Source organism: Rhizobium sp. 9140, from assembly GCF_900067135.1.
In the GTDB taxonomy this organism is placed as follows: domain Bacteria; phylum Pseudomonadota; class Alphaproteobacteria; order Rhizobiales; family Rhizobiaceae; genus Ferranicluibacter.
In genome coordinates this window covers 1483331-1596603 of record NZ_FJUR01000001.1, presented here as the reverse complement: position 1 = coordinate 1596603, position 113273 = coordinate 1483331, and the positions used below count along the sequence as shown (strand labels likewise).

The 113273-nt window shown below is 64.2% G+C and carries 105 protein-coding genes, 1 pseudogene and 1 riboswitch (2 of these 107 running past the window's edge); of the genes and pseudogenes, 50 read left to right on the top strand and 56 right to left on the bottom strand.

Annotation, left to right across the window (positions count from 1 at the left end; genetic code table 11):
• The 3 genes from GA0004734_RS07400 to ribB form a co-directional block, all read left to right on the top strand.
• Positions 1-940: the final stretch of a bifunctional diguanylate cyclase/phosphodiesterase gene (locus tag GA0004734_RS07400; protein WP_092932528.1), read on the top strand. It extends 1763 nt beyond the left edge of the window; the window shows 940 of its 2703 coding nt (coding positions 1764-2703); the start codon falls outside the window, past its left edge; it ends in the stop codon at positions 938-940.
• A gap of 133 nt (positions 941-1073) precedes the next feature.
• Entirely contained in the window at positions 1074-2171 is a 1098-nt protein-coding gene (aroC, locus tag GA0004734_RS07395) for a chorismate synthase (protein WP_092932526.1), read from the top strand.
• A 69-nt stretch (positions 2172-2240) separates the two neighbouring features.
• Entirely contained in the window at positions 2241-3341 is a 1101-nt protein-coding gene (gene ribB, locus GA0004734_RS07390) for a 3,4-dihydroxy-2-butanone-4-phosphate synthase (RefSeq protein WP_092932524.1), read from the top strand.
• A gap of 17 nt (positions 3342-3358) precedes the next feature.
• Here ribB and GA0004734_RS07385 read toward each other — a convergent pair whose 3' ends face one another.
• The 3 genes from GA0004734_RS07385 to GA0004734_RS07375 form a co-directional block, all read right to left on the bottom strand.
• Complete coding sequence (locus GA0004734_RS07385) at positions 3359-3730, bottom strand: HepT-like ribonuclease domain-containing protein (RefSeq protein ID WP_092932522.1); 372 nt, start codon at positions 3728-3730, stop codon at positions 3359-3361.
• Positions 3727-4017, bottom strand: a complete 291-nt coding sequence (locus GA0004734_RS07380; RefSeq protein WP_092932520.1) for a nucleotidyltransferase family protein — start codon at positions 4015-4017, stop codon at positions 3727-3729. The genes GA0004734_RS07385 and GA0004734_RS07380 overlap by 4 nt, the downstream gene beginning before the upstream one ends.
• Before the next feature lie 99 nt (positions 4018-4116).
• On the bottom strand, positions 4117-5307 hold the full coding sequence (locus GA0004734_RS07375; protein ID WP_092936034.1) for a winged helix-turn-helix domain-containing protein: 1191 nt from the start codon (positions 5305-5307) through the stop codon (positions 4117-4119).
• Positions 5308-5412: 105 nt separating this feature from the next.
• Here GA0004734_RS07375 and GA0004734_RS07370 point away from each other — a divergent pair, with 105 nt between their 5' ends.
• The 5 genes from GA0004734_RS07370 (at position 5413) to GA0004734_RS07350 (ending at position 8607) form a co-directional block, all read left to right on the top strand.
• A complete protein-coding gene (locus GA0004734_RS07370) occupies positions 5413-6093 on the top strand; it encodes an energy-coupling factor ABC transporter ATP-binding protein (protein WP_092932518.1) in 681 nt (226 codons plus the stop codon).
• Positions 6090-6692, top strand: coding sequence for an energy-coupling factor transporter transmembrane component T family protein (locus GA0004734_RS07365; protein WP_092936032.1), 603 nt, complete (start codon positions 6090-6092; stop codon positions 6690-6692). Before GA0004734_RS07370 ends, GA0004734_RS07365 begins: the two co-directional genes overlap by 4 nt.
• A 36-nt stretch (positions 6693-6728) precedes the next feature.
• Positions 6729-7292: a biotin transporter BioY gene (locus GA0004734_RS07360; RefSeq protein WP_092932516.1), complete on the top strand. Its 564-nt coding sequence runs from the start codon at positions 6729-6731 to the stop codon at positions 7290-7292.
• A gap of 86 nt (positions 7293-7378) precedes the next feature.
• On the top strand, positions 7379-8308 hold the full coding sequence (locus GA0004734_RS07355) for a histone deacetylase family protein (RefSeq protein ID WP_092932514.1): 930 nt from the start codon (positions 7379-7381) through the stop codon (positions 8306-8308).
• Between the two features lie 5 nt (positions 8309-8313).
• A complete protein-coding gene (locus GA0004734_RS07350) occupies positions 8314-8607 on the top strand; it encodes an exodeoxyribonuclease VII small subunit (RefSeq protein WP_092936030.1) in 294 nt (97 codons plus the stop codon).
• Between the two features lie 6 nt (positions 8608-8613).
• Here GA0004734_RS07350 and GA0004734_RS07345 read toward each other — a convergent pair whose 3' ends face one another.
• Positions 8614-9780: a thioesterase domain-containing protein gene (locus tag GA0004734_RS07345; RefSeq protein ID WP_092932512.1), complete on the bottom strand. Its 1167-nt coding sequence runs from the start codon at positions 9778-9780 to the stop codon at positions 8614-8616.
• A gap of 247 nt (positions 9781-10027) precedes the next feature.
• Between GA0004734_RS07345 and GA0004734_RS07340 the strand changes: the two genes are divergently transcribed.
• The 4 genes from GA0004734_RS07340 (at position 10028) to GA0004734_RS07325 (ending at position 15782) form a co-directional block, all read left to right on the top strand.
• Complete coding sequence (locus GA0004734_RS07340) at positions 10028-11407, top strand: APC family permease (protein WP_092932510.1); 1380 nt, start codon at positions 10028-10030, stop codon at positions 11405-11407.
• Between the two features lie 310 nt (positions 11408-11717).
• Positions 11718-13646 (top strand): 1-deoxy-D-xylulose-5-phosphate synthase, encoded by a 1929-nt coding sequence (gene dxs / locus GA0004734_RS07335; protein ID WP_092932508.1) that lies wholly within the window; start codon positions 11718-11720, stop codon positions 13644-13646.
• Between the two features lie 97 nt (positions 13647-13743).
• Entirely contained in the window at positions 13744-14535 is a 792-nt protein-coding gene (locus GA0004734_RS07330) for a TlyA family RNA methyltransferase (protein ID WP_092932506.1), read from the top strand.
• The gene (locus tag GA0004734_RS07325) at positions 14532-15782 is read left to right on the top strand and encodes a class I SAM-dependent RNA methyltransferase (RefSeq protein ID WP_092932504.1); all 1251 of its coding nucleotides are present in this window, start codon (positions 14532-14534) and stop codon (positions 15780-15782) included. The genes GA0004734_RS07330 and GA0004734_RS07325 overlap by 4 nt, the downstream gene beginning before the upstream one ends.
• A 1034-nt stretch (positions 15783-16816) precedes the next feature.
• Here the strand turns inward: GA0004734_RS07325 and GA0004734_RS07320 are convergent.
• Together GA0004734_RS07320 and GA0004734_RS07315 are read right to left on the bottom strand one after the other, a co-directional pair.
• The gene (locus GA0004734_RS07320) at positions 16817-17569 is read right to left on the bottom strand and encodes a crotonase/enoyl-CoA hydratase family protein (RefSeq protein WP_092932502.1); all 753 of its coding nucleotides are present in this window, start codon (positions 17567-17569) and stop codon (positions 16817-16819) included.
• A gap of 9 nt (positions 17570-17578) precedes the next feature.
• Entirely contained in the window at positions 17579-19354 is a 1776-nt protein-coding gene (locus GA0004734_RS07315) for an acyl-CoA dehydrogenase (protein WP_092932500.1), read from the bottom strand.
• Positions 19355-19563: 209 nt separating this feature from the next.
• Between GA0004734_RS07315 and GA0004734_RS07310 the strand changes: the two genes are divergently transcribed.
• Complete coding sequence (locus GA0004734_RS07310; protein ID WP_092932498.1) at positions 19564-20556, top strand: transporter; 993 nt, start codon at positions 19564-19566, stop codon at positions 20554-20556.
• A gap of 75 nt (positions 20557-20631) precedes the next feature.
• Here GA0004734_RS07310 and GA0004734_RS07305 read toward each other — a convergent pair whose 3' ends face one another.
• Positions 20632-21087, bottom strand: a complete 456-nt coding sequence (locus GA0004734_RS07305; RefSeq protein WP_092932496.1) for a BA14K family protein — start codon at positions 21085-21087, stop codon at positions 20632-20634.
• Positions 21088-21249: 162 nt separating this feature from the next.
• Between GA0004734_RS07305 and GA0004734_RS07300 the strand changes: the two genes are divergently transcribed.
• Positions 21250-22299 carry a glycoside hydrolase family 25 protein gene (locus GA0004734_RS07300; protein ID WP_092932494.1) on the top strand — a complete coding sequence of 350 codons (1050 nt, stop codon included), beginning with the start codon at positions 21250-21252 and terminating at the stop codon, positions 22297-22299.
• Positions 22300-22376: 77 nt separating this feature from the next.
• Here GA0004734_RS07300 and GA0004734_RS07295 read toward each other — a convergent pair whose 3' ends face one another.
• Positions 22377-23495: a hybrid-cluster NAD(P)-dependent oxidoreductase gene (locus tag GA0004734_RS07295; RefSeq protein WP_092932492.1), complete on the bottom strand. Its 1119-nt coding sequence runs from the start codon at positions 23493-23495 to the stop codon at positions 22377-22379.
• A 16-nt stretch (positions 23496-23511) separates the two neighbouring features.
• Positions 23512-24756, bottom strand: a complete 1245-nt coding sequence (locus tag GA0004734_RS07290; RefSeq protein ID WP_092932490.1) for an aromatic ring-hydroxylating oxygenase subunit alpha — start codon at positions 24754-24756, stop codon at positions 23512-23514.
• A gap of 58 nt (positions 24757-24814) precedes the next feature.
• Positions 24815-24993: riboswitch (cobalamin riboswitch) on the bottom strand.
• A 308-nt stretch (positions 24994-25301) separates the two neighbouring features.
• Between GA0004734_RS07290 and GA0004734_RS07285 the strand changes: the two genes are divergently transcribed.
• The 3 genes from GA0004734_RS07285 (at position 25302) to GA0004734_RS07275 (ending at position 28391) form a co-directional block, all read left to right on the top strand.
• Complete coding sequence (locus GA0004734_RS07285) at positions 25302-25895, top strand: DUF6656 family protein (RefSeq protein ID WP_092936028.1); 594 nt, start codon at positions 25302-25304, stop codon at positions 25893-25895.
• A 66-nt stretch (positions 25896-25961) separates the two neighbouring features.
• Positions 25962-26933 (top strand): L-threonylcarbamoyladenylate synthase, encoded by a 972-nt coding sequence (locus tag GA0004734_RS07280; RefSeq protein WP_092932486.1) that lies wholly within the window; start codon positions 25962-25964, stop codon positions 26931-26933.
• A gap of 24 nt (positions 26934-26957) precedes the next feature.
• Positions 26958-28391 carry an FAD-binding oxidoreductase gene (locus GA0004734_RS07275; RefSeq protein ID WP_092932484.1) on the top strand — a complete coding sequence of 478 codons (1434 nt, stop codon included), beginning with the start codon at positions 26958-26960 and terminating at the stop codon, positions 28389-28391.
• A 21-nt stretch (positions 28392-28412) separates the two neighbouring features.
• Here the strand turns inward: GA0004734_RS07275 and GA0004734_RS07270 are convergent, their stop codons facing one another.
• On the bottom strand, positions 28413-30872 hold the full coding sequence (locus tag GA0004734_RS07270; protein WP_245292361.1) for a DUF1217 domain-containing protein: 2460 nt from the start codon (positions 30870-30872) through the stop codon (positions 28413-28415).
• A 333-nt stretch (positions 30873-31205) separates the two neighbouring features.
• On the opposite strand from GA0004734_RS07270, the gene GA0004734_RS07265 reads away from it, so the two are divergent.
• Positions 31206-31772, top strand: a complete 567-nt coding sequence (locus tag GA0004734_RS07265) for a DUF6101 family protein (RefSeq protein WP_092932480.1) — start codon at positions 31206-31208, stop codon at positions 31770-31772.
• A gap of 147 nt (positions 31773-31919) precedes the next feature.
• A complete protein-coding gene (locus tag GA0004734_RS25890; RefSeq protein ID WP_175386244.1) occupies positions 31920-32087 on the top strand; it encodes a hypothetical protein in 168 nt (55 codons plus the stop codon).
• 261 nt (positions 32088-32348) lie between these two features.
• Here the strand turns inward: GA0004734_RS25890 and ubiA are convergent, their stop codons facing one another.
• Together ubiA and GA0004734_RS07255 are read right to left on the bottom strand one after the other, a co-directional pair.
• The gene (ubiA, locus tag GA0004734_RS07260) at positions 32349-33308 is read right to left on the bottom strand and encodes a 4-hydroxybenzoate octaprenyltransferase (protein ID WP_092932479.1); all 960 of its coding nucleotides are present in this window, start codon (positions 33306-33308) and stop codon (positions 32349-32351) included.
• Between the two features lie 98 nt (positions 33309-33406).
• Positions 33407-33835, bottom strand: a complete 429-nt coding sequence (locus tag GA0004734_RS07255) for a CopD family protein (RefSeq protein ID WP_175386242.1) — start codon at positions 33833-33835, stop codon at positions 33407-33409.
• A 253-nt stretch (positions 33836-34088) separates the two neighbouring features.
• Between GA0004734_RS07255 and GA0004734_RS07250 the strand changes: the two genes are divergently transcribed.
• From GA0004734_RS07250 to GA0004734_RS07235, 4 genes are all read left to right on the top strand, one after another.
• Entirely contained in the window at positions 34089-35132 is a 1044-nt protein-coding gene (locus tag GA0004734_RS07250) for a polyamine ABC transporter substrate-binding protein (RefSeq protein WP_092932475.1), read from the top strand.
• Positions 35129-37525, top strand: coding sequence for a putative bifunctional diguanylate cyclase/phosphodiesterase (locus tag GA0004734_RS07245; RefSeq protein ID WP_092932473.1), 2397 nt, complete (start codon positions 35129-35131; stop codon positions 37523-37525). The genes GA0004734_RS07250 and GA0004734_RS07245 overlap by 4 nt, the downstream gene beginning before the upstream one ends.
• Before the next feature lie 172 nt (positions 37526-37697).
• A complete protein-coding gene (purD, locus tag GA0004734_RS07240) occupies positions 37698-38966 on the top strand; it encodes a phosphoribosylamine--glycine ligase (RefSeq protein WP_092932471.1) in 1269 nt (422 codons plus the stop codon).
• Between the two features lie 98 nt (positions 38967-39064).
• The gene (locus GA0004734_RS07235; RefSeq protein WP_092932469.1) at positions 39065-39652 is read left to right on the top strand and encodes a plant virulence effector HPE1-like domain-containing protein; all 588 of its coding nucleotides are present in this window, start codon (positions 39065-39067) and stop codon (positions 39650-39652) included.
• Positions 39653-39781: 129 nt separating this feature from the next.
• Here the strand turns inward: GA0004734_RS07235 and GA0004734_RS07230 are convergent, their stop codons facing one another.
• From GA0004734_RS07230 to GA0004734_RS07210, 5 genes are all read right to left on the bottom strand, one after another.
• Positions 39782-40279: a DUF523 domain-containing protein gene (locus tag GA0004734_RS07230; protein WP_280949474.1), complete on the bottom strand. Its 498-nt coding sequence runs from the start codon at positions 40277-40279 to the stop codon at positions 39782-39784.
• Positions 40280-40286: 7 nt separating this feature from the next.
• Positions 40287-42578: a glycine--tRNA ligase subunit beta gene (gene glyS, locus GA0004734_RS07225; RefSeq protein WP_092932465.1), complete on the bottom strand. Its 2292-nt coding sequence runs from the start codon at positions 42576-42578 to the stop codon at positions 40287-40289.
• Between the two features lie 103 nt (positions 42579-42681).
• On the bottom strand, positions 42682-44625 hold the full coding sequence (locus GA0004734_RS07220) for a DUF2207 domain-containing protein (protein WP_092936026.1): 1944 nt from the start codon (positions 44623-44625) through the stop codon (positions 42682-42684).
• A 55-nt stretch (positions 44626-44680) separates the two neighbouring features.
• Positions 44681-45982 carry a 3-phosphoshikimate 1-carboxyvinyltransferase gene (locus GA0004734_RS07215; protein WP_092932463.1) on the bottom strand — a complete coding sequence of 434 codons (1302 nt, stop codon included), beginning with the start codon at positions 45980-45982 and terminating at the stop codon, positions 44681-44683.
• 32 nt (positions 45983-46014) lie between these two features.
• Complete coding sequence (locus tag GA0004734_RS07210; protein WP_092932461.1) at positions 46015-46572, bottom strand: LemA family protein; 558 nt, start codon at positions 46570-46572, stop codon at positions 46015-46017.
• 513 nt (positions 46573-47085) lie between these two features.
• Between GA0004734_RS07210 and GA0004734_RS25885 the strand changes: the two genes are divergently transcribed.
• Positions 47086-47241 (top strand): hypothetical protein, encoded by a 156-nt coding sequence (locus GA0004734_RS25885; RefSeq protein ID WP_170865898.1) that lies wholly within the window; start codon positions 47086-47088, stop codon positions 47239-47241.
• A gap of 4 nt (positions 47242-47245) precedes the next feature.
• Here the strand turns inward: GA0004734_RS25885 and GA0004734_RS07205 are convergent, their stop codons facing one another.
• Positions 47246-48217 carry a glycine--tRNA ligase subunit alpha gene (locus GA0004734_RS07205; protein WP_092936024.1) on the bottom strand — a complete coding sequence of 324 codons (972 nt, stop codon included), beginning with the start codon at positions 48215-48217 and terminating at the stop codon, positions 47246-47248.
• A 119-nt stretch (positions 48218-48336) separates the two neighbouring features.
• On the opposite strand from GA0004734_RS07205, the gene GA0004734_RS07200 reads away from it, so the two are divergent.
• On the top strand, positions 48337-48615 hold the full coding sequence (locus GA0004734_RS07200) for a hypothetical protein (RefSeq protein ID WP_092932457.1): 279 nt from the start codon (positions 48337-48339) through the stop codon (positions 48613-48615).
• Positions 48612-48944: a type II toxin-antitoxin system RelE/ParE family toxin gene (locus tag GA0004734_RS07195; protein WP_092932455.1), complete on the top strand. Its 333-nt coding sequence runs from the start codon at positions 48612-48614 to the stop codon at positions 48942-48944. The genes GA0004734_RS07200 and GA0004734_RS07195 overlap by 4 nt, the downstream gene beginning before the upstream one ends.
• A gap of 255 nt (positions 48945-49199) precedes the next feature.
• Here GA0004734_RS07195 and GA0004734_RS07190 read toward each other — a convergent pair whose 3' ends face one another.
• From GA0004734_RS07190 to GA0004734_RS07175, 4 genes are all read right to left on the bottom strand, one after another.
• A complete protein-coding gene (locus GA0004734_RS07190; RefSeq protein ID WP_092932453.1) occupies positions 49200-49385 on the bottom strand; it encodes a hypothetical protein in 186 nt (61 codons plus the stop codon).
• 108 nt (positions 49386-49493) lie between these two features.
• The gene (locus tag GA0004734_RS07185) at positions 49494-50375 is read right to left on the bottom strand and encodes a S49 family peptidase (protein ID WP_092936022.1); all 882 of its coding nucleotides are present in this window, start codon (positions 50373-50375) and stop codon (positions 49494-49496) included.
• Positions 50376-50462: 87 nt separating this feature from the next.
• Positions 50463-51248, bottom strand: a complete 786-nt coding sequence (locus GA0004734_RS07180; protein ID WP_092936020.1) for a tRNA1(Val) (adenine(37)-N6)-methyltransferase — start codon at positions 51246-51248, stop codon at positions 50463-50465.
• 33 nt (positions 51249-51281) lie between these two features.
• Complete coding sequence (locus tag GA0004734_RS07175) at positions 51282-51506, bottom strand: putative signal transducing protein (protein ID WP_092932451.1); 225 nt, start codon at positions 51504-51506, stop codon at positions 51282-51284.
• Between the two features lie 109 nt (positions 51507-51615).
• Here GA0004734_RS07175 and GA0004734_RS07170 point away from each other — a divergent pair, with 109 nt between their 5' ends.
• From GA0004734_RS07170 to moaB, 4 genes are all read left to right on the top strand, one after another.
• Positions 51616-52632: a polyprenyl synthetase family protein gene (locus GA0004734_RS07170; RefSeq protein ID WP_092932449.1), complete on the top strand. Its 1017-nt coding sequence runs from the start codon at positions 51616-51618 to the stop codon at positions 52630-52632.
• 225 nt (positions 52633-52857) lie between these two features.
• The gene (locus GA0004734_RS07165) at positions 52858-54696 is read left to right on the top strand and encodes a tetratricopeptide repeat protein (protein ID WP_092932447.1); all 1839 of its coding nucleotides are present in this window, start codon (positions 52858-52860) and stop codon (positions 54694-54696) included.
• An 87-nt stretch (positions 54697-54783) separates the two neighbouring features.
• A complete protein-coding gene (locus GA0004734_RS07160) occupies positions 54784-55701 on the top strand; it encodes a 4-(cytidine 5'-diphospho)-2-C-methyl-D-erythritol kinase (RefSeq protein ID WP_245292492.1) in 918 nt (305 codons plus the stop codon).
• Entirely contained in the window at positions 55698-56234 is a 537-nt protein-coding gene (gene moaB / locus GA0004734_RS07155) for a molybdenum cofactor biosynthesis protein B (protein WP_092932444.1), read from the top strand. Before GA0004734_RS07160 ends, moaB begins: the two co-directional genes overlap by 4 nt.
• 28 nt (positions 56235-56262) lie before the next feature.
• Here the strand turns inward: moaB and GA0004734_RS07150 are convergent, their stop codons facing one another.
• Positions 56263-56775, bottom strand: coding sequence for a glycosyl transferase (locus tag GA0004734_RS07150; RefSeq protein WP_092932442.1), 513 nt, complete (start codon positions 56773-56775; stop codon positions 56263-56265).
• A 222-nt stretch (positions 56776-56997) separates the two neighbouring features.
• On the opposite strand from GA0004734_RS07150, the gene GA0004734_RS07145 reads away from it, so the two are divergent.
• From GA0004734_RS07145 to GA0004734_RS07130, 4 genes are all read left to right on the top strand, one after another.
• Positions 56998-58155 (top strand): PA0069 family radical SAM protein, encoded by a 1158-nt coding sequence (locus GA0004734_RS07145; protein ID WP_092932440.1) that lies wholly within the window; start codon positions 56998-57000, stop codon positions 58153-58155.
• A gap of 175 nt (positions 58156-58330) precedes the next feature.
• Positions 58331-59026, top strand: coding sequence for a ribonuclease HII (locus GA0004734_RS07140; protein ID WP_092932438.1), 696 nt, complete (start codon positions 58331-58333; stop codon positions 59024-59026).
• Between the two features lie 161 nt (positions 59027-59187).
• The gene (locus GA0004734_RS07135; protein WP_092932436.1) at positions 59188-60633 is read left to right on the top strand and encodes a methyl-accepting chemotaxis protein; all 1446 of its coding nucleotides are present in this window, start codon (positions 59188-59190) and stop codon (positions 60631-60633) included.
• 344 nt (positions 60634-60977) lie between these two features.
• Positions 60978-61592 (top strand): LysE family translocator, encoded by a 615-nt coding sequence (locus tag GA0004734_RS07130; protein ID WP_092936018.1) that lies wholly within the window; start codon positions 60978-60980, stop codon positions 61590-61592.
• A 344-nt stretch (positions 61593-61936) separates the two neighbouring features.
• Here the strand turns inward: GA0004734_RS07130 and GA0004734_RS07125 are convergent, their stop codons facing one another.
• The 12 genes from GA0004734_RS07125 to GA0004734_RS07070 form a co-directional block, all read right to left on the bottom strand.
• Positions 61937-62422 (bottom strand): F0F1 ATP synthase subunit B, encoded by a 486-nt coding sequence (locus GA0004734_RS07125; protein WP_175386468.1) that lies wholly within the window; start codon positions 62420-62422, stop codon positions 61937-61939.
• An 18-nt stretch (positions 62423-62440) separates the two neighbouring features.
• Positions 62441-63049 carry a F0F1 ATP synthase subunit B gene (locus GA0004734_RS07120; protein WP_092932432.1) on the bottom strand — a complete coding sequence of 203 codons (609 nt, stop codon included), beginning with the start codon at positions 63047-63049 and terminating at the stop codon, positions 62441-62443.
• A gap of 236 nt (positions 63050-63285) precedes the next feature.
• Positions 63286-63513: a F0F1 ATP synthase subunit C gene (locus GA0004734_RS07115; protein WP_056332699.1), complete on the bottom strand. Its 228-nt coding sequence runs from the start codon at positions 63511-63513 to the stop codon at positions 63286-63288.
• 79 nt (positions 63514-63592) lie between these two features.
• Positions 63593-64354, bottom strand: a complete 762-nt coding sequence (locus tag GA0004734_RS07110) for a F0F1 ATP synthase subunit A (RefSeq protein WP_280949472.1) — start codon at positions 64352-64354, stop codon at positions 63593-63595.
• Positions 64355-64411: 57 nt separating this feature from the next.
• Positions 64412-64783: an AtpZ/AtpI family protein gene (locus tag GA0004734_RS07105; protein ID WP_092932428.1), complete on the bottom strand. Its 372-nt coding sequence runs from the start codon at positions 64781-64783 to the stop codon at positions 64412-64414.
• 338 nt (positions 64784-65121) lie between these two features.
• Entirely contained in the window at positions 65122-66231 is a 1110-nt protein-coding gene (locus GA0004734_RS07100; protein WP_245292491.1) for a cell wall hydrolase, read from the bottom strand.
• A gap of 496 nt (positions 66232-66727) precedes the next feature.
• Positions 66728-68695, bottom strand: a complete 1968-nt coding sequence (locus GA0004734_RS07095) for a potassium transporter Kup (RefSeq protein WP_092932424.1) — start codon at positions 68693-68695, stop codon at positions 66728-66730.
• A gap of 18 nt (positions 68696-68713) precedes the next feature.
• Complete coding sequence (locus GA0004734_RS07090; RefSeq protein ID WP_092932422.1) at positions 68714-69691, bottom strand: magnesium transporter CorA family protein; 978 nt, start codon at positions 69689-69691, stop codon at positions 68714-68716.
• Positions 69692-70062: 371 nt separating this feature from the next.
• Positions 70063-71265: an Mrp/NBP35 family ATP-binding protein gene (locus tag GA0004734_RS07085; RefSeq protein ID WP_092932420.1), complete on the bottom strand. Its 1203-nt coding sequence runs from the start codon at positions 71263-71265 to the stop codon at positions 70063-70065.
• Between the two features lie 490 nt (positions 71266-71755).
• The gene (locus GA0004734_RS07080; protein WP_245292360.1) at positions 71756-72529 is read right to left on the bottom strand and encodes a helix-turn-helix transcriptional regulator; all 774 of its coding nucleotides are present in this window, start codon (positions 72527-72529) and stop codon (positions 71756-71758) included.
• A gap of 96 nt (positions 72530-72625) precedes the next feature.
• Positions 72626-73357: a helix-turn-helix transcriptional regulator gene (locus GA0004734_RS07075; RefSeq protein WP_092932416.1), complete on the bottom strand. Its 732-nt coding sequence runs from the start codon at positions 73355-73357 to the stop codon at positions 72626-72628.
• Positions 73358-73559: 202 nt separating this feature from the next.
• Entirely contained in the window at positions 73560-74324 is a 765-nt protein-coding gene (locus GA0004734_RS07070) for an IclR family transcriptional regulator (RefSeq protein ID WP_092936016.1), read from the bottom strand.
• A 298-nt stretch (positions 74325-74622) separates the two neighbouring features.
• Here GA0004734_RS07070 and GA0004734_RS07065 point away from each other — a divergent pair, with 298 nt between their 5' ends.
• The 6 genes from GA0004734_RS07065 to GA0004734_RS07040 all read left to right on the top strand — a co-directional run bounded on the left by GA0004734_RS07065 (position 74623) and on the right by GA0004734_RS07040 (position 80527).
• Positions 74623-75393 (top strand): SDR family NAD(P)-dependent oxidoreductase, encoded by a 771-nt coding sequence (locus GA0004734_RS07065; RefSeq protein ID WP_092936014.1) that lies wholly within the window; start codon positions 74623-74625, stop codon positions 75391-75393.
• Positions 75390-76310: a 2-dehydro-3-deoxygalactonokinase gene (locus tag GA0004734_RS07060; RefSeq protein ID WP_092932414.1), complete on the top strand. Its 921-nt coding sequence runs from the start codon at positions 75390-75392 to the stop codon at positions 76308-76310. The genes GA0004734_RS07065 and GA0004734_RS07060 overlap by 4 nt, the downstream gene beginning before the upstream one ends.
• 40 nt (positions 76311-76350) lie before the next feature.
• A complete protein-coding gene (locus GA0004734_RS07055) occupies positions 76351-77004 on the top strand; it encodes a 2-dehydro-3-deoxy-6-phosphogalactonate aldolase (RefSeq protein WP_092932412.1) in 654 nt (217 codons plus the stop codon).
• Positions 77001-77873: an SMP-30/gluconolactonase/LRE family protein gene (locus GA0004734_RS07050; protein ID WP_092932410.1), complete on the top strand. Its 873-nt coding sequence runs from the start codon at positions 77001-77003 to the stop codon at positions 77871-77873. Before GA0004734_RS07055 ends, GA0004734_RS07050 begins: the two co-directional genes overlap by 4 nt.
• Before the next feature lie 117 nt (positions 77874-77990).
• Entirely contained in the window at positions 77991-79718 is a 1728-nt protein-coding gene (locus GA0004734_RS07045; protein WP_092932408.1) for an IlvD/Edd family dehydratase, read from the top strand.
• 185 nt (positions 79719-79903) lie between these two features.
• Positions 79904-80527, top strand: coding sequence for a PRC-barrel domain-containing protein (locus GA0004734_RS07040; RefSeq protein WP_092932406.1), 624 nt, complete (start codon positions 79904-79906; stop codon positions 80525-80527).
• A gap of 73 nt (positions 80528-80600) precedes the next feature.
• Here the strand turns inward: GA0004734_RS07040 and GA0004734_RS07035 are convergent, their stop codons facing one another.
• Together GA0004734_RS07035 and GA0004734_RS07030 are read right to left on the bottom strand one after the other, a co-directional pair.
• Positions 80601-82097 (bottom strand): putative bifunctional diguanylate cyclase/phosphodiesterase, encoded by a 1497-nt coding sequence (locus tag GA0004734_RS07035; RefSeq protein ID WP_245292359.1) that lies wholly within the window; start codon positions 82095-82097, stop codon positions 80601-80603.
• A 177-nt stretch (positions 82098-82274) separates the two neighbouring features.
• Positions 82275-84065, bottom strand: coding sequence for a response regulator (locus GA0004734_RS07030; protein WP_092932404.1), 1791 nt, complete (start codon positions 84063-84065; stop codon positions 82275-82277).
• 435 nt (positions 84066-84500) lie between these two features.
• Between GA0004734_RS07030 and mutL the strand changes: the two genes are divergently transcribed.
• Complete coding sequence (gene mutL, locus GA0004734_RS07025; RefSeq protein WP_092932403.1) at positions 84501-86393, top strand: DNA mismatch repair endonuclease MutL; 1893 nt, start codon at positions 84501-84503, stop codon at positions 86391-86393.
• A gap of 122 nt (positions 86394-86515) precedes the next feature.
• Positions 86516-86770, top strand: coding sequence for a DUF2093 domain-containing protein (locus GA0004734_RS07020; RefSeq protein ID WP_092932401.1), 255 nt, complete (start codon positions 86516-86518; stop codon positions 86768-86770).
• A gap of 172 nt (positions 86771-86942) precedes the next feature.
• On the opposite strand, the gene lpxK is transcribed toward GA0004734_RS07020, so the two are convergent.
• The 6 genes from lpxK to GA0004734_RS06990 all read right to left on the bottom strand — a co-directional run bounded on the left by lpxK (position 86943) and on the right by GA0004734_RS06990 (position 92811).
• Positions 86943-87986: a tetraacyldisaccharide 4'-kinase gene (gene lpxK, locus GA0004734_RS07015; RefSeq protein ID WP_092932399.1), complete on the bottom strand. Its 1044-nt coding sequence runs from the start codon at positions 87984-87986 to the stop codon at positions 86943-86945.
• The gene (locus GA0004734_RS07010; RefSeq protein WP_092932398.1) at positions 87986-88750 is read right to left on the bottom strand and encodes an HAD family hydrolase; all 765 of its coding nucleotides are present in this window, start codon (positions 88748-88750) and stop codon (positions 87986-87988) included. The genes lpxK and GA0004734_RS07010 overlap by 1 nt, the downstream gene beginning before the upstream one ends.
• Positions 88751-88804: 54 nt before the next feature.
• Positions 88805-90118: a lipid IV(A) 3-deoxy-D-manno-octulosonic acid transferase gene (waaA, locus tag GA0004734_RS07005; RefSeq protein WP_092932396.1), complete on the bottom strand. Its 1314-nt coding sequence runs from the start codon at positions 90116-90118 to the stop codon at positions 88805-88807.
• A 91-nt stretch (positions 90119-90209) separates the two neighbouring features.
• On the bottom strand, positions 90210-90437 hold the full coding sequence (locus tag GA0004734_RS07000; protein ID WP_092932394.1) for a DUF4170 domain-containing protein: 228 nt from the start codon (positions 90435-90437) through the stop codon (positions 90210-90212).
• Positions 90438-90514: 77 nt separating this feature from the next.
• Entirely contained in the window at positions 90515-91330 is an 816-nt protein-coding gene (locus GA0004734_RS06995; protein WP_092932392.1) for a 3'(2'),5'-bisphosphate nucleotidase CysQ, read from the bottom strand.
• A 134-nt stretch (positions 91331-91464) separates the two neighbouring features.
• A complete protein-coding gene (locus GA0004734_RS06990) occupies positions 91465-92811 on the bottom strand; it encodes a TldD/PmbA family protein (protein WP_092932390.1) in 1347 nt (448 codons plus the stop codon).
• Between the two features lie 171 nt (positions 92812-92982).
• On the opposite strand from GA0004734_RS06990, the gene GA0004734_RS06985 reads away from it, so the two are divergent.
• Positions 92983-94815: a monovalent cation:proton antiporter-2 (CPA2) family protein gene (locus GA0004734_RS06985; protein WP_092932388.1), complete on the top strand. Its 1833-nt coding sequence runs from the start codon at positions 92983-92985 to the stop codon at positions 94813-94815.
• An 8-nt stretch (positions 94816-94823) separates the two neighbouring features.
• Here the strand turns inward: GA0004734_RS06985 and GA0004734_RS06980 are convergent, their stop codons facing one another.
• From GA0004734_RS06980 to GA0004734_RS06970, 3 genes are read right to left on the bottom strand one after another with little or no spacing between them, the layout of a single operon-like run.
• On the bottom strand, positions 94824-95669 hold the full coding sequence (locus GA0004734_RS06980; RefSeq protein WP_245292358.1) for a patatin-like phospholipase family protein: 846 nt from the start codon (positions 95667-95669) through the stop codon (positions 94824-94826).
• Positions 95670-95685: 16 nt separating this feature from the next.
• Positions 95686-96249 carry a 16S rRNA (guanine(966)-N(2))-methyltransferase RsmD gene (rsmD, locus tag GA0004734_RS06975; protein WP_092932384.1) on the bottom strand — a complete coding sequence of 188 codons (564 nt, stop codon included), beginning with the start codon at positions 96247-96249 and terminating at the stop codon, positions 95686-95688.
• Between the two features lie 6 nt (positions 96250-96255).
• On the bottom strand, positions 96256-98349 hold the full coding sequence (locus GA0004734_RS06970) for a pseudouridine synthase (protein ID WP_245292357.1): 2094 nt from the start codon (positions 98347-98349) through the stop codon (positions 96256-96258).
• Positions 98350-98419: 70 nt separating this feature from the next.
• Between GA0004734_RS06970 and GA0004734_RS06965 the strand changes: the two genes are divergently transcribed.
• A complete protein-coding gene (locus GA0004734_RS06965; RefSeq protein ID WP_092932382.1) occupies positions 98420-98869 on the top strand; it encodes a nucleoside deaminase in 450 nt (149 codons plus the stop codon).
• Positions 98870-98873: 4 nt separating this feature from the next.
• Here the strand turns inward: GA0004734_RS06965 and GA0004734_RS06960 are convergent, their stop codons facing one another.
• The 3 genes from GA0004734_RS06960 to ileS all read right to left on the bottom strand — a co-directional run bounded on the left by GA0004734_RS06960 (position 98874) and on the right by ileS (position 103216).
• Positions 98874-99353, bottom strand: a complete 480-nt coding sequence (locus GA0004734_RS06960) for a GNAT family N-acetyltransferase (RefSeq protein WP_092932380.1) — start codon at positions 99351-99353, stop codon at positions 98874-98876.
• Between the two features lie 7 nt (positions 99354-99360).
• Complete coding sequence (locus GA0004734_RS06955) at positions 99361-99978, bottom strand: hypothetical protein (RefSeq protein ID WP_092932379.1); 618 nt, start codon at positions 99976-99978, stop codon at positions 99361-99363.
• A 226-nt stretch (positions 99979-100204) separates the two neighbouring features.
• Positions 100205-103216: an isoleucine--tRNA ligase gene (gene ileS / locus GA0004734_RS06950; RefSeq protein WP_092936008.1), complete on the bottom strand. Its 3012-nt coding sequence runs from the start codon at positions 103214-103216 to the stop codon at positions 100205-100207.
• Positions 103217-103512: 296 nt separating this feature from the next.
• On the opposite strand from ileS, the gene GA0004734_RS06945 reads away from it, so the two are divergent.
• Complete coding sequence (locus GA0004734_RS06945) at positions 103513-103803, top strand: type II toxin-antitoxin system Phd/YefM family antitoxin (RefSeq protein WP_092932377.1); 291 nt, start codon at positions 103513-103515, stop codon at positions 103801-103803.
• A complete protein-coding gene (locus GA0004734_RS06940; RefSeq protein WP_245292356.1) occupies positions 103800-104048 on the top strand; it encodes a DUF1902 domain-containing protein in 249 nt (82 codons plus the stop codon). Before GA0004734_RS06945 ends, GA0004734_RS06940 begins: the two co-directional genes overlap by 4 nt.
• 46 nt (positions 104049-104094) lie before the next feature.
• On the opposite strand, the gene GA0004734_RS06935 is transcribed toward GA0004734_RS06940, so the two are convergent.
• The 3 genes from GA0004734_RS06935 to chrA all read right to left on the bottom strand — a co-directional run bounded on the left by GA0004734_RS06935 (position 104095) and on the right by chrA (position 107417).
• Complete coding sequence (locus GA0004734_RS06935) at positions 104095-105075, bottom strand: bifunctional riboflavin kinase/FAD synthetase (protein ID WP_092932373.1); 981 nt, start codon at positions 105073-105075, stop codon at positions 104095-104097.
• Position 105076: 1 nt separating this feature from the next.
• Entirely contained in the window at positions 105077-105925 is an 849-nt protein-coding gene (locus GA0004734_RS06930; protein WP_092932371.1) for a TIGR01459 family HAD-type hydrolase, read from the bottom strand.
• Positions 105926-106049: 124 nt separating this feature from the next.
• On the bottom strand, positions 106050-107417 hold the full coding sequence (gene chrA / locus GA0004734_RS06925) for a chromate efflux transporter (RefSeq protein ID WP_092932369.1): 1368 nt from the start codon (positions 107415-107417) through the stop codon (positions 106050-106052).
• Positions 107418-107689: 272 nt separating this feature from the next.
• Between chrA and groES the strand changes: the two genes are divergently transcribed.
• The 3 genes from groES (at position 107690) to GA0004734_RS06910 (ending at position 110424) form a co-directional block, all read left to right on the top strand.
• Positions 107690-107986: a co-chaperone GroES gene (gene groES / locus GA0004734_RS06920; RefSeq protein WP_092932367.1), complete on the top strand. Its 297-nt coding sequence runs from the start codon at positions 107690-107692 to the stop codon at positions 107984-107986.
• 103 nt (positions 107987-108089) lie between these two features.
• Positions 108090-109727, top strand: a complete 1638-nt coding sequence (groL, locus tag GA0004734_RS06915) for a chaperonin GroEL (protein WP_092932365.1) — start codon at positions 108090-108092, stop codon at positions 109725-109727.
• A gap of 157 nt (positions 109728-109884) precedes the next feature.
• Positions 109885-110424 carry a GNAT family N-acetyltransferase gene (locus GA0004734_RS06910; RefSeq protein WP_092932363.1) on the top strand — a complete coding sequence of 180 codons (540 nt, stop codon included), beginning with the start codon at positions 109885-109887 and terminating at the stop codon, positions 110422-110424.
• An 88-nt stretch (positions 110425-110512) separates the two neighbouring features.
• Here the strand turns inward: GA0004734_RS06910 and GA0004734_RS06905 are convergent.
• Both GA0004734_RS06905 and GA0004734_RS06900 read right to left on the bottom strand, forming a co-directional pair.
• Positions 110513-110832, bottom strand: a pseudogene (locus tag GA0004734_RS06905) (type II toxin-antitoxin system PemK/MazF family toxin).
• Complete coding sequence (locus GA0004734_RS06900; RefSeq protein ID WP_092932361.1) at positions 110829-111053, bottom strand: antitoxin MazE family protein; 225 nt, start codon at positions 111051-111053, stop codon at positions 110829-110831. Before GA0004734_RS06900 ends, GA0004734_RS06905 begins: the two are co-directional and overlap by 4 nt.
• A 133-nt stretch (positions 111054-111186) precedes the next feature.
• Here GA0004734_RS06900 and GA0004734_RS06895 point away from each other — a divergent pair, with 133 nt between their 5' ends.
• Entirely contained in the window at positions 111187-111408 is a 222-nt protein-coding gene (locus GA0004734_RS06895) for a DUF3072 domain-containing protein (RefSeq protein ID WP_092932359.1), read from the top strand.
• A 5-nt stretch (positions 111409-111413) separates the two neighbouring features.
• Here the strand turns inward: GA0004734_RS06895 and GA0004734_RS06890 are convergent, their stop codons facing one another.
• Together GA0004734_RS06890 and GA0004734_RS06885 are read right to left on the bottom strand one after the other, a co-directional pair.
• Entirely contained in the window at positions 111414-112676 is a 1263-nt protein-coding gene (locus tag GA0004734_RS06890) for an NAD(P)/FAD-dependent oxidoreductase (protein WP_092932357.1), read from the bottom strand.
• A 64-nt stretch (positions 112677-112740) separates the two neighbouring features.
• Positions 112741-113273 carry the 3' portion of a glutathione binding-like protein gene (locus GA0004734_RS06885; RefSeq protein ID WP_092932355.1) on the bottom strand. It continues 175 nt past the right edge of the window, so only the last 533 of its 708 coding nucleotides appear in the window; its start codon lies beyond the right edge, outside the window — the gene reads right to left on this strand; its stop codon occupies positions 112741-112743.

Genomic DNA, 113273 nt, shown 5'->3' with positions numbered 1-113273 from the left:
CTTTTCCTGTCGCTTCGGCGTCAGCGTCGGCATTGCCGTCGGCCGCGGTGCGGACGCCGATCTCGGCCGGCTGCTGGTCAATGCCGATATCGCGCTCTATCGCGCCAAGGAGAAGGGCCGTAATCGCTACGAGTTCTTCAGCGAGGCGCTCCAGTCCGAGATCGTCAACAGCAAGCGCATTGCCGACGAAATCCTCGAAGGCATCGAGCGCGGCGAATTCACGGCCTGGTATCAGCCGCAGTTCGACGCGGAAACGCTGCAGCTCTGCGGGGTCGAGGCGCTGATCCGCTGGAACCACCCGCGCGACGGCGTGCTGACGCCCGACCGGTTCCTGTCGATCGCCGAGGACCTGAACGTCGTGGCCACGCTCGACCAGATCGTGATGGAGCGCGCGCTGATCGACCTCATGCAGTGGACGGCCGCCGGCATCTCCATTCCCAGAATCTCTGTCAACGTTTCGGCGCGGCGGCTGCGGGACGAGACGCTGCTCACCTCGCTCGCAGGCCTCGCCTTCGCGCCGGGGCAGCTCTGCTTCGAACTCGTGGAGGCGATTTTTCTGGATGGCGACGACGAGATCATCACCGGCAACATCGCCGGCATCGTCGCGCTCGGCATCGATATCGAGCTCGACGATTTCGGCACCGGCCATACCTCCATCGTCAGCCTATTGAAGATCAAGCCGAAGCGGCTGAAGATCGACCGGCAGCTGGTCTCCCCCATCACCCACGCGCCCCGCGAACAGGCGCTGGTGCGGGCGATCATCGAGATCGGCCGGTCGCTGGGCATCGGGACGGTGGCCGAAGGCGTGGAGACGCTGGCGCATGCCGAAATGCTCGCCGTCCTCGGCTGCGATATTCTGCAGGGCTATGCCTTCTCCAAGCCGCTGCCGGCCGACCGGCTGGCGGAACTCTCGGCGGGAAAGTGGCAGCTCGCCTCGTAACCCGTCTCTCGCCGGCATCCCCTGTTTTTCTGCGCAAAGCGTTTCCGCCTTGCCACTTATGCAGTAAGAGTGTCCGCCAGAGAACGGGCGCTGCCAGTGGAGGCCGCCCGCAGCAGACAATGGTTGCCGCAGCATGTCGCATAATACGTTCGGTCATCTTTTCCGTGTCACCACATGGGGCGAAAGCCACGGCACGGCGCTCGGTTGCGTTGTGGATGGCTGCCCTCCCGGCATTCGCTTCACCCTGGCCGAACTTCAGGCGTGGATGGACAAGCGCAAGCCCGGCCAGTCGCGCTTCGTCACCCAGCGGCGCGAGGACGATCTGGTGCGGGTGCTCTCGGGCGTGATGCCGGATGCGGACGGCGAGACGCTGATCACCACGGGCACGCCGATCTCCATGCTGATCGAGAACACCGACCAGCGTTCCAAGGACTATGGCGAGATCGCCCGGCGCTACCGCCCGGGCCACGCCGACTACACCTACGACCTGAAATACGGCATTCGCGACTATCGCGGCGGCGGGCGCTCCTCCGCCCGCGAGACGGCCGCAAGGGTGGCCGCCGGCGGACTGGCGCGGCGCGTGGTGCCGGGCCTGACCGTGCGCGCGGCACTCGTGCAGATCGGCCAGCACAGAATCGACCGGGCGAACTGGGACTGGTCGGAAGTGGGCAACAACCCGTTCTTCGCGCCGGACCCGGCCATCGTTCCCGTCTGGGAAGCGTATCTCGACGGCATTCGCAAGGCCGGCTCCTCGGTCGGCGCCATCATTGAAGTGGTGGCGGAAGGTGTGCCGGCCGGCATCGGCGCGCCGATCTATGCCAAGCTCGACCAGGACATCGCCTCGAACCTGATGTCGATCAATGCGGTCAAGGGCGTGGAGATCGGCAACGGCTTTGAGGCCGCCGGCATCACCGGCGAGGAAAATGCCGACGAGATGCGGATCGGGCCGGACGGCAAGCCCGTGTTCCTTTCCAATCACGCCGGCGGCATTCTCGGCGGCATTGCGACCGGACAGCCCGTCGTCGCCCGTTTCGCCATCAAGCCGACCTCGTCCATCCTGACCGAGCGCCGCTCCATCGACGCCGATGGCCAGGAGGTGGACGTGCGCACCAAGGGCCGCCACGACCCCTGCGTCGGCATCCGCGCCGTGCCGATCGGCGAAGCCATGGTGGCCTGCGCGATTGCCGACCACTACCTGCGCGACCGCGGCCAGACGGGCCGACTGGACTAGAAAAGCCGTCGGGCCAGCCGACAAGACCCTGCGGCCCGAGCGGCCGTGCGAAACGAGAGGATCCCATCCATGTCCTTCGACCAGAAGCGCGTCGTCGATGCCATCAGGGCCTTCGAGGCCGGCGAAATCGTCGTCGTCACCGATGATGACGGCCGGGAAAACGAGGGCGACCTGATCGTTGCCGCCGTTCACTGCACAGCCGAAAAGATGGCGTTCATTGTGCGCCATACCTCCGGCATCGTCTGCGCGCCGATGCCCAAGGAGGAGGCCAAACGGCTGAACCTCAACGCCATGGTGGCCGACAACGACAGCGCCCACACCACGGCCTTCACCGTCAGCGTCGATTTCAAGCATGGCACGACGACCGGCATTTCCGCCGACGACCGGACGCTGACCGTGCGCAACCTCGCCAATCCCAATGCGGGCGCCGCCGATTTCGTCCGGCCGGGCCATATCTTCCCGTTGGTGTCGCGCGAAGGCGGCGTGCTGATGCGCTCCGGCCATACGGAGGCGGCCGTCGATCTCTGCAAGCTCGCCAGCCTGCCGCTGATCGGCGTGATTTCCGAACTCGTCAACGACAACGGCACGGTCATGCGCGGGCCGGAGGTCGCGGCTTTCGCCGAAGCCCATGGCCTCAAGCAGCTCTCCGTTGCCGACCTTATCGCCTATCGCCAGCGCAAGGAAACGCTGATCGACCGGGGCGATGTCTTCGACATCGAGACGCCGTTCGGCAGGGCCAAGGGCCACGCCTTCTCCCTGCCCTGGGACCCGATGCAGCATCTCGCCGTCGTCTTCGGCGACATCCGCGACGGCGTCGATATCCCGGTGCGGCTGCATCTGGAAAATGTCGGCGCTGACGTGTTCGGCAAGGAGGGCCAGCTCGACCGCATCCTCCAGCGCATCTCCGATTACGGCCGCGGCGTCGTCGTCTATCTGCGCGAAGGCTCGGTCGGCGTCGGGGCCTCGCAGACCGCGCGCAAGGCCATGCAGGATCGCGAAGGCCACAGCGAGGCCCAGGCCCGCGACAGCGAATGGCTCGAAATCGGCCTCGGTGCCCAGATCCTGAAAGACCTCGGCATCTCCTCGATCAAGCTCCTCTCGACCCGCGAACGGCACTATGTCGGGCTGGAAGGGTTCGGGATCGAGATTTCGGAGACGGTGATTTTGTAGTCCATACAGAGAGGGCTTCAGAGATCGTTTTCGTATCTGATGGCTGCCTCGATCGCAGCAGGGAGAACTGCGATCACATTCGGTAGGAACTGATCGAGCGTTGCCCAGATCGTCTCAAGATCCAGTGTGGAGAAACCATGCGCGATATGGTTTCGCATCCCCTTCATGTTTCGATGGGGAATATGCGGGGACAAGTCGGCGAAGACGGGCTGTTCTTTCAGTATCCGGGCCGAGCATTCTCCCATGATGAGCAGATTGAGAATGCAGGCCTGCTGTGTTTTCCTATCCGCCAGAAATTGCGCCCGATCGAGATTTTCACAAAAGTCCTCAGCATCATGCGCCATTTCCTGCACCAGCAGGAGATGCTCAACCAGACTTGTATCCTTCATACAGGTAGAGCTTCGTTCAAAACCTTTGCGCGTTGCTTTTTCGGTAGTCCTCCCGGCGTCAGCACATGCACTTCCACACCGAAAAGGTCCTCCAGCTCGATCTGAAGGCCACCGAGATCAAGAAGCGTCGTGCCCGGACGATCATCGACCAGAAATTCGATTTCATCGCTTTCTATGTCCGCGCGTCCGGCGGCAGCACCGACAAGTCGAGGATTCGACAGACGAAAACGGCGCACCAGTGCGTGAATGGCTTCGCGGTGTTTCTCAACGGCGGCGGACGGCTTCATCTTCGATCCTCGGGCCATATCCTCGGCCTGTATTCTCGTCTCGAGCCCATCATAGGCGCGCCTCGATATCGTACAACAGATGCCGCTGATGTAAATCTCCTATCCCCTCGCCCCTTCCAGCCACACCACCTGCTCGACACCGGCAAAGCGGGCGATGCGGGCGAGTTCGGCTTCAAGGCGCGCGTCGCGGCCGGCGGAGGGGCGGATGCCGGGTTCCCACCAGAGGCGCTTGACCTCCAGCACGCCCGTCTTGCGGTGGGCCTTCATATCGATGCGGCCGACGAGACGGTCGCCTTCGAGAAGCGGGAAGACGTAGTAGCCATATTGGCGCTTCGGCTCCGGCACGAAGATCTCGATGCGGTAATTGAAGCCGAACAGGCGCTCGGTGCGGGCGCGATCCCGCAGGAGCGGATCGAACGGGCTGAGGACGCGCAGGCGCGCCGGTGGGTCTTCCAGCGCGCCGAGCGTTTCGGGAAAGCCGGCGAGCGCGTGGGCGGCGCGCGGCCGGCTGCCGTCGGCGGGCGCGATCACCACCGATTGCAGCTCGTCCGCATGGGCCAGCACCCACCGGCGTGCGTCCTCCGGCGAGATCAGCGCGAAAAAGGCGGCGAGTTCGCCGTGGGTGGCAAAGCCGAGACGCTCAAGAGCGGCGCGGCAGCACCAGTCGATGAAGGTCTCCCGGTCCACCTCCGCTGCCCGGTACCTCTCCGGTATCACGCGCTCGGTCAGATCGTAGATCTTCTGAAAGCTGTCCCGGCCGGCAATCGCAAGCCTGCCGGTGCGCCAGAGATATTCGAGCGCGGTCTTTGACGGATGCCAGTTCCACCAGCCGCCGGAGGAGCGGTCCTCGTACTTGAAATCGCGTGCCAGCACCCGGCCGGTCTCGGTGATCTGCTTCAGCGTGTCGTCGAAGACATCCTCGAACCCCGCCTCCCGCCATTTCCGCCAGCGCTCCACCAGCGTCTCGCTCTCGCGGGCGAAGCGGTGCTTCCAGTAGACGAAGAACGCGCTGGGGATGATCGACGCATCATGCGTCCAATGTTCGAACAGCGCGCCATCCGTCTCCAGAAGGGCGGTCAGATGCTCCGGCCGGTAGGTCTGGTTGCGGGCGTGGAGGATCATGTGGTGGGCGCGCTCCACCGTGGAGATGCTGTCCACCTGCACGAAGCCGATCTTCGTGACGAGATCGAGCAGACCGGCCCTGGTCAGCGCCCGGTTGGGCGGCGATGCCAGCCCCTGGACGTTGAGGAAGATGCGGCGGGCATCGCGGTTGGATACGAGAATCGTCATGCTTTTGATCATGCTTTGTTCTGGCGAAGAATCAACTCCCGCTTTGCCTTTTGCCCGGCATCGCCTATGAACCGGCGATCCACTGCGACATCCGAGGAGACGGGATTGGAGATCCGCTTTGCCGATTGCAGCATTCGTTATGGCGAGACGGTCGCGCTGCATCCGCTCGACGTGGTTCTGACCGAGCGGCGAATCGGTGTGATCGGGCTCAACGGGTCGGGCAAGACGACCTTTGCGCGCGCCATCAACGGCCTCGTCAAGCCGAGCCAGGGCCGCGTCACGGTAAACGGGCTCGATACGGTCGCGGATGGGCCGGCGGTTCTCGGCACCGTCGGCTTCATCTTCCAGAACCCGCAGAACCAGCTGATCCTGCCGATCGTCGCCGACGATATCGCGCTTGGCCTGAAGAGCCGCGGCGTCGACAAGGCGGAGGTCGCCGCGCGGGTCGAGGCCATCCTCATGCGTTTCGGTATCGATCATCTGGCGCGGCGGCGCGTGCATGCGCTGTCGGGTGGCGAGACGCAGCTGGTCGCCATGGCGAGCGTGCTGGTGACCGAGCCCGACATCCTCATCCTCGACGAGCCGACCAACCAGCTGGACCTCAAGAACCGGAAGCGGGTGATCGACACGCTGGCGGGCTTGGACGAGGCGGCCCTCGTCGTCAGCCATGATCTTTCGCTGATCGAGAGCTTCGAGCGCGTGCTGCTGTTTCACGAGGGCCGCCTGATCGCCGACGGTGCGGCGGAGGATGTCGTGAAGGCCTATGAGGCAGTGGCGCTGTGCTGAAGAGCCTGCATATCGAGGGCACGACGCTGCTGCACCGGCTGTCCGTGCGCACCAAGCTCGCGGTCCTGTTCGCCGCCAGCCTCGTGCTCTTTCTGACGGTCGATCCGCTCGTTCTTGGCGGTGCGGTTCTGCTTTCGGCGCTCGTCTTTGTCACGGTGGGCGTCTCGTTTTCCGATGCCGTGTCGCGGCTTGCGTGGCCACTGGTCTCCATCGGGCTGGTGGCGGGGGCGACGGCTTTCTTCGAGACACCGGTTCACGGCCTCGTCGTCCTCTTCCGGTTCGCCACGCTCATCCTTCTCGCCGCCACGGTGACGGCCACGACGGAGGTCGGCGACTTCATGGAGGAGATCACCCGGCTCATGATGCCGTTCGAGCGGCTCGGCCTCGTGAATGCCGCCGATATCGGGCTGGCGCTGGGGCTGGTGCTGCGCTTCGTGCCGGAGATCGCGACGCGCTACGCGAGCCTGCGGGAAGCCCATGCGGCACGGGGCCTGCCCGTGCGCCCGCTGAAAATGCTGGCGCCGCTGATCATCCTCACGCTGAAAGATGCCGACATGATTGCCATGGCCATTGACGCACGCGGCCTGCGGCGTCACTAATCCGGCTTCATCAGCAACTCGTGAAAGGAGAGGCGAATGTCGACGCGCGACCTGGTTCTGACCGCCCTGTTTACCGCCATCATCATCGTCCTCGGCATCATCCCGCCGATCACGCTTGCCTTCGTGCCGGTGCCGATCACCGCGCAGTCGATGGGCGTCATGCTGGCCGGCTGCATCATCGGTGCCAAGCGCGGCGCGCTCGCCTATCTCCTCCTCATTCTCATGGTGGCCGTCGGCCTGCCGGTCCTGTCGGGCGGCCGCGGCGGGCTCGCCGTCCTTGCCGGCCCGACCGGCGGTTACATCGCGGGCTGGGTTCTGGGCACCTTCGTCACCGGCCTCATCGCCGAACGGATCGTTCGCGAAACCCAAGGCGGCGCACGCCAGATCGCCGGCTTCTTCCTCGCCTCGATCATCGGCGGCATCGGCGTCGTCTATCTCATGGGCACGATCTGGCTTGCCATCAATACGGGCATGGGCTTCGTGGCCGCTCTCTCGGCAAACGTCGCCTTCCTGCCGGGCGACCTGATCAAGGCCGGCATCGCAGCACTTGCGGCGCGTGCCGTGCTCGTCGGCTATCCCCTGCTGCCACAGCGGGCCTGACCGAAACCAAGCGTGAAGGGGGAACGGGCGGGGAAAAGCCGGCAAGGTGCTGGACCCGGCCCGCCTCCCGCTCTAGCTTGGCGCCCATGACAACCATTCTCTACGAAAACCCCATCTTCCTCGAGCATCAGGTGCCCGAGGGGCACCCGGAACGGCCCGACCGACTGCGGGCGCTCAATCTGGCGCTGGAGCACGAGCGGTTTTCCGATCTCGTTCGCCTTCAGGCGCCGCAGGGCAACGAGGATCTGGTGCTGCTCGCCCATCCGGAAGAGCACCTGCGCGCCGTCATGTCGGTGATCCCCGAAGAGGGCATCAACAGCTTCGAGGCGGACACCCATGCAAGCCCCGCCAGCCTGCAAGCGGCGCTGACCGGTATCGGCGGCGCGGTAGCGGCGGTGGACGCGGTTTTCACCGGCAAGGCCGACAATGTCTTCGTCGCCTCCCGTCCGCCCGGGCACCATGCCGAGAAGATGAAGGCCATGGGCTTCTGCTTCTTCAACAATGCCGCCATCGCCGCGCGGCATGCCCAGCGCGTACACGGGGCCGAGCGGGTGGCGATCGTCGATTGGGACGTGCACCACGGCAACGGCACGCAGGACATCTTCTATGACGATGCCTCCGTCCTCTTCTGTTCGACGCACCAGATGCCGCTTTATCCCGGCACCGGCGCCAAGGACGAGACCGGCACCCACAACACCATCGTCAACGCGCCGCTGTCTCCCGATACGGGCAGCGAGCATTTTCGCGAGGCGTTCAAGTCGCGCGTGCTGCCGGCGCTCGAGCGTTTCCAGCCGGATCTCATCATCATCTCGGCCGGGTTCGATGCCCATCACCGCGATCCGCTGGCGCAGATCAACCTCGTCGGCGACGATTTCGACTGGGCGACGGGCCGGCTGCTCGACGTGGCGGGCAAACATGCCAGCAACCGGATCGTCAGCCTGCTCGAAGGCGGCTATGACCTCGTGGGGCTCGCAGAATCGGCAGGCCTTCATATTCAGCGCCTGATGAAGGGATGACCGCCATGGCAAACGAGACACGCACACAATCACCAGCCGCTGGCCCGGCAAACCCCACCGCCCCGGCCGATGTCGCCTCTCTGTCCTTCGAGCGGGCCGTCGAGGAACTGGAATCGATCGTCTCGGCGCTGGAGCGCGGCGATGTCGCCCTTGACCGCTCGATCGAGTTCTACGAGCGTGGCGAGGCGCTGAAGAAGCATTGCGAGGCTCTGCTTAACGCGGCCGAAAACCGCATCGAGAAGATCCGCCTCGACCGCGCCGGCAAGCCGCAGGGCGTGGAACCGCTGGACGGCAACTGAGGCTGGTCAGGCGGCGACGCTTTCCGAGGACGACGGTTCGCGCACCGAGGCCGGCCCTGCCTGCAAGAGTAGATCTATCTTGACTGCGAGCCTGCGGCCGTTCCGGGCAACGATCATGCTGAGGTGATTGCCGGAGGCGGAGATCCAATCTGCCCTCGGGAGGTACGCTTTCCAGATGAGCGTGGCATCGCAATCGATCGGCGAGCCGGATTTCGAGCCGAAGAACACGAGCGGCCCATCATAGACGCGCGGCCGGTAGAGTCCCTTCATCTGCAATAGCTGGCGGGCCCGGGCATCGTAGGCGGGCACGTAACCTCCCGCCCATTGCGGCGCGCACAGCGGGTACCCCGCGAGGCGCGGGTTGCGAAAGCGGAAGAAGAACTGGTGGCCCCGGCGCGGCGGGCTGTGGCGGAAGGCCGATGCCGCACGCCCCTCGCGCAGCGCCTCGACGCCGGCATCGCAGGTCCGCTCTGCCGAAGGCTTTCCGCGGTTTGCCGCGCGGCCCGTCAACTTTCCCAGCACCGACTTCATCTGGCGCGCGACGATCCTGCGCATCAATCCGGCCCAGAGACCGAGCGGCCAGCTGTGATCGTTCTGCGGGGGATCGAGCAGCAACAGCACCTCGATCATGTCGCCTTCCGCCCTTGCCCGGCGCGCAAGCTCCAGCGCCAGCACGCCGCCGAAGGAATAGCCGGCAAGACGATAGGGACCTTGCGGCTGGATGTCCTTCATGGCGCGGTAGGAGAGTTCGACCTCGTCTTCGACCTTGGGCGGATTGTCGGCGGGACGGCCGAAGTCCGTCAGCGTAATGCCGTAGATCACGCCGTCGAACGTCATCGCATCGAGGAGGCCCTGCGTTTCCAGAAAACAGTTGACGCCGCCGGCAAACAGGAAGAGCGGGCGGGTTAGGTTGCCATCGCGCAAGGGCAGGATCTTGTCGGCGGGCAGGATCTGGGAATGAAGTTTTCCCTGCTCGACAGCCTCGACGATCGCACGGGGCGTGCGGTGGATGTAGAAGATGTTGACGTCGAGTTCGATCCCGGTCCTCACCCAGAAGAGCTTGATGAGGGCCAGAGCCCTGTTCGCGTTCAGGCCCTGGGCCACCAGATCGTCATCGGCGGCAATGGGGATGCGCATCGTTTGCTGGCACAGGCCTGTCAGTGTTGCAAGCATCACGTTGGTTCCATGTTCGAATTCCCGAACTCCAGCCAGCCTTCCCGCGCCTGTCGTCTTGGTCCCCGAGCATATATATGAAAAGACTTACCAGAGCCTTGAAGCGCAGGGCGTATCGCCTGTCCGCTTTTGACACGGCGACTGCATGCCCTTTACAACCGCGGGACGCATTCCAATCCTGGCATCGTCTCGCGGAATGCATCTTTCATTCCCCCTGCGCCGAGCTATGTCATCTGGAAGATGATCCATGGGAGAAGGGGGTATTTCGATGACGGCACAGGAAACGCATGGGACGCAACCCGAACTGAAGCGCGTGATGGGGCCGGGGCTGCTGCTGCTCTTCATCATCGGCGATATTCTTGGCACCGGCATCTATGCGCTGACCGGACAGGTCGCGGCCAAGGTCGGCGGCATCGTCTGGCTTCCCTTCCTCATCGCCTTCGCGGTCGCCCTGCTGACCGCCTTCAGCTATCTCGAACTCGTCACGAAATATCCGAAGGCGGCCGGCGCGGCACTTTATACGCACAAGGCCTTCGGCGTGCATTTCCTCACCTTCATCGTCGCCTTCGCGGTGATGTCGTCGGGCATCACCTCGGCCTCCACGGCGGCGCGGGCGTTTTCCGCCAATTTCACGGCAGCACTCGGGCTCGATGTCGGCAATGGCATGGTGGTGCTGATCGCTGTCCTGTTTCTCGCGCTCGTCGCCGCCATCAACTTTCGCGGCGTCGGGGAGAGCGTGAAGCTCAATGTCGGGCTGACGATGATCGAGCTGACGGGCCTTCTCATCATCATCGGCATCGGCTTCTGGGCGATCCTTCACGGTCAGGGCGACGTGTCGCGCGTCACGACGTTTACGCCGGCCGGTGACAGCGGCGTGTTCTGGTCCGTCATCGCGGCCACCACGCTCGCCTTCTTCGCCATGGTCGGCTTCGAGGATTCGGTCAATATGGCGGAGGAGTGCAAGGACCCCAGCCGGATCTTTCCAAAAGTTCTCCTGACCGGCCTGCTCATCACCGGCGTCATCTATGTGCTCGTCTCCATCGCCGCCATCACGCTCGTGCCGGCCGGCGAACTGAGCGAAGGCGAGACCCCGCTCCTGAAGGTCGTGCAAGCCGGCGCGCCCGGTTTCCCGATCAGCATCTTCGGCGTCATCACCATGCTCGCGGTTGCCAACTCCGCGCTGATCAACATGATGATGGCAAGCCGCCTGCTCTACGGCATGGCGCGCGAGGATGTCATTCCCGCCATTCTTGGCCGCGTGCATCACGGGCGGCAGACGCCTTACATCGCCATCGGCTTTACCACGCTGCTGGCCGTCGGCCTGCTGATCTTTGCGGGCGGCGTTCCCCAACTTGGAGGCACGACGGCACTGCTGCTGCTCTGCGTCTTTGCCATCGTCAACATCGCCGTGCTGGTGCTGCGCAAGGACACGGTGGCGCACAGGCATTTCCGCATCCCCACCGTTTTCCCGGTGCTCGGCGCGCTGACCTGCACCTTCCTCGCCGGGCCGTGGACCGGCCGGGAGCCGGTCCAGTATCTGATCGCCGGCGTGCTTCTCGCCATCGGCGTGGTGCTCTGGCTTGCCACCGTCACCCTCATGCGCCGCACGACCGCCGCGCGCGCATGAGGCATCCGGCACCGGACGTGCGGTTCCGAACTTCGGGGGCCTGAACTTTGGGGGCTGAACTTTCGGGGCCGAACATTGTTGTAGGACGAAGACAGGGGTTCCGGTATCCTGATCGTCGCCCTTTGCCGCAGATTCGGGAGCGGAGCGACCTTGCAGGTCCGCTCTGCCCCGGAAGCGTCTTCCAGCCAAAGCGACCTCGTGCGGATGTTGCGGCGACGGGCTTTTGCAATTCCCACGAATTGCGATTATGACGCCATTTTGCGAATGATTTCTATCGCGGCCCATCAACGACCGCGGGTATGAGGACAGCGTGACCCAACCGAACTCCCCGCCGTCGACGCCGCTTCTGGACAAGGTCAACCTGCCCCGGGACTTGAAGGCGATCGACGACAAGGACCTGATGCAGCTTGCCGGAGAACTGCGCGCCGAGATGATCGACGCCGTGTCGCGCACGGGCGGCCACCTTGGGGCGGGTCTCGGCGTGGTCGAGCTGACCATCGCGATCCACAAGGTATTCGACACGCCGCACGACCGGCTGATTTTCGATGTCGGCCACCAGTGCTATCCGCACAAGATCCTGACCGGCCGCCGCGACCGCATCCGCACCCTGCGCCAGGAAAACGGCCTCTCCGGCTTCACCCGCCGGGCGGAAAGCGAATACGACCCGTTCGGCGCCGCCCACTCCTCCACCTCCATCTCGGCCGGCCTCGGCATGGCCGTCGCGTCCGAGTTGCAGGGCGTCAAGCGCAACGTCATTTCCGTCATCGGCGACGGGGCGATGTCGGCCGGCATGGCCTACGAGGCTCTGAACAATGCCGGCGCGCTCGATGCCCGGCTGATCGTGATCCTCAACGACAACGACATGTCCATCGCGCCGCCGACCGGCGCCATGAGCGCCTATCTGGCGCGGCTTGCCTCCGGGCGGACCTATATGGGCTTCCGCGAACTCGGCAAGAAGCTGACAGCCTATCTCGGCAAGTCGATCGACCGCGCCATCACCCGCGCGGTGGAGCATGCGCGCGGCTACGTCACCGGCGGCACGCTGTTCGAGGAGATGGGTTTCTACCATATCGGGCCTATCGACGGGCATTCCTTCGAACACCTGCTGCCGGTGCTGCGCAATGTGCGCGACAATGCACATGGTCCCGTGCTGATCCACGTCGTCACGCAGAAGGGCAAGGGCTACGCGCCCGCGGAAGCCGCCGCCGACAAATATCACGGCGTCAACACCTTCGACGTCATCACCGGGGCGCAGGCCAAGGCCAAGCCGAATGCGCCATCCTACACGGCCGTCTTCGCCGAGGCGCTGGTGCAGGAGGCCAACGAGGACGAGCGGATCGTCGCAGTGACCGCCGCCATGCCGAACGGCACCGGGCTCGACAAATTCGCGCTGGCGCATCCGACCCGCATCTTCGACGTCGGCATCGCCGAGCAGCATGCCGTGACCTTTGCGGCGGGATTGGCGACGGAGGGGCTGAAGCCGTTCGCGGCGCTCTACTCCACCTTCCTGCAGCGCGGCTACGATCAGGTCGTCCATGACGTGGCGATCCAGGGCCTGCCTGTGCGCTTTCCCATCGACCGGGCCGGTTTCGTCGGTGCGGATGGTCCGACGCATGCAGGGTCGTTCGATACGACCTACCTTGCCGCCCTGCCCGGCTTCGTGGTGATGGCCGCGGCCGACGAGGCCGAGCTGAAGCACATGGTGCGCACGGCCGCCGCCTATGACGAGGGTCCGATTTCTTTCCGCTATCCGCGTGGCGAAGGTGTGGGCATCGACATGCCGGTTCGTGGCGAGATCCTCCAGATCGGCCGGGGCCGCATCGTCAAGGAAGGCACCAAGGTCGCCCTCCTTTCCTTCGGCACGCGACTGGCGGATTGTCTGCTGGCCGCCGAGGACCTCGATGCCTCGGGGCTTTCCACGACGGTTGCCGATGCGCGCTTTGCCAAGCCTCTGGATCACGACCTCATCCGCCGGCTTGCCCGCGAGCACGAGGTGCTGATCACCATCGAGGAAGGCGCCATCGGCGGCTTCGGCAGCCATGTGCTGCAATTCCTGGCGCTGGAGGGCCTGATGGATTCGGGGCTGAAGGTGCGCCCGATGGTGCTGCCGGATATCTGGATGGAACAGAGCAAGCAGGACGCCATGTATGCCCAGGCCGGCCTCGACCGCGCCGGCATCGTCTCCACCGTCTTCCGGGCTCTCGGGCAGAAGCGCGTCGGCCGCGACGCTGCGGGTTAACCTCGGGCGCCTGTGATGGGGCGCTGTGGCGCCGAGATCTGCTCGATATGACGCAAAAGGCTTGTCAGCCGCGCCTTGACACGCCATGACATGCGCCATGTCAAACGAACCGAAAACCACTGTCCGCCTCGACCAGCTCGTTCTCAACCTCGGGCTCGTCGCCAGCCGGTCGCGCGCACGCGACGCCGTGCAGCGCGGAACCGTGCGGGTCAACGGCCGTGTCGTCACCAAGCCGAGCTCCACCTTTCCCGAGGATGTCACGATCGAGATCGACGATCCGGTCCAGGCCTATGTCTCGCGCGCCGCGCTGAAGCTGAAAGCCGGTCTCGACCATTTCGGGCTTTCGCCGGAAGGGCTGGACTGCCTCGACATCGGCGCCTCCACCGGCGGCTTCACCGAAGTGCTGCTGCATGCGGGTGCGGCACACGTCATTTCGGTCGATGTCGGACACGGACAGTTCCACTCGCGCCTCGAAGCCGATCCGCGCGTCACCAATATCGAAGGGCTGAATGCGCGCGTGCTCGACGAGGAACATCTGGAAGAGCGCGAGATCGGCATGGTCGTCTCCGACGTGTCCTTCATCTCGCTGAAGCTTGCCCTGCCCCCGGCGCTCGACCTCGCCGTACCCGGCGCGATCTGCATTCTCCTCGTGAAGCCGCAGTTTGAGGCCGGCCGCGATTTCGTCAGCAAGGCGGGTCTGCTCAAGGATCCCTCGACCGCACCCGACGTGGCGGCGGAGCTGGAGCGCTGGCTGGTCGAGGAGATGGGCTGGGAAAGCCTCGGCCTCGTCCCCTCGCCCATTGCCGGCGGAGACGGCAACGAGGAGTTTCTGCTGGCCGGCCGCAAGCCTCTGGACGACGACGCCGGAACGGACGAGGACGACGCATGAGCGCGGAAACCGCGACAGTCGAACGGCTCGGCCTGCAGGGAGACGGCATCGTCTCTTCCGAAGCCGGCCCTGTCTTCGTACCCTTCACGCTTCCCGGCGAACGGGTGACGCTGGCCGTCAACAAGCAGCAGGGCACGGTGATGTCGCTGCTCGCACCCTCGCCCGACCGTGTCGCACCTGTCTGCCGGCATTTCGGACCGGAAGGCGTGAACGGCACCTGCGGCGGCTGCACGCTGCAACATGCCGGCGATGATCTCTATCATCAATTCAAGCGACAGATCGTGATCGACGCCCTGCGCTCACGCGGCATCGAGACAGAGGTGGCGCCGCTCGTCATCGCCCGCCCCGGCGAGCGCCGGCGCACGGTCTTCACCGCGCGGCGCACCGAAAAAGAGTTGCTGCTCGGCTACAATCAGGCCGAAAGCCATCACATCGTTTCGATAACGGAATGTCCCCTCGCGAGCCCCGGCATCGTGTCGCGGCTCGCAGCCATCCGCATCATCGCCGCGGCGCTCGCCGTCAATGCCGAGCCGTTCCGCATCACGGTGCTGGAGACGACGACCGGGCTCGATCTGGCGGCCGAGGGCATCAAGGCCTTGTCGGACCGGCACCGGCAACAGGCGATCGAGGCCGTGCTGAAACTGCGTGGCATCGCGCGGCTGGCCGTCAATGGCGAGACGATCGTGGAGCCGCTGAAGCCTCTCATCACCTTCGACGGCATCGCGGTCTCGCCGCCGCCCGGCGGCTTTGCGCAGGCGAGTGCCGTTGCGGAGGCCGCGATGGCGGAACTCGTCATGGCGCATCTCGGCAAGGCCAAGCGGGTCGCCGATCTTTTCGCCGGCACAGGTACCTTCGCTCTGCGCATGGCCCGCAAGGGCCGCGTCCATGCGGTGGAAAGCGAGGAGAAGGCGCTGAAAGCGCTCGATCTCGCCGCCCGCAACACGCAAGGCCTGAAGCCGGTCAGCATCGAAAAGCGCGACCTGTTCCGCCGGCCGATGATGACGTCTGAACTAAAGGTCTACGACGCCGTCGTCTTCGACCCGCCCCGCGCCGGCGCGGAAGCGCAGTGTCGCGAGCTGGCGCGCTCGACGGTGAAAACCGTGGTCGCCGTATCCTGCAATCCGCAGACGCTCGCACGCGATCTCTCGATCCTGATAGAGGGCGGCTACCGCGTGACGAAAATCACCCCCGTCGATCAGTTTCTCTGGTCGTCCCACGTGGAAGCCGTGGCCACGCTGACGCGGTAACGGTACATCGTATTTTTCTAATATTACGAGAATGTTCGTGCTACGCTTGGCCGTTCGCAGCTGAAGCAGAAAGCGCTGCCCCAGCCAGCGCGTCGGGGACGATAAGCCTCCCCGACCTCGGCATAGGCTTTGCTGTCGAACAGGAGTGAAGCGAATGGGGTATCTACCCGTGAGCATCACGCTTGAGATAAGAAAAACCCGCACGGGCTGGCGAATGCGCGTGCGGGTCCATTTCTTCATCTAAGCGAAACGACAGTCGGAGTTACAGCTCCGGCTGTCACTCCGCTAATATACAGCGTTGTCTATCAGGTGCAAGACGCATCGAAACACCTCGCCGGCGGCTCCGACGATATAAAATAAATATCTTATATACAAAGTTTCGTTCTGCTACGCTTGGCCGTTCGCAGCTGAAGCAGAAAGCGCTGCGCCAGCCAGCGCGTCGGGGACGATGAGCCTCCCCGACCTCGGCATGGGCTTTGCTGTCGAACAGGAGTGAAGCGAATGGGGTACCTACCCGTGAGCATCACGCTTGAGATAAGGAAAACCCGCACCGGCTGGCAAGTCCAGGTGCGAGTCATATTCCTAGTCTGAGCGAAAGGCAGTCGGAGTTCACGCTTCGGCTGCCACTCCGCTAATATACAGCGTTGTCTGTCGCGTGCAAGACACGTCGAACGACCCTGTCGCCCGCTCCGAGGATATAAAAGAAGTATCTTATATAAAGAATTTCGTTCTGCTACGCTTGGCCGTTCGCAGCTGAAGCAGAAAGCGCTGCGCCAGCCAGCGCGTCGGGGACGATAAGCCTCCCCGACCTTGGCATAGGCTTTGCTGTCGAACAGGAGTGAGGCAAATGGGGTATCTACCCGTGAGCATCACGCTTGAGATATGGAAAACCCGCACGGGCTGGCGAATGCGCGTGCGGGTAACATTCCAAGTCTGAGCGAAAGGCAGCCGGAGTTCGAGCTTCGGCTGCCACTCCGCTAATATACATCCGACGGTTTTTCACCGCAAGATGTCGCTGGACATATCGATTTCCGTCAGCGCTTGGAGAGGAAGGCCATAAAGGCGGCTTGAGCTTCGGTGCTTTTGAGGCGGGCGGCGAAATGGTCCGCTTCGAGGTCGATGCGGGCCAGGGTTTCCGTGGTGTCGCCGCGCAGGAGATGCCGGGCGATGCGCAACGCTTGTGGCGGCTTGGCTGCGAGCATGGCGGCAGCGGCGAGCGTTTCCTCCTCCAGCGCCTCGGGTGCGACGACTTTCCAGACGAGCCCGACGGCGACGGCGTCTTCGGCAGCGATCGGCAGACCCGCGGCCAGCAGCGCGAAGGCGCGCTGCTGGCCGATGATGCGGGGGACGATGAGGCTGGAGGCGGCCTCCGGCACCAGCGCGAGATCCACGAACGGGGTTCGCAACTGGGTGCGGGTGGAGATGACGGTGAGATCGCAATGCAGGTTCAGCGTTGTGCCGATGCCGATCGCCAAGCCATCGACGCCGGAGACGAGCGGCTTGGTGGCCGTCGCGAGCGCATGGAGAAAGCCAAGGACCTCCGTTCCCAGGGTTTCGCTCATCGCCATCTGGGCGAAGTCGGCCATGTCGTTGCCGGCGGAAAAGCAGCCGGGCGTACCGAGGAAGACGATGACGCGAACGTCGTCTTCCGTCTCGGCCGCTGCGAGTGCTTCCGTCATCGCCACATACATGGCGCGGGTAATGGCGTTCTTCTTTTCCGGGCGGTTCATCCGGATGACGCGGATGGCAGTGTCCGGCTTTTCGATGAGGATCGTCTCGTCGGTCATATCAGGGCCTCAGTTGAGCGCGATGCGCGCAGCCTCAAGGCTGTCGGCGCCGTGGAGGATGGCGTCGGCAAGGGCTGCCGTTTCGCCGAGCAGGTTCTCGGCGAAGAAGCGCGCAAGAGCGACGCGCTGCGGCTGACGGCCATCGTCCACCACGACCGCCGCACCCTTGGCGAGAAGCACGCCGGAGAGGACGAGGCCGAAGAGACGCTGGTAGGCCGTGGCGCCGGCAAGGGCTGCCGAAAGGCGTCCGCCCGCCAGTTCGGACTGGAGCCAGTCGGTCGCCGTGATCAGTTCGCCGATGGCTTTGTTGAGACGCGCGGCGGTTTCGCCCCAGGCGCCCTTGTCTCCTTCGACTGCGGTCACGGTCTTCGCCATCGCCGAGAGCTCGTCGATCAGTCCGCGCACATGGGCGCCATCGCCGAGCGGCAGCTTGCGGGTCACGAGGTCGATCGCCTGGATGCCGTTCGTGCCTTCATAGATCGGTGCGATGCGCGCATCCCGCAGCAGGCGGGCGGCGCCCGTTTCCTCCACGAAGCCCATGCCGCCTTGGACCTGAATGCCGAGCGAGGCAACCTCGACGCCGACATCCGTCGGGAAGGATTTTGCGATCGGAGTCAGAAGCGCTGCACGATCCTGCCAATGACGCTTCTCGTCGCCTTCAGCCTCGTGGGCGCGATCGACCGCCTCCGCGCAGAGATAGGTGATGGCCCGCGACCCTTGCGTCAGCGCCTTCATGGTCAGAAGCGTGCGGGCGATATCGGGATGATCGATGATCGGGCTGGCCGTGGCGGCACCCAAATCCGCACCGGGGGCCTTGCCCTGACGGCGCTCCCGCGCATAGGCAAGCGCGCCCTGCGTGGCGGCTTCCGCCATGGCGACGCCCTGGGCGCCGACCGCGAGGCGGGCGTTGTTCATCATGGTGAACATGCAGGCAAGCCCGCGATTTTCCTCCCCGATCAGATAACCGACAGCGCCTGCCTCCTCGCCGAAGCGGCCGTCGCCATAGATCATGGTGCAGGTCGGCGAGGCATGAATGCCCAGTTTCTCCTCGATCGAGTGACAGAAGAGATCGTTGCGCGCGCCAAGCGTCTCGTCCTCATTGACGATGAACTTGGGCACGAGGAACAGGGAGATGCCGCGCGTTCCCTCGGGCGCATCGGCCAGGCGGGCGAGAACGAGATGGACGATATTGTCCGTGAAGTCGTGTTCGCCCCAGGTGATGTAGATCTTCTGGCCGAAAATCCGGTAGGTGCCGTCGTCGCGGCGTTCCGCACGGGTGCGCAGCGTCCCCAGATCCGAGCCGGCATGCGGTTCGGTCAGGTTCATCGTGCCGGTCCATTCGCCGGAGACCATCTTCTGCAGGAAGCGGGCCTTGAGCGCGTCGGAACCATGTGCGGCAAGCGCTTCGGCGGCACCGGCCGTCAGCATCGGCGCCAGAGCAAAGGCCATCGAGCCGCCGTTCCAGATTTCCATGGCGGCGATCTGCAGGCGGTGTGGCAGGCCCTGCCCGCCCGCTTCCATTGGCGCGGCGAGCCCATTCCAGCCGGCAGCAGCCCAGGCACGATAGATCTCCGGCCAGCCGGTCGGCGAGCGGACCTCGCCATTGGCGAGCTTCGAGCCCTCCTTGTCCCCCCGCGCGGCGGCCGGCGCGATCGTCGCGTCGCAGAAACGGCCCGCCTCGGAGATCACAGCCTCCACGATATCCGCATCGACGGACACGTCGCCTTCGAGACCTGCGATATGATTGAGCGTGAACAGAATGTCGTCCACAGGGGATGTGTACATAAGGTTCTCCTGCCTTTGCCGGCGCCCACCCGTCTTCTCCTGCGCCGCGGGTCAAATTATTGATTTTTACGTAAACGTCAACTGGGAGATGCGCGATTGATCCCTCATGTTCCCGATCTCCCGGCCGGCTCGCAAGGCTTCGCTTGCCTTGCAACGAAACTGTCATAGAACGTCGATACAGCACGACTCCGACTGCCGGACATTCTGTCATGAACCTCGTTTCGCCCGAAATTCCCGGCCTCGTCTGGGCCTATCGCTTCCGCCCGGGACAGGGCCGCGGCGAACGCATTTCCGCGGATGCGCCATTGGAGACGTTGACCGAGAGCGAAGGCTGGCTCTGGCTGCATCTCGCGCTGAGCGACGCGCGCACGCCGGCGCTGATCCAGAAGATCTGCGACTTGCCGCCGGACGCGCTGGCCACCCTATCGAGCCATGATACGCAAGCCGCCATCACGACCGACGAAGCCATGGTGCACGGCACGCTGGTTGATTTCGAGCGCACCTTCGACCAGATGACGAAGACCATCGGCTGGCTGCATTTCGTCGTGACCGACAAGGTCATCGTGACGACGCGGCTTCATCCGCTGCGCAGCATCGACCGGGTGAAGGCGGCGATCGAGAAGAATCCGCGCTGCCTGCGGCCGATCGACCTTTTCGAGATGATGGTCATCGAGTTTCAGCGAACTCTGATCGGTCTGGTGCTGGAACTGACGGAGGAGCTCAACGTCATCGAGGACGAGGTTTATGGCGAGGCGGGCCACAACGACCAGCCGCGGCTGGCGCCGCTGCGCCGTACCGCCGTCCGTCTACACCGGCATCTGCGCACCTTGCTCGCGCTTCTCAGACGCGCTGCCGCATCGGACGAGGACGAGGTTCCCACAGGCTTCATCGACGTCGCCGAACGCCTGACCGACCGGCTGGAGACGGTGGACCGCGACGTCTTCGCGTTGCAGGAACGAGCCCGGCTGCTGCACGAGGAAATCGACAGCAAGCTCTCCTCCGAGACCAACCGCCATCTCTATATCCTCTCGCTGATGACGGCCTTCCTGCTGCCGCCAACGTTGGTTACCGGCTTCTTCGGCATGAACACCAGCGACCTGCCGCTGGCCGGCGGAATCCACGGCACCCTCATCGCCGGGGTCTTCATCGTGATGTCCATGGCCTTCGCCTGGACGATCCTAAAACGAATCGGGATTCTTTGACGCAGAGGCCGTAACGCAAAGAAGGCATCGGGAAACCGATGCCTTCTTTGTATTCAAGCCTGCAAAACCGACCGATCAATACGGCGAATTGCACTGGCGGCGGGGGCCGTTGTTGGGCTGGTAGGTGTTGTCGTAGGCGCGGTAGGAGCGGTAGCGGTTCTGGCACCAGGCGACATGGCTGCCACCGACGCGAGCCGGGCGGTCGTTGTTGATCGCGCCGCCGATGATGGCACCGGTCGCGAACGCTGCGAGCGGGAACCAAACGCCATTATGTTCGCGATAGCCGCGGCGGCGTTCGCGATAGCCGCGATGGCCATTGTAATAATAAGCATTGCCACGGCGATGCATGCCGCGACGGCGCCAATCGTCGCGGTCGCGATCGCGATACTGAACAGGCTCGGCTGCGTTTGCCGTCTGGACGGGCTTCTGGACCGGGATCGGAACCATGGCCTGGACGGGCACGAACGATGTGACGAAAAGCGCTGCGGAAAGACCTGCGGCCGAAAGGAGCTTGGCGTTGAAGAGACCCATTGTTTCCTCCGTGGATTTTTATTGAATGGCCGCGAGGGGCACGGCATTCACTGGTCTGACAACGGGCAGAATCGTCATTGGTTCCCTCTGTGACGAACACATGACGCGTGCCGGCGGCCAAAATTAACGTTGCGTTAACCCTGTGAGCGCAGCATTGTGCGCATGCGACACATCGCCCGAACCATTGCCGGCGCGCTTACTCCCTCCCCTTTCGGGCGAGGTTCGGTCGTGGCGCTAGGCCTTCTACTGGCGCTGGGCGCCGTGTTCTCACCGCAGTCCGGCCTTGCCGTCGATCTGGAGCCCTGGAAGACGCCGGAGCCGGCGCTGGTCATCGATGCCTATGAGTTGAATATCGTCGACTGGCAGGAGATGCTGAAGGACAAGCGGATCGCGGGTTTCGTCTCGAAAGCCTCCGACGGTCTGCCGGAGAGCTTCTCCTGCACCGGCGACCACAAGGGTGATACGTTCGCGCACTGCAAGACGATGTGGCGGAAATATGCGGTCAGCCGCGAGCTTTACCAGACCCGGCGCATGGTGGCGCGGGCAAGCGGGCTGTTGTGGGGTGCCTATCACCTGGCGCGGCCCGGCAACCCGATCGAGCAGGCCAACCACTTCCTCGACTATGCCGAACCCGCAGCCGACGAATTGATGGTGCTCGACATCGAGGGTATCGACCCCGACAATTTCATGTCGCTCGAAGATGGCGAGATCTTCGCGCAACACATTAAGACGCGCACGGGTCGGTATCCGATGCTCTACACCAACCACTCCACCGCTCGCCACATCGCCGACAACCGCGCGCTTTACCCGATCCTCTCGCGCCTGCCGCTCTGGTACGCCCGCTACAAGCCGGGCATTCGCAACGTCTTCCCGATGGGCAACTGGGACAGCTACGCGCTCTGGCAGTTTTCCTCCGGCGCCAACTGCAACAAGCGCCGCTGTCCCTACCGCATCAGTGGAACCCTGCCCGATATCGACGTCAACGTGGCGCCGATGGATGCCGCGCGGCTGAAGGTGGAATGGGCCAAGGGCGAACTGCTGCCGGAAAAGCCGCTGCCGCCGGAGCCCGCACCAACCCTCGGCCCGCCGGTCATTATGCTCGTCTCAGCCGATGGCACCCGCCCGGCCTGCATCGGAACGCAAGCGACCGGCGTGGACGCGATGACGACCTCCTCCATTAGCGTTCGGGGCGCGCGGATCGCCTTGCGCTAGACTGCTGTCAAGCTGCGGCACGTTATCTGGAGGCGCGGTTTCCCCACAACCGGGAAGGCATCAGGGCGTCTCGCCGCTCACGCCTCGATTTGCACATCCGTGAGCGGACGCGAGCAGCAGGCGAGGATGTAGCCTTCCTCGATGTCCTCGTCGAGGATGCCGCCATTGTGGCTCATGTCGACCTCGCCGGAGATCTTCATGACGCGGCAGGTGCCGCAGAGACCGCTTTCGCAGGCGGCGCCGATGCGCACGCCGGCGGCGCGGGCGGTCTGGAGCACGGTCTGGCCGGGGATGCATTTCGCTTCCTTGCCGGCCATGGTGAAGATGACGGTGGGGGCGACGATCGGCTGGTCGCTATCGGCCTCGCCGGCAGCGTCGCCCGCACCGGCGCGAACGGCGAGTTCATCGACATTCGGCGCTGCGGCGGGCTGGAAGCTTTCCTCGTGGTAGCGGGCCATGTCGAACCCGGATGCCTGCAGCAGTTCGCGCACGCCGCGCATGAACGGTTCAGGACCGCAGCAGAACACCGTGCGGCTCATGAAGTCGGGCGCGAGCAGCGCCACCTTGGTAGCGTCGATGCGACCGCGCAGGCCGTGCCAGCCATGGCGGGGTTCGTGACCCTCAACGACGAAGCCAAGCGACAGGTTGGGCATGCCGGCAGCCAGTGTTTCCAGTTCGGCGCGGAACAGCAGATCGTCCGGACGGCGGGCGCAGGAGACGAAGGCGACATCGGTCTGCGGCGCGCAATCGGAAAACCAGCGCGTCATCGACATCATCGGCGTGATGCCGGAACCCGCTGAGACGAAAAGGTACTTCTCGCCGGGATAGCGCACGAAGGAGAAGTCACCGAGCGGGCCGAACGCCTTCAGCGTCATGCCCGGGCGCAGGTTCTCGAACATCCAGCGTGTGCCGATCGAGGTCGCCTGCGCCTTCACCGTGACGGCGATGGAGAAGGGGCGCGAAGGCGTCGAGGACAGCGTATAGGTCCGCATGACCGGATCGTCGGCCGTCACCGGGATTTCGAGCGTGACGAACTGGCCCGGCAGGTAGCGGAACCAGCCGTCGCGATCCGACTTGAACACGAAGGTCATGACGTCGGGCGCCTCGAGCGTCACCGCGATGCATTCGAGCAGGTGCTGGCGATCGTTCCAGGGCTGGAGTTCGTCGAAGTGACGGAACGGCGATACGACTGTCATGCGACCTTGGCTCATGTCAGGCCACGCGCACGAGCGGCGCGCGGACGCCGGTCAGGCGCTCCTGCATGAATTTCGTGTACCATTCGACGAACTGCATGACGCCGCCTTCGTGCTCGGGGGAATAGGGACCAGGCTCATAGGCCGGCGAGCGGATGCCGAAGGCGTTTTCCTCTACGATCTGGCGGTCTTGATCGTTGGTCTCGGTCCAGACATGCGTCAGTTCCTCGAGATTGTAATCGACACCCTCGACGGCATCCTTGTGGACCAGCCATTTGGTGGTGACCTGCGTCAGTTCGGGGCCGAGCGGCAGCACGCGGAACGTGATGGCGTGGTCGGCGAGCACATGGTTCCAGGTGCTCGGGTAATGGAACATCAGCAGCGTGCCGATATGGCTCTGGGGCACGGCGTCGGACAGGCGGCGCTTGACGGCGCGGGCGCCGGACATGGTGTAGCTCTCGGCATCCTGAATGAGCGGCATGCGCGCGACGCGGAACTGGCCCGTCGGATCGATGCGGAATTCGCTCGGCAGGCCGGCGGCTTCGCAGCGACTCCAGTGCTCGAAAATGACCGGATCATCCTTGGCACCCTGAACGCCGGTGGCCGAAGGGGCTTCGGGATAGGTGCGGCAAAGCTCCGGGTGGTTGCTGGCGCAGTGATAGCACTCGCGGTTGTTTTCCCAGACGAGCTTCCAGTTGCCCTTCTCCACGATGGTGCTCTCATAGGCGACCTTCGTGTCCTTGAGATTGTGCGGCGCGAGGTAGGACGTGACCATGTCGCGCACGGGCGCAAAATCCAGCGGCTCGGCCGCTAGGCTGACGAAGATATAGCCGGCAATCGTCTCGCAGGCGACGGGCTTCAGGCCGTGTGCGGATTTGTCGAAGTCCTCGCCCATCTGACGGGCGAACATCAGCTTGCCGTCCAGTTCGTAGGTCCAGTTGTGATAGGGACAGACGAGCCGCGCCGAGGCACCCTTGGCCTGCGTGCAGACGCGCGAACCGCGGTGGCGGCAGGCATTGTGCAGGGCATGGATGGCGCCCTGGCGGTCGCGGGTGACGACGACGGGATAGTCGCCGATCTGGACCGTGAAGTAATTTCCGGCCTTGGGGATCTCGCAGTCATGGCCGATGAACAGCCAGTCCTTGTACCAGATCTCCTCCATGTCGAGCTTGTAGAGATCTGGATCCGTGTAGAATGCCTGCTCGAGGCTGTGGGTCTCGCGCCGGTTCCGGAGCGTGCGGAGTACTTCGCTGCGAAAATCCATGTTCCCGTTCCTTATTTAAACCCGGCAACCCGCCGCACCACGACATTCACATCAAAGTCCGTCACATCGTCGCCAAGACAGGTGTCCGGGCTCAGGGGCTGGGCCAGGCCGATCCGTGACAAGGATCGCCGGCTTCATGCTCCACCACCGTTGCGGGCGCAGCGCCCGGTTCCGACCGGCTTCCCAATAATGTGTCCGGATCCCTTTGAAACCAGCGCCTTGAGCCTCTCACTCTAACGCCGCGCCGGCCGATTTCAGAGGCCAAGAAGCGACACGCGATTTGAGAAAGACGACACGCGCATTTGCGGGCCATTTTTGCGACTTCGTGCGTCGATCCTTCAAGATAAACAAGACGATGCGAGACATTTCGGCAGATGTCGCTTTCCCGGTCAGGCCGATGCGTCGTTGCCGGGTGCGCATTTGCGACATCGAGGCGTGCGCCCCTGCTGCCTGCCCCAAGGCGAATGGCCGGATGACGCAAGCCTCGCGCCATGGCCGGCCCGTAAGACCATGCAAAAGGAAGATCATCCATGCTGGACCAGACCATGGCCAACCTGCGCTACTTCGATGATGCCAAGGCTCCCCAGGAACCACGCGGGGGCGTGTACACGGATTACCTGCGCACCGGCCGGATCAACCGCGCGACATCCGAGGCGCGCGCCGCAAAGCGCTACCTGACGCACAAGGAAGTGGCCGAACGGACGGGCCGCAAGCTTGAGGCCGCCGGCACGCTCGCCTACGACCGTATCAGCGGCTTCCACGCGTCTATCCGCTTTCCCAAGATGATCTTCCACCGCACGCTCGATGGCAGCCCGCATCTCGGCTACTGTCATGTGACGGCGGCGCGCACCAAATTCGCGGACTATGACGATGTCCGCTGGTCGTTCTACATGGCCAACTTCTTCTGCGAAATCGGCAAGGACGAACATTTCTTCGACGATGTCCGCCGCGGATATTCGCGCATGTATTTCGCCGTCGCGATGGACCTCGACCGCGAGCAGGGCAAGCTCGTGATCAACCGGACCGTTCGCGACGGCGGCCTCCTCTTCCGCACGCAGGACCCGAAGACGGCCTTGAAGAACGTGCTGATGCTGGGCGCCCGCAACGACGCCCTGCGCACGATCATCCGCGCGCTCTGAGACGCTTTGCAGCCGTTATCGTTTTGCACTAAGACTGCCGCCTCAATGGGCGGAAGCGCGAGACGCATGGCAGAGATCATCGAGACGACCCTCGACCGGGTGCGGGCGCTGGAGCGCGCCGTGGATGTGCTCACGCGGGGCCGGCCGATCGCGCTGCCGACGGAGACCGTTTACGGGCTTGCGGCCGATGCGACGCGGGCCGATGCGATTGCCTCGATCTATGAGGTCAAGGGCCGGCCGCGTTTCAACCCCCTGATTTCGCATGTGTCCGATATGGAGATGGCCGCGCGCCACGGCCTGTTCGATCCCGTATCGCGCCGTCTGGCGGAAGCCTTCTGGCCGGGGCCGCTGACGCTGGTGGTGACGCGTGCGCCCGGAGCCACCGTGCATGCGCTGGCCACGGCCGGGCTCGACACGCTCGGCCTGCGGATGCCGGCCGGCTTCGCGCGCGAGGTCATCGCCGCCTTTGGCAAACCGCTGGCGGCACCCAGCGCCAACACCTCGGGGCGCATCAGCCCGACGATGGCCGCGCATGTGGCCGACGATCTCGGTTCCGCCATCGACCTCATTCTTGACGCCGGACCGGCGGGCATCGGGCTCGAATCGACCATCGTCAAGGTGGAGAACGGGCGGCTTCGCCTGCTGCGTCCCGGCGGGCTGGACGCGGCCGACATCGAGACTGTGGCCGGTCAGCGGCTTTTGCGGCAGGATTCAGCGGGTGCCACTTTGGAGGCGCCGGGCATGCTCGCCTCGCATTATGCGCCGGGTGCCGCCGTGCGTCTGGATGCGACGGATGTGCGGCCGGGGGAGGCCCTGATCCGCTTCGGGGGGACGGCCCTTTCCGGCGAGGCGGCGGCGGTGATCGTGCTCGATCTCAGCCCGTCCGGCAATCTGCGGGAAGCCGCCGCCAATCTCTTTTCCTATATGAAGCAGGCGGACGCCACGGGCGCCCGGACGATCGCCTTTTCCGCCATTCCGAGCCAAGGCCTCGGCGAGGCCATCCGCGACCGGCTGGAGCGCGCGGCGGCACCCCGCTGACACTGCCATCCTGAGAGCATCGACATGACCAACACCGTCCCCTCGCCCGATCTTGTCCAGCGCTTCGTCGATCTCGTCGGCGGCCATGCGGAGGTGGGGTCTGCCGTCCAGGATCGCTATCTGGTGGAGACCCGCGGGCTCTATCGCGGCACGACGCCGGCGGTCTTGAAGCCCGGCAGCGTGGCGGAGGTCTCCGCGACCCTTAAGCTTGCCAGCGAAACCGGCGTCGCCATCGTGCCGCAGGCGGGCAATACCGGCCATGTCGCCGGGCAGATCCCCCGCACGGGTGCTGCCGACATTCTCCTGTCGCTGGAGCGGATGAACCGCATTCGCGACGTCGATCCGGTCGGCAATGTCATCGTGGCGGATGCCGGCTGCATTCTCGCCGATATCCAGATGGCAGCCGACCGGGTGGACCGGCTGTTTCCGCTGTCGCTCGGCTCGGAAGGCTCCTGCCGGATCGGCGGCAACCTCTCCACCAATGCGGGGGGAACGGCCGTGCTCGCCTATGGCAACATGCGCCAGCTGTGCCTCGGCCTCGAAGTGGTGCTGCCGACCGGCGAGATCTGGGACGGGCTGCGCCGCCTCAAGAAGGACAATACCGGCTATGATCTGCGCGATCTCTTCATCGGCGCGGAGGGAACGCTCGGCGTCATCACCGGTGCCGTGCTGCGGCTGTTTCCCAAGCCGCTCGGCCACGAGGTGGCGCTTGCAGGCCTTCGCACAGTCGAGGATGCGCTGGCGCTGTTCGAACGGGCGTCCACGCTCTGCGGGCAGACGCTGACCGGGTTCGAGCTGATGCCGCGCATCGGCATCGATTTCTCGGTGCGCAACATTCCCGGCGTCACGGACCCGATGGCGACGGTGCATCCCTGGTACGTGCTGATCGATATTTCCAGCGCCGACAGCGCGGAAAGTGCGGGGCGCACGATGGAGGCGCTGCTCTCCGGCGCTATCGAGAACGGGCTCGTGGACGATGCCATCGTCGCCTCCAGCGAGGCGCAGCGAAAGGCGCTCTGGCACATGCGCGAGAGCCTGTCGCTGGCGCAGCGGCCGGAAGGCGGGTCGATCAAGCATGATGTTTCGGTGCCGATCGCCAGCATTCCCGCCTTCATGGCAGAGGCCGATGCGGCCGTGATGGCGGCGATCCCCGGCGCGCGGATCTGCTCCTTCGGCCATATGGGCGACGGCAACATCCACTACAATATTTCCCAGCCCGTCGGTGCCGACAAGCAGGCATTCCTCGAACGCTGGCGGGAGATGAACGCGATCGTGCACGGCATTGTGCTGGCCCATGGCGGCTCGATCTCCGCCGAGCATGGCATCGGCCAGTTGAAGCGCGACGAGCTGGCGGAGGTGCGCCACGGCATCGAGATCGACCTGATGCAGCGGATCAAGCATGCCTTCGACCCGGCCGGAATCATGAACCCGGACAAAGTGTTGCAGATCAAGCGATAGAGCCCGCGGCGGCCGTCGTCCTCAGCCACCCATACGCAATTGCGAGATGGCGAGCAGCGATTCGCTGCTGATGCCGCCGCTTCCGGCCGTCGAGTTAAAGATCGCCAGCGCCGGAGACGTGTCCGTGTTGTTCTCGACATCATAGAGTGCGGTAAAACGCTTCATCAGCTTTTCGAGCTTTTCCGGATCGCGCAGATCCTTCACGTCCAGGACGCGCTTGATGTATTCCGACTGGACATCGACGTTGGCACTGCTCATCTCTTCGGGGATGCTGTAGGCCGTCCGCACCACCTGCATCAGGGCATTGTCGGCGAGGATGTCGAAGGTGGAGCCGATACCGGGCGCCATGCGGCGGAAGTAGAGCGCGAGACGGACGCCGGCATTGTCCTCGCCCTTCTGCTCCTCGAGCGTCTGGTTAAAGTAGAGATCCTGCGTTTCCAGAAGACCGCGGCGTGTCTGGATCTGGTTTTCCGGCGGGCGCACCGTCTTGCCGGTCGCATCGAAGTTGAAGGAGGCGACGAGCGCTTGGTAGCGCGGATCGGCCTCCGTGTTGATGAAGCTCTTCGGGTCGGACACATCCGATGTGAAGACCTTCTTCAGCTCGTCCTTCTTCACCGTCGTCGGATCGATGCCGGTTGCGATCAGGATGAAATTCGTCATGCGCGGATCTTTCAGGAGATCGTCGAGCGTTTTGACCTTCTCCATCTGCGCGGCGTAGTATTTGGCCTCGGTCGTCGCGTCGGTCTTGTCCTTCTCCGTGCCGAACTGGCTCTTGGCCACCACATAGGCCTTGGAGATCTGCAGGATTTCGGACTCCGACTGCGCAAGCTTCGGCGCACCGACCTTGCCGTCGGCCTTGAAGTTGAAGGCGTTGGTCAGTTGGACGTAACGGTCGTCCTTCAGCGTGTTGACGTAGCTCTTCGGGTCGTTCACGTCGCTGGTCAGGATCCTGCGCAGCTCGCGCGCGGTCTTGCCTTCGTTCTCCAGTCCGAAAGCCGAGAGCGCGACCTGCACGCCCTTCGGGTTGCTCAGCAGCGCATCGACGGTGGTGATCGTGCCGATCAGCGTCTTGTAGGCGGAGATCAGGGATTCGTCCGTCGCATCCGCCGCATCGTTGTAGCGGTTCATGTAGTTTGCCGAGGCCGCACTTTTCTGCGCCGCCGTCTGGGGTGCGTCGCCGGCCGCCAGCGTTCCATCCGGCTTGAAGTTGAAGCCGGCAGCCAGCGCCTTGTAGGCGGCGTTGTTTTCCGCCCCTGTCGTATTGGCATAGCTCGCGGGATCGTTGAGGTCGCTGGTGATGATGGCGTTGAGCACGCTCGAACCCGTTCCGCGCGGAATGCCGTAGGCGGTGATGATGAAGGAACGCATGCGGCTGTCGGCAAGCAGGTCCGTCGCGGTCGTGAAATCGTTGACGTGCGCCTCGAAATAATCCGTGTTGATCAGCGCCCCGGTGCCCGTGAGGCGCGGTGCGGAAGCGAAGTAAAGCTCACGCATCGAGGCCTTGTCGGCATCACCCACAAGGGGGGTCGCGGACGGTGCGGTGCCGTCGGCGTTGAATTTGAAGGCCGTTGCCATGGCCTTCAGATTGATGGCTAGGGTGCCCGCATAGTCCAGCTGCGCATATTCCGACGAGAGCGCCGAGACGTTGGCCGCCGTCTGGGAAAAGGGCGGCAGTTCAGCGTTGCGGGCATCGTAGATCGCCTGCTGTTCATTGATCTTCGCCTGGATGGCCGGCTGGTCGGCGCCGGGCTGCGACAGGCTCGCGGTCAGCGACGCGATCTGCGCGGACGCGCTGGAGCGCTCGTCGTATTTCACGAGCGTCGCCCGGATCTCGGCTCCGCGAACGGACAGCGCGTCGGCGGCGGTCTGTTGCAGCGTATTGACGTAGCTCGCGGGGTCGCTGATGTCGCTCGTCAGGGCCTGGCGCACCTGCGTGAAATCGAAACTGTCGGGCTTCAGCCCGAAAAGCGGGAAGGCATAGTCGCGCAAACGCTCGTTCTGCAGGAACTGATCGACGGTCTGGATATTGCCGCCCGCGGTCATTGCGTTGAAATAGTTCACCTCCGTGTTCATCGCGCTGTCGGCATTGGCGATATTGGCGTTGTAGAGACCGATCAGCGCATCTTCCTGCGCCCCGGTCTGTGCCACGGTGGTCGACTTGTCGAAGCTGAAGGCCATCGCGAAATTGCGATAGCGATCGTCGCTCAGCTTGTTGGCATAGCTGGCATCGTCGTTGAGGTCGCTTTCCAGCACCTTGCGCATGAACGCCTTGGCGTAGGTCATGTCCTCGAGGCCGTGGGCCTTCATGGCGTAGGAATAGAGCCGGTAGTCGTCGAGGAAGGCATCGACGGTCGTGACCTTGCCGATGTTCTCCTTGTAATACTGGGTATCGCGCTCGACCATCTTCTGCTGGGAGATGCGATTGATGCTCTCCTTCATGTCTCGAACGACGAGATTATAGTCGAGATAGGTCGATGCCATTTGCCGCCCCGTTGCCTTGACGTCTGCTGCTTGCCGCCGCCGCGCGCACGCGCCGAAGGGCACGCGCCGGCAAGCTGCGGCCATGTCGCTTCACCATGACCGCTGCTGCTTGCGCGAGGCTTTTTGCGGAGAATGCGAGGCTGCGCGTTGACGTGTTCTAAACCGTAATGCGTCGGCTTTTGCTAACCATCGGGGAATGCAAAGTTTTTTAACCGCGAATTTTAAGCGGTCTCAAACAGCCGCCGCCTATGTTGACCTCCATAGAAGACGAAAACGTCTCGATGAGAAAAGACCGGAAACCGGCTCTCAAGGGTAAAACAAGGGCGAAATGACATGCTGAAAACCGTTTCTCAACCTGCATGGGTCGATACCGAACTGCGGCTCGATCCGAAGCGTTTCCCGCAACATGCCAGCTTTGCGCTGCCGGGCGCCCGGAGCAATGTGACGATCAGCCTCGACGAGCGCGGCGCCGTGATGCGTAAGGTTTTGCCGTCAAGCGGCCTGCCGCTGTCCATCGCGCTGCCGGCGCGGGCCTTCAAGGGCGTTGCCGCCCGTGCCATCGACCATGGCGATGGCGAGGTGACGGTGACGCTGGAACTGCACCATGACGATCCGGACCTGTGCGTGCCCCTTCTCGTCGCACACGACCTCTCCGACATCGCCGCCGACTGGCGCGCCTGGTCGGAAGCCTATCGCATTCCGATGCTGATGGTGGAAGCCGACGGGGTCGCCCGGCCGCTCGACAACCATCTCGGCGATGTGAAGACCCACGCGATCGTTCCCCGCCGCCGCCATTCGCTACACGCCAAGCGCCGCCCGCGCTTCCTGATGCGCCGCACAACCGGCAGCCTCGGCGTGATGATGAAGATCGACGGTTCCGAGATCATCGCCCGTCGCTGATCTCTCCTATCTCTCCTCCAGTGCAAAAAGTCGGTCGTCCCTGCGGCCGGCTTTTTGTTTGTGGAGATAGCTTGGTTCGTGGGGTTTGCAGAGGAACAATCATGGCGCCGTTCCTGTTGTTTTCGCGAAACCATCAAGGAGAATGCCATGACAGCGGACGAGCCGACGACGAAAGACGATGCCGCCTCGACAACCCCGAAGACGGAGGCCGAGCGCGATCGGTTGCTGAAAGACGCGGACCAGAACCGGGTCGATAGCGATGATGGTGAGGACGAGGTCGTGCCCGATCCGACCAACGACTGGCCGGCTGCCTGAACGGGTATTTTTTGCGGGTGTGGGTGCGGGTCCGGCGGTAGTTTGGGCTAGGAAAAAGGCCCTCTCTGCCCTGCCGGGCATCTCCCCCACAAGGGGGGAGAGGACTCGTGGGACGCCCTGAGCTCTAATCTTGAACGTTTCTTATGAAGCGAGCGGTTGCCCCGAGTCTTCTCCCCCCTTGTGGGGGAGATGCCCGGCAGGGCAGAGAGGGTCTTCCTTTTAGACCAAGCAAACCCACACCACTTCTGCGAAAAATGCCCCCTAAACCAGCCGAACGAGAAACGCCGCCGCCAGTCCTGCAAACACGATCAACCCGACCATGCCGTTGAAACGGAAGAGGGTCAGGCATTGCTGAGCATCGTGGATGTCGAGGACGAGGATCTGGTAGAAGAGCATGATGGCGGCGGCGGCAAGTGCCAGGTAGGCGAGTGCACCCGCGCCGGCGAGCGCGAAAGCGAGGCCGAGTAGGACAATGGTGAGGCCGTAGAGTGCGACCAGCCAGGGTTTGGGGCGCTCTCCAAAGCGGCGCGCGGTCGAGCGGACGCCGACGAGTTCGTCGTCCTCGCGGTCCTGATAGGCATAGATCGTATCGTAGCCGACCGTCCAGGCGATGGCGGCGAGGTAGAGCACCACGGGTGCAGCCGAGAGGTTGCCGAACTCCGCTGCCCAGCCCATGACCGCACCCCATGAAAAGGCCATGCCGAGAAAGAACTGGGGCCAGTCGGTGAAGCGCTTGGCAAAGGGGTAGATGGCGACGAAGCCGAGCGAGAGGATGCCGAGCACGATCGAGAAGCCGTTGAACTGCAACAGCACCACGAGGCCGACCAGTGCCTGCAAACCCATGAAGAGCTTGGCATTGCGGCGCGACACCCGGCCGGACGGCAGGGGGCGCGAGCGCGTGCGGGCGACGGCCATGTCGATCGTCTCGTCGACGATGTCATTATAGGTGCAGCCGGCACCGCGCATGGCGATCGACCCGATGAGAAACAAAGCGAGATGCAGGACGAGGCGCCCGACCGAGGCCGTGCCATCCAAAGCGGCCGCATTGGCCGCCAGTGCTGCCGACCAGAAGCAGGGCCACATCAAGAGTTGCCAGCCGATCGGCCGGTCCCACCGGGCAAGCTGCGCATAGGGCCAAAGCGGCCGCGGCAGGATGCGGTAGACCCAGTTGGTCGATGGCGCATCGAAGACGCGCCCGCTATCGGAAGGCAGTGTGTTCATGCCGTCCTGTTTGCCGTCTCGTCCCCGGCCGGTCAAGCCGCTTGATCACGCCGGTCAAGCCGCTTGATCGGACCGATCAAACCGGCTTGACCGGGAGGTCAGAAGGGCTTGATGACGACGAGGAGAACGATGACCAGCATGGTCGCGAGGACGATGGTGCCGGCATGTCGGGCAAAGGCCGGCGGCAGGCGGCCGGGATCGGCGGCGGTGCGGCGCAGCGCGCCGGAGAGCATGCCATGCAGCGCCGAGAGAAGGACGACCAGCAGCAGCTTTGCATGCAGCCACGGCGCCGTGAACCATGCACCCTGCCAGGCCGCGATGAGGCCGAACAGCCAGGTCAGGCCCATGGCCGGCGAGGTCACGCGCCCGTCCCATCGACGGACGGCTGTGATGACCGCGGTCTCGCGGTCGGTGCGCGGACACTGCGCCCGCGCCAGCCAGAGATGGATCGCCGACAGGAGAACCATGCCGCCCATCCAGGCAACCATGGTGGCGACGTGGAGGGATTTGATCAGAAGATAACTCAAGACGATGTCTCCTATGCCGCCATCTTCGACCCGGAACGGTTGGACGGCCGTGTGCAATGTGTCAGTATGATGCGTCGGCAACGGCCGCGGGCACCCGGTATCATCCATACCGTGCCCGAGGATGGACGTCTTCCGCAAGGTCTTTTCGTAAGGACGGAGAGACACTTTAAAGGCTTCACATCGGGTAAAGGGCCGTAAAGTTTCAGCAAGTTTTACAGTCTATTCTCCCGCACGACGATGGAAAGGAAGCCGGATGCGACAGGGACTTGCGGCGACGGCGCTTTTGCTGGGGCTTTTCAGCTGCACGACACTGGCGCGGGCGGAAACGCTGAACCTTCTGATCTGGGAAGCCTATATCGATCAGGCCATTCTCGATGACTGGACGGCCTCGACCGGCGTAAACGTGCGACAGATCTACTTCGATAGCGGCGACGCCCGCGACGAGATCCTTGCCGACCCCAACAGCAATATCGACCTGAGCGTGGTCGGCGAGAACGGCAGCGCGCTGTTCGGCAAGCGCGGCATCCTCGCGCCTCTCACCACGGACACCGTGCCGTCGCTGAAGGATTATGCAACCCGGTGGACATCGCGCTGCGCCGGATACGGCGCGCCCTACCTCTGGGGAACCATGGGGATCGTTTATCGTTCCGACAAGGTAACAACCACACCGACCTCCTGGAAGGATCTCATGCAACCGGCATCTGCGCTGAAAAAGCACATCGCCATGTATGACGACCACAACGAGGCGTTCATCGCGCCGCTGATCCTGCTCGGCAAATCGATCAATGCCAATGACAGCGACACGCTGAAGCAGGCCTTCGAACTGATGAAGGGACAGGCGCCGTTCGTACTGACCTACACCTACGTCATCACCTCCATCGACAATCCGGACTACGGGCGCGACATCTACATGGCGCTGGCCTATAGCGGCGATCAGAAGGTGCTGAACGAGAAGGCGGGCACGCCCGGTCTCTGGCGCTATGCCGTACCGCAGGAGGGCACGCTGTCCTGGCTCGACTGCCTGGCCGTCACCGCGGCCTCGCCGCGCAAGGCGCAGGCGATGAAGCTGGTCGACCACATCCTCTCCGCCCAGAGCGCCGCCAGAAACGCGCAGACGCTCGGCATGCCCACGGCCAGCACCGCGGCGCTTGCGCTCATTCCCGAGGCGATGAAGAACGATCCCGCCATCTATACGCCCGCCGACATTATGGAAAAGAGCCAGTACCAGACCGAGCTTTCGGTTTCCTCGATCCAGACGCGACGACGGATTATCAGCGCGATGGCGAATTTCCAGTGACCCTCGGCAAGCGCGCAGTCTTCCTGATCTTTCCCATCGTGCTTGCCGGGTATCTTCTGGCGGCCTGCCTCGTCTACGTCGTGGAAAGCAAGGCCCTGCTGTCGCTCGAACGGGCGCGGATCTTCCAGCAACTCGACCATGCCGAGGCGCTGTTCCGCGCCGATGCCAACCAGAGCCGCAGCTTTCTCTACTCTCTTCTGGAAGGCAATGCCCTCCGGCTGTTCATGTCCGAGCCGGATGCCAGCTATCGCAACAATGCGCTGTCGCTGCGCATTCAGGAATCCATCCGCATGCTGTCGGACGATATGCGAGCCTATGTCTCGTTCTCGATCCTTCAGCCGGATTCCTCGATCGGCTATTACTTCGAGAACAGCGACGATCCGTTCGCCGAGATCAGCCCGGCGCAGATGACGCTGGCGCGGACGCTGTTCAAAGGCGAGCGCCTGCGAAACTGGACCTACCTGAACGAGGGCACCAGCCGACCGCTCATCGTCTATTCCGAGTTCATCGACCCGACCACCTTCAGCCGCGCGCTGCCGAGCAACAAGGACCGGGCGCTCCTCGTCCAGGTCGCCGTCCAGCCGGACCAGTTTCTGGCGATGGTCCAGTCGCTGCAACGCGAGTATGCCACCGCACCTCAGTTCACGAGCGAAGCGCCGAAGACGGCGGCACCGGGCGAACTCTCGGCCTCCGTCGAACTGATCCCGGCGCTGCATCTGACGCTGCGCGTTCCCCAGGCCTATGCGTCGGCGGCGCTCTGGCAGCTGACACTGGTGCTGGGCGTCGGCACCATCGGCATGAGCCTGATTTCCATCGGCCTGATGATCACCCTCATCCGCCGCTTCATCACCGATCCCATCGCCGCCCTCGACCACCAGGTCACCGCCGTCATGGACGAGCGGAGCGAGCATATCGTCGAGGCCGGCGGCGATGGCGAGATCGGGCGGCTGACCGGCAATATCAAGAAACTGCATGACCAGTCGTCGAGCGCGCTCCGCCGCGTGCAGGAAGCGTCCTGGACCGACGCGCTGACCGGCATGCAGAACCGCAGCCGGTTCAACGTGCTGGCCGGGCGGATCGTGCAGGAGGCCGTCGCCGGCCGTGGCAGCGCCGCCCTGCTGTTCATCGACATCGACCACTTCAAGTTCGTCAACGACAAGCATGGGCACGAGGTCGGCGACGAGCTGCTGCGCGTCTTTGCAACGCGGGTGCGCGATGCCGTGGCACCCATCATGCAGCAGCGCGGTCTGCCGGAGCCCATGCTCGCGCGCCTGTCGGGCGACGAGTTCGCCGTGCTCATCCAGGCGGAACCGGGCGCCGGCGCAATCCGGGAAGCGTGCGACGCGATCCTTGCGCTGTTCACGCATGGCTTCGAGGTTCAGGGCAAGATCTACCCCGTGACGGCCAGCATCGGCGTCGCCCTCTGCCCGCGCGATGCGGACAGCGTCGCGGCCCTGATTTCCAATGCCGACGCGGCGATGTACCAGGCCAAGACCAGCGGCAAGAACCAGTCCTCGCGCTTCTCGCGCAACCTGCAGGACAAGCGCGACCGGGTTCGCCAGATTCAGGAAGAGCTGCGCGTGCTCGACCCGGACGAGCAGTTCCACCTTGTCTACATGCCGATTGTCGATCAGGCAGGCGCCGTCACCGGCTGCGAGGCGCTTCTGCGCTGGACGTCCCCGACGCTCGGCCGGGTGACGCCGGACGAGTTCGTGCCGATTGCGGAAAGCTCCGGCCAGTTCACCAAGATCGACTGGTGGGTCGTCTCCCGCGCCATGGCCGACTACGGCAAGATCCGCGACATGTTCGGGCCACAGGCGGTGCTGGCTATCAACATCTCTTCTGCCGAGTTGCACTCCCGCAGCATCGGCGATCATTTCTCGCGGGAAGCCGCCCGTTACGGCATTGCGCCGGATCGGATCGAGATCGAGCTGACCGAAACCTATGCCGTGAAGCTCGGCGACCAGCTGCATCGCAATATCGAAGCCCTGCGCAGTCGAGGTTTTCGCATTTCCATCGACGACTTCGGGGCGGGCTATACCTCCGTGCAGCAGATCATCGAATATACCGCCGACACGATCAAGCTCGACCGGGCCATCGTAGAGACCATGGCGACGCCGGATCTCTCGCCCGCCCTGACGGCGCTGATCGCGCTCTGCCACGCGCGCGGCATGGCGGTTATCGGCGAAGGCGTCGATAATGAGCGGAAAGTCGCATGCCTCACCCATGCGGGCTGCGACTTCTTCCAGGGCTACCTCATCTCCAAGCCGCTGGCGCTGGACGAACTTGGCATCTGGGCGCTGCACCGGCTGGGCGAGACGGCACTGATGCCGCATGACGAGCATGCGACGATGATCGGCCCGCGCAAGCAGGGGACGCGGCGGCTGCTGTAAAGACGCCGACATCCGGGGCGTGACATCCCGGGGCCGCCGTGGCGGTACGGGATAGCGGGCATTTTTCCTTGACCCGGGAGGAGCGCCGCCTTAACCGCAACAGCACGGTTGCTTCCGCCCATTGTTTCAAGGACGAGGGTTGCTTCCCCCATTGTTTCAAGGACGAGACACGATGAAGGTATTGCTGATCGGTTCGGGCGGGCGTGAACATGCCCTGGCTTGGAAACTGGCCCAGTCACCTCGCCTCACCCAACTTTTCGCCGCGCCCGGCAATCCCGGCATCGCGGACGTTGCGACGCTGATCGAGATCGACGTCGAAAACCACGAGGCGGTCCTGTCCTTCTGCCTCAGCGCCGGCATCGACTTCGTCGTCGTCGGCCCCGAGGCGCCGCTGGTCGCGGGCCTTGCCGACATGCTGCGGGCTGAAAACATCCTCGTCTTCGGCCCCTCCCAGGCGGCAGCCCAGCTTGAGGGCTCAAAAGGCTTCACCAAGGATATCTGCGCCCGCTACGGCATTCCGACCGGTGCCTATCGCCGGTTCACGGACGCGGCCGCGGCAATCGCCTATATCCATGCGCAGGGCGCGCCGATCGTCATCAAGGCCGACGGGCTTGCAGCCGGCAAGGGCGTGACCGTCGCCATGACCGTCGAAGAGGCCGTTGCCGCCGTCGAGGACTGCTTCTCCGGCGCGTTCGGCACGGCCGGTGCCGAAGTCGTGGTCGAGGCGTTTCTCGATGGCGAGGAAGCGAGCTTCTTCTGCCTCTGCGACGGAACCAACGCGCTGCCGCTCGGCTCGGCGCAGGACCACAAGCGCGTCGGCGAAGGCGATACCGGCCCGAACACGGGCGGCATGGGCGCCTACTCCCCCGCCCCCGTGATGAGCGCCGAAATGGTCGAGCGCACGATGCGCGAGATCATCGCGCCGACGCTTGCCGGCATGGCCGAGAGCGGCCATCCCTTCGAAGGTGTGCTCTTCGCCGGGCTGATGATCACCGAAAAAGGCCCGGAGCTGATCGAATACAATGTGCGCTTCGGCGATCCCGAATGCCAGGTGCTGATGATGCGGCTGAAGAGCGACCTACTGCCGCTGCTGCTGGCTTCGGCCACCGGCGGGCTGGCGGGCCTCGAGGCCGAATGGCGCGACGAGACGGCGCTGAGCGTGGTGATGGCCTCCAAGGGATATCCCGCGGCCTATGACAAGGGCACGCCCATCATGGCTCTCCCCGCGGAAGACGCCGCGATGAAGGTGTTTCACGCGGGCACCGCGCTGAAGAACGGTGCCTTGGTTGCGACCGGCGGACGCGTCCTCAACGTCACCGCCATCGGCGACACAGTGGAGGCTGCCCGCGACGCGGCTTACGCGGCCGTGGACAAGGTTTCGTGGGAGAACGGCTTCTGCCGGCGCGACATCGGCTGGCGCGCGATCGGTCGCAACGTCTGACATGCGCTTTCGCGCGGTTCATTCAAACTTTACCAATTCTCCTGACGGGTCCGTAACGGCCGGCCGGTAGTGTGCTCCCAAACCTGTGGGAGAAGACTATGCGCGGATTTCTGCTGGCGGGCCTCGCCTTTGCCTCGGCCATCCCGGCCCTGACGCCGTCGTCGGCGCTCGCCTCTTCGATCGAGTATGTGCGCACACCGCCGGTTTCGGCGCCGAGCGTGACGGTGCTGCATTGCAAGGATTGCCCGGCCCTCAAACCCGATGTCCGCGCAGTGACCTATGTCGTGCCCGATCTCGCGCCCGGCACGGACCGCACCGAGGTCAAGGATATCAACGGCGAAATGAAGCTCGTCCGGGCGGAAGCCTGGCTCGGCGGCTCGCCGGTGACGTTCATCAGCAAGGCGTCTGACGAGCAGATCCGGATCGCGCGCGGGGAGCCGGCCATACCGCCCCTCACCATTCTCGCAACCGCGGAGGGCGATGCCGGCGGCGGCGCAGCCGCGGCAACCAGCATGAACGTGGCAGTGGATGCGACGGCGACAACGGCCTCTCTGAGCCCGGCGACGGCCGTCTCGATCGCCTCGGCCTCGGTGGCCTCTTCGCCGCTGGCCGATCACGCTGCGGCCACGGCCGAATCAACTTCACACGATTTTGATGGGCAAAGCCTTCAGCTTCGGCTAAACTGAACCCGACTTCCAGTCCCTGCCCTCTCCGGCCTCCAGGCCTGATGGGCAAGTGCCTTACATCAAGGCGGAAAATTGCGTCCCTGAGAGAAGCAGGGGCGCAATTTTTTTGAGGGCTTCTCTTCCCTGAAATCACGCACCGTCGATCTCTGCGGCCAGCGCCTCGATCTCGTGATCGGCGAAGACGCGGATGCCGTTGCGGCGCAGGAGTGCGGCGGCTACGCCCTCGCCTTCGTGTTTGCGCGCTGAAAACCCGCCATCATAGATCCTGCGCGAACCGCAGGACGGGCTGCCGTCGATCAAGAGGGCATGGGTGCATCCGGTTTCGAGCGCGAGCTTCAGCGCGTTTTCCGCCGCCTGCCGGAAACCCTCGGTGATATCGCCGCCGGTTGCCTCGATGACTCGGGCCGCGCCTGAGAGGACGTCTCCGCCGCTTCGGCCACCTTCGATTTCGGCGGGCGGACGCGGCACCGGCATGCCGGCCGACATTTCCGGACAGATCGTCACCAGCCGCCCTTCCGCCTGCCAGCGGTCGAGGCTGGCATGATGCAGGGGCTTGGCCTTGCCGTCATAGCGAACGGCATGGCCCATGAGGCAGGCGCTGACGAGAATGTTGCCCCGCGCAGCCACCGCCCGCTCAGCCGGCGATGCGCGAGAAATCGGCGACCGTGCCGGTGGCGGCGCGGATGCGGCCGAGCAGCGCCAGACGGTTTGCCCGGATGGCCGGATTTTCGTCATTGACGAGGACGTCGGCGAAGAACCGGTCGATGGGCGCGCGGAGCGTCGAGAGCGCTTCCATGGCGGAGCGGAAATCCTCGCGCGCGACGGCTTCCGCCGCGTCCGACGTTGCGGTGCTAACGGCCGCGTAAAGCTCGCCTTCCGCCGGCAGGGCGAACAGAGCGGGATCGACAGCGTCGGTGATAACAGCGCCCTTCTTCTCTTCCGCCGCCAGAAGCTGCGTCGCGCGCTTGGTGCCAGCGAGCAGGTTCAGCCCCTCCTGCGACGTCACGAACGCGGTCAGCGCCTCGACGCGCCGGGCGACCATCAGGAGGTCGTCGTTGGCAGGGATCAGCACAGCATCAATTAGATCGTGTCGCGCACCAAGATCACGGAGATAGACCTTCAAGCGTTCGTGGAAAAAGAACAAAAGGTCGGCTGTTGCTATGAGGCTAAAGCGACGAAAATTCCACGCCGAATGCTCGGATATCAGCTTCTCTGTCTCTAACGCAAAGGCAAGCAGATCAGGATTAATCTTCGATATCTTTTCCATGCTGTAAGTTGCTTCACTAGGTAAATCCGCAACTTTTACACACGCCTCGAACTGAGCAACATGCTGTCGAAAGACTTGTAGCAAATCTACGCGAACCTTCCGCTCCAGCAGAATCCGCACCACACCCAGAGCCGCCCGCCGCAACGCGAACGGATCCTTCGACCCCGTCGGCTTCTCATCGATGGCCCAGAAACCGACCAGCGTATCCAGCTTGTCGGCGAGTGCCACGGTCAGCGAGACCGGGTCGGTCGGCACGACATCGGTCGGCCCTTGCGGCTTGCGGTGTTCGGCAATGGCGGTGGCAACAGCATCGTCCTCGCCCTGCAAAAGCGCATATTTGCGGCCCATGATGCCCTGAAGCTCGGGGAACTCGCCGACGGCTTCGGTGCGCAGGTCGGCTTTGGCGAGCACGACGGCGCGGTCCACCAGCTTGAGGTCGGCACCGGTGACGGCGCAGAGATCGGCAGCGAGGGTGCGGATGCGGCTCACGCGCTCGCCCTCGGTGCCGAGCTTGGCATGGAAGGTCACGTTCAGCGCGTCGAGCTTCGCCATGCGCTGGTCGAGCGGCTTTGCGAGATCGAGGTCGAATTTTTCGGCGGAGGCGCGCAGCGTTTCGAGATCCGGCAGGTCGCGCTGGTCGCGGGTCCAGAAATGGCGGGCGTCGGACAGGCGGGCGCGGACGACCTTGCCGTTGCCGTGCACGATCTCCTTGCCGCCGTCCTTCGCCTCGATGTTCGAGACGAGGATGAAGTGGTTGGAGAGCGTCTCCTCGCCCGGGCGGCGGGTGACGAAGCACTTCTGGTTGGTCTTGATGGTCAGGCGGATGATTTCGGAGGGAATCGAGAGATCACCCTCGTCGAAGGTCCCCATGAGCACGACCGGCCATTCGACGAGGCCTGCGACCTCCTCCAGCAGGCCCGCGTCCTCGACCAGTTCCAGCCCGCTGGCAAAGGCGAGATTGCCGGCGTCGGCGGCGATGATCTCCTTGCGCCGCTCGGCGTCCAGCACGACCTTCGCCTTTTCGAGCTTCTCGATATAGTCGGCAAAGCGGCGCACCGTGATCGGCTCCGGCGCGTGGAAACGATGGCCATAGGTGACGTTGCCGGCAACCAGACCATCGACCTCGAAGGCGATGACCTGGGTTTCCTCGTTTTCAGGGCCGAAGGTGCAGACGATGGATTGCAGCGGGCGCACCCAGCGCAGCGCGCCGGGACGGGTGGAGGCGACGCCCGAACGCATGGAGCGGGGCCAGGGGAAATTGCGGATGATGCCGGGCATCACGTCGGCGACGATCTCCTCGGCGGCGCGGCCGGGCTTCACCAGATGCGCGACGTAGAAATCGCCCTTCTTCGGGTCGGAATGGACATGCGCCTCGCTGATGGAGGCAAGGCCCGCCGCACGCAAAAAGCCTTCGATGGCCTTTTCGTTCGCGTCGGTGCGCGGGCCTTTCTTTTCCTCGCGCACATCGGCGGAGCGGGCGGTGACGCCGCGAATGTCGAGCGTCAGGCGGCGCGGCGTCCAGTATTCGCGGGCGCCCTCATAGGTCAGGCCCGCCTCGACCATCGCGTCCGTCAACAGCTTCCTGAGGTCGCCGGCAGCCTTGCGCTGCATGCCGGCAGGGATTTCCTCGGAGCGGAGTTCAAGCAGAAGATCGGGCATGGCACTCAGACTTTTCGGTGAAGCGAACGGATGCCCGTCGCCTTAGCAATCCCGGCCGGAAAAGTCACCATGGCTGGCGCGCTTTGACAGCCTTGTTTGGCCGCTACCAGCCGCCGCCACCGCCGCCGCCGCCGCCACCACCCGAAAAGCCGCCGCCGGAGGAAAAGCCCGAACTGGAACTCTTGGGTGGCGGCGGAAGAGACGACTGCATGGCGCCGGCCATGGAGCCGGCAAAGCCGCCCATGCGGTCGCCGAACCCGCCATATCCGCCGGCACCGGAATACCATGCGGGGGTATAGGCCGCCGCGCCCGCCGCGGCTGTGGCCAGCCAGGTGTCGAACGTCTTCGACCAGGGTTTTTCCACACCCAGCGCCACCGCATAGGGCAGCAGGGTTTCATAATGTCGAGGCGACATGGTGGGCGCGCCCGCCATGTTCATCCGCTCCTGCTCGGCAAGCGTCAGATACTGGCGCAGGCCCGCAATATGCGCCGACATCTTCGCGCCGACGGGGGTGGGTGCGCCCATGAGAAACAGGAAGACGAGGTTGACGAGCACGATGCCGCCAATGCCGGCGAGCAGCGGCAACTGGTGCGTTTCCACCGCCTCGAAAGCAATGGAGGCGATGAGGCCGCCGAAAACAGTGACGCCGACGAAGCCGAAAACGGCCAGAACGACGATCCCCGCGATGCGGCCGGCAAGGCTCGACCTGCGGCGGATGGACCGGCCGAAAACGGCAATGAAGATGGCGACGAACACGGCGATGACGACGGGTACGATGACGATGGCCGCACCGGCATCGTCGAGCGTTCCCAGCACGAGGATCGCCAGGATGAAGGCGATGGACAGCGCGATGCCGGCGATGATGGAGCCGATATTCGCCTTGTAGTATTTACCGCGGTGCTCGCTTTCCATCGCCTTGCGAAAGGCTTCGCCCGCCTTCTGGACGGCGGGGCCGTTGTCGCGGTCGATGACGAGCCGGCCATCGGCATCCTCGACAGCGCGCATCAGCGCGGCTTCACCGGTGGGCAGCTTGACGGTCGCCGGTTTCTTGCCGGTTGCGGCGATGACGAGCGCGTTTTGCAGATCTTCCAGCACGACGCGGCCGGTGACGGCGAGGTTCAGCGCTGCGGCCGATATCGCGGTCCAGCCGCCATCGGCAAAGCCGCGATTGTCAATATAGTTGACGAGCGCGGGCGAGGCGTTTTCCGGCGGGTCCCATCGCGGCACGACGACGCCCCCATCCGGATCGCGCCCGGCGCGCCGCCAGATCCAGCCGTGATAGACCGCGACGACGAGGAGCCCGACGCCGGCGAGGATGGCGGCCATATTCTCCTGCCACCAGACCGCCCGCATCTGCGCCTCGCTCGGCGGCGCGATCACGCCCTTCTTGAGGCTCATGACGATGGTCAGGCCTTCCTGTGGGCCGAGCGGTCGCGTGGTGCGGAACGTAGCGCCGTTGCCGGCGGGGGAGCCACGCGCAAATCTCTCCTTGGAGCCATAGGCGCCGGTGAAGACATTCAGCGCCTGCGGCCGCGCGCCGCCCGGCAGGAGCACGGTGGCGCTCGCCTCGTCGATGGGGAAGGCCCAGCCGGTTCCCGTGACGTTCCAGTACAGCTCGTCATGATCCTCGAAGAAACGGATCTGGCGATCGGTCGTGTAGGTAAAGGCGAAGGTGTGGACGCCTTCCGAAAGAAACACATCCTTGTCGCCTGTGTACATGCGAATGCCGCCATCGATGGTTTCGGTGCGCGACGGCTCCGCTTCGCCATCGCGCTCGACAGAGACCAGGTTGAAGCCGACGCGATGCGTCCGCCCATCGTCATCGGTAAAGGTCAGCGGAAAATCGCGGTAGATGCCGCGCTTGATCAGGTCGCCCTCGGCCAACGCGCGGATCGTCTCGGTGACGGTCAGGGTGCCGTCCTCGGCGACCTCGATCTGCGAATCGTAGGAGAGAATGCGCTCTTCGGCTTTCGCGAGACCGGCTGTAAGGCCGGCAAGAAGAAAGAGGGCGGTGAGAACCGCGATCAGCCGCGATGCTCTTTCCATCTGCGTCCGTGCCAGTGAGCCCTGCCAGATCGTGATTCCCGCGCGCGTCATCGGATCACGCTGACCGCAGGGTCATGTCGACGCCGAGCGAGGCGAGCGCGTCCCAGTAATCCGGATAGGTCTTGCCGACGCAATCCGGATCGAGAATGGCGATGCCGCCGATCTTCAGGCCCGCGAGCGCGAAGCTCATGGCAATCCGGTGGTCGGCGAATGTGTCGATCTCGGCCGGGAGGGTCTGCCCGGCAAGGCCCGGATCCGAGGCGACCAGCAGATCGTCGCCCTCTTCCGTGGCAAGCCCGGCGCGGATGTTCGTCAGGCCAAGCGAGAGCGCGCGAATGCGGTCGCATTCCTTGACGCGCAGGTTGGCGATGCCGGTGAAGCGCACAGGCGTTTCGTTGAAGGCGGCGAGCACCGCGAGCGTCGGCACCGCATCCTGCATCTGCGACCCGTCAATGACGGCGGGGAGATGCGGAAACTGCGCGATGACGTCATGGGCGCGGGCATCCGGCTGGGAGAATTCCGCCGTGGGGACGCCGAGATCGATACGGCCGCCCGTCAGCTTTTCCATCGCCCAGAGATAGGTGGCGGCAGAGGCGTCGGGCTCGATGCGGAAGTCGGTCGCGGTGTAGCCGGTCGGCCAGACGTGCCAGACCGAGGACGAGGCCTGCTCGACGCGGGCGCCGAAGGCGCGCATGGCGGACAGCGTCAGATCGATATAGCCGCGTGCGCCGATCTCGTCGCCGGCCAGCGCGATTTCGAGCGGTTCGCCGGTTTCATCGGCGGGCGCAGCGCCGGCCGCGGCCATCAGCAGCGCGGAGACATACTGGCTGGAGAGGCCGGCATCGATCTCGACGCGGCGTCCCGGAATGCGGCCCGTGCCGGTGACGGTGACGGGCGGGCAGCCGGTGTCGGCGGACAGCGCGACGCCGAGGGCGCGCAGCGCCTCGACCAGCGGCGCAATCGGTCGCTTGCGCATATGCTGGTCGCCATCGACGACCACGGTGCCATCGACCAGCGCCGCGGCGGCTGTGAGGAAACGGGTGGCGGTGCCAGCATTGCCGAGGAAGAGCGGCGCTGCCGGCGCCATCAGGCTGCCCGTGCCGGTGACGACGAAGGTGGTCGGATCGGGCTCGCGCACCTCGACGCCCATCGCCCGCAGCGCTTCGGCCATGTAGCGCGTATCGTCGCTGCGCAGCGCGCCGGTCAACCGGCTGGTTCCCCGGGCAAGCCCTGCAAGCAGCAGCGCGCGATTGGTGATCGACTTCGAACCGGGCGGGCTGACGGCACCGTTGAGCGCATGCGCCGGCGGCGTGATCGTCACGGATTTCTGTGTGGGGCTTTTATGGGCATTGCTCATGCGAATGTCTCTTGTGATCGTTTGCGCGCGGCTCAGAATTTGATCGCGGGAACCGCGCGGTCGGCCTCGCTGGTGATCTCGAAATAGGGTGCCTTGGAAAAGCCGAGCGGACCGGCGACGAGATTGGACGGGAAGCTCTCGACCTTGACATTGAGGTCGCGCGCGGCGCCGTTGTAGTAGCGGCGCGACATCTGGATTTCGTCTTCCGTACCCTCGATCGACGCCTGCAACTCGGAGAAATTCTGGTTGGCCTTGAGGTCGGGATAGGCTTCCGCCAGAGCGAACAGCTTGCCGAGCGCCTGGCCGAGCATGCCTTCCGCCTGCGCGCGCCCCGCGACATCGCCAGCCGGCACGGCTTGCGCGCGGTTGCGCAGGTTGACGATCTCCTCCAGCGTGCCGCGCTCGTGCGCCGCATAACCCTTCACGGTTTCGAGCAGGTTGGGGATCAGGTCGGCGCGACGCTTGAGCTGCACGTCGATGCCCGACCATGCCTCCTCCTTGACGTTGCGCGCCTTGACCAGCCCGTTATAGACCAGGATGAGATAGCCGGCGACGACGGCCAGAATGACGAGACCTGCAATCATTTTCATCTCTCCCCAGATGCCGCGCATCGAATGCACGCGACGAAATACACGGAACATGCGGGTCTATGCCCGGCAGACAGGCCGAACCGCACACGCGCCCTGCCAGCCATCGCCAGCCCCGCAGGCTGCCCGCATCTCCATAGCGTGCTTTTACCCCGCTGCCCACTGCCTTACCGGCCGGGACAAGGCTCATGAACGGTCCTTTCACCGGAAATGACTCATGATTTGTCGGGATTGGCGTCAGCCTCGATCCGGCTTAACCTGCCATGATGGATTTCACGATGACGACGCGCCTGCCCTTCGGTGGCGGCCGTCAGCTTCTATCCCACGGACGACGCGGAACACCCTGATCGAGGGGGCCGCTCGTCCGGCAAAAGACCGACGTTGCAGCGTGCTTGCGCTGCCGGGTGTCATGGATGCGGCGCTGTGGCGATGCATCGACACCGTCCTGTCGGCAATGACGGCGTGACGAACCTCATTCGGAAGCCGATGCTTCCTCAAGACAAGGAGACCGTGATCATGACGCTTCTCGCTATCATCGCCCTGTCCGCCGTGATGCTCACCGGCATCAGCCATCTCATCGCGCTGCGCGGCGAGCGCAATCGCTTCACGCCGCGCATGCTCGACAGCGCGCCGCTCAACATCCACCGCCCGATCCGTTCCTGGCAGGACTGAACGTTCAGGCAGCAGCTGACGCTGCCGCAAGGTTGACGCCGCCGGCATCGGTCATCAGGAAGGCTTCGCCGCAGGCCTTGGCGAGCGTGCGCACTCGCAGAATGTAGCTCTGCCGCTCGGTCACCGAAATGACGCCGCGGGCGTCGAGCAGGTTGAACACGTGGCTCGCCTTGATGCACTGGTCGTAGGCGGGAAACACGCATTTGTGCAAAGCGACATTCGCCCCGTCGCCCGGTGCGCCCGCCTTCAGCAGAGCCAGGCACTCGGCTTCCGCATCGATGAAATGCTGGTGCAGCATCGCGGTATTGGCATATTCGAAATTGTGCCGGGAATATTCCTGCTCGGCCTGCAGGAAGACGTCGCCGTAGCTGATCTTTTCCGCGCCATCGCGGCCGTTGAAGTTGAGGTCGTAGACATTGTCGACGCCCTGAACATACATGGCCAGCCGCTCCAGCCCATAGGTCAGCTCGCCGGAAACGGGCGAGCACTCGATGCCGCAGACCTGCTGGAAGTACGTGAACTGAGAAACCTCCATGCCGTCGCACCAGCACTCCCAGCCGAGACCCCAGGCGCCGAGCGTCGGGCTTTCCCAGTCGTCCTCGACAAAGCGGATATCGTGCAGCAGCGGATCGAGACCGATGGCAGCGAGCGAGCCCAGATACAGTTCCTGCAGGTTCGACGGGTTCGGCTTCAGGATGACCTGATACTGGTAGTAATGCTGCAACCGGTTGGGGTTTTCGCCGTAGCGCCCGTCGGTCGGGCGGCGCGAGGGTTGCACATAGGCGGCCCGCCAGGGTTTCGGCCCCAGCGCCCGCAGCGTGGTCGCGGGGTGGAACGTGCCCGCACCCACTTCCATGTCGTAGGGTTGCAGCACGGCGCAGCCCTTGTCGGCCCAGTAGGCGTGCAGGGTCAGGATCAAAGCCTGAAACGAGCGCTTCGGGTTCATCTGGTCGGGCAGGTCGGGCAAATCGGTCATGGCAGACATCGCAGTTCAATCACCGGTGACGTATTATGGAGACCGGACGAGTGCCACGGGCGGCGACAGGGGTCAATCTTTAAGCTATCATGGCCGCGGGATTTGCGATGGAGACACCGATGAATGTCAAGACGACCGTCAGCCTGCCGGACCACGTTCTGCACTATGCCGAGCGGCTGGTGGAGGAAGGCCGTTACCCCTCGCTCGACAGCGTGGTGGCAGCAGGCATCGAGGACATGATGCGCAGTCACGAGAGCACAACGGATGACCCGCTGGCCGGAATGGCCGACGAACTGCACCGGCGGATGGCGCTGCCGCGGGACCAGTGGATCGCAATGGATGAAGACGACCTCTTCGATCGCGTGCGCGAACGCATTGCTGCCCGTTCGCGAGGATGACGGGCCGGTATAGCATCCTCTACCTGCCGGAAGCCGTGCGGGAACTCATCGATATCCATGACATGATTGCAGCTTATGCCGGAATCCATATCGCGGGACAAAAGCTCGCCGATATCGAGGCGGTCACGAAGAGGCTTGCGGAGATGCCTTACAAGGCTCCGATCCGCGACGGTTTTCCCTCAGGGTTACGCACCATTCCCGCCGGACAGAAAGCCGTCATCTGCTTTACCGTGGACGACGAAGAGCAGACAGTCCGGATCGTCGCCATTAGCTATGCGGGGTCGGACTGGATGTCGAAGGCCAGAGATCGCCTAGAGAGTTTCCGGTGAACACGGGTTCATCGGAAAGGCTCTACTGCATCATCCCTTAAATCGGAATCGATTTCCAGATAAATGATGCAGCAAATATAAAGCGTTACAGCGAATCGAAGTGCGGCGTATACTATGCGGGGCGATGTAGGCTAATGTTTTGCGTCATTGTCAGATTCCGAAGCGATTCCGCTCCGGCTGGAAATGCTCTATAGCTGGTGAGCGAAGGCTACATGCCTGCGGACAGCCTTTACAACACCATCACGCTTGACTGCATCAATCCTGCTTGAGCCGATATTCCCCGGTGGCCGGGTCCTTCACCAGCGTGCCTTGCGACCCTGTCTCCTGCTGCTTGCGGACGCGTTCGCGCTGGCGGGCGAGGCGTTCGGCGTCGAGCACGAACTTGCGGTAGCCGAACCAGGCGATGGCGGCGACGATCAGGAGGAGGATGAGTTGCGGCATCTTGGGTTCCAGAGGGAGACGAGGTCCGAACGTGACGAGAGACAGAAGCCGCAACCCCGCTTCGACCGATCAGGGTAACAGGTTGGATACGGGGGGATAAGGCCCGTCCTACAGGCCGAACCGGCCCCATAATGCCTTTTCCTCTGCCGCTTCGGCAAGACCGGCGACGGCAGAAAGAGCGAGACCGCTTCCGATGCCCGATGCAAGGCCGACCCCCGCAATGCCGACCCCCGGCTGGCGCCGCCCGAGCAGGCCGCGCGACGCGCTGACGAGACGCAGTTGCGTCTTTTCGCCATAGCGGCGTTTGAGTTCGCCGCGCATGTCGCCAAGGCCATCGACGAGGCCAAGGATGCGGGCGCGTTCACCGGTCCAGAACAGGCCGGAGAAGATCTCGCCGTCGTCGGTGAGCAGATGCCCGCGCCGGGCCTTGACCATGCCGGTGAAGACGCCGTGGATTTCCTGTTGCAGGCTTTTCAGATAGGCGACGTCCTTTTCCTTTTCGGGCTGGAACGGATCGAGAATCACCTTGTTTTCGCCGGCCGTATAGATGCGGCGTTCGATACCGACCTTTTCCAGAAGTTCGGTGAAGCCGAAACCGCCGGAGACGACGCCGATGGAGCCGACGATGGATGTGGGGTCGGCGATGATTTCGTCACCGGCGAGCGCGATCATATAGCCGCCGGAGGCCGCGACATCTTCCACGAAGACGAGGACGCGCTTGTTCTTCTCGACGGCGAGATCGCGGATGCGCTGATAGATCAGCCGCGACTGGACAGGCGAGCCGCCCGGCGAGTTGATGGCGATGGCGACGGCCGGGGCCTCCTTGTCGGCGAAGGCGCGTTCGAGAAGGGGGGCGACAGCCGCAATATTCAGCATCGGCCGGAACGCGCTGCCGCCTGCCATGATGGCGCCGTGCAGGCGAACGACGGGGATCGTCACACCCTGCCTGCGAAAGCGCTTCGGCAGCAACCTCTTCAAGAAACCGGCCAAGTCCATCTCCTTATCGTGAAAACTCTCCGTCGCATGTAGGCATTGCCTCCGCAGACGCAATGCCGGCGCCGGGGCATCACGGGAAATTCAGCGCCGGGCGTGGAAGGTGCGGCCGTTGTTGAGGTCGTCGATCTCTTTCACAAAGGCGTGGGAGCCCTCTTTGTGCATGACGAGCGGCGCCCGCAGGGTGAGGCGCGCGCGGGACTGCTTGATGCCGGTCACGAGGATGCGCACCGCGTTCTCGCCGGCCCGCGGCAGAAGCGGCGTGATCTCCAGGCCGCCGAACCGGCGCCCGCAGGCGGTCAGGATCTCGCCGATCGATTCCGGCCGCGCGATCAGGGACAGCTGGCCACAGGGCCGCAGGATCGCGCCGGCGGTGCGGATCCACGCGTCGAAGAGCCCGTCGTCCATCGCATGCGCCTGCGCCTTCAGGGCATCCGGCGTCTTCCGGTCGGCGCCGTTGTTGAAGGGTGGGTTCATGACGACGTGGTCGAAGACGTCGCTCGGCAGGCCGGCGGCGATCCGGGCGCGACCGGTCAGCGCGACATCGGCCTCCAGCACGTCGAGGCGATCCGCAAATGCGGCGTTCTGGGCAAGAGCAATGCTGCGGCGGGCGAACGTCGCCATCTCCGGCGCGCGTTCCACGAGCAGGACCTGTGCGGAGGGCACGCGCACCGCCACCGCCATGCCGGCCGCACCCGCGCCGGCGCCAAGGTCGGCGACCTTCACCACCGGCCGGTCCGTATCGGGAACGAGCGCGGCCAGCAGCATGGCATCCATGCCGGCGCGGTGCCCGCGACCGAGCGGCTGGACGAGGTGGAAGCGCCCGCGATGGAAGCTGTCGACGGTTTCGCGGGCTGAATCCCGATCCATGGTCTTCTCAGGCGACATATCCGCGTCTGCCCGTCACTGGTCGCGCAGTTCCGCCGCGAGGCCGGCATCCGACAGGATGCGACGGGCCTCGTCGGCACGCTCGCCCTGCACCATCAGGCGGCGCGGCAGAAGGCCGAGCGAACCATCGAGAATGCTCATGCCCTGATCGGCGATAAAGCAGATGATGCCGGCGTCGCGCATCAGACTTTCGGCGAAAGAGAGCACGACGGCGTCGTTGGTACGGATCAATTCTTTCATCTGTCTCGCTTTTTCCCCATTCGTCAGTGGCTTGGGACAAATCGCCCCTTGCCGCGAAAGCCACCCCTTTCTATTCTCACAGGAGTAGCTTGAACAGGAGTGCTTCGCCTTGGGCGTCGTGATACCGCTGGAAGACGGCAAGAACAAACAGGCCTCTGTGCAGCCGCTGGTCGATCTGACCAAAGCCGACATGGAGCGGGTGAACCAGCTGATCCTGGCAAAGGCCGGATCGGATGTCGAGATGATCCCCGAGGTTGCCAACCATCTGATCTCGTCAGGCGGCAAGCGGCTTCGGCCCATGCTGACGCTTGCATCCGCCGCCATGTTCGGCTTCAAGGGCGATGCGCATGTGAAGCTGGCGACCAGCGTCGAGTTCATGCACACGGCGACGCTGCTCCACGACGACGTGGTGGACGAGAGCGACCTCAGGCGCGGAAAATCCACGGCGCGGATGATCTGGGGCAATCAGGCGAGCGTGCTCGTCGGCGACTTCCTGCTCGGCCAGGCCTTCCGGATGATGGTCGAGGTCGGCTCGCTCGATGCGCTCGATGTTCTCTCGACCGCCGCATCGGTCATCGCCGAAGGAGAAGTGCTGCAGCTCTCCGTCGCCAAGAACATGGAAACGACGGAGGACGACTATCTCTCCGTCATCCGCGCAAAGACCGCGGCGCTGTTTGCGGCGGCAGCCGAAGTCGGCCCGATCGTCGCCAAGACGGATCGCTCCGCCCGCAACGCGCTGAAGTCCTACGGCATGAATCTCGGCCTCGCCTTCCAGCTGGTGGACGACGTTCTGGATTATGGCGGCAAATCGGCCGATCTCGGCAAGAATGTCGGCGACGACTTTCGCGAGGGCAAGATCACCCTGCCGGTCATCCTGTCCTATCGCCGGGGAACGGCGGAGGAGCGGGCGTTCTGGAAGGACGCGATCGAGGGCGGCAATGCCACCGACGAGAATCTGGAACACGCCATGGGGCTCATCACGCGCTATGGCGGGCTTACCGATACGATCGCCCGCGCCCGGCACTACGGCATGATTGCGCGCGACGCGCTGGCGCCGCTGCCAGCCTCGCCGTGGAAGGACGCGCTGCTCGAGGTCATCGACTTCTGCATCGACCGGGTGAACTGACGCCGGCGGCAGATTGCCGGATCAGGGCAGAAGGCTCACCTTTTGCGGCGGCTTGCGCCAAAAAAGCCATTCTGTCTTGCCAAGCCTGCCGCAACCAAGGGTGATCCTTTCGATGAAAGGGGAAGCCGGCTGGACGCAATTTCGGTTCTGCGCCGTATGCGTTATCACTACAGAACTGATTCCGGTTAAGCGCTTGCGCGGCGCATCCGAAACGAAAGGCTTGTCATGCGGCAAAAACATATTCTTCGGATGCTCACCAGCGTGGCGTTTCTGACGCTTGCAGGCATGGTTTCCGGCCCTGTCCTCGCGCAGGAGACCGCGGCTCCGGCGGCCAAGGCCGAAGCGGAGACCGCCAAGCCGTTCGACGTGAACTCCGTGAACAGCTTTTCCGGCTCGTTCCTTGCGGCCCGCACCGCGGACGTCGATCACGATCTCGACACCGCAACCAAGCTCTACCGCACGGCGCTGGAATTCGAGCCCGACAATGTCGAGGTCAAGCAGCGGCTGATGATCACCTCGCTGATGAATGGCGACTTCGCCGAAGGTGTGAAGATCGCGACGCAGCTGAAGGACGATGCCTCCGTCGAGCGGATCACCACCGTCGTGCGCGGCGTCGATGCAATCCGCAAAAAGGAATTCCGCAACGCGGAGAAGATCCTGAAATATTCCGGGCCGAACGATCTGGACCGGATGATGAACGGCCTGCTGCTGGCCTGGGCGAAGGCCGGACAGGGCAAGCCCAAGGACGCCATCGCCATGATCCAGGAGATGAAGGGACCGGAGTGGTTCGCCATCTTCAAGACCTACCAGCAGGGCGCGATCGCGCTTGCTGCCGGCGACAAGCAGACCGCGCGCACCAAGTTCAACGAGGCCGTGACGGACCGTAATGGCGGCGGCGCTGCCCCCGACACGTTCATCCGCTCGGTGATCGCGCTGGCGCGGCTGGAGGCGACCGACGGCAACAAGCAGAAGGCGCTCGACACGATTTCGCTCGGGCAGAACTTCGTCAACAATTACGCGCCGCTGGATGCCCTTCGCAAGAGCATCGAGGATGGCAAGCCGCAGGAACAGCAGGTTCGCAATGCGAGCCAGGGTGCGGCCGCCGTGCTGTTTTCCGTGGGTGCCGCCCTCAACCGCGAAGGTGCGGAAGATATCGTTTCGCTTTACCTGCAAACGGCGCGTGCGCTCGATCCCGATAGCGCCGACATTCTCGTTATGCTCGGCGGCATTGCCGAGACGCTGAAGAAGCCTGAACGCGCCATCGCGCTCTACCAACAGGTGCCGCAGGGTTCGCCCATGCGCCGCCTGTCGGAAATGCAGCTGGGGCTGGCGCTTGCCGAAGTCGGCAAGGTGGATGAGGCGAAGAACCACCTGCGCGAGCTGATCGCCCTCGATCCGAAGGATATCCGCAGCTATGTCGCCTATGGCAGCGTGCTTTCGGATGCCAAGGACTACAAGGAAATGGCCGTCATCTACGACAAGGCCATCGAGGTTCTCGGCCCGGTGCCGAAGCGGACCGACTGGTCGATCTACTTCCAGCGCGGCATCGCCTATGAGCGCCTGAAGGAGTGGGAAAAGGCCGAGCCGAGCTTCAAGAAGGCGCTGGAGCTGAACCCCGACCAGCCGCAGGTGCTGAACTATCTCGGCTATTCCTGGGTGGACAAGAACATGAACCTCGACGAGGGGCTGAACATGATCCGCCGCGCCGTCGAGCTGAAGCCGGATGACGGCTACATCGTCGATTCGCTCGGCTGGGCATATTTCCGGCTGGGACAGTTCGACGAGGCCGTGGCCGAACTTGAACGCGCCGCCGAGCTGATGGCCGGCGATCCCACGATCAACGACCATCTGGGCGATGCCTACTGGCGCGTCGGGCGCAAGCTCGAGGCTGTGTTCCAGTGGAACCAGACGCTGGAGCTGAAGCCCGAGGAAGACGAGATCCCGAAGATCAAGGCGAAGATCGAGAACGGCCTGCCGGCTCTGGAAACGAAGGTTCCCGCCGCGGCCGACGCCGAGGGCAAGCCGAAGCCACCGGAAGTGGCTGTGCCTGGCAAGAAGTCCTGATGTCGGCCCGTGCCTGACACGCTCGTCATGCCGGAGGTCTTGAGCGCACCTGCTCCGGTGGATCAGGGTGCCGACGTGCCGCTGGTGATGATGGCACCGGCGAAGATCAATCTGGCGCTGCATGTCGTCGGCCAGCGTGCCGACGGCCATCATCTGCTCGAAAGCCTCGTGACCTTTGCGGATGCCGGCGACAGGTTGTCGCTGGCTTTCTTCGAGACCGACAGCTTCACCGTCTCCGGCCCCTTTGCGGGCGACGTGCCGGTGGGTGCCGATGGCGGGCATGCCAATCTCGTGCTGAAGGCGCGAGACCTGCTGCGCACGCGGCTGACCATGCTCGGCTTGCCCTGCGCGCCGGTCGCCCTGCATCTGACGAAGAACCTGCCCGTCGCCTCCGGCATCGGCGGCGGCTCGGCGGATGCTGCCGCAGCCCTCACCGGGCTCTCGCGCCTCTGGAATCCGACGCGGGATGCCGCTGTAGATCTCGATCTCGCTGCGCTCGGCCTCTCGCTCGGGGCGGACCTGCCGATGTGCCTGACCGGCCGGCCGCTCATAGCGCGTGGCATTGGCGAGGCGATCACACCCGTCATCGGCCTTCCCGCGTTCCCGGCCCTGCTGGTCAATCCCGGTGCCGCGGTCTCCACGCCCGCCGTGTTTCGCGCGCTCAGCGACAAAACCAACCCGCTGCTGCCCCTTCCCGAACGGCTTGCCTCACCGGAAGACTGGATCGCAGCGATCGCCGCGACACGCAACGATCTGGAGCCACCGGCTCTTTCCATCGCGCCCGTCATCGGCACGGCGCGGGCAGCGCTTGTCGAGGCCGGTGCGGCGCTTGCCCGCATGTCCGGCTCCGGCGCCACCTGCTTCGGGCTCTTTCTCGACGTCGAGGGGCGAGACCGGGCGGCGGTGCGCATCCGCAAGGCCTATCCCGACTGGTATCTTCTGCCCTGCAGCACGCTGGGAAGCCATTGCGGGGCTCCCGACACCGAGAGGACGAAGACCTTATGACGATCGACACGACGCGGACCTTCGTGCCCGTTTCCATCGCGGTGCTCACCGTTTCCGACACCCGGACGCCGGAAACGGACACATCCGGCGATACGCTGGTGGCGCGACTGACGCAGGCCGGCCATGTGCTGGCCGCACGCGGCATCGTGGCCGACGACCGCGCCGCCATCGCCGGTCAGGTAACGGCCTGGAGCCTCGACCCCGGAGTGGACGTCATCATCACCACCGGCGGCACCGGCTTTACCGGACGCGACGTGACGCCGGAGGCGCTGGAGCCGCTGTTCGAAAAGACGATGGACGGCTTTTCCGCCATCTTCCATCGCATTTCGTATGAGAAGATCGGCACCTCGACCATCCAGTCGCGCGCGACCGGCGGCGTGCTGAACGCGACCTTCGTCTTCGTGCTGCCCGGCTCGCCCGGAGCCTGCCGCGATGCCTGGGACGGCATCCTCAGCCAACAGCTCGACCTGCGTCACCGGCCCTGCAATTTCGTGGAGATCATGCCACGGCTGGACGAACACCTGAAGCGGTGAGTGTGGGTGGATTTGGAAAGAAAGACCCTCACCGACCCGAAGCCCAGGCAGGCATAAGCTCGCTCGACAGGCGGTGCACGCCGCGACGGGACACGAAATCGGCGAGCATCATGCCCGGTCTCGTCATACCGGCGGCCTGCGTGCGCTTGATCAGAAAGCCCTGTTCCAGAACCGGGCGGCGCGAGGCGAGACGTGCCAGAAGGGACCGGCGGTGCCGGCGGGAGGCGGAGAAGCAGGCAGGACCGCCACCGATGGCCATGTGCTCGGCGATCTCGTCCACCCAGCGGCCGAGCGGCCGGGCGCCCGGCTCGATCAGAAGCAGCCACTCGCCCCGCGCCGACCCGATGACTTCCGCCATCTCCCAGCGCGTGAGGAACCGCGCGCCCGCGGCATCGGCCACGCGGCCGGAGGCATCCTGCGAGCCGTGATCGAGGATGATCACGTCGCTGACGAGACCTTCCACAGCGCCGGCCACCAGCGCGGCCAGCGACTGCGCCAGCCTCGTCTCGCTATCGCGGGTTTCCATCAGGATTGTCAGCATGGCCGGTCGTACCGCATTGCACGCGGGAATGCCATAAAACCTGCGCAGAGCGGAACAATCTCCCGTCATTCATGATGAATCCAGAAGCTTCGGGGACGCTTGGAAGCGGGGCCAGCACATTTGTTCTTGCATTGTTCTCCTTTTAGGGTTACGACGAACGGAAGAGAGAACGACATGACGGTTCGGCGAAAACCACACCGTCCATGTTCCCCGGAGTGTCCCATGAACGATCTGTCCCATGTCAGGCAGGGCGCATTTGCGCCCGGCAATCGGGCCGATGTGGCCGACGCACTGATGGTCGAAAGCGGCCTTCGCATCGAGGTGGACCGCCGTCGCGGCCGTGGTGCCGGGATCAACCCCTCGGGAAGGTTCGAGCCCGTGACGCGCAGCACCGAGGACGATGGCTGGAACGCGCTGGAAAACCTGCCGCCGTTCAAGACCGAGGTGCAGGTGGAAAAGCCGCGCACGATCATCGCCCGTAACGATTCGCCCGACATTCCCTTCGACCGCTCGGTCAATCCCTATCGCGGCTGCGAGCATGGCTGCATCTACTGCTTCGCCCGGCCGACGCATGCCTATATGGGCCTGTCCGCCGGTCTCGATTTCGAGGCGCGGCTGTTTGCCAAACCCGATGCGGCCAAGCTTCTGGAGCGCGAACTGGCCAAGCCCGGCTACAAGGTGAAGCCGATCGCCATCGGCACGAATACGGATCCTTACCAGCCGATCGAGAAGGAATGGCGGATCATGCGTCAGATCCTGGAAGTGCTGAAGGCGGCGGATCACCCCGTCATGATCGTCACGAAATCGGCGATGGTCCTGCGCGATATCGACATTCTCGCGCCCATGGCCGAGAAGGGCCTCGCCCGCGTCGGTCTCTCGGTCACGACGCTCGACCGCAAGCTCGCCCGGCTGATGGAACCCCGCGCCTCGACGCCGGAGAAGCGGCTGGACGCGATCCGCAAGCTGTCGGAGGCCGGCATTCCCACCAGCGTACTGATGGCGCCGGTCATTCCCGCGCTGAACGACCATGAGATCGAGCGCGTGCTGGACTCCGCCAAGGCGGCCGGGGCAACGGAGGCGAGCTACGTCATCCTGCGGCTGCCGCTGGAAGTCAGCCCCCTCTTCCGCGACTGGCTGCTGCAACATTATCCGGATCGCTACCGGCACGTCATGTCGCTCGTGCGCTCGATGCGCGACGGTAAGGACTACGATGCCGACTTCACCAAGCGGATGAAGGGTGCCGGACCCTATGCCTGGCAAATCGGCCGTCGCTTCGACCTTGCCGCCAAACGGCTGGAACTGAACACGAACCGGCGGGCGCTGAACTGCGATATCTTCGTGCCGCCACTCGGGACGGGTGTTCAGCTCTCGCTACTCTGAGGCTCTCATCTTCATCCGGCACGTTCCGGACAGCAAATGGGATCGCATGTCCCTCGTACCATGCGATCGCTCGCGGCAGGTGTCTTCCGCAAAGCCACCTGCCCTCTGCCCCCCGGCGCCGCCGCATCCGCCTGGGGTCTTGCGGGGAATCGGTCTCCCGTGCGAATTTGCCGCCATGGCACGCCGCACAACGACCGATTCCCCGCTCCTCTTCGACATTCGCCTCAGCCCCGATTTCAGTCTGGAAGAGGCGGCACAGCGTGATGGTCTGTGGCCGGTCGCCGGCACGGACGAAGCCGGGCGGGGACCGCTTGCCGGCCCTGTGGTCGCCGCCGCCGTCATCCTCGACCCCAAGCGCATTCCTGATGGCCTGAACGACAGCAAGCAGCTGACGGCGCAGCGGCGGGAGGTCCTGTTTACCGAAATCCTCGCGACCGCCACCGTCTCTATCGCATCCTCCGGCGCGGGGCGCATCGACGGCACGGATATCCGCAAGGCGAGCCTCGACGCGATGCGGCGCGCGGTCTGCGGTCTTCACCGGCGGCCGGCTCTCGTGCTTGCGGACGGACGGGACGTCCCGCCGGGGCTCGCCTGCGAAGGTCGGGCCGTCATCAAGGGCGATGCCCGTTCCCTGTCCATCGCTGCGGCCTCCATCGTCGCCAAGGTCGCGCGCGACCGAATGATGACCCGGGCGGACGGCATCTTTCCCCGCTACGGTTTTGCCATGCATGCCGGCTACGCCACCGCGCATCACCGCAGCGCCATTCTTCTCTACGGCCCCTGCCGGCTGCACCGCATGACGTTTCGCCCCTTGAGGTCCGATGAAGCCGAGCCGGACATCGCTCCGGCCGAGATGCCCGTATCAGGCTGAAACATCCCCGGCACCGGCTGCGAACCCGAATGGGCATCTGTCCGCGCGGGAGATTCGGCGGCCCTGCCGCAGATATCTTCATTTTTAGTAAATTCTTTTATACCACAATTGGTCTCAAGGACGTTGGGTAAGGACGCCTATGACATCGAGGGGACCTGAAAATGCATATTGAGGATTACATCAAGACGTGGCCGAGCCAGGACCAGGCCGCCGGAGAAAGCATTCATGCGCGCGTTTCCAAGCATTTGGACGCGGTTCTCCTTGAGGCTTACAGCGCCATTGACGCCACGCTGACCGCTGTTCCGCTGGACGTGCTCGCCCGTGAGCGGCGGAAGTTCCGCGCGATTACCACGGGCAATTTCTCCCCGGAGTATTTCAGCGAACAGGCTGTCATTGCAAAGAACATTGCCCAGTTCTTGACCTTCCCCGAGTATCTTCTCGGCTATGCGGGCTACGCCTCGGGCCTCGTTGCCGGCTTGCTGAAAGACACTAGCTGGAGCAGAGCAAAGCGCGACCAGGAAGTCCGGCTCCTCCTGCGATCCGTCTTCAGCGATGTTGCTGTTGTCATGTTCCATTTCTTCAACGAAATGAACGAGAAGGCGGAAGGCGAACGCGAAGCCTTCAATCAGGCACGCGAGGCCGAGGCGCGCCACGACGAGGAGATCGTCAACGAGATCGGCAAGGCCTTGCGGGCGCTGGAAGACTGCCAGCTCAGTTATCGGATCGATGCCGAACTGCCGCAGAAGGCGCAGCAGATGAAGAGCAATTTCAACGAGGCGACGGAACGGCTGGCGACCGCCATGTCGATGATCCGTGATCTTTCCAACACGGTCGGCGACACGATGGAGGAAATCTCCTCCGCCACGAACGACCTTTCCCAGCGCACCGAGCAGCAGGCGGCCGCCGTGGAGGAGACCTCCGCCGCGCTCGCCGAGATCAACCAGACCGTCCGACGCACCGCCGAGGGTGCGGTTCACGCAAAGCAGGTCGCATCCGAGGCAAGGGCCGATGCCGCGCGATCCGGCGAGATCATGAGCCAGGCGGAAAGCGCCATGGCCGCGATCGCCCATAGTTCGGGCGAGATCAACCAGATCGTCTCCGTGATCGACGAGATCGCCTTCCAGACCAATCTTCTGGCGCTCAACGCGGGCGTCGAGGCCGCGCGTGCCGGTGACGCCGGCAAGGGTTTTGCAGTCGTCGCATCGGAAGTGCGCACGCTTGCCCAGCGCTCGTCAGACGCCTCCAAGCAGATCCGTAGCCTGATCGGCGCCAGTGCCGAGCAGGTGACGAAGGGTGTCGGCCTGGTCAGCAGCACCGGCGAGGTTCTCAAGGCCATCGTGGCGAAGGTGTCCGATATCGACAGCCTGATCACAGGCATCTCGGCCTCCGCCGGCGAGCAGTCCGCAGCGCTCGGCGAGGTCACCTCCGCCGTCGGGCAGATGGACAAGGTCATCCAGCAGAACGCCGCCATGGTCGAGGAATCGAGCGCCGCGACGAAGGGACTGCGCGATCGTGTCCGCGAACTCGCACAACTCGTCGAGGCCTTCGATCTCGGCGCACCGGCCGCCCAGCACCGGCCGCAACCTCAGCGCCTCCAAGCGGCCTGAGCCTTAACTATAGACGTTCCCTTTGAGCTTGGCGCGCCATGAAGGGTGCGCCAAGCCAACGCCAATAGCCGGCATGCCATGTATGATACCCCGAACGCTGTTCCGGTATCATGCAACCGGTCGCGCATTTCGCGCCGCGGCTCTTCGCCTCCCCGTATCGGTGACCCCAATCGACCGCGAGACCGGTCCGGAACGACGAACCATCCGGCGAGGATGCGCACCGAGATCGAAGCGCGACCTTGCGATGCATGCATGAGAGCGGATGCTTCTTCTGCTGGAACCGCTGCAAAAGACATCATAAGCTCGATTTCAGCGGCGGCCCTCGCGCGCCGGAGGAGGACCAAATGGATGCTGTGACGCTTCTTGCCTTCACCCTGACCTTCTTCGTCTTCGCCGCGAGCCCCGGGCCGGACAATATGACGATCGTGCTGCGCACGATTTCCCACGGCCCCGCCTCTGGCCTCGCTTATGGTGCCGGCACGGTCTTCGGCATTCTCGTCTTCCTCTCGCTCGCCGGCTTCGGTCTCTCGGTGCTGGCCACGGAGATGGGGACTTTGATGATGGTGCTGCGGTTCGCGGGTGCCGCCTATCTCGTCTGGATGGGCATCCGGCTGTGGACGGCCCCGCCCGTGCTTCCGGCGATGCAGGCGATCTCCGAGCGGGGCAGCCTCCTTGGCGTCTTTTGCACCGGCATCGCGCTGAACCTCGGCAATCCCAAAATGCCGCTATTCTACATCGCGCTTCTGCCGAACGTCGTTGGCACAACATTTACGATCACGACACTTCTCGAACTCGCAGCCATCATTCTCGCGGTCGAGGCCATCGTGATCGGCGGTCATGTGCTGCTCGCTGTGCGGGCACGCCGCCTGCTGCGCACCACCAAGGCCATCCGCCGCATCAACCGCGCCGCCGGCGGGTTGATGATCGGCACTGCCGTGGGGATCGTCGCGACACGGTGAGGGTTGCGGATGATGGTGCGGGTTCGGCGTCGATATATGCGGCCTCCCCTCATCCGGCTGCCGCCATTTTCTCCGCGCGTGCGGGGAGAAGGGACTCGTGGCACCGGGCTACCTCCGTCGAAAGCGTCGAGCAGGGCACGTCCCCTCGCCCCGCAAGCGGGGAGAGGGTTAGGGTGAGGGGCAGCCTCGACGCGAGACCTTGCTGGTCGGGCAAAGGAAAAAGGCCGGCACGATGGCCAGCCTTTTGATCGTTTCATACGCATTCCACGATGTCCGCTCGCCTTGCAAGCGTTATCCGACATTCAAGCACCCAGAACCCTCGGTGAAGAGGCACCGGGAACGCCTCAGTTGAGGCGCGTCTTGACCTCGTTGACCGAGCTGGCGAAGAGGGCCTGCTGGGTCGAGGCGTCGGCCTTGGCGGTGATGACGCGTTCGGCGGCCGCGATGGCAATATCGACGGCCGTAGCACGCACGGCGTTGATGGCATCGGTTTCGGCCTGGCGGATCTTCTGCTCCGACAGCGTGGTACGGCGGGCGACGAATTCTTCCGTCTTCAGCTTGGCATCGGCCGTCAGGGCTTCGGCTTCACGCTCCGCGGCAGCCACGATATTGGCGGCTTCCGCTTCGGCTTCCTTGCGCTTCTGCTGGTATTCCACCAGCAAAGCCTGGGCTTCTTCCCGCAGGCGCTTGGCTTCGGCCAGCTCGTTGCGAATGCGCGTCGCGCGCTCGTCGAGTTGCTTGCCCATCATGCCGGGCACTTTGAGGTACACGATGAGAGCGAGGAAAAGCACGAGGCCGACGGTCGCCCAGAATGTTGCCAGAGAGGTCAAATCCATCTGTCTTCTCCCTTACTCTGCCGCAGCCTTGACGGCGGATGCGATTTCGGTGCGCGGCACGTCGCGACCGAGCAACTGCTTGACGACGGCGGACGCGGTTTCCTCGGCGATGGCGCCGACATCGGCAAGCGCGCTGGCCTTGATGTCCGCGATGCGGCTTTCGGCAGCGACAATCTTGTCGTTCAGGGCGGCTTCGATGGCCGCGCGGTCGGCAGCAGCCTTCACCTTGGCGGCCTCACGGGCGCTGGCGGCAATGGCGTTACCCTTGGCGCGGGCAGCAGCCAGTTCCTGCTCGTAGGATGCGATGGCGGCGTCGGCTTCGGCCTTGGAGCGCGAGGCGGCGTCGAGATCGCGGGCGATGGCATCATGGCGCTCGCCGAGGATAGCGGCGATCCGCGGCATGATCACCTTCTGCATCAGCAGATAGAACAGGCCGAACGTGATCGCCAGCCACACGAGCTGCGATGCGAATGTCGATTGATCGAAAGGCGGAAACACGCCGGAGCCGTGGGCGCCTTCCGATGCGACACCGGTCTCGGTGTGCACGTCGCCAGGCGCGGCATGGGGTGTCTCGCCCTCGGGAGGTGTGGTTGACTGGGCATAGGCCGCGGTCACGAACATGCTCATCTCCAGGGGCAACTCAAAAGGCCACGCTCATATCCCCTCGATACGCGAGAAAGAATGGCGGCGCTGTAAAAGGATGACGGGCCGCGAGGGTATCGCGGCACTGTCAAAGCATAATGGGCCGCGACGTCATCGCGACACTGTCCAGAGCAGTGCGGGCCGCAACGTCATCGCGGCGCTGTTCAGAGCAGTCCGGGCTGCGACTTCGTCGCAGCCCGGCAAGCTCGACCGTCTTAGACGGCGAACAGGAGGAGCAGAGCTACGAGCAGCGAGAAGATGCCCAGAGCTTCCGTAACGGCGAAGCCGAATACGAGGCGGCCGAACTGGCTGTCGGCTGCCGACGGGTTGCGAAGTGCGCCCGAGAGGTAGCTGCCGAAGATGTTGCCGAGGCCGAGAGCCGTGCCGGCCATGCCGAGGCATGCCAGACCCGCGCCGATGTACTTTGCTGCTTCCGCTTCCATGTTGATCTCCTTGAGAAGGGTTGTTGCGGCTTTTCTTGGCAGGCGCGACGGTCGATTGCCGGCCTGCGTGACTTATTCCTCAGTGACCGCCCGGATGGACCGCGTCGTTCAGGTACATGCAGGTGAGTACCGCGAAGACGTAGGCCTGAAGGAAGGCGACGAGGAATTCGAGACCCGTGAGCGCCACGGTCATGATGAGAGGCAGAATGGCGCCGCCGATGCCGAGCGCACCCATGGTGCCGAGCGATGCGACGAAGCCTGCAAAGACCTTCAGCGTGATGTGTCCGGCCAGCATGTTGGCGAAGAGACGGACCGACAGGCTGATGGGGCGCGACAGGAACGAGATGATTTCGATGGCGACGACCAGCGGCAGCAGGATGCCGGGAACGCCGGAGGGCACGAACACCTTCAGGAAGCCGAAGCCATGCTTGTAGAAGCCATACACCAGGACCGTGCCGATGACGAACAGCGCCAGCGCGAAGGTGACGATGATCTGGCTGGTGATGGTGAAGAAGTAAGGCACCATGCCGAGCAGGTTTGCCGTCAGGATGAACATGAACAGCGAGAAGACCATCGGGAAGAAGTGCATGCCGTGGCTGCCGGCGCCTTCGCGCAGCATCGAGGCGATAAATTCGTAGGACAGTTCCGACACCGACTGCATGCGGCCGGGAACGACCGAGCGCGGCGTGGTGGTGAGATAGAGGAAGCCGATGGCCACGACCAGCGTTGCGACCATGAACAGGGATGCATTGGTGAAGGAGAGATTCAGGCCGCCGATATGGATCGGGACGATCTCGTTGATCATAAACTGGTGGGTCGGATCTACCTTATCGCCTGCCACTGTCGTTCTCTCTCGCTCTCAGCCGCTTGAAGCGGTTGTTTCCCGTTGCCGCACCTGTCAGGCGCCGCCATCCTTGTTGTCGTCGCCCTGCTCCCGACCGACACGATCGGCCGGATGGGGCGAAGCCACCATGCCTGCAGACCGCATGACGTTCAGCACGCCGGCGCAAAAGCCGAGGAGGAGAAGCACGATCATCCCCCAGGGCGCTGTACCCGCAAAAGTATCCAGAAGATAGCCCAGAAGCGCCCCGACAATGACGGCCGCCACGAATTCGCTCGAAAGCTTGATCGCGACTTGGTAGCCCTTGCGGTTGCTAGCAGCCCTCGCCTCGTCCGCCGCGTCGCGGCTTTCATGGCCGCGCCGTTCCGACAGTTGAGCATCGAGGCGTTTGCGCCGTTCCTCCAGACCTTCGTTCCGGTCGTCCGTCATGTGGCCCCTCCCCCGCATCTCCGACCCCAGGGATAAACCCTGGGAGCGGCCACACAAAGGCCCGATTTGAAGCCACTCTGGCCCGTTTGAAGTCGGCCGCACCATAGTTTTGGCGCCGCGCATAGTCAAGGCGAAGACGCACCTTGATGGGCGACAATATTCGGCTGACAAATCAACGCGTTGTGATCGAAAAATCCGTGTCTGGCGGAATCTGTCCCCAGCTGTTGCCGGTATTGGCATCCGACATGGGCGGTACGGGGAACGCGCGGACGAGCGCAACTTGCCCGGACACCGCTCCGGGTCCTGTGGCGCGGCGGGCGATTCTCCCCTGTGCGCAGTCAGCTCCAGCCGCCGCCATAGGTGCGGTAGAAGATGTGCTTGCCGATCTGGGTCAGCCGCTTCATGGTCGGACCCCAGTCGGGGCGGACATAGGTCGCGTGGTAGTGCGTAGCGGAGCCGACTTCGGGCAGCCAGATCTTGCCGGCGGTGACCGCCAGCGCGATTTCCCTGGCGGTCTGCCAGTGGGCCGGCGACCAGACGATGTCGGGAATGCGGTCGCAAGCAAACGAGAACTGGCAGCGATTGTAAAGCGCCTTGTTCTGGTAGACGACGCCGCAGATGGAGCCGGGATAGGACGGGTTGCGGACGCGGTTCAGGATGACCTGCGCGACGGCGGCCTGACCCTTCACCGATTCTCCCCGCGATTCGAAATAGATGCCGGCCGTCAGGCATTTCTGCTCGGCCTCGCTGAACGCATCGGCCGGCAGCGGATTGGCGGCCCAGGCGTGATCTTCGGGCGAGATATCGGGGATGAAGCGTCCGCTCGCTGTATCGTCCTTCAGGATCGAGTCGAAAGGCGATTCGCGGGCGTAATCGGGTGCGGCAGGAGCGTAGGCGGTCGCGAGAATATCGGCACGCTCGTTGGTGACGAGGCTCGCAATCATCGGCGACATGGTTTCGTCGCGCTTCGGCGGCGCCTTCTTGTAGAAGGCCATGGCGATCTCGATTTCTTGGCCGCGGATCTTCGGCCTTGCGAAGACCATCCGCTCCTGCGTGTCGAACACAGGGTCCGTCAGCGCGCTGGTGCGCTGGAGGATGGATCCGGCCGAAAAATCCTTCGGTGGCGTGACGGGAACGACCGTGACGATTCGGCCTCTCTTGTCCTTGCGGTTGACGCGCTCCTCGTCTGTGCGCGGATCGGACTGCTTGTCGGCGGCGGCGAGCGAGACCTTGCCGCCGTCCGGCAGCGTCATCCCGGCGCCATCGCCGAGCGCCGCGGTGGTGATCGGATCGTTGAAGACCATTTCCGCTTCGTGGATCGATCCCGCCGGCGAGGCCGTCATATGCATCCGCCACCGCTCTCCACCCCGGTTGATGCCGGAAATGAATGTTGCAAGGTCGGCATGGGCCGAGACGCTGGGGAAGCCGATGAAGAGGCCGAAGGCGATGAGGAGCGGTTTGGACCAGCGCCGGGAAGGGCTGGGCGAAGCGGGTGCCAGGAAACGGCCCTTTAAACGAACTTTCTGACGCACAGGCAACTCCACGCACACCCTAGTGACGCATACGCGCAAGACCGCCTGCCCGGCCGAGCGGATCGGCCGGAACGCGTTTTTCCGCGAACATCCAACGAAATTGCAGGTTTGGCGCGATTCATCCGAAGCGTCGCCGGGTGCCTGCTCTGGGGATGACAATGAAGCATTAACCTTAATGGGGGGTAAATGCGGAGTAACGGATGGGGGATAGCGGAGGAGGAGGAGGAGATGATGAAAGAAGGCCCTCTCTGGCTTGCCAGCCATCTCCCCCACAAGGGGGGAGAAGACTTGGGGAACGCCTCAGCTCAAGTCTTCAAGGTTTGCGTACAGAGCGAGCGGGTGTCGCGAGTCCTCTCCCCCCTTGTGGGGGAGATGGCCAGAGAGGGTCTTCTCCTCCCCTCCCCCGCCACCTTCAGATAATCACGTGCGACCCCAGTTCCACCACCCGGTTCGTCGGCAGGCGGAAGTAGTCGGAGGGGTCGATGGCGGCGTTGGCCATGGCGATGAACAGGCGGTCCTGCCATTCGGGCATGCCGGACTGGGCGTCCGGCACCAGCTTGCGGCGGCCGAGGTAGAAGGAGGTCGACATGATGTCGAACTTCAGGCCGCTCTTGCGGAAGAGACCGAGCGTCTGGGAGACGTTCTGGGTTTCCATGAAGCCGAAACGCATTTCAAGCAGGCTGAAGCGATCCGAGAGCTTCGTCGCGCTGACACGGTGCTCCTTGGAGACAACAGGCGTGTTCGTCGTGCGGATGGTCAGGATGAAGTTCTGCGCGTGCAGGACGTGGTTGTGCTTGATGTTGTGCAGCAGGGCGGCGGGGGCGGATTCCGGGTCGCTCGTGAGGAAGATCGCGGTGCCCGGCACCTCCACGGGCGCATGCTCGCTCTTGCGCTCGATCGACTTGATGAAGGCGGCGAGCGGAATGTTGGTGTGGTGCGTCTTGTCCTGCAGGATCCGGGTGCCGCGCCGCCAGGTCCACATGACCAACACGAAGCTGGCGGCGATCAGGACGGGCACATAGCCGCCATCGTGGATCTTCAAAAGGTTCGCGCCGAGGAAGACCGATTCGAGCGCCAGCAGCGGCATCAGCAGACCGATGGCGAGTGAGAGCGGCCAGCGCCAGCGCATCCGGACGAACTGGAAGGCGAGCAGCGTATCCACCACCATCGCGCCCGTGACCGAGATGCCATAGGCGGTGGCGAGCGATTCCGACGAGCCGAAGATGAAGACCAGCGCCATGACGCCGAACATCAGGATGATGTTGACGTTGGGAACGTAGATCTGCCCGGTATTGGTTTCCGACGTGTGGAGGATCGCCATGCGCGGCAGGAAGCCGAGGTTGATGGCCTGCCGGGTGAGCGAGAAGGCGCCGGTGATGACGGCCTGAGCGGCGATGATGGTGGCGGCGGTCGCCAGGATGACAATCGGCAGCAGCGCCCATTCCGGGAACATCAGATAGAAGGGATCGGACATCGCCTCCGGGTGCTTCAGCACCATGGCGCCCTGCCCCAGATAGTTCAGCGCCAGCGCCGGGAAGACGAGGCACATCCACGCGCCCTGTATCGGGCGGCGGCCGAAATGTCCAAGATCGGCGTAGAGCGCCTCTGCCCCGGTGACGGTGAGGAAGACGGCGCCGAGCACGACGATGCCGACGAAGCCCGCATGGATGAGAAAGCGCACCGCGTGGTAGGGATTGAACGCGGCGAGGATGCCGTAATCGTCGTGGATATGGCTGAAGCCGATGACGGCGAGCACGACGAACCAGACGAGCATGATCGGCCCGAAGAATTTCGACACAGCCTCCGTGCCGCGCGACTGGACCGCGAAGAGCGCGAGCAGGATGACCACGGAGATCGGCACGACATAATCGCTGAAGGACGGCGCGACGAGCTTTAGCCCCTCGACAGCCGAGAGAACGGAAAGTGCCGGCGCGATGATCGCATCGCCCATGAACAGGGCGGCTCCGGCAATGCCCATGAAGAAGAGATAGGTGGAGTGCCCGCGCGTGAACTTCATGAGGAGCGCCAGCAGCGACAAGGTGCCGCCCTCCCCGTTATTGTCGGCGCGCAGCAGGAAGATGACGTATTTCAGCGTGACGATGATCGTCAGCGTCCAGATCATCAGCGATACCAGGCCAATGATTTCCCCACGCGTCACGCCATCCACGGCCACCGGGCGCAGCGCCTCGCGGAAGGCATAGAGCGGGCTCGTGCCGATATCGCCATAGACGACGCCGATCGAGCCGACGGCGAGGCCGAGATAGCCTTTCTTGCCGCCATGGCCGTCGGCGTGGTCGTGGTCGTGGCCGAGCCCGTCAGCCGGCCCGCTGCCCGTCGCAGTTCCAGGGCTCTCGGGAGCCTTGATATCCTTGTGCGCCATGAGAGATCATCCGGCTCGTCAGAGCCAGCCTTTCCAGCGGAAGATATAGAACGGGACGATGGCCGAGACCACCATGGCGATGAGCGCCATCGGATAGCCGTAGGTCCAGTGAAGCTCCGGCATGATCTCGAAATTCATGCCGTAGAGCGAGGCGACCAGCGTCGGCGGCAGGAATACCACCGAGGCGATGGAGAAGATCTTGATGATCGCGTTCTGCTCGACGCTGATGAGGCCGAGCGAGGCATCGAGAAGAAAGGTGATGTTGCCGAAGATGAAGGAGGCGTGCTCCGTCAGCGACTGCACGTCGCGGGTGACGGTGCGGCAAAGCTCCTTGGCCTCGCGCGTCTCCTGCAAGGCGGGCACGGTATAGAGGAAGGTCAGCACGCGGGAGAGCGAGGCGAGACTGTCGCGGGTCTTGGCCACCAGCCGGTGATGCGAGGCGACATCGAGCAGCCGGGCTTCCAGATAATGCGGCGGACGACGCTTGTTCTGGGTGCGATCGCCGAACACCTGCTGGGACAGACTGTCGAGGCTGGCGACGGCGTGCTCCAGGATCTCCGCCGTGCGGTCGGAAATGGTCTCGAACAGGCGGGCGAGCATCATCGCGCCGTTGGAGCAGCCGCCGACGATGCGCGGCAGGCCGGCGCGGAAGAGGTCGAAGGCCTTCGGCTCGTCGTAGCGCACGGTGATCAGCTTGCCGCGCGCGAGCACGAAGGCGACGTCGGTGATATCGGGATGGCCGCTATCGGCGCGGCAGACGAGCGAGGCCGTCATGAACACGGCGTCCGGCGTTGTGTACATGCGGCTCGACGGCTCGATGTCCTTGAGGTCGTCGCGGGTGGGAATCTCGATCTGGAGAAAGCGCTCGATCAGGTGATCCTCGGCGCGATCCGGACGCAGCATGTCGATCCAGACGACATCCTCGGGCATGGCGGCCGCCGGAGAGGCGGCGTCGATGACCATCGCCTCGCCCCGGGCGTCATAGACAGTGATCATGGTGTGAACCTCGTGCCGCGGGCCGTGGTGACGCAAGGTCAAAGGAGCTTCGCGGATATATCCCTGGGAGTGAACGGCGAAAGGAACGGCTGAACTGTAAACCCTGACGAGCGGACCTGCGATGGCCGGGCACGAGACCCCGGAATTGCGGCTGAAGCCTGCGCCTCGAGGACGGGCCGACCGCAACGGGGTCGCGACCGACCGGCGTGCGGACAGGCATATGACGCAAGGCCCTTCCAAAATCAACCGTCATCCGGTCCCCGCGCCATCCTTTAGCCACAGGACTTAACAGCCGCGGCGGCGCGAATGTCAATCGGCATCGGAGCGAGACCTATGGCCGGCCTATGCCCAGACGCTGCCGGAGCGCGGCTCTACTCGAAGACGATCGACGGCATCTCGCGCGAGGTGTCCGCCTTGGCGGCCGACACCTGCTCCCAGACTTTGGTGGCGATCTCGCGGTAGACGGCGGCGACGGGGCCATCCGGCTCCAGGACCACCAGCGGCGTTCCCGCGTCCGACGTTTCGCGGATGGCAATGGTCAGCGGCACCTCGCCGAGGAAGGGCACGCCGATGCGCTCGGCCTCGTTCCGGGCGCCGCCATGGCCGAAGATATCGTAGCGGGCGCCGGTATCGGGCGCGATGAAATAGCTCATATTTTCGACGATGCCGAGCACCGGCACCTCGACCTTGCGGAACATGGCCAGACCCTTGCGCGCGTCGATCAGGGCGAGGTCCTGCGGCGTCGAGACGATGACGGCGCCGGCGAGCGGCACCTGCTGTGCCATCGTCAGTTGCGCGTCACCCGTGCCGGGCGGCATATCGACCACGAGAACGTCGAGTTCGCCCCAGGCGACCTCTCGCAGCATTTGCAACAGCGCCGACTGGATCATCGGGCCGCGCCAGATCATCGCGACCTCCTCATCCACCAGAAAGCCCATCGACATGACCTTGAGGCCGTAATTTTCCATCGGCCTGATCATCTTGCCGCCGATCTGCTCCGGCCGGCCGGAAATCTTCAGGAGCCGCGGCATGGAAGGGCCATAGATATCCGCATCGAGGATGCCGACCTTCAGTCCGTTTGCATGGAGCGCGAGCGCGAGGTTCGCCGACGTGGTGGACTTGCCGACGCCACCCTTGCCCGAGGCGACCGCGATGATGGCGCCGACGCCGGGAATGCCGGCCTTGACGGGGCCGCGCGGTGCGGGATGGGCGTGTGCGGCGGCCGCTGGGCCGGGTGCTCGCGAGGGTGTTCGGCCGGCCGGACCACCGGGAACGGGCGGAGCGGCTGGACGCGAGGCGGGTGTCCCGGCCTTGCGGTCGGCGGTCAGGGCAACCATCGCGCCCTTGACGCCGGGGATATCCTTGACGACGCGTTCGGCCGCGGCGCGTAAGGGGTCGAGTTCGCGGGCGCGCTCGGCCGGCACGGTAATCGAGAAATAGACCTTGGCATCCGAGATGAAGACATCGGAGACGAGGCCGAGATCGACGATATTGCCTTCCAGCTCCGGGCCGCGCACAGCCCTCAGGGCCTCAAACACCCTATCCTTGCTTACCTCGGCGTGATCAGCGGCCATACTCATTTTCCCTACGCGACGACACGCGAGCCGCGCATCTCCTGGCAGGTAGATAATCGAGCCGGGCCACTTCGCCAATGGAACGATGGGAAAAGATGTCTGCCCCCAGACCTCAAGCGCGTCGCGATCTCTTTCAGATTCGCTCCCAGCGCTTCAGGTCCTTTGTTTTTACGCATGTCGGTATCATAAAATCGCAGCACACTTTTGCGCGACATGCTTTCGGCGCTCGACAATGACAAAGGCCGCCTTTCGCCTCCGTGTCCGTTCATCCGGGATCACGTGAGCAAAAGACGGCCTTGTTCGCGACCTTCTGGGGCGCAGTTTTTATAGAGTGGTCCCCTCTGGACCTTGCGTAGAGAGATGCAGGAAGCGTGCCAGTTGTAGAATCCCTGTATCTCCGGATCCTTCGGCCAACAGTTGTTGGCACTTGCTCATTTCGCGAGCAGAATTTCACGCGCTGCATCTTATTCAGACGCTTGCAGTCGAGACATCAGCTGATCAGGCCGAGCCGCATGGCTTTGACGACAGCCTGAACGCGATTGGTGGCGTCGAGCTTCTTGGCCACATGGTTAAGGTAGTGATTGACCGTGTGCTCGGAGAGGCCAAGGATATCGGCGATTTCCGAACTCGTCTTACCGGCAGCCGTCCAGTTCAAACACTGGATCTCGCGATCCGATAAATCGACCCTCTCATCTTCCTGGTCCATGCCGCCGATGCCGACCAGACGATTATAGACGTGCAGGCAGATCATGTGCAGATCGGTCATGACCTCGATGGAGAGATCGGCATGGCGGCTGAGAAAGATGAACACAGCCCGCCCACCGGCGGCATCGTGAACGGGGAAAAAATAGGCTTCGCAGAAATCTATCTCCTGCAAGAGCGTCTCCCGCTCGGGCGAGAACAGGCCGCCTGCGCTTTTCCGACACTCGTTCGCGGTCATCCGGAACGGCGTGGTCGTCGTGCGCAGCATGACGAAGGCCTCGTTCTCGTGCACCGAGCCGCTGTCGTCATAGCGCCGGGTGATCTCGTCGGGCACGTTGGAGAGAATGGCAATCTCGGAATATTTCGTCTGATCGACCGTCGGCAGCGTACAGAGGAGAAAGAACGGGAAACCGCGCGCAGCCGTGATGCGAGTCATATGGGCAAGGACGTCGTCTCGACTTTTCAGCCGCTCAAGCGCGGCAAGATCGTTTTCGGATGCATCGCCCGCCCATCCGTCTTTCGGCATGGCGGCATTCGGCGCAACGGGCTTCGTGTCAGGCATGGAGCGTCTCCATCCACCTGCCGCCTCTGCCGCGCGCGCGTGCCGGCATGGGCTCCGCCACCTGCACCCTCGTCCCATCCTCCAACGGCACTCGGTTCACGCGATCAGCCCAGCCCGAAGGGCTTTTGCGATCGTCTGGACGCGGTTGACCGAATCCAGCTTTCGGGTCGCACGGTTGAGATAGTGGTTGACGGTATATTCCGACAGGTTGAGCAGGCGTGCCATTTCGACGGTGGTCTTGCCGCCTGCGGCCAGACGCAGGCATTCGATCTCGCGGCGGGACAGGGAGCCGGGCGCACGCCGGGAGGCCGACCAGATCTCGCTCAGGCGATTGAAGGCATGCCCCGCCACGAAGGTCACCACGTTCAGCTCCTGTCGGCTCAGTTCCGGCCGGTCGCCGCCGAACGCGATGGCGCTGCGACGACCATCGGCATCGTGAACAGGCACGAACACCATGCGCCCGAAGCCCGAACGCGCAAACAGGCCCTTGGCAATCTTGACCGTCCTGACGAAGGCCAGCGGCGAGGTATTGTCGATCGTGAAGGGCACGGTGCTCAGCCGCAACCGCTCGAAAACCGGACTGGTCTTCAACAGGCCCAGCGCGTCATAGTCATTGACGATATCCATCGGCCAGTTCGTCATCATCACCAGCTTGCGAAGCGACGAGACGGAACGGGATGGCAAGGACAGGACGGCGTATCCCTGGAACGCGTAGAGCTCACAAATGCTCTCGAACAAGCTGCGGACATCGCCTTCCTGATCCAGGTGGCCGATCGTCCAGCTGTTGCCGGAAACGACAATCTCGGGCGAGACGCTCCTCGAACCCATGAATATTCCTTTGAGTGATTATGATTGCGACAGTGCACTTCAACATTGTGGCATGCACCAAGTTCCACCATCTGAAACGATTCCGGTGGGCTTTTTTGCCAGATCCGCTGCCGTTCCACTATAAATAAAGTCCGTGTGACGTCTAGCACCCCCTTAGCAATTGGTCTGATAATGACACACGACCGGCGTTCGAACGTCCTCCTCACCGGTCGGGCGCAGACACCGGACAGAGACCGACACCCGCATCGTGAGAGATGGAATTCGCCACGTCTCTGACAAGTCCCGACCATGCCTCCAATTGACGGATCGTCACGCGATATGCCGGTCCCGTCACCGAAATGCCTCCGACAATTCCGTGGCTCTCGCAAGCCTTGTCTCCGGAGGAGACCGGCGCGGCGACACAGTGGATCTCGACTTCATGTTCCTCCGCATCGATCGCATATCCTCGTCCGCGGATCCGTTCGAGGTCGGCCATCAGCGCGCCTCGCGACCGGTGCGTATTGGCCGTGAAGGGGTGATAGGAGATGCGCGCGAGGCTCGCATCCAGCCGCGCAGGTGGCAGAACCGAAAGTGCGGCCTTACCCAACCCCGTGCAATAGGCCGGTGAAACCCGGCCGATCTGGCTCTCCATCCGCACCGTCTGGCGACTTTCCACCTTGTCCAGATAGATGATGTCGGTCGTCCGAAGGACACCCAGATGAACCGTTTCGCCCGTTTCCGCGTGAAGACGATCGAGATGTGGCCGGGCGATTCGCCGGAGATCGTTGCGCGACCATGCCCGGTGCGCAAACGACAACAGCCTCAGGCCCGGCTCGTAGGCGAGGTCCGCACGCTGAAACAGCAGGCCTTCCTCGACCAGATGCGACAGATGCCGATGCAGCGTCCCGCGTGGCTGGCGCGAGAGCGCGTGGATGTCGGTGAAGCGAAGCGGCCTGTCGGCATTGACCACAAGTTCGAGCACAGCCATCGCCTTGCCCAGCGTTCCCGTATCCAGAGCGGACGACGGCTCCACGCGGTCGCCCGCATGGTCTGCCGTCCTGCCGTCGCTGGTCGATGTCCTCACTCTGCCGTCTTTCGCCCGCAAGATCCAACGGGGGTTTTGTCGCCTGTCTCGTGCCCTGCTGCGTCGCCGGCGGCCCGGTGCCCCGCACCTTTCCGCCTTGACACCCGACGGGAATTTGGCCGATATTCCACATACTAAACGATTGTTCCGAATATTGGAACACAAATATGGAATGTATGCCTTGAGGGAGGGCGTCGACAGCATGCCCGGCCCTTCTGCAACGTTTCCGGATCTCGCAGATCGTGGCGTACTCATCACAGGCGGAGCCTCCGGCATCGGTGCGGCATTGGTCGAAGGTTTCGTGCGCCAGGGTGCGCGGGTCGCGTATATCGACATCAACGCAGATATGGCGGCGGAAGTTTCAGCCCACCTCAAAGAAGCCGGACCCCATGCGCCGCTCTTCATCGAGGCGGACCTGCGGGACATCGCCGGTATACCCGCGCTCGTCGATCGCGCTGCGGATGCGGTGGGCGGCCTGAAGGTGCTCGTCAACAACGCGGCCCGCGACGACCGGCAGGTTTTCGGCGCGATCAACGAGGCCGACTGGGATGAAAACCTCGGCATCAATCTGAAGCCGATCTTCTTCATGAGCCAGGCGGCAGCGCCTTACCTCACCGCCGGCGCTGGTGGCGCCATCGTCAATTTCTCCTCGATCGCCTATCTCCTGAACATGGGGGACGTTCCGGCTTATGCGACCGCGAAGGCCGGGATCGTCGGGCTGACGAAATCGCTCGCCGGTGCGCTCGGTCCCTCCGGCGTGCGGGTCAACGCGGTGCTGCCGGGCATGGTGGTGACCGAGCGGCAGAAGGCGCTGTGGCTGACCGAAGACAGCATCGAGGCGATGCGCCGGCGGCAGTGCCTCCCCGAAACGCTTTATGCCGACGACCTTGTCGGCCCCTGCCTCTTCCTCGCCTCCGACTGTTCGGCGCGGATGACGGCCCAGACGATGATCATCGACGGAGGTGTCCTGTGACGAAAACGGCCAGCTATGCGGCGGCGGATTGGGGAACGTCGAGTTTCCGGATCTGGCTGATCGGCGAAACGGGCGAGGCCCTTGCGGAGCGCCGCAGCGCCGAAGGCATGACGACCGCGGCAAAGACCGGGTTCTCGGCCGTTCTGGAAACGCATCTGGAGGCCATGGGCGCCAGCGCCACGCTGCCGGTCGTGATCTGCGGCATGGCCGGGGCGCGGCAGGGCTGGGTGGAGGCGGGTTATCTCGACACGCCGGCCGCCCTCACCGACATCGTCCGCCACGCCGTCGTCGTTCCCCACGATCAACGCGATATCCGCATTCTCCCGGGTCTCGCCCAGCGCGATGCGACCTCGCCCGATGTGATGCGCGGCGAGGAAACGCAGCTGCTCGGCAGCGTCGGCGCGCTCTCCGGCACGCGGCTCGTCTGCATGCCGGGGACCCACAGCAAATGGGTGCGGGTGGCCGACGGCAGGGTGGAGCGGTTCTCGACCTTCATGAGCGGCGAACTGTTCGACGTGGTGTCGCGACAGTCCATTCTCAGCCATGCGGTGGCGGATGCCGGCCCCTTCGACGGCACGCATCCGGCCTTCGTGGCTGCGGTCGCCGAGGCGATGGAGCATCCCGCCATGGCGACCAACCTCCTGTTCACCGTCCGCTCCGGCCAGTTGCTGCACGGATATGGCGCGACGGAGGCGAAGGCCCGGCTGTCGGGGCTGATGATCGGCCTGGAGATCACGGGCGCGACCACCATGACGGCCGACGCCCAAACGCCGGTCAGCCTCGTCGCCTCCGGTCCGCTGGCCGGGCTCTATACGCAGGCGCTTACCGCTGCCGGGCTTCAGAGCGAGCTCATCGATGCCGACGAGGCCGTTCGCGACGGGTTGGCGGCCGCGGCCAAAGCGCTCTGGCCGGCCTGACCCACAACCCCGCATTTCCGCTTTCACGAAAGACGAAATCATGACACGCGTTCCCTTCCCCACCATGAAATATCCCCTGATCGCCATTCTGCGCGGGCTGAAGCCCGAGGAGACGGAAGCCGCGATCACGGCACTGGTCGAGGCCGAATTCACGGCCATCGAAATTCCGCTGAACTCGCCGGATCCGTTCCGCTCCATCGAGATCGCCGTGAAGACGGCACCGACCAACTGCCTGATCGGCGCCGGCACGGTGCTGACGAAGGATCAGGTCGAGCGGCTGGAGCAGACCGGCGGGCGGCTGTTCGTCAGCCCGAATGTCGATGTGGACGTCATTTCGCATGCCGCATCGAAGGGCATGGTGACAATGCCCGGCGTGTTCACGCCGACCGAAGCGCTGGCGGCGGCCGCCGCCGGGGCCACGGGGCTCAAGTTCTTTCCGGCCAGCGTGCTCGGCGCCTCCGGCATTTCGGCCATCCGCGCCGTTCTGCCGACCGATCTGGAGATCGCGGCCGTCGGCGGCGTGTCCGAGGCCAATTTCGAGGAATATGCCAGGATCGGCATCAAGAGCTTCGGTCTCGGGTCCAGCATCTACAAGGTCGGCATGAGCGCCAGCGAGATCGGTGCGCGGGCGCGCATCACCACCAAGGCCTATGACGCCGTTTATGGAACATCGGGTTCTGGAGCATCCGCATGAGCGCGTCCGCAAAGATCGTCAGCGACAATCCCTCGGAACTCGGCGAAGGCCCGGTCTACGATCCCTCCACCGGCACCGTCTGGTGGTTCAACATCGTCGGGCGGGAGCTGCACGGGCTGCATCTCGAAAGCCAGGCCAAGAGCGTCCAGCCGCTGAACTTCCTCGCCAGCGTCATGGCGCTTGTGGATGCAGAGCGCCAGCTGATCGCCAGCGACCAGGGCCTTTTCCTGCGCGATGCCGAGACGGGCGCGTTCAAGAAATATGGAGACATCGAGGACAAGCCCGGCAACCGCACGAATGACGGGCGCGTGCACGCCTCGGGCGCGCTGTGGATCAGCACGATGGGCCGGAGCGCGGAAAAGAATGCCGGCGCGATCTACCACGTCGCCAAGGGCAAGGTGACGCGCATCGTCAGCGACATCACCATCCCGAACGGCATCTGTTTCTCGCCGGACGGCCGCACCGGCTATTACTCCGACACCGGTCTCAATCGGTTCATGCGCGTGGCGCTCGATCCTGCAACGGGCCTGCCGACCGGCGAACCGGTGCTGATGGTGGAGGAGCCGGAAAGCGAAGGCGGGTTCGACGGCGCGGTGTGCGATGCCGAGGGGCTGATCTGGACCGCTCGCTGGGGCGCCTCCGCCATCGACGTCTATTCGCCCGAGGGCGAGCGCCTTGCGCGGCACATTGTGCCGGTGGCGCAGCCGAGCTGCCCGGCTTTCGTCGGACGCAGCGCCGACCGGCTGCTCTTCACCTCCGCATGGCAGGGACTGGACGAGGCGGGCCGCTCGAAAGACCCGGATGCCGGCAAGACCTTCCTGCTCGATCTCGACGTCAAAGGCCGTTTCGAGCCCGTCTACGTGCTTTGATCACTGCTGCCGATCGCGCGCGCCGGGAGGAAAGCGTCATCGGCGATTTACAGTCGAAACGGTAAAAAGTATGATTATTGGTGAACGGCCGAAGCGCTGCGCCAAAGGGAGGTTTCCATGAGCGACGAGAAGAAACGGGAACTGAGAAGCCGACACTGGTACGGCGGCACCGACAAGGACGGGTTCATTCACCGCTCGTGGATGAAGAATCAGGGCTTTCCGGATCATGCCTTCGACGGGCGCCCGATCATCGGCATCTGTAATACATGGTCGGAGCTCACACCCTGCAACAGCCATCTGCGGATTCTCGCCGAAGGCGTGAAGCGCGGCGTGTGGGAGGCGGGTGGTTTTCCGGTCGAGTTCCCGGTGTCCTCTCTCGGCGAAACGCAGATGCGACCGACGGCGATGCTGTTTCGCAATCTGCTCGCCATGGACGTCGAGGAGGCCATCCGCGCCTATGGCATCGACGGCGTCGTATTGCTCGGCGGCTGCGACAAGACCACGCCCGGCCAGCTGATGGGCGCGGCCTCCGTCGATCTGCCGACCATCGTCGTTTCCTCCGGGCCGATGCTGAACGGCAAGTGGCGCGGCAAGGACATCGGCTCCGGTACGGATGTGTGGAAGTTCTCCGAGGATGTGCGCGCCGGCAAGATGAGCCTGGCAGAGTTCATGGCGGCGGAAAGCGGCATGTCACGCTCGCCCGGCGTCTGCATGACCATGGGCACGGCGACGACCATGGCATCCGTTGTGGAGGCCATGGGCCTGTCGCTGCCGCTGAACGCGGCGCTCCCCGCCGTCGATGCGCGCCGCATGGCGCTCAGCCACATGACCGGCAAGCGGATCGTCGATATGGTGCATGAGGACCTGCGCCTGTCGAAGATCCTGACCAAAAAGAACTTCGAGAACGGCATCGTCGCCAATGCCGCCGTCGGCGGATCGACCAATGCCGTCGTGCACCTGCTCGCCATCGCCGGTCGCGCCGGCGTCGATCTGACGCTTGACGATTTCGACCGGGTCGGCGCGCAGGTTCCCTGCATCGTCAACTGTATGCCCTCCGGCCAGTATCTCATCGAGGATCTGGCCTATGCCGGCGGCCTGCCTGCCGTAATGAACCGCATTCAGGACATGCTGCATGCCGACGCGCCCACCGTCTACGGCTGTCCCATCTCGGACTATTACAAGGACGCCGAAGTCTTCAACGACGACGTCATCCGGCCGCTCGACAACCCGCTCCGCAAGGCCGGCGGCATCCGTATCCTGCGCGGCAACCTCTCGCCCAACGGCGCCGTGATCAAGCCCTCGGCCGCCAGCGAGCATCTGCTGGTGCATGAGGGGCCGGCGCATGTGTTCGAGACGATCGAGGACATGAAGGCGCAGATCGACGATCCCGACCTTGATGTGACCGAAGACACGATCCTCGTGCTGAAGGGCTGCGGCCCCAAGGGCTATCCCGGCATGGCGGAGGTCGGCAATATGCCGATCCCGAGGCGCCTGGTGGAAAAGGGCGTGCGCGACATGGTGCGCATTTCCGATGCCCGCATGTCCGGCACCGCCTTCGGCACCGTGGTGCTGCATGTCAGCCCCGAGGCCAACGCCGGCGGGCCGCTCGCTATCGTGAAGACCGGCGACAGGATCCGTCTCGACACGCTGAAGGGCGAACTGAACCTGATGATATCAGAAGCCGAGTTCGCAGCGCGCATGGCGGCCTGGGTGCCGCCGGAGCCGAAGTGGACGCGCGGCTATTACAAGCTCTATCAGGACACCGTTCTCCAAGCCGACAAGGGCGCTGATCTCGATTTTCTCGTCGGGGGCAGCGGCAGCGAGGTGTTTCGCGAGAGCCACTGACCGGACTCCGCCATTTATTTGGTCGATCTTCACTTACCTTATCGCCCGTCGAAAGTTCCGCTTTCGGCGGGCCATTTTTTTTCGGAACCACTTTCCGGGACAGGCCGTTCTCTCAGCATCACCGGTGCGGCGTGTTTGAACCCCGCGCCACGATCCGAGAAGAAACTGAAAAGGAAGGTTACATCATGACCAACAAGCTCGTTACTTCCGTCGCCGCCGGCGCCCTCTTTGCCGGCATTGCCGCCTTTGCACCGTTTGCCTCCGCACAGGATGCCGTACAGCCGGCACCGGCCGCGCCGATGGCAACCGATCAGGCGCCCGCCGCAACTGCCGCGCCGTCGGGCGATCAGGCCGCCGCCGGCGGTTATATCACCGAGCAAGGTGCCGACCAGATCGCTGCCAGCACCTATCTTGGCCAGTCGGTCTACAATTCTTCGGATGAAAGCATCGGCGAAATCAACGATATGATCTTCTCCAAGGATGGCTCAGTCGAGGCAGCTGTGATCGGCGTCGGCGGGTTCCTGGGCATCGGCGAAAAGAACGTTGCCGTGCCGCTCGACAAGGTTACCGTCGCAGAAGTTCCGAACTCCGACGACCTGAAGCTGACGACCACCGAAACGGCCGATACGCTGAAGGCTGCACCGGAGTTCAAGACGAAGGCCGCACAGGTCGCTGAACAGAACTCGGCGACACCGGTCGACGGCTCGACGACCTCGTCGACGACCCCGATGGCACCTGCTGGCAACAATACGATGGCTCCGGCCGGTGGCGCTGCCCCTGCCGGCCAGCCGGCCACGACGACCCCGTAATCCGCTAAACGCGGCTTACCGAACGGCGGTGCGAAAGCATCGCCGTTTTCGTTCATTCAGACAACTTAAGGGATTAGATGGCAATAGGTCGCTTGGTGTCCGTGTCGCCATAGCGTTCGCGGAGATACCGCAGCGTCGCCGTGGCGTCAGCCGGCTTGCCGTAGAAGTACCCCTGCCCCATGCCGCAGCCGAGCCCCTTGAGTATCAGCGCTTCGGCGAAATCCTCGATGCCCTCCGCAACGACCTGGAGACCCAGGCCATCGCACATGGTGACGATCGCCCGGATGATGTGCTCGGAGGCGCGATCGTTGACGATGCGGCAGACAAATGAGCGGTCGATCTTCACCTTGTCGAAGGTGAAGTCCCGAAGGCGGCCGAGGCTCGACTGTCCGGTCCCAAAATCATCGAGCGAAATCCGCACGCCGGCGTCGCGTAGTTCCTGCACGATCTTCTGCGCCATGTCGGCATCGCGCATCATCGCCGTTTCGGTGATCTCGAGTTCCAGGCGCCGCGGATCGAGGCCGACCCGATGGATGATGGCGAGCACCGTGCTGCTGGTCGCAAGGTCCATGAGCTGGGCCGAGGACAGGTTGAACGAGAGAAACAGTTCCTTCGGCCAGAGCAAGGCCGCCTCGGCCGCCTTGCGCAACAAGGTTTCAGACAGGGCGTCAATGAAGCCGCGCTCTTCGGCGAGCGGTACGAAGACGGCCGGCGAGACATAGCCGAGATCGCTGTCGCACCAGCGCGCCAGTGCTTCGAAACCGACCACCATGTCGGTGTCGAGGCTTACGATCGGCTGGAAATGCACGTCGATCTCATCGGCGATGATGGCGTTGCGCAGCGCCTGCTCCAGCAGCGTCGCGCGCCGCATTTCCTGAGCGATTTCCTGGGAATAGACGGTAATCTGCCCGCGGCCGCGACGCTTCGAGCGATAGAGCGCGGTATCCGCGCTCTTCAGAAGGTCGTCATAGGCCTCGCCGGCAAAGGGATAGACCGCGAAGCCGAAAGAGGCGGAGAGACGCACCGTGCGCTCCGCCAGTTCGAACGGTGCCTGCAGCACCTCCTTCAGCATATGGCCGATCTTCTCGGCGCCCTTGCGCTCGAAAACGAGCGGCAGCACGAAGGCGAACTCGTCATTGCCCATGCGGATGACGGTCGCGCCATCGGGCATGCAGGCTTCCAGCCGGCGGGCGACCTGATAGAGGATCTCGTTGCCCGCCGCGTGGCCGAAGAGATCGTTGAGCGGCTTGAAGCCGTCGAGATTGGCAAGACCGATCGTGAACGGTGCCGGATCGGCAGAGCGCTCCATCGCAATTTCGCGCACTTTTTCCCGCAGCCGGTGGGAATTGCCAAGGTCCGTCAGAGGATCGATGAAGGCCAGGGCATGAAGATCGCGGGCATGAAGATCGCGAGAGTGGCGGTCGAGCGCAGGACCGCCGATGTCGTGCGGATCATGTTCCGGGGAGACATCACGACGGCTCTGAGGCATCGCAGCCTGCCGCTCTCGCTGGCTCGTCTCCGTAAGGCGTGACCGACCTTTCTGGCGCGAAGCTGTTTCGTCCTGATCCATTGCGGAGGTCCTGCATATTTTGGTCGCCACGCTGACTGCGTGGACCATGGGACCACACCGTTAAGAAATTGCAACAGTCTATATCCCTAATTCTCGTATCACTTGCAAGAACACGAAGGAAAGAACGTTCTCTATACCTGAAGGTGCAAGAATCCATCCACTATCGTGCAAGACGTGTCAGCGCTGCTGGCGATGATCGCTGCTGTCCTGAAGGTAGCGGTTTCGCACCCGCTCGATCATGTCGGGGCTAATCGGCTTGACGATATGGTCATCCATGCCGGCAGCGCGCGCGTGTTCCAGGTCGATGTCGAGGGCCTGCGTCGTCACCGCGACGATCGGCGTGCGGGACGACAGGTGCGCTTCTGCCGCCCGGATGGCCCGTGTCGCGTCAAAGCCGTTCATGACCGGCATGGAGACGTCCATGAAGATGAGTCGCGGGTGGAACTGCTGCCAGAAGCGGACGGCTTCCTCGCCATTGGCGGCGATCCGGTAGGATAGGCCGAGACCTTCGAGGATCTGGGAGAAGACGAATTGGTTGATATCATTATCTTCGGCAACGAGGACGTCGATATCGGAGGTCGGGCGCTCTGTGACCGGCAGGACGATATCCCAGTCGGCGGGAGATTGCAGGGTGGCGGCGGGCGCGGCAGGTATCGGCAAGTTCCCTGCCGTTTCCCGTATCGTGAACGACGCAAGAACGTGGTCTGCCAACGCCTCTTCCGCCCAGGATGGATCGAAAACGATGCCTGGCGGACCGGCAGCCGTCTCCAATGTCGCCTTGAGGTCGGCAAGGGCCGGATCGATGAGAACGAGGTCGAGGGAGAGGTTCGCCTCGCGGATAGCGTCGAGAAACGCCGTCATCTCCGGCGCGGAGCTGAGCGCGCAGACTTCATGGCCGCGCTTCGACAGGACCGAGAGCAGACGCGTCTCGACGGTCGCATCCGGCGTCATGACGAGGATGCGACCGGCGACGACAAGCTCGGCGGCTTCGGTTGTCCGTTGCGGAGCCGCCATGCCCTGCGGCGTCGGCGCCTCAGCGGTCTGGGCGAGGACGTGCAGGTCCAGCGCCTGATAGGGGTCGTGGCAGTTCTGTGCCGGCTCGAACGCATCATATCGCGCAACAGCGAGGTTTTTCGCCATTTCCGGCGAGACCACGCCATCGTCATAGCCGACGACGATATCCGTGACGTCGTTCATGCAGGTCACGAGAAGGCCGCGATGCGCATTGCCGACGCGGAATTTGTGTGTCACCACCCAGCAATCGTCGCCGTTTGCCCGCACGATCTGTTCCGGCAGGCTGTGTTCGCGTCCGGTTTCCAGCACCATGCGATCGGACGTCTCGAATTTCTCGGCGAGCTCGGGTTCGATGAGATCCCAGACGGAGCGCCCGAGAATCTGGTCGGGCGTCATGCCATGCAGGTCGCAGAAGGCCTTGTTGACACCGATATACTTGAGGCTTCGATCCTTCACACAGATCGGGTTGGGCAGACTGTCGAGAATGCCTTCCGTCATCTCCATGCGCTCGACGTCGAGCTGAATCTGCTCTTCCTTTTTCTTCTGCTCGGAGACTTCGGTCAGGGCGACGACGCAGAGGCCGCTGGCCAGCCGGCGCTTGCGCACATTGATCCAGCGCTGGCGGGCGATGCGCTCGACCACCTCGTAGCGCTCGCGCCAGTGAAGGGAGACGCGCGCGGAAATCCATTCTTCGCGGTTCACGCGCCGGCGGCTGCGTTCCGTCGCCGTTCCCGAACGCACGCCGAGATCGAACACGGCCCCCAAGAAATCGCGCAGCCGCGTGCCGCGTGCGAGAAAGCGATCCTCGACGGGATAGAACTGTTGAATCGGCTTGCTGGCAAAGATCAATTCGTCGTTGCGGTCGCACACGAAAATCGCCAGGCCCAGCGCATCCGAGACCGCCTCCAGCAGAGAGAGCTGGACAGCTGCGCCAGATGACGCGACATCATTCATTCACGGCCTCACATTTCTGGCGAGCATTGACGGGCCTGGCGAGCATTGTCGGGAACATGCCGACGTCATGACCCTTTACCGGGCATGGCGTTTTCTCCGGGAGCGCGCGGTCAGCAGCACGATCGCTCCGGCGCAGCACCCGCCCGGAAACGGGAATGGCTGCGACATCTTTTCGTCCGTCCCGTCGGGTCATGTTCGCCGGCAACGCCAATGCTGCATGTCCCTCCGGCAGTAGCACCCGGTGTCCTGTCGACCGTTCCGGCTGCCTTGGCCCAACGTCAACCATGCCACAGCGGGCTTAATGCTCCCTTAAACCCTCGAGAACCCTTGCGCGTTACTGCCCGTCTTCGTCCCTTTTCGGATCTCACAGGGGATATCCCGGCCGAGCCGCGATCCGGTCCTTGGCGGGGGAGCGGGAATGGCGGAGAATGCAGCATGGCCATTACCCTTCTTTCCGAAACGCTCATCAACCAGATCGCTGCCGGCGAAGTCATCGAGCGGCCGGCGAGCGCTGCCAAGGAGCTGATCGAGAATGCGCTCGATGCCGGCGCCACACGCGTCGAGATCGCCACCGCCGGCGGCGGCAAGACGCTGCTGCGCGTGGTCGACAATGGCTGCGGCATGGGACCGGAAGACCTCGCGCTCGCCGTGCGGCGGCACTGCACCTCCAAGCTCGGCGGCGGCCTGTTCGATATCCGCACGCTCGGCTTTCGCGGCGAGGCGCTGCCGTCGATCGGATCCGTCGCGCGGCTGACGATCGCGAGCCGGCCGCCCGGCAGCGACCATGGCGCCGAGATCGCCGTGCATGGCGGGGTGGTGCAGGCCGTGCGGCCGACGCCGGCGAACCATGGCACGGTTGTGGAGGTGCGCGACCTGTTCTTCGCGACCCCCGCCCGGCTGAAATTCATGAAGACGGAGCGGGCCGAGGCGGCGGCGATTTCCGAGGTGGTGCGGCGCATGGCGATCGCGTTTCCGGGCGTACGCTTCCTGCTGTCGGGGCCAGACCGCACGACGCTCGAATTTCCCGCAACCGGCGACGACCGTCTGGCGCGCATCGCACAGGTGCTCGGCCGCGACTTCCGCGACAATGCGATCGAGATCGATGCCGAGCGCGACGAGGTCCGGCTGACCGGCTTTGCCGGCGTGCCCACCTTCAACCGGGGCAATTCGCTGCACCAGTATGTGTTCGTCAACGGTCGGCCGGTGCAGGACAAGCTGATCTTCTCGGCCCTGCGCGGCGCCTATGCCGAAACCATTCCGCACGGGCGCTATCCTGTCGCCGTGCTGTCGATCACGATCGACCCGGCGCTGGTGGATGTGAACGTGCATCCGGCAAAGTCGGACGTCCGCTTCCGCGATCCGGGCCTCGTGCGCGGCCTCATCGTCGGCGCCATCCGTCAGGCGCTGGCGGCCGACGGCGACCGGTCCTCGACGCTCGGCGCGCGCGGGCTCGTGAACGCCTTCCGGCCGGAAGCTTCAGCCCCTGGGTCCGGTTCAGGTTTCGCCTCTGCCGCCCGTTCCCCCGGCGGTTATGGTGGCCAGACCGGGTATAGCCAGACGACGGGGTATGGACAGGCGCCCTCGGCCCCCTGGGCGGCGGAGCGTTCGCCCTACCGGCCACTGGAGACGGGCGGGCGCGGGTTCGGGGAAGCGGCGCAGGCCGCCTTCGGATCGTTTGCGCCGACCGCAAGGATGACGCCGGAGCCTTCGGCATCGCAGTCGATGGTGCCCGAGACGGCACTGCCGGAGCACCCGCTGGGCGCGGCGCGGGCGCAGTTGCATGAAAACTACATCGTCGCGCAGACGGGCGACGGGCTCGTGATCGTCGACCAGCATGCCGCGCATGAACGGCTCGTCTACGAGAACCTGCGCAAGGGGCTCTCGACGAACGCCCTGCCCGCGCAGGCGCTGCTGATCCCCGATATCGTCGATCTCGCGGAGGACGATTGCGACCGTCTGATGGTGCATGCCGAAGAGCTTTCCAGGCTTGGGCTCACCATCAAGCGCTTCGGCCCGGGCGCGGTCGCCGTGCGCGAAACGCCGGCTATGCTGGGCGAGATCGATGCGGCAGGGCTCATCCGGCAGTTGGCCGACGAGCTGGCGGAATGGGACACGGCCAACGGCCTGTCCGGCCGGCTGGAAGCGCTTGCGGCCACTATGGCCTGCCACGGCTCCGTGCGCTCGGGTCGCCGGCTGCGGCCGGAGGAGATGAACGCGCTCCTGCGCCAGATGGAAGCGACGCCCGGCTCCGGCCAGTGCAATCACGGGCGGCCGACCTATATCGAGATCAAGCTGGCCGATATCGAACGCCTGTTCGGACGCAGTTGACGGCGAAAGGCGACTGACAGACGGCTTTGCGAGACGGCTGGCAAAACGGGCGGCGAAGGTTTACAGCGGCGGGACAGGGTTCGGCCGCTTGGGCGAGACGATCAGTCAGGGGATGAGACACGATGAACCGGTTCGAAGGCAGCGGCAACAGGATTGCGAAAATCCGGTATCTCGACGGCGATTTCAACGTCATCCTGCCGGGATCCTTCGTCATCTGCGCCATCACCGGACGCGAGATCCCGGTGGAGGAGCTGCGCTACTGGAGCGTGGCACGGCAGGAGCCATATGTCGACGCGCAGGCCGCTTTCGATGCGGACAAGCGTGCCGGGATCCTGCCCGGGCAGACGGCAGATGCGGGGTCGTCGGTTACGCCGTAGCGCTTGCGATAGCCCCTCACCCTAGCCCTCTCCCCGCTTGCGGGGAGAGGGGACGTGCCTTGCGTGAGGTTTCGATGTGAGGTGAGGCACCGCCACGAGTCCCTTCGCCCCGCCAAGCGGGGAGAAGGTCCCGGCAGGGGATGAGGGGCCGACGCAGGCGCGACAGAACGCTCTACGCCCCGCTCCGGCGCAGCAGCCGATGGCGGGCGGCGGACAGAGCGGCATCGATCATCTTGTCGGGGGCCGCGGGATCGTCGAAGACGATCTCCACATCGATGACGCGGACTTCGCGCGCGAGTTCGGCCATGCGATTCGCCTTATGACCGGCGTCGAGACGAACGCGGTCCTTGGCGGTCGTCACCAGAAGCAGGCCGGATGCGTCGGCATCGTCGAGCAGGCTGGCAATCTCGTCGGCTTCCAGATGATGGTGATCCGGGAAATTGCGCGTCGTAACGATCTCCGCTCCGGTTTCGCGCACCGTCCGGTAGAACTTTTCAGGGTCCGCGATCCCGGCGAAGGCGAGCACGCGCTGCCCCCTCAGCGAACCGTCATCCTCGTGCACGATATCGGCGACGAAGACCGGCCGTCCGGCCCGCGCCGCGGTGCGGATGACCGGGTCGGCCGCCGTCTCCCGGCCGATCTTCAGGACGGCGGAGGCATGGCGCAACTGGTGCCCGAGCGGCGCGCGCACCGGGCCTGCCGGCACGAGGCGGCCGTTGCCGATGCCGCGGCGGCTGTCGATGACGAGCAGCGCATAATCGAACACAAGGCGCGCGCTCTGGAAACCGTCATCCATGATGATCAGATCGACGCCTTCCGCCACCAGCCGCTGCGCGCCCTCGACGCGCTTTCTCGATATGACCGCCGGTGCGGCGCGGGCCAGCAGCAGCGGCTCGTCGCCGACCTCCAGCGCGCGGTGATGGTGGGGATCGACCAGCGTGGTCACGTCCAGCGACCCGCCATAGCCCCGGCTGAGAAAGCCGGGCTTCAGGCCGCGGCGGCTGGCGGCCCTGGCGATGGCGATCGCGGTCGGCGTCTTGCCGGCGCCACCGACGGTGAAATTGCCCACGCAGATGACCGGAACCGGGGCCGCCCAGCGGCGGGCGCGATCCATGCGGCGGCCGGCGATCCGCCCGTAGATCCAGGCGACGGGGCTGAGCGCGCATGCGGCCCAGCCGGGCTTTTCCCACCAGAAGGGCGGCGCTTCCGATGCCATCAGGAGGCCGTCTCGTTCATCGTGAGGTCGTCGCCCATCTGCGCGTGCTGATCGAGGAGCGCCAGAAGCTCTGTGATATCGGCGAGGCAATGATCGCTGGCGGCGGCCAGCGAATGACGGGAGCCGGTTCCGGTGAGCACGGCGACGGTCAGGCCGGCGCCGGCATGACGCCCCATGTGCATATCGTGATTGTTGTCGCCGACGACGACGACCTGATCCGGGATGAGGCCCGTCGTCGCGCAGAAGCCGTGGACCATGCCCGGCTCCGGCTTCACACCGTAGCCGCTGTCATAGCCAGCGACGTAATCGAGGCAGTCGGCAAAGCCGAAGCGTTCGGCCGTGCGGCGAATCGAGGCCTCGTTGTCGCTGGAGGCGACCCCGAGCTTGTAGCCGCGTGTCCGCAATGTCGTAAACAGTGCGGAGAGATCCGTGACCGGGACGGCATAGGCGGCAGAGCGGGAGAAGAGGTCGTCGAGGACCTCCGTCAATGCCTCGCACGTCCACGGCGCGCCGGCCTCCACCATGCCTTGCGCGATTTCCGCGGTGTTGCCGGCCGCAAGCAGGCTGTCGGCGGCAACGAATCCGGTCTCGGGGTCCATGCCGCCGGCGCGCAGCAGCGTGGCGCCGAGGTTCGCATCATCGCGCGAGGCGATGCGGGCGACCTCATAATTCACGGGCACCCAGCTTTTGGCATAGTCGAGCAGCGTCCCGTCCTTGTCGAAGAGGATGCCGGCGATCGGTATCGGAAGCGGTGTCTTGCTCATCTCGACGGTCTCCCCGGAATTTGAAATGTGCAGTATGACGCCTGCCGGACTGCGCTAGACATCGTCGCGCGGCAACAGGCGGGCCTTCACCGTCAGCGGATTGATGTAGGGCTCGAGCCCGCGGATCGTCGCCGACAGGGCACCGCGCATCTCGTGCACGGCCTCCTGACCCGCCTCGATCATCTTGCGGCGCACCTCGTCATTGGTCAGCAGATAGTGCACGCCCTTGGCCAGCATCTCGGTGTCGCGCACGATCTTGGCGCTGCCGTTCTTGGCGAGCGTCTGGTAGGTCTCGCGGAAGTTCTGGACGTTGCCGCCCGACAGGATGGCGCAGCCGAGCATGGCCGGCTCGATCGGGTTCTGCCCGCCTTCCCCGAACAGCGACCGGCCGACGAAGGCGACATCGGTCAGGCGGAGATAGAGGCCCATTTCGCCGACGGTATCGCCGAGCAGGATGTCGGTTTCCGGCGTGACGGGATCGTTGCGGGTGCGGCGCGCGACGGTCAGCCCCTTGGCGACCAGCATGGCCTCGATCGCGTCGCAGCGCTCGGGGTGCCGGGGCACGATGACGGTCAGAAGCGCGTTGCGCTCTTTCAGGGCCAGATGCACCGAACCGGCCGCGGCCTCCTCCCCCTCGAAGGTGGAGATCGCCGCCCAGGTCTTGCGGGTCTCGATCTGCTGCCGGTACTGACGCAACACGGCATTATCGACCGGCGGCGCGTCCGTATCGACCTTCAGATTGCCCGACACCATGACCGGCAGCGCGCCGAGCGCGCTGAACCGCTCGGCATCGGCCTCCGACTGGGCAATGACGAGCGCGAGGTTTTCGAAGATGGCGTCGGCGAGATTCGGGCGCTTCTTCCAGCGGGCGAAGCTGCGGTCGGACAGGCGTCCGTTGACGAGGATCTGCGGGATATGGCGCTTGCCGAGTTCCATGATGGTCATCGGCCAGATCTCGCTCTCGGCAATGATCGCAAGGTCCGGTTCCCAATAATCGAGGAAGCGGGAGACGGCCGGCTTGAAGTCGAGCGGCACATATTGGTGGATGGCGATATCGCCCAGCCGCTCGGCGACGACCCGGGCCGAGGTGGTGGTGCCGCTGGTGAGCACGACGGCGATGCCGCGACGGTGGATTTCCTTGATCAGCGGGATGACGGACATGGTCTCGCCGACGCTCGCCGCATGAAACCAGACCAGCGGCCCTTGCGGGCGGGCAGCACTCGGAAAGCCGTAGCGTTCCTGGCGGCGCGCGCGATCTTCCTTGCCACGCGCGGCGCGCAAAGCAAGGTAGGACCAGACGAGCGGATAGACCGCGGTTCCGACCCAGCGATAGCCGGACAGCGCCGCGCGCGCGAAGAGGCGCGTCATCTGGCGTTCCCCGCGCGCGCCCTGCCTGGCATGACGCTATGGGCGGGACGCGACGGCCCGGACACGCGCATGCCGCATCCGCCCAGGTTCATCAGAGCTGGCCCGGATCGAGCAGGCGGTGCATGTGGACGATGAAGTAGCGCATATGGGCGTTGTCGACCGTCGCCTGCGCCTTGCCGCGCCAGGCATGCAGCGCGCTTTCGTAGTCCGGGAAGATGCCGACCACGTCCAGCTTCTCGAGATCGCGGAACTCGACGTCCTTGAGGGTCTTCAGTTCACCACCGAAAACCATGTGCAGCAATTGCTTCTTTTCCGTCATTTTCGCCTCTTTTCGTCAGTTTTCGTCGTCTTATCGTGCTGTTTCGACGGGTGATGTGCGGCATCCAGCCGGAAAGGTCAATGCCCGTGCAGGCCGGCCGAGGCGTCCAGCAGCGCCGGCAGAGCGGGCAGCGCCGCCGCGCACAGGACGTCGTGGTGCACACTGGGCCGGTTGTAGGTCAGGGGCTCGCCGTCGAGACCGGTGAGCACGCCGCCTGCCTGCTGCAGGATCAGGTCGGCGGCGGCGAGATCCCAGTCATGGGCGTTCTTCTTCACCACCGTGCCGTCGATCTGGCCATCGGCGATCATCGCGATGCGATAGGCGAGCGAGGGAACATGGGAAACGCGCGCAACATCCTTGCCGTAGCCTGCCTTCAGCTTCGCCACGAGATCCTCGGCGATGGCGAACCGCAGCGGCTGGCCCGTCACAGGCTTGGCCACATGGATGACGACGCCGTTGCGCCGGGCTTCCGCGCTGTGCCTTGCCTGATAGAGTTCGATGAGGGCCGGCGCGTAGAGCACGCCGGCGACCGGGCGGCCCTTGTGGACGACGGCGACGCTGACGCACCAGACGTCCTTGCCGGCGATAAAACCGCGCGTGCCGTCGATCGGATCGACCACAAACACCGTGTCGCAGCCGAGCCGCGCCTCGTCGTCGTCCGTCTCCTCCGACAGCCAGCCGTAATTGGGACGGGCCGAGAGCAGGCGCTCCTTGAGGATGTCGTTTGCCGCGTAATCCGCCTCGCTGACCGGCGACCGGTCCTCGTTCTTGTAGCGGAATTCCGGGTTCTTGCGGAAATAGGTCAGGGCCTTCTCGCCGGCGGCCATCGCTGCCGTGGTGATCAGGTCCAGATCCCTGGTCCACTGATCCGGCGGGTGATGGTCGGCGCTCATGGGCTTCCTTTCCGTATGGTCGTGCGATGCGTTGGGCGATGTCCGCGTCAGACAGGCGAAGTGCGGCCAAAACATGGTGGCCGCTTCGTCATCCCAGCCTTTCGCTCTTCGCCGTGGCGGCCGTCTCGCCGGGCTTATTTTCCGGCGAGCGTCATGCCTTCCACGGCGATCGTCGGCGCGGCGACCGAGTAGGAGCGGTCGATGTCATTTGCGAGCGTCAGGGCCATGAACATCTGCTTCAGGTTGGACGCGATGGTGACCTCGGAGACGGGGAAAGCGATCTCGCCGTTTTCGATCCAGTAGCCGGAGGCCCCACGGGAATATTCGCCCGTCAGCATGTTGACACCGTGGCCGATCAGCTCGGTGACGTAGAAGCCGGTGCCGACGCTGCGGATCAGGTCCTCACGCGAGATATCGCCCGGCTCCAGCGCGAAATTGGTGGAGGACGGATTGACCGCCGTGCCGCTGCGCGCGCCGCGACCGTTGGTTTCCAGCCCGAGTTCCCGCGCCGTGGCCGTGGAGAGGAACCAGTTCCGCAAGATCCCGTCCTCGATCATCGTCATCTTCTGCCCGGTCACGCCTTCGCCATCGAAGGGCCGCGAGCCGGAGCCGCGCACGATCAAAGGATCGTCCGTCAGATTGATTCCGGCTTTGAGGATGCGCTCGCCCATTCTGTCCTTGAGGAACGTGGTCTTGCGGGCAACGGAAGCACCGTTGATGGCACCGGCGATGTGGCCGGCAAAGCCCCGGGAGACGCGCGGATCGAAGACGACGGTGACGTTCTTCTGCGTGTCGACCTGGCGCGGATTGACGCGGGCGGCAGCGCGCTCGCCGGCATGGCGACCGATATCGGCGGCACCGCGCAGGTCGGAGAGGAAGAGCGCGCTGTCGAAGTCGTAGTCGCGCTCCATCTTCGTGCCTTCGCCGGCAATGGCGCTGACGGAAAGGCTGAAGCGGGTGCCCATATAGGCGCCGGAAAAGCCGTTGGACGTGACGAGCACGAGACCGCCCATGCCGGTGGAGCCACCGGCACCGCTGGTCTTGGTGACGCCGGGTACGGCGAGTGCTGCAGCCTCCGCCTCCAGCGCGCGTTCGGTCAGCTCTTCGGTGGAGATTTCGCTCGGGTCGAAGAGGTCGAGATCGGGAACATCGCGGGCGATGCGGGTTTCGTCTGCCAGCGTCGCGTAAGGGTCTTCCGGAGATGCCTTGGCCATGGCGACGGCGCGTTCGGCCAGCACCTTCAGATCGAAGCCCGGATTGGCGGAAACGCTGGCGACGCGGCGGCCGACGAAGACGCGGAGCGAAAAGTCGTCGCTCTCGGAACTGTCGGTCGCCTCCACCTTGCCGAGGCGCACGGACACGGAGCGCGAACGGCCCCGGAGCACGACGGCGTCGGCCTGATCGGCTCCCGCCTTTCTCGCAAGGTCCACGAGCTCTGCGGCACGTGTTTCGAGTGCGGCGGAATCAATCGTCTGGGGCATGAATTGGCCTTTCATTCCCGTCCCATTTATTGTGCACTGGCCCGGGCATCAAGGGCGTGGCGCGATTCTCACCGGACGCGCGCCTTATTTCCGTCCCGCAGCCCGGCAAGAAGGCGGAAGGGCGCGGTGCGCCCGGCATAAACGGCAAAGACCAAGGGAAAAAACGTCACGATGTCGACAACGCCCGTCATGACCTCCCAGGCGCTTCTGCTGCTCGGCGGCGCCGTCGTGGCGGCCCCCATCTTCAAGAAGCTGGGGCTCGGCACCGTTCTCGGCTATCTCGCGGCCGGCGTCATCATCGGCCCGGTGTTCCACCAGATCACGGACGGGGAAGCGATCCTCGGTTTCGCCGAGCTTGGCGTCGTCTTTCTGCTGTTCGTGATCGGGCTGGAGCTGAAGATGTCGCGGCTCTGGGCCATGCGGCGCGATATCTTCGGGCTGGGGTCCGCGCAGGTTCTGGTCACCGGCGGGCTGCTGTCTGCCATCGTCTACGAACTCGGCCTGCTCGACGCGTCCGGCAGTCTCATCACGGGCTTCGGCCTCGCTTTGTCCTCCACGGCCTTCGCGCTGCAGATCCTCGACGAGAAGGGTGACACCAACACGCGCTACGGCCAGCGCGCTTTCTCGATCCTGCTGCTACAGGATCTCGCCATCGTGCCGCTGCTCGCGCTGATCCCGCTGCTCGCTCTACAGGCGCCGGAGGATACGACGCCGCCGATCCAGGACTTCTCGGTCGCCGTCGGCGCGATCCTCGTGATGGTTCTGGCCGGGCGATATCTGATCAACCCGCTCTTCCGGATTCTCGCGCGCACCGGCGCGCGCGAAATCATGATCGCCGCCGCGCTGCTGATCGTGCTCGGCGCTGCAACGCTGATGCAGATGGCGCAGCTGTCCATGGCCATGGGCGCGTTTCTGGCCGGCGTGCTGCTGGCGGAATCGAGCTATCGGCATGAGCTGGAAGCCGATATCGAGCCGTTTCGCGGCCTTCTGCTAGCGCTGTTCTTCATGGCGGTCGGGCTATCGTTGCAGATCGACGTGATCTTTTCCAACTGGCTGGTGGTGATGATCGCGGTCCCCATGCTGGTCGTCATCAAGGCCGTGACGCTCTATACCGTCTGCCGCCTGTTCGGCTCGGCGCATAACGAAGCGGTGCGCATCGCGCTGCTGCTGCCGCAAGGCGGCGAGTTCGGCTTCGTGCTCTTCAGCGCGGCGGCTGCGGCGGGCGTGTTTCCAGACGCCACAGGCTCGCTGCTCGTCGTCATCGTCACGCTGTCCATGGCGCTGACGCCAGCCGCCTCCGCTTTGTCGCGCTTTCTCACGCGGGACGAGGAGGACGAGGCCGAGGACGACATGGAGGAGGATTTCGAGGGGGCGGGCGCAGACGTGCTGATGATCGGCTTCTCGCGTTTCGGGCAGATTGCCGCGCAGATCTTGCTGGCCGGCGGACGCGATGTCACCATCATCGACCATTCCGCCGCGCGCGTCGAACAGGCCGCGACCTTCGGCTTCCGCATCTATTTCGGCGATGGAACGCGGCTCGACGTGCTGCGCGCCGCCGGCATCGAGCGGGCGAAGATCGTGGCGATCTGCACGCACCGGAAGGAGACCACCGACCGGATCGTTGATCTCGTCCAGTCGGAATTCCCCAATGCCCGCATCTTCGCGCGCTCCTATGATCGCCAGCATGCGCTGCAATTGCGGGCGCGGGGCGTCGATTACGAGCTGCGGGAGACGCTGGAATCCGGCCTGCTCTTCGGCCAGCGCACGCTGGAGGAGCTTGGCGTCACCGACGCGCAGGCCATCGCGATCACCACCGATATCCGCCGCCGCGACGAGGCGCGGCTGGAGGTTCAGGCTGTGGACGGGCTGGCGGCCGGCCGCGACATGCTACATTTCCGGCCGGTCAAGCCGGAGCCGCTGATGAAGCCGAAGCGGGAGCCGGTAGCGACGCTCGGACCGGACGAGGAAATCGCCGAAGCCGAGCGGACACAGGTGGTGAAGTAGGGTCAGGCTTACCGCGACAGGAGCGTGTCGAGCGCGGCCTTCACCTCGTCCTTCACGCCGGCGCTCACCGTCAGCACCTCCTGCGCGCGCATGAAATCCATGACGCGGAAGCGGCCGACATCCGGGCGCACCAGAAGATCGGGCGCATGCGCCTTCATCTTCATGGCCGTGATCGTCTGCATCATCAGCTGGCTCGCGCCGAACATCGCGTCCATCCGCGTCGGCAGCGTCGATCCATCCCCCTCCGGCCCGCCGACGACATCGACGGCAAGCACGACATCGGCAAGGCCTTCGAGATGATCGAAGGGAACCGGATTGACGAAGCCACCGTCGATCATGACCCGCGCGCCGAGCCGCACAGGCTGGAACATGCCGGGAATGGCCGCGGAGGCGGCGATGGCCAGGCGCAGATCGCCCGACTCCAGCACCGTCTCGCTTTGCGCGTAATAGTCGGTGGCGACGACTTTCAGAGGAATGGACAGCGCCTCGAACGTCTGCGGTATGGCCTCCGGCAGGAAGGCGGAAAGCACGCGTTCGAGATTGAACGGGCCGAAGCGCAGGCTGCCCCCGATCGCCTGCAGGGTCGAGGGACGCAGCCGCCAGAGGCGGTTGGCAATCTCCTTGCGCCGGCCGACGGTCGAGAGCGCGAAGTCACGGATATCGCTGCCGCGCATGCCGGCCGCCATGCCGGCTCCCATGATGGCGCCGATGGAGGTGCCGGCGATAACGCGCGGGCGGATGCCGAGGTCATCCAACGCTTCGATGACGTGGATATGCGCGAGACCACGGGCGCCGCCACCGCCGAGCGCCAAGGCCACCGATGGGCCGCTCGATGCTGTGTTGGCGGACGGCATCTCCGACATCGCCGCGTCAGCCGCGCTTGCGGAAGCGATAGAAATGCATGCGGGTATCGCCGAACTGGCGGATGTCGAGCGGCTCGAAATCGGGGCCGGCCATCGGCGTCACATCGGCGCGCTCTTCGAGAATGACGAGCGCATCGGGCAGGATCCAGCCGCCGGCCGATGCCGCCGCCAGCGCCCGCTCGCCAAGACCCTTGCCATAGGGCGGATCGGCGAAGACGAGGTGAAAGGGTTCGACGGTGCCGACAGTGCCGAGGTCGGTCGCGTCGCGCCGGAAGATCCTGGCGCGACCGGTGACCCCCAGCGTCTCGATATTGGTGCGCAGCAGACCCCTGCCCTCCGCGCTGTTTTCGACAAACAGCGCTTGCCGGCAACCGCGCGACAGAGCTTCGAGCCCGACCGCGCCTGTTCCGGCGAAAAGGTCGAGGATGCGGGTTTCCTCCAGCCGTTCCGGATAGGCATGGCTGAGGATGTTGAACAGGCTTTCGCGCGTCCTGTCGGATGTCGGCCTGATATCCGATGTCGCCGGGCTCGCAAGAGCCCGGCCACGAAATTCTCCCCCGACGATGCGCACCGGGCGCTACTTCCCGCCGCGCGGCTTGGAACCGCCCGGTTTTCCGCCCGAAGGCTTGCCGCCAAAGGAGGGCTTGCCACCGGATTTGGCGCCAGGCTTGGCAAAGGACTTGCCAGCCGGGCGATCGCCGCCGAAGCTCTTCTTCTCGCCAAAGCTCTTTTTGGGACCGAACGAACGCTCGCCATCGCCGCGCGGGGCGCGGTCGCCACGATCGCCGCCGTCGCGGGACTTGAAGCCGCCGCGTTCCTCGCGGACCGGGGGCTCGCTGGCCTTGATCCAGTCGCGGTCGTCCTTGTCGCGCTCGACGATGACGCGGGGGCCGCTATCGGGCCGGGCAAAGCTCGCGCCGCTCTTGCGGTCCGGGTCGAAACGCTGCTTGCCGGCAATCGCCTGACCATCCTTCGTGCGGCCGTAGCGCTTCACCTTGGGCGCGCCCTCGGGACGCTCACGGCGAACCGGCTTCTCGGCGGCGGCGGCCTCGGAGCCGGTCTTCTTTTCGGCCAGGGGACGGGCGCCGGGCGCCATCCAGACATTGGCCTTGCGCGGACGGCCGAGCTGCTGATCGCGCTTCGGCCCATCGCCACGCGCCGCCGGCGCGCTGTCGCGACCTCCTCGTTTGTTGTCCGCCGGCCGCGTATCGAGACGGCCGCGCAGGCGCTCGTTGCGATCAGCGGTCTTTTCGCGGAAGGCTGGCTTTTCGTAAGCGCCCTGCCCGCGGTCGCCCGAACGGTCGTTTCCACGCTCGGCGCTGCGCTCCGTCGAGACCAGCGGCCCTTCGTCGTCGGCATCCGAATTGTTGAAGAGCGGCGCGTCGAAGTTCGCCTTGGCATCCTCGATCAGGCGCGGACCCAACTGGTCGCGCAGCGTGCGGCCACGAATTTCCTGCGCCGCACCCTCCGGCAGTTCGCCGAGCTGGAACGGGCCGTAGGAAATGCGGATCAGGCGGTTCACGTCGAGGCCGAGCGCGCCGAGCACGTTCTTGATCTCGCGGTTCTTGCCTTCGCGCAGGCCCATGGTGATCCAGACATTGGCGCCCTGAACCTTGTCGAGCGTCGCGTCGATCGCGCCGTAGAGCACGCCATCGACGGCGATGCCGTCCTTGAGCTTGTCGAGGTCGGCCTGTTCGATCTTGCCATGGGCGCGAACGCGGTAGCGACGCAGCCAGCCGGTGGCCGGCAATTCCAGCACCCGGGCGAGACCGCCGTCGTTCGTCAGCAGCAGCAGGCCCTCGGTGTTGATATCGAGACGGCCGATGGACAGCACGCGCGGCAGGTCTTCCGGCAGGCGGTCGAACACCGTCGGACGGCCTTCCGGATCGTTGTTCGTGGTCACGAGACCCGTCGGCTTGTGGTAGAGCCAGAGGCGCGTGCGCTCGATGCCGCGAATCGGCTGGCCATCGACCTCGATCTTGTCGGACAGCGTGACGTTGACGACCGGCGTTTCCAGTTTGGTGCCGTTGACGCTGACGCGGCCTTCCATGATCATCCGCTCGATATCGCGACGCGAGGCGATGCCGGCACGGGCGAGGATCTTGGAGATGCGCTGCGGCGCCTCGTCGGAAACGGCTGTTGCCGCCACGGCGCGGGCGCGGGCAGGACGCTCGTCGGTGGACCGATCGGCGGAGCGCTCGCCTCCCGGCCTCTCGAACTTCGGCTTATCGAATTTCGTTTTGTCAAACCTCGGCTTGTCGGAAGGGGGCCTGTCCGAGCGGGGCTTTTCCGAGCGGGGCTTATCGAAACGGGGCTGCTCGCCCCAGGGCTTGTCGGAGCGGGCCTGTTCGGCACGCGGCCTGTCGAACGCCGGGCGTTCCGTCGGGCGCGTTTCGTTCGGCGTTGCGTCGTCGCGCTTTGCAAAGGCGGGCTTGCCGCGCGGCGGCCCGCTGGTCTTTCCGAAGGCGGGCTTGCCGAACGCAGGCTTGCCGCCCTCTCTCTTTTCGAAGGGCTTCTTCTCGCCTGCGTTTTTGCCGAATGCCGGCTTGCCGAATTTGGCCTTGCCGGCCGGCTTGCCGTCGGCTGCCGCGGCGCGCGGCGCGCGGTCTGTCGTCTTGCCGCCGCTTGCGGGCTTGCCGCGCGGCCGCTGGGGCTTGTCATTGGATGTCATTTGTGTTGCCTGCCTTTTCAGGCTCTCCTATCAGGTCGGAGCCGATGGGTTAAGAGAAATAATGACGCGAATGGCCGCATCACCGGGGTTCATGGATCTGGCGCTGGCGGAAGCACGGGCGGCGCAGGCGCGCGGCGAGGTGCCGATCGGCGCCGTCGTCGTGCTCGACGGCACCGTGATCGGCGCCGGCGGCAACCGGACGCGAGAGCGCCGCGACGTGACGGCCCATGCCGAGATTGAGGCCATCCGGCAAGCTTCACAGGCACTGAATGCGGAACGCCTGACCGGCGCGGACCTCTATGTCACGCTCGAACCCTGCGCCATGTGCGCCGCCGCCATCTCCTTTGCCCGCATCCGCCGCCTCTATTACGGCGCCGGCGACCCGAAGGGCGGCGGGGTGGATCATGGCGGGCGCTTCTACGCCCAGCCGACCTGCCACCATGCGCCGGACGTCTATTCGGGGCTCGGCGAAACGGAAGCGGCGGGATTGTTGCGCGCCTTCTTCGAGGCGCGGCGGTAAAGCCTCAGCCCGCTGCGAAGTCCTGCAAGGCCTGGCCGGTCAGACGGTAGCGGGTCCAGCCATCCATCGGCTCCGCGCCGATGGCACGATAGGCGCGGATGGCCGGTTCGTTCCAGTCGAGCACGCTCCACTCGAAACGGCCGCAATTCTTGTCGACGGCGATCCTTGCCAGATGCCGCAACAGACTGCGCCCGGCGCCCGTGCCGCGCGCTTCCGGCGTCACGTAGAGATCTTCGAGATAGAGCCCGTTGCGGGCCTGCCAGGTGGAGTAGATCAGGAACCAGACGGCAAAGCCGATGGGCGCGCCGTCGCGCTCGCAGATTACGGCCTTGGAGACGCTGTCCGGGCCGAAGAGGGCCTTCGCGGTGGTCTCCACCGTCGCTTCCACCTCGTGCTCCAGCTTCTCATAGGCTGCCAGTTCCCGCACGAAGCGAAGGATGATAGCGGCATCCTCGATGGTTGCCTCGCGGATCGTGACGCTCATGGCCGGATCAGAAAACCTGCCACCACTTCTTGCCGCTGCCCTGCACCTGCGCTTCCTTCTTGCGACGACGTTCCTTGATGCTTTCGTCCTCGCCAAGATCCGTCAGGGCTTCCTCGGGTGCCTTGCGGTAGGCGAGCGGGGGATCGCTGAGGAAACGGCGTTTGTCGGCATAGGCCCCCATCTGCACCTTGCGGGCTTCGCGATAGGCTTCCTGCTGCTCCTTGGCGGTGAGCTTGCGGCCGTTGGCCGAGGCTTTCGCGAGCGGCGAGACATAGCCCGGCCGGTCCGCATTCTCGTCGGCTTCCTCGCGCAGGCGCTGGCGCGTTTCCTCGGGCGATTCGACCCAGGCCGGGTTGTCCTTGTTGGCGAGCGAAGCCTGCGGCTGGACAAGGGCCGTGCGTTCGCCGGATGGCGGCAGGACGAGACCCGGCCGCGGCTGGTACTTCACGTTGGCCGCCTTGTCGCCGCCCATGCTAACCGTGCTGCCGAGATCGTCCATCAGGTGCTCGCCGGCCGTCTTGTCCGTCCCGTAGGTCGGCCCGCCGATACAACCGGTCAGCACCAGGCTTGCGGCCAGGATCGAGAGCACGCCGGCGCCCGCACCATACTGTCGCGTCATTGTCATTCAAACCCTTCCAGCGCGTGCGGCCTGCCCCGCCAGCCTCCAGACGCTCCCGGACCCCCCGGGATACGCCAGGGCCGATCTGCCCGCCAATTCCTGCCCCATGACGGATAAATCCGCCCATTTTCAGGCAGGGTTCTACCGGATGAACGGCGCGAGCGCAATTCACCCGGTTCTCATGACGTCCACCCATTCGAGCCGCGAAGCCTCTTCAGGCGAAGAAGCCGCCTCAGAGCGAAATGCCGAGCTCTCGCAGGGCCGCCGCATCGCGCGCGGTGACGTCGGGATAGGCCGGATCGGAACCGACATCGGTCGTCACCTTCCACGAACGGGCGCATTTGCGGCCTTCGGCCAGACGCGGCTCGACGGAGATCTTGCCCTCGCCTTCCAGACGGAATGCGTTTTCCGGACCCTTGCCGACGACGACCTCGATGGCCGAGGTGATGCAGATCTCGGCGAAATCCTCACCGTCCAACGCTTCCGCCGTCGTGGCATCGGCGATGTAGACGACGGGGGCGGCCTCCAGCGACGCGCCGATGCGCTTTTCGCGTCGCTCGATCTCCAGCGCGCCGGTGACGACGCGGCGGATATCGCGGATCACGCGCCACTTCTCGGCAACCGCCTCGTCGCGCCATTCGGCCGGCAGCTCGGGGAACTGCTCCAGATGGATCGAGACGGCATCGGGTTTCAGCGACAGCCAGGCTTCTTCCGTGGTGAAGGGCAGCATGGGTGCCAGCCAGGTGACGAGGCACTCGAAGATGCGGCGGATGACGCAGAGGCTGGCGCGACGGCGCAGGCTCGACGGCGCGTCGCAATAGAGCGCGTCCTTGCGGATGTCGAAGTAGAAGGCCGACAGTTCGACATTGGAGAAATCGATGAGCGCGCGCGTCACCCGCTTGAAGTCGAACGCGTCGTAGCCGCTGCGCACGACCTCGTCGAGTTCGGCCAGCCGGTGCAGCATCAGCCGCTCGAGCGAGGGCATGTCGGCCAGCGCGACGTCGTCGCCAGTGTCGTGCGCCAGCGTGCCGAGCATCCAGCGGATGGTGTTGCGCAGCTTGCGATAGGCATCGATATTGGTCTGGATGATCGCCTTGCCGACGCGCAGGTCGTCGGCATAGTCCGATGTCATGACCCAGAGACGCAGAATGTCGGCGCCGGCATCCTTCATGACCTCCTGAGGGGCGGTGACGTTGCCCTTCGACTTCGACATCTTCTCCCCCTTCTCATCCATGATGAAGCCGTGGGTGACGACGGTGTCGTAAGGTGCGCGGCCGCGCGTTGCCGCGCTTTCGAGCAGCGACGAGTGGAACCAGCCGCGATGCTGGTCGGAGCCTTCCAGATAGACGTCGGCCGGCCATTTGAGATCCGGCCGGTCCTCCAGCGTGAAGACATGGGTAGAACCCGAGTCGAACCAGACGTCGAGGATGTCCATGACCTGGCGCCATTCGGCGGGATCGTGGTCGTTGCCGAGGAAACGCTCCTTTGCGCCCGCCGCAAACCACGCATCCGCGCCTTCCGCCTCGAAGGCTTCGAGGATGCGGGCGTTGACGGCGTCGTCATTCAGCACCGTGCCGTCCTCGCGGGCGAAGACGCAGATGGGGACGCCCCAGGCGCGCTGGCGGGACAGCACCCAGTCCGGGCGGCCCTCGATCATGGCGCGCAGGCGGTTCTGGCCGGCGGCCGGCACGAAGCGCGTGTCGTCAATGGCGGTGAGCGCGCGGGTGCGCAGGGTCGTGCCGTCGGCAAGGTCCTTGTCCATGTAGACGAACCATTGCGGCGTGTTGCGGAAGATGACCGGCTTCTTGGAGCGCCAGGAATGCGGATAGGAATGCTTCAGCCGGCCGCGGGCAAAGAGCGTGTTGGTGGCGATCAGCGCCTTGATGACGCGCTCGTTGGCATTGCCCTTCTTGCCGTTGTCGTCCATGACGCGCGCGGGACCACCCTCCGCCTCCGGGCCGAAGCCGGGCGCGTCCTTGGTGTAGTAGCCGGCGTCGTCAACCGGGAAGGGGATGGCGGTGTCGATGCCACGGGATTCGAACGCGCGCGCGTTGTCCATCCAGACGTCGAAGTCTTCGCGTCCGTGGCTTGGCGCGGTGTGCACGAAGCCCGTGCCGGCGTCGTCGGTGACGTGATCGCCGGCGATGAGGGGGACAGGGAAGGTGTAACCGAGGTCGGCGAGAGGGTGGGCGCAGGTGACCGTGGCAAGTTCGTCGGACGCGACGTTGCGCAGACGATTTGCCTGCAGCTTGGCTTTGGCGAAGGATTCGGCTGCCAGCTTATCGGCAAAGATCAGCTTTTCACCGGGACGCGGGCCGAAATCGTTGGCGGCTTCGGTGACTTCGTAGAGGCCGTAAGAGACACGGTTAGAGAAAGCGATGGCGCGGTTGCCGGGGATCGTCCATGGGGTTGTGGTCCAGATAACGACGAAGGCGCCATGGAGATCGCGGCCATCAGTAAGCGTTCCATGATTTCCAGATGCACTCGACGAAGAGCGCAACAAGCGCCTTGAATTACCTGCGAGCGAAAGACGCAAGTCGCTTGAACCACTTACAACCGGGAACTTCACCCAAATCGTATCACTCTCGACGTCGTGATACTCCACCTCCGCCTCGGCCAGCGCCGTGCGCTCTACCACCGACCACATGATCGGCTTGGAGCCGCGATAGAGCTGGCCGCTTTTGGCGATCTTCAGCAGCTCCCCGGCGATGCGGGCTTCGGCGTGAAAGTTCATCGTCAGGTAGGGATTGTCGAAATCGCCGGTGATGCCGAGGCGCTTGAACTCGTCGGCCTGCACCTTGATCCACTTTTCGGCATAGGCGCGGCATTCGCGGCGGAACTCGATCATGGCGGCGGGTTCAGAGAGGTCGGGCTTGCCCTTCCCCTTGGCGCGGTAGTTCTCCTCCTCGATCTTCCACTCGATCGGCAGGCCGTGGCAATCCCAGCCGGGGACGTAATTGCTGTCGAAGCCGCGCATCTGGAAGGAACGGGTGATGACGTCCTTCAGGATCTTGTTCAGCGCATGGCCGATATGGATGTTGCCGTTGGCATAGGGCGGGCCGTCATGCAGCACGAACTTTTCACGGCCGGCGGCGGAGGCGCGCAGCTTTTTGTAGAGGTCCATCTGCTGCCAGCGGGCCACCATCTCCGGCTCCTTCTGCGGCAGGCCGGCGCGCATGGGAAATTCGGTTTCGGGCAGATAGAGGGTCTTGGAATAGTCGAAAGTCTGGGCGGTCTCGGTCATGTCGGCCATCATTCTCTGGCGCTGGGGAAGCGCGATGTCGGGGCAGGAAACAGACGCGCGGGGCGTGCAAGCCCTGCGGCGGCGCAAGTGCTTTAAACCCGGACCGTCCGGCCGCTTAGCGCGCGCGGAAGGCCGGGCCGATAATTCGCAGGGAAGACGCAAGCCGCATGTGTGTCATGATGGCCCGTTGTCTAAGGGTTTTTACAGCGGAATGGAAGGGGGCGTCCGCACGCAGCGAATGGACTTTACGGGTCTGCTCCGCTATTCTGACCATCTGACGAGATGGGAGTTATTCCATGGCCAAGGATCTCGCAAAGCCCCCGACCTGGAAACTGGAGGACGCAAAAGCGCGCTTCAGCGAAGTCGTCCGGCGCGCGCGAAGCGAAGGTCCGCAACGCGTTACGGTGCGAGGTCGCGACAGCGTCGTCGTCATCAGCGTCGAGGAGCACGAGCGGCTGACCGGATCTCAACCACGGCAAAGCTTCTTGGAGTTCATGGAAGGACTTGGTCATCACGGGTTCGACCTCGATATCGAGCGGGAAGACGACCGGGGACGGGACGTCGAACTGGGAGGATCATGGGCATGAAACGTACGTTCTTCGTGAGGGCCGTTTGGGATGCTGAAGCCGGGGTTTTCATTTCCGAAAGCGACATCGAGGGCCTGCATATCGAAGCCGACGATCTCGACGCCTTTCAGGCCATCATGGCGGACGCGGCCATCGCGTTGATCGTCAACAATCATATCTCGCTGCCGGAACTGGCAACGACACCTCTGAAGGGCCTGATCCCCGCAATCGTCTGGCAAGCACCCATCCTGCCGGTCGCGGCCTGATGCCGGACGGGTTCTACCTGAAAGATGCCGGCTACGACGGCAAACTCTAGAAACACAGCCCCATATCGATCCCGCTGAGCGGGGTCACGCCGGCGAGAAGCGCGCGGGCCTCCGCGTCGTCCTGCTTCATCTGGACGATCAGCGGGTCGAGGCCGTCGAACTTCAGCTCGTCGCGCAGGTGGCCGAAGAAGGAGACGGAGGCGATTTCGCCGTAAAGGTCGCCGGAAAAGTCGAACAGGAATGTTTCGAGCAGGGCCTCGCCATCGCTGGTCACGGTCGGGCGGCGGCCGAAGCTGGCGACGGCATCGTGCAGGGAGCCGTCGGCGCGACGGAAGCGGACGGCGTAGATGCCGTTTTTCAGGCAGACGCCGGGGTCGAGGCGCATATTGGCCGTGGGATAGCCGAGCGTGCGGCCGAGCCGCTTGCCGCCGATAACCTCCGCCTCCACCGTATAGCGATAGCCGAGCAGGCCGGCCGCCTGCGCCACGTCGCCTTCCACGAGCAGACCGCGGACACGGCTGGACGAGATGACGTCGGCGTTTTCGTCGCGAAAGGCATCGACCAGCGTCACGCCGAAGCCGTTGTCCGTGCCGGCCTTCATCAGGAAGGCGGGGCCGCCTTCCCGGCCCTTGCCGAAATGGAAGTCGAACCCGGTGACGACATGGCCGGCCTTCAGCCAGTCCATCAGCACGTCACGGATGAAATCATGCGCCGACACCTGCGAGAAGCTGCGATCGAACGGATATTCGATGACGGCGGCAAAGCCCATGCCTTCGAGGATGCGGGCTTTCAGCGGCGCTGGCGTCAGGCGGAAGACGGGCTCGTCGGGCCGGAAGACGGCGCGGGGGTGCGGCTCGAAGGTCAGCACGAGCGCGGGGACGCCGAGCGCACGGGCCTCGGCCAGCGCCCGATCGAGCACCGACTGGTGACCGCGATGCACGCCATCGAAATTGCCGATGGCGATGACGCCGCCGTGGAGGGCAGCCGGCAAGGGATTTTTCGTCTCGTTGCGGTGAAAGACTGTCATGTCACGCGAGCCGGGGCATCCACCATTTCGGCGTTGCGCCCTCCTTCTTGAGGAAGGCGGCGAGTTTCGCCTCATCGGTTTTTTCGCCGGTCATGTATTCGGCTCCATGAATACCCGCGCTGATGTAGAGAACGTCGATGCCGCTGTACTGCGCGCCGCGAACGTCGGTCGGCATGCCATCGCCGATGGCGATGACGCGGGCACCTTCCAGCGTGCCGCGGACACCTTTGGCTTCGGCGAGCGCCGCACGATAGATCGGCTTGTGCGGCTTGCCGGCAATGCGGGCCTCGCCGCCCAGCTCCTCATAGAGCTTGGCGATGGCGCCGGCGCAGGGGATCAGCCGGTCGCCCCGCTCGACCACGAGATCCGGGTTGGCGCAGATGAAGGGCAGCTTGCGCTTGGCCAGAACCGAGAGCGTGGCGCGATAATCGTCCGGCGTCTCGGTCTCGTCATCGAAGAACCCGGCGCAGACGACGATCTCGGCATCTTCGGAGGCGACGATATCGACGCCCAGGCCAGCCAGCAGCGGGAAATCGCGATCGGAGCCGATGAAGTAGATTTTCTTCGGGCCGGCGGCGATCAGCGCACGGGTGACATCGCCCGAGGTGACGATGCGGTCGTAGGCGGTATCGGGCACGCCGAGCCCGCGGATCTGGACGATAACGCCGGGATGCGGGCGGGGCGAATTGGTGACGAGAACGACGGTGAGGCCGCGGCTGCGCGCGTCCGTCAGCGCTTCGCAGGCCGAGCGAAAGGCCGCAACGCCATTGTGAAGGACGCCCCAGACGTCACATAGCACCACGTCATAGCGGCTCGCGATGTCACGAAAGCTGTTGATGCGAACGGCCATGCAGGCTTCCCGTTGAGACTTCTCCCGGCTGACATCGCAAGGACGTCGCCAAAAGACAAGCCTAAACGCGGCAATCGCATCGCTTATCCGCCGCATTCCTCTGTAAATTGCGCGCCCCGGCGTCTCAAACCAGCGAGAGCAGGAGCCCGCCAGCGGCGCAGACGCCGAGCGTGCCGACCACGCCAAGCCGCGCGACGAAGAGCAGACTGCCCGCCAGCAGCGCGAGAAGCGCTGCCGCGACATTGAAACTCGCCAGTTCGGGAACGGACAGGACCAACGGCCCGAACCGGCTCTGCTGCACCTTCGCAAACAGCACGTGCAGGGCGAACCAGACGGCGAGGTTGAGGATGACGCCGACCACGGCGGCCGAGATCGCGCTCATGGCCGCCACCGCCAACCGGTTGCCCCGCAGCCGCTCGACCGAGGGCGCACCGAGGAAGATGAGGGCGAAGCACGGCACGAAGGTGACCCAGGTGGCGACGAGGCCGCCGATGAGGCCTGCGACGACGGGATCGAGCCCGGCAGGCGGCAGGCTGAACGCCGCCATGAAGGCGACGAAGGTCAGCACCAGAACCAGCGGCCCGGGCGTGGTTTCCGCCAGCGCCAGCCCGTCCAGCATTTCGCCGGGCCGCAGCCAGTGATGGGTTTCCACCGCCTGCTGGGCGACATAGGCAAGCACGGCATAGGCCCCGCCGAAGGTGACGACCGCCATCTTGGAAAAGAAGATGTGGAGTGCGACGAAGACGTTTCCGGCGCCCCAAAGGGCGACGACCAGGCCGAGCGGCGCGACCCAGAGGCATGACCAGAGGACGATGAGCGCCAGCGTCTGCGACCAGGTTCTCGACCTGTCCTTTGCGCCTGCCACCCATCCGGCTTCCGCCTTCCGCCTGGCTGTGAGCAGGCCGAACAGGCCGGCGGCAAGGATGACCAGCGGAAAGGACACGGAGAAGAAGAACAGGGCCGCGAAGGCCAGCGCGGCGATGGCGCGCGACGAGACCGTCTTCAGCGCGCGCCGGGCGAGACGCAGGAGCGCTTCGACCACGATGGCCAGCACCGCAGCCTTCAGGCCGAAGAACACCGCCGAGAGCATGCCCGTCTGGTGGTAAAGCGCGTACAGCGTGGAGAGGCCCAGGAGGATGCAGAGGCCAGGCAACACGAAGAGAATGCCGGCCACGAGCCCGCCGCGCGCGCCGTGCAGCAGCCAGCCGATATAGATGGCGAGCTGCTGCGCTTCCGGACCCGGCAGCAGCATGCAGTAGTTCAGCGCGTGCAGGAATCGATCCTCCTGCACCCAACGCCGCGTTTCCACCACCTCGCGGTGCATCAGCGCGATCTGCCCGGCCGGCCCGCCGAAGCCGAGAAGACCGATGCGGACCCAGACGCGCGTGGCTTGTGCGAAAGACGGCTTGGGGCCGCGACCCGCCTCTGTGGAAACATCGCGTAGATGGCCGGAAACGGCGCCTGTCTCATTCGTGCCGTGTTGATCGTTCATCGTCCCCCCGCGCCTTATCCCGTCCGATTCGTTCTGACAACGATCGATCGACCCCTTGCGACGCGCGTCTCACCCGTGTCGCAGACCGTCTCTACGATGGTCATGTGACAGACAGCGGACAGAAATGCTGCTCGACATAAATGATGGACGCCAATCTTGACTCCGACAGAAACCGTGCTTATCTCAGCCTTGCTAGCACTCGACCTACCGGAGTGCTAACAGACCGATGGATCCTATGAGATCCCAGCGTCATTTGATCGAGGGAAAAGACAATGACAAGCACTACCTTCCGCCCCCTGCACGACCGCGTCGTCGTACGTCGCGTCGAGTCCGAAGCCAAGACCAAGGGCGGCATCATCATTCCCGACACCGCCAAGGAAAAGCCGCAGGAAGGCGAAATCGTCGCCGTCGGTTCCGGCGCGCGTGACGACAGCGGCAAGATCGTTCCTTTGGACGTCAAGGCCGGCGACCGCATCCTGTTCGGCAAGTGGTCGGGCACCGAAGTCAAGCTCAACGGCGAAGACCTGTTGATCATGAAGGAATCCGACATCATGGGCGTTATCGCCTGATATCGGCTCTGCCTCATTGCATGATATCGGCTCTGCCTCCGGCAGGTCCTTTGCACAATCCGACGACACTTAAAATTTGGGCTTATGCCCGGGAGTTTTCAAAATGGCAGCTAAAGAAGTAAAATTCGGCCGCACCGCGCGCGAAAAGATGCTGCGCGGCGTCGATGTCCTCGCTGATGCCGTCAAGGTCACGCTGGGTCCCAAGGGCCGCAACGTGGTCATCGACAAGTCCTTCGGCGCACCGCGCATCACCAAGGACGGCGTTTCCGTCGCCAAGGAAATCGAACTGGAAGACAAGTTCGAGAACATGGGCGCACAGCTCGTTCGCGAAGTCGCTTCCAAGACCAACGACATCGCCGGTGACGGCACCACGACCGCAACCGTTCTTGCCCAGGCCATTGTTCGCGAAGGCAACAAGGCCGTTGCAGCCGGCATGAACCCGATGGACCTGAAGCGCGGCATCGACCTCGCCGTTCTCGCCGTCGTCAAGGATCTGCAGGCCAAGGCAAAGCCGATCTCCACATCGGAAGAAGTCGCTCAGGTCGGCACGATCTCGGCAAACGGCGACAAGCAGGTTGGCGCTGATATCGCTGAAGCCATGCAGAAGGTCGGCAACGAGGGTGTCATCACCGTCGAGGAAGCCAAGACCGCCGAAACCGAACTCGAAGTCGTCGAAGGCATGCAGTTCGACCGCGGCTACCTCAGCCCCTACTTCGTGACCAACCCGGAAAAGATGCTGGCCGAGCTCGAGGACGTCTACGTTCTCCTGCACGAAAAGAAGCTCTCGAACCTGCAGGCTATGCTTCCGGTTCTCGAAGCTGTCGTCCAGACCGGCAAGCCGCTCCTGATCATCGCTGAAGACGTCGAAGGCGAAGCTCTTGCAACGCTCGTCGTCAACAAGCTGCGTGGCGGCCTCAAGATCGCTGCCGTCAAGGCTCCGGGCTTCGGCGACCGCCGCAAGGCCATGCTGGAAGACATCGCCGTTCTGACGGGTGGTACTGTCATCTCCGAAGACATCGGCATCAAGCTTGAGAACGTCACGCTCGAAATGCTCGGCCGTACCAAGAAGGTCTCGATCTCCAAGGAGAACACGACCATCGTTGACGGTGCCGGCGCCAAGAACGAGATTGAAGGCCGCGTTGCCCAGATCAAGGCGCAGATCGAAGAAACCTCTTCGGACTACGACCGCGAAAAGCTTCAGGAACGTCTGGCCAAGCTCGCTGGTGGCGTTGCCGTCATCCGCGTCGGCGGCTCGACGGAAATCGAAGTCAAGGAACGCAAGGACCGCATCGACGACGCGCTGAACGCAACGCGTGCAGCCGTTCAGGAAGGCATCGTTCCCGGCGGCGGCGTTGCTCTGCTGCGTTGCTCGGCCGTTCTCGACGTCAAGGGCGAGAATGCCGACCAGGACGCCGGCGTCGCTATCGTTCGCAAGGCTCTCCAGTCGCTCGTTCGCCAGATCGCCGACAATGCCGGTGACGAAGCTTCGATCGTCGTTGGCAAGATCCTCGACAAGAACGACGACAACTACGGCTACAACGCGCAGACGAGCGAATATGGCGACATGATCGCCATGGGCATCGTCGACCCGGTCAAGGTCGTTCGCACCGCTCTGCAGAACGCAGCGTCGGTCGCCTCGCTCCTGATCACCACCGAAGCCATGATCGCCGAACTTCCCAAGAAGGACGCCCCGATGGGCGGCGGCATGCCCGACATGGGCGGCATGGGCGGCATGATGTAATCCATCCGATAAGGATTGGATGGAATGGAGGGCGGTCCGAAAGGGCCGCCCTTTTCTAGTCTAGTGGCCAAGGCTGAAGCTGTTTGGAACTGTGAGGTCGAAGAAAGTCTGCTAGGATCTATCGATCGGATAAACGTTCCAACCATCGGCGCAGTTCATGGTGCACCTCTTCGGAAACAACATAGAATTGCGCCCTGCGATCAGGAGGGATGCCAAGGCTCGCCTCGCTTTGGGAAATGACCCCGATATCATGAGAATGTTCGGCGTGAGCCACATTGATGTGAGGTCTTTTCTAAAAAATGATGCCGATCTGTGGCTGCATGATATCGCTAGGCATCAGCATGCGTGGGTCATCGAGATTGAGCATCGCTTCGTCGGTGAAATCAGATTGGACAATTTCAATCTTGCAGACCGCCACGCCTCAATGGCAATCGGAATTTTCGATCGGGACATGTTGGGGAAAGGCTTGGGAAGCAAAGCCATTCGGCTCGTGCTGATGCATGCCTTCACGGATTTGCATTTACATCGGATAGGAATCCGAGTTCTTGAATTCAATACACGGGCAGTCAGAGCTTATGAAAAGTGCGGGTTCGTGATTGAAGGGCGGGAACGCGAGACCGCCTTCGTCGATGGGCGCTGGCATGACGATATTATTATGGGACTTTTGGCGAGAGAGTTTAACGGTCAGCACACTTAGTCGATGCCAGACAGAAATGAAGTACACTCCTGCATAGCTCGCCGAGATAACCATGACGACACGTATATTCACGCGAAAACAGCGCGGCTCACGCGATTCCGAGAAAAACAGCGAGCGAGCGTGTAACCGCGATTATGTTCTCGGTCTCGAGCCGGCCAAAGACCGGGCCAAGTCTACCTCTCCTTACCGACATCGTCTTGTCGATCATGACTTGGGATGGCTTGCGAAGACCGTTCTCCGGTGACGGAAGAACCGTCGTCCGGATGAGCGGGGCATCGACCAGCGTACTGGATATGAGCATGATGGTGACGATGCCCGTTTCCGCGAAACGACCTGGATAACAAGGGCGGGCCTTGGCTTGCCGAAGTCTCGCGGCATTGCGACCGTGACGATGTCACCCCTCGTCACGCATCCGCCTCGTCTCCGAGATCAGCCAGAGCAGCATCGATGAAGGCATCCGTACTGGTATCCAAAGCATCTGCGGCTGCGGCGATCCGTGCCTGACGCCGGCACTCTTTAAGGAAATCAGGGCTACGTGTGTCCGGCAACCATATCTGCACCGGCCGCAGACCTGATGCGCGCATGGCATCGCGGTGCTTCTGAACCCGTTGTGTCAAAGGCGTGCGCATGATCTGCCTCCTTCGTTACATGTAACATGATTGAAGTGACAAAACTGTCAAGTTAGGCAACAGCGTCACTCATGTCGCGGAACCTCCTCGCCGCATGAACGTTTAGCGAACATAACTACCTGAGGAGCACTTCATGTCCGACAAAGCCATCGCCAACGACACGTCTTCCAACACCGAAAAGAACCCCGATAACTGGGTCAGCGGCGACGAGCCCATGACGGGGGCGCAGCGGTCTTATCTGCAGACCTTGTCGGAGCAGGCGCATCAGCCGGAACAGTTTGCCGAGGATATCACCAAGGCGGAGGCGTCGAAGCGGATCGATGCGTTGCGCAGCAAGCTCGATCTCGGCGAGTAGCCTGATCAGGAGGCCAGAAGCGCCTTGAGGTCGGTGGCGGGGTTTTCGATGGCGGCTTTGTCCGGCGTCAGCCCTGTCTCGATCAGCTTTTTCCCGACCACATAGGCCTTGGCGTCGTTGATCGCATCCACCGCGATCAGCGCGCCCTGGCGGTAATACCAGACGGAGGCGCTGCCCTCCCTCTGGCCTGCCCGGGTCACCGTCTCGTCATGTCCGAGACCAAAGCCGGCGATTTGCAGTTTGACGTCGTACTGATCGGACCAGAACCACGGTTTCGGGTGATAGGGTGTCGGAATACCCGCGATGTTGACAGCCACGGTCTCAGCCTGATCGACGGCATTCTGCACAGACTCAAGGCGGATCAGCATGTCGGCGAAGGGCAGCACCGCGCAATCGCCCATGGCGAAAATGGTGGGATCGCTGGAGCGGCCGTTGATATCCACGATAATCCCGTTCGCCGTCTCGATGCCGGCATCGTGGGCGATGCTGTCGTTGGCTGAGACGCCGATGCCGACGATCACCAGGTCGACGCCGATCGTCGTGCCATCCGACAGTTCCGCTCCTGTGACCCGGCCATCGCGCTCCAGCAGATGCGTGACGCCAGTGCCTTCGCGCAGGTCCACACCGCGTGAGAGGTGGAGGTCTCGCAGAATGTCTGAGGTTGCCGATGCAGCAACGCGCTGAACGATGCGGTCGGCCATTTCGATGAGGGTCACCTTGAGCCCCAGCGTTCGGGCGATGGCTGCGGCTTCAAGCCCGATATAGCCGCCGCCGATGATGAGGGCATGTCGGCCCGGGCGCATCTCCTCCGCAAGGCGGTCCGCATCACGGTAGTCGCGCAGGGTGAAGACACCGTCGAGCGTGCCGCCAAGGCTGTCCGGCAGGCGGCGGGGCGTGGCGCCGGTCGCCAGCGCCAGCGTGTCATAGGCGAGCGTGGTGTCGTCAGCGAGCGTCACGGACTTTGCGGCACGATCGATCGCGGTCACACCGCAGTCGAGCCGGACGTCGATGGCGTGCTCCGCGTACCAGCTTTCCGGCCGGTACAGCAGCCGATCGAGCGTCATTTCGCGCAGGAGATATTTCTTCGACAGTGGCGGGCGCTGGTACGGCAAACTTTGTTCGACCGAGATCAAGGTGATCGGACGCGTATCCTTCAGCGCGCGAAGCCTGGCGATCAGTGCGAAGGCGGCCTGCCCGCCGCCAACCACGACCAGCCGGTTGTCCTGGACAATTTCGCGCTCTTCCGCCACGCCGTCTTCCCTTCGCATGATTCCGACCGAGACCTAGCCCGTCACGAGCGGAACCGTCAATGCGGTAGAAAACCGCGTGCGATCAATCCCGCTTGGGGATGTCCATGCCCGCCTTGACGGCCGGACGCTCCAGCGCGCGGGCAACCCAGGCCATGACGTTCGGGAAGCTCGCATAGTCGAGCACCTGATCGCCGCCATAGAATTTTCGCGCGCCTTCGATCCACGGGAAGGTCGCGATATCGGCGATGGTGTAGTCGTCGCCCATCAGCCACTGGCGGCCGTCCAGGCGGGCTTCCAGCACGGAGAGCAGCCGCTTGGATTCGTCGCGGTAGCGCTCCATCGGATAGGCATTGTTGGCGACCTTTTCGGCGGCGAACTTGTAGAAATGGCCGAACTGACCGAACATCGGCCCGACGCCGCCCATCTGGAACATGACCCAGGCAAGCGTCTCGTACCGTCCGGCAGCGGAGGCAGGCAGGAGCTTGCCGGTCTTCTCGGCGAGATAAACGAGGATGGCACCGGACTCGAACAGGCCGATGGGCTTGCCGTCCGGGCCGTTCGGATCGATGATCGCGGGGATGCGGCCGTTCGGATTGAGCGAGACGAATTCCGGGG

Excerpts from the sequence above, each read along its gene's own strand:
- aroC (WP_092932526.1), top strand. The coding sequence starts at position 1,074 with ATGTCGCATAATACGTTCGGTCATCTTTTCCGTGTCACCACATGGGGC.
- ribB (WP_092932524.1), top strand. The coding sequence starts at position 2,241 with ATGTCCTTCGACCAGAAGCGCGTCGTCGATGCCATCAGGGCCTTCGAG.
- GA0004734_RS07385 (WP_092932522.1), bottom strand. The coding sequence starts at position 3,730 with ATGAAGGATACAAGTCTGGTTGAGCATCTCCTGCTGGTGCAGGAAATG.
- GA0004734_RS07380 (WP_092932520.1), bottom strand. The coding sequence starts at position 4,017 with ATGAAGCCGTCCGCCGCCGTTGAGAAACACCGCGAAGCCATTCACGCA.
- GA0004734_RS07375 (WP_092936034.1), bottom strand. The coding sequence starts at position 5,307 with ATGACGATTCTCGTATCCAACCGCGATGCCCGCCGCATCTTCCTCAAC.
- GA0004734_RS07360 (WP_092932516.1), top strand. The coding sequence starts at position 6,729 with ATGTCGACGCGCGACCTGGTTCTGACCGCCCTGTTTACCGCCATCATC.
- GA0004734_RS07355 (WP_092932514.1), top strand. The coding sequence starts at position 7,379 with ATGACAACCATTCTCTACGAAAACCCCATCTTCCTCGAGCATCAGGTG.
- GA0004734_RS07350 (WP_092936030.1), top strand. The coding sequence starts at position 8,314 with ATGGCAAACGAGACACGCACACAATCACCAGCCGCTGGCCCGGCAAAC.
- GA0004734_RS07345 (WP_092932512.1), bottom strand. The coding sequence starts at position 9,780 with ATGCTTGCAACACTGACAGGCCTGTGCCAGCAAACGATGCGCATCCCC.
- GA0004734_RS07340 (WP_092932510.1), top strand. The coding sequence starts at position 10,028 with ATGGGAGAAGGGGGTATTTCGATGACGGCACAGGAAACGCATGGGACG.
- GA0004734_RS07330 (WP_092932506.1), top strand. The coding sequence starts at position 13,744 with ATGTCAAACGAACCGAAAACCACTGTCCGCCTCGACCAGCTCGTTCTC.
- GA0004734_RS07325 (WP_092932504.1), top strand. The coding sequence starts at position 14,532 with ATGAGCGCGGAAACCGCGACAGTCGAACGGCTCGGCCTGCAGGGAGAC.
- GA0004734_RS07320 (WP_092932502.1), bottom strand. The coding sequence starts at position 17,569 with ATGACCGACGAGACGATCCTCATCGAAAAGCCGGACACTGCCATCCGC.
- GA0004734_RS07315 (WP_092932500.1), bottom strand. The coding sequence starts at position 19,354 with ATGTACACATCCCCTGTGGACGACATTCTGTTCACGCTCAATCATATC.
- GA0004734_RS07310 (WP_092932498.1), top strand. The coding sequence starts at position 19,564 with ATGAACCTCGTTTCGCCCGAAATTCCCGGCCTCGTCTGGGCCTATCGC.
- GA0004734_RS07305 (WP_092932496.1), bottom strand. The coding sequence starts at position 21,087 with ATGGGTCTCTTCAACGCCAAGCTCCTTTCGGCCGCAGGTCTTTCCGCA.
- GA0004734_RS07300 (WP_092932494.1), top strand. The coding sequence starts at position 21,250 with ATGCGACACATCGCCCGAACCATTGCCGGCGCGCTTACTCCCTCCCCT.
- GA0004734_RS07295 (WP_092932492.1), bottom strand. The coding sequence starts at position 23,495 with ATGACAGTCGTATCGCCGTTCCGTCACTTCGACGAACTCCAGCCCTGG.
- GA0004734_RS07290 (WP_092932490.1), bottom strand. The coding sequence starts at position 24,756 with ATGGATTTTCGCAGCGAAGTACTCCGCACGCTCCGGAACCGGCGCGAG.
- GA0004734_RS07285 (WP_092936028.1), top strand. The coding sequence starts at position 25,302 with ATGGCCAACCTGCGCTACTTCGATGATGCCAAGGCTCCCCAGGAACCA.
- GA0004734_RS07280 (WP_092932486.1), top strand. The coding sequence starts at position 25,962 with ATGGCAGAGATCATCGAGACGACCCTCGACCGGGTGCGGGCGCTGGAG.
- GA0004734_RS07275 (WP_092932484.1), top strand. The coding sequence starts at position 26,958 with ATGACCAACACCGTCCCCTCGCCCGATCTTGTCCAGCGCTTCGTCGAT.
- GA0004734_RS07270 (WP_245292361.1), bottom strand. The coding sequence starts at position 30,872 with ATGGCATCGACCTATCTCGACTATAATCTCGTCGTTCGAGACATGAAG.
- GA0004734_RS07265 (WP_092932480.1), top strand. The coding sequence starts at position 31,206 with ATGCTGAAAACCGTTTCTCAACCTGCATGGGTCGATACCGAACTGCGG.
- GA0004734_RS25890 (WP_175386244.1), top strand. The coding sequence starts at position 31,920 with ATGACAGCGGACGAGCCGACGACGAAAGACGATGCCGCCTCGACAACC.
- ubiA (WP_092932479.1), bottom strand. The coding sequence starts at position 33,308 with ATGAACACACTGCCTTCCGATAGCGGGCGCGTCTTCGATGCGCCATCG.
- GA0004734_RS07250 (WP_092932475.1), top strand. The coding sequence starts at position 34,089 with ATGCGACAGGGACTTGCGGCGACGGCGCTTTTGCTGGGGCTTTTCAGC.
- purD (WP_092932471.1), top strand. The coding sequence starts at position 37,698 with ATGAAGGTATTGCTGATCGGTTCGGGCGGGCGTGAACATGCCCTGGCT.
- GA0004734_RS07235 (WP_092932469.1), top strand. The coding sequence starts at position 39,065 with ATGCGCGGATTTCTGCTGGCGGGCCTCGCCTTTGCCTCGGCCATCCCG.
- glyS (WP_092932465.1), bottom strand. The coding sequence starts at position 42,578 with ATGCCCGATCTTCTGCTTGAACTCCGCTCCGAGGAAATCCCTGCCGGC.
- GA0004734_RS07220 (WP_092936026.1), bottom strand. The coding sequence starts at position 44,625 with ATGGAAAGAGCATCGCGGCTGATCGCGGTTCTCACCGCCCTCTTTCTT.
- GA0004734_RS07215 (WP_092932463.1), bottom strand. The coding sequence starts at position 45,982 with ATGAGCAATGCCCATAAAAGCCCCACACAGAAATCCGTGACGATCACG.
- GA0004734_RS07210 (WP_092932461.1), bottom strand. The coding sequence starts at position 46,572 with ATGAAAATGATTGCAGGTCTCGTCATTCTGGCCGTCGTCGCCGGCTAT.
- GA0004734_RS25885 (WP_170865898.1), top strand. The coding sequence starts at position 47,086 with ATGACGCTTCTCGCTATCATCGCCCTGTCCGCCGTGATGCTCACCGGC.
- GA0004734_RS07205 (WP_092936024.1), bottom strand. The coding sequence starts at position 48,217 with ATGACCGATTTGCCCGACCTGCCCGACCAGATGAACCCGAAGCGCTCG.
- GA0004734_RS07200 (WP_092932457.1), top strand. The coding sequence starts at position 48,337 with ATGAATGTCAAGACGACCGTCAGCCTGCCGGACCACGTTCTGCACTAT.
- GA0004734_RS07195 (WP_092932455.1), top strand. The coding sequence starts at position 48,612 with ATGACGGGCCGGTATAGCATCCTCTACCTGCCGGAAGCCGTGCGGGAA.
- GA0004734_RS07190 (WP_092932453.1), bottom strand. The coding sequence starts at position 49,385 with ATGCCGCAACTCATCCTCCTCCTGATCGTCGCCGCCATCGCCTGGTTC.
- GA0004734_RS07180 (WP_092936020.1), bottom strand. The coding sequence starts at position 51,248 with ATGGATCGGGATTCAGCCCGCGAAACCGTCGACAGCTTCCATCGCGGG.
- GA0004734_RS07175 (WP_092932451.1), bottom strand. The coding sequence starts at position 51,506 with ATGAAAGAATTGATCCGTACCAACGACGCCGTCGTGCTCTCTTTCGCC.
- GA0004734_RS07165 (WP_092932447.1), top strand. The coding sequence starts at position 52,858 with ATGCGGCAAAAACATATTCTTCGGATGCTCACCAGCGTGGCGTTTCTG.
- GA0004734_RS07160 (WP_245292492.1), top strand. The coding sequence starts at position 54,784 with ATGATGGCACCGGCGAAGATCAATCTGGCGCTGCATGTCGTCGGCCAG.
- moaB (WP_092932444.1), top strand. The coding sequence starts at position 55,698 with ATGACGATCGACACGACGCGGACCTTCGTGCCCGTTTCCATCGCGGTG.
- GA0004734_RS07150 (WP_092932442.1), bottom strand. The coding sequence starts at position 56,775 with ATGCTGACAATCCTGATGGAAACCCGCGATAGCGAGACGAGGCTGGCG.
- GA0004734_RS07145 (WP_092932440.1), top strand. The coding sequence starts at position 56,998 with ATGAACGATCTGTCCCATGTCAGGCAGGGCGCATTTGCGCCCGGCAAT.
- GA0004734_RS07140 (WP_092932438.1), top strand. The coding sequence starts at position 58,331 with ATGGCACGCCGCACAACGACCGATTCCCCGCTCCTCTTCGACATTCGC.
- GA0004734_RS07135 (WP_092932436.1), top strand. The coding sequence starts at position 59,188 with ATGCATATTGAGGATTACATCAAGACGTGGCCGAGCCAGGACCAGGCC.
- GA0004734_RS07130 (WP_092936018.1), top strand. The coding sequence starts at position 60,978 with ATGGATGCTGTGACGCTTCTTGCCTTCACCCTGACCTTCTTCGTCTTC.
- GA0004734_RS07120 (WP_092932432.1), bottom strand. The coding sequence starts at position 63,049 with ATGTTCGTGACCGCGGCCTATGCCCAGTCAACCACACCTCCCGAGGGC.
- GA0004734_RS07115 (WP_056332699.1), bottom strand. The coding sequence starts at position 63,513 with ATGGAAGCGGAAGCAGCAAAGTACATCGGCGCGGGTCTGGCATGCCTC.
- GA0004734_RS07105 (WP_092932428.1), bottom strand. The coding sequence starts at position 64,783 with ATGACGGACGACCGGAACGAAGGTCTGGAGGAACGGCGCAAACGCCTC.
- GA0004734_RS07095 (WP_092932424.1), bottom strand. The coding sequence starts at position 68,695 with ATGGCGCACAAGGATATCAAGGCTCCCGAGAGCCCTGGAACTGCGACG.
- GA0004734_RS07090 (WP_092932422.1), bottom strand. The coding sequence starts at position 69,691 with ATGATCACTGTCTATGACGCCCGGGGCGAGGCGATGGTCATCGACGCC.
- GA0004734_RS07085 (WP_092932420.1), bottom strand. The coding sequence starts at position 71,265 with ATGGCCGCTGATCACGCCGAGGTAAGCAAGGATAGGGTGTTTGAGGCC.
- GA0004734_RS07080 (WP_245292360.1), bottom strand. The coding sequence starts at position 72,529 with ATGCCTGACACGAAGCCCGTTGCGCCGAATGCCGCCATGCCGAAAGAC.
- GA0004734_RS07075 (WP_092932416.1), bottom strand. The coding sequence starts at position 73,357 with ATGGGTTCGAGGAGCGTCTCGCCCGAGATTGTCGTTTCCGGCAACAGC.
- GA0004734_RS07070 (WP_092936016.1), bottom strand. The coding sequence starts at position 74,324 with ATGGCTGTGCTCGAACTTGTGGTCAATGCCGACAGGCCGCTTCGCTTC.
- GA0004734_RS07065 (WP_092936014.1), top strand. The coding sequence starts at position 74,623 with ATGCCCGGCCCTTCTGCAACGTTTCCGGATCTCGCAGATCGTGGCGTA.
- GA0004734_RS07055 (WP_092932412.1), top strand. The coding sequence starts at position 76,351 with ATGACACGCGTTCCCTTCCCCACCATGAAATATCCCCTGATCGCCATT.
- GA0004734_RS07050 (WP_092932410.1), top strand. The coding sequence starts at position 77,001 with ATGAGCGCGTCCGCAAAGATCGTCAGCGACAATCCCTCGGAACTCGGC.
- GA0004734_RS07045 (WP_092932408.1), top strand. The coding sequence starts at position 77,991 with ATGAGCGACGAGAAGAAACGGGAACTGAGAAGCCGACACTGGTACGGC.
- GA0004734_RS07040 (WP_092932406.1), top strand. The coding sequence starts at position 79,904 with ATGACCAACAAGCTCGTTACTTCCGTCGCCGCCGGCGCCCTCTTTGCC.
- GA0004734_RS07035 (WP_245292359.1), bottom strand. The coding sequence starts at position 82,097 with ATGGATCAGGACGAAACAGCTTCGCGCCAGAAAGGTCGGTCACGCCTT.
- GA0004734_RS07030 (WP_092932404.1), bottom strand. The coding sequence starts at position 84,065 with ATGAATGATGTCGCGTCATCTGGCGCAGCTGTCCAGCTCTCTCTGCTG.
- mutL (WP_092932403.1), top strand. The coding sequence starts at position 84,501 with ATGGCCATTACCCTTCTTTCCGAAACGCTCATCAACCAGATCGCTGCC.
- GA0004734_RS07020 (WP_092932401.1), top strand. The coding sequence starts at position 86,516 with ATGAACCGGTTCGAAGGCAGCGGCAACAGGATTGCGAAAATCCGGTAT.
- lpxK (WP_092932399.1), bottom strand. The coding sequence starts at position 87,986 with ATGGCATCGGAAGCGCCGCCCTTCTGGTGGGAAAAGCCCGGCTGGGCC.
- GA0004734_RS07010 (WP_092932398.1), bottom strand. The coding sequence starts at position 88,750 with ATGAGCAAGACACCGCTTCCGATACCGATCGCCGGCATCCTCTTCGAC.
- waaA (WP_092932396.1), bottom strand. The coding sequence starts at position 90,118 with ATGACGCGCCTCTTCGCGCGCGCGGCGCTGTCCGGCTATCGCTGGGTC.
- GA0004734_RS07000 (WP_092932394.1), bottom strand. The coding sequence starts at position 90,437 with ATGACGGAAAAGAAGCAATTGCTGCACATGGTTTTCGGTGGTGAACTG.
- GA0004734_RS06995 (WP_092932392.1), bottom strand. The coding sequence starts at position 91,330 with ATGAGCGCCGACCATCACCCGCCGGATCAGTGGACCAGGGATCTGGAC.
- GA0004734_RS06990 (WP_092932390.1), bottom strand. The coding sequence starts at position 92,811 with ATGCCCCAGACGATTGATTCCGCCGCACTCGAAACACGTGCCGCAGAG.
- GA0004734_RS06985 (WP_092932388.1), top strand. The coding sequence starts at position 92,983 with ATGTCGACAACGCCCGTCATGACCTCCCAGGCGCTTCTGCTGCTCGGC.
- GA0004734_RS06980 (WP_245292358.1), bottom strand. The coding sequence starts at position 95,669 with ATGCCGTCCGCCAACACAGCATCGAGCGGCCCATCGGTGGCCTTGGCG.
- GA0004734_RS06970 (WP_245292357.1), bottom strand. The coding sequence starts at position 98,349 with ATGACATCCAATGACAAGCCCCAGCGGCCGCGCGGCAAGCCCGCAAGC.
- GA0004734_RS06965 (WP_092932382.1), top strand. The coding sequence starts at position 98,420 with ATGGCCGCATCACCGGGGTTCATGGATCTGGCGCTGGCGGAAGCACGG.
- GA0004734_RS06960 (WP_092932380.1), bottom strand. The coding sequence starts at position 99,353 with ATGAGCGTCACGATCCGCGAGGCAACCATCGAGGATGCCGCTATCATC.
- GA0004734_RS06955 (WP_092932379.1), bottom strand. The coding sequence starts at position 99,978 with ATGACAATGACGCGACAGTATGGTGCGGGCGCCGGCGTGCTCTCGATC.
- ileS (WP_092936008.1), bottom strand. The coding sequence starts at position 103,216 with ATGACCGAGACCGCCCAGACTTTCGACTATTCCAAGACCCTCTATCTG.
- GA0004734_RS06945 (WP_092932377.1), top strand. The coding sequence starts at position 103,513 with ATGGCCAAGGATCTCGCAAAGCCCCCGACCTGGAAACTGGAGGACGCA.
- GA0004734_RS06940 (WP_245292356.1), top strand. The coding sequence starts at position 103,800 with ATGAAACGTACGTTCTTCGTGAGGGCCGTTTGGGATGCTGAAGCCGGG.
- GA0004734_RS06935 (WP_092932373.1), bottom strand. The coding sequence starts at position 105,075 with ATGACAGTCTTTCACCGCAACGAGACGAAAAATCCCTTGCCGGCTGCC.
- GA0004734_RS06930 (WP_092932371.1), bottom strand. The coding sequence starts at position 105,925 with ATGGCCGTTCGCATCAACAGCTTTCGTGACATCGCGAGCCGCTATGAC.
- chrA (WP_092932369.1), bottom strand. The coding sequence starts at position 107,417 with ATGAACGATCAACACGGCACGAATGAGACAGGCGCCGTTTCCGGCCAT.
- groES (WP_092932367.1), top strand. The coding sequence starts at position 107,690 with ATGACAAGCACTACCTTCCGCCCCCTGCACGACCGCGTCGTCGTACGT.
- groL (WP_092932365.1), top strand. The coding sequence starts at position 108,090 with ATGGCAGCTAAAGAAGTAAAATTCGGCCGCACCGCGCGCGAAAAGATG.
- GA0004734_RS06910 (WP_092932363.1), top strand. The coding sequence starts at position 109,885 with ATGGTGCACCTCTTCGGAAACAACATAGAATTGCGCCCTGCGATCAGG.
- GA0004734_RS06900 (WP_092932361.1), bottom strand. The coding sequence starts at position 111,053 with ATGCGCACGCCTTTGACACAACGGGTTCAGAAGCACCGCGATGCCATG.
- GA0004734_RS06895 (WP_092932359.1), top strand. The coding sequence starts at position 111,187 with ATGTCCGACAAAGCCATCGCCAACGACACGTCTTCCAACACCGAAAAG.
- GA0004734_RS06890 (WP_092932357.1), bottom strand. The coding sequence starts at position 112,676 with ATGCGAAGGGAAGACGGCGTGGCGGAAGAGCGCGAAATTGTCCAGGAC.